The sequence below is a fragment of the Nocardia sp. NPDC056000 genome, from assembly GCF_042269265.1.
GTDB lineage: Bacteria > Actinomycetota > Actinomycetes > Mycobacteriales > Mycobacteriaceae > Nocardia.
In genome coordinates, this window is the sequence record NZ_JBHJXS010000017.1 from 113,848 (window position 1) to 228,881 (window position 115,034).

104 protein-coding genes (2 of these 104 only partly in view) are annotated in these 115,034 nt (G+C 67.3%); 46 read left to right on the top strand and 58 right to left on the bottom strand.

The features are described 5' to 3' along the window. From ACFC4D_RS40040 to ACFC4D_RS40055, 4 genes are all read right to left on the bottom strand, one after another. Nucleotides 1-267: the 5' portion of a hypothetical protein gene (locus tag ACFC4D_RS40040; RefSeq protein ID WP_364636558.1), read on the bottom strand. It extends 468 nt beyond the left edge of the window; the window shows 267 of its 735 coding nt (coding positions 1-267); it begins with the start codon at nt 265-267; the stop codon falls past the left edge of the window. A gap of 99 nt (nt 268-366) precedes the next feature. Beyond that, nucleotides 367-1,128, bottom strand: a complete 762-nt coding sequence (locus ACFC4D_RS40045) for an AIM24 family protein (RefSeq protein ID WP_375961246.1) — start codon at nt 1,126-1,128, stop codon at nt 367-369. Between the two features lie 7 nt (nt 1,129-1,135). Continuing rightward, the gene (locus tag ACFC4D_RS40050; RefSeq protein WP_375961244.1) at nt 1,136-1,840 is read right to left on the bottom strand and encodes an AIM24 family protein; all 705 of its coding nucleotides are present in this window, start codon (nt 1,838-1,840) and stop codon (nt 1,136-1,138) included. A 10-nt stretch (nt 1,841-1,850) separates the two neighbouring features. After that, entirely contained in the window at nt 1,851-2,474 is a 624-nt protein-coding gene (locus ACFC4D_RS40055; protein ID WP_364636552.1) for an AIM24 family protein, read from the bottom strand. A 114-nt stretch (nt 2,475-2,588) separates the two neighbouring features. On the opposite strand from ACFC4D_RS40055, the gene ACFC4D_RS40060 reads away from it, so the two are divergent. Next, nucleotides 2,589-3,869 (top strand): TerD family protein, encoded by a 1,281-nt coding sequence (locus ACFC4D_RS40060; RefSeq protein ID WP_376071377.1) that lies wholly within the window; start codon nt 2,589-2,591, stop codon nt 3,867-3,869. Nucleotides 3,870-3,924: 55 nt separating this feature from the next. Here ACFC4D_RS40060 and ACFC4D_RS40065 read toward each other — a convergent pair whose 3' ends face one another. The 3 genes from ACFC4D_RS40065 to ACFC4D_RS40075 form a co-directional block, all read right to left on the bottom strand. Next, nucleotides 3,925-5,499, bottom strand: coding sequence for a glycosyltransferase family 87 protein (locus ACFC4D_RS40065; protein ID WP_376071508.1), 1,575 nt, complete (start codon nt 5,497-5,499; stop codon nt 3,925-3,927). A 93-nt stretch (nt 5,500-5,592) separates the two neighbouring features. Then, complete coding sequence (locus tag ACFC4D_RS40070) at nt 5,593-7,788, bottom strand: transglycosylase domain-containing protein (protein ID WP_376071510.1); 2,196 nt, start codon at nt 7,786-7,788, stop codon at nt 5,593-5,595. 756 nt (nt 7,789-8,544) lie between these two features. Beyond that, a complete protein-coding gene (locus tag ACFC4D_RS40075) occupies nt 8,545-8,955 on the bottom strand; it encodes a DUF5318 domain-containing protein (RefSeq protein ID WP_364636548.1) in 411 nt (136 codons plus the stop codon). A gap of 174 nt (nt 8,956-9,129) precedes the next feature. On the opposite strand from ACFC4D_RS40075, the gene ACFC4D_RS40080 reads away from it, so the two are divergent. After that, entirely contained in the window at nt 9,130-9,687 is a 558-nt protein-coding gene (locus ACFC4D_RS40080) for a PadR family transcriptional regulator (protein WP_364636546.1), read from the top strand. Continuing rightward, nucleotides 9,680-10,765, top strand: coding sequence for an inositol-3-phosphate synthase (locus ACFC4D_RS40085; RefSeq protein WP_364636544.1), 1,086 nt, complete (start codon nt 9,680-9,682; stop codon nt 10,763-10,765). Before ACFC4D_RS40080 ends, ACFC4D_RS40085 begins: the two co-directional genes overlap by 8 nt. 81 nt (nt 10,766-10,846) lie before the next feature. Here the strand turns inward: ACFC4D_RS40085 and ACFC4D_RS40090 are convergent, their stop codons facing one another. The 6 genes from ACFC4D_RS40090 to ACFC4D_RS40115 form a co-directional block, all read right to left on the bottom strand. Beyond that, nucleotides 10,847-11,272, bottom strand: coding sequence for a GyrI-like domain-containing protein (locus tag ACFC4D_RS40090; RefSeq protein ID WP_375961237.1), 426 nt, complete (start codon nt 11,270-11,272; stop codon nt 10,847-10,849). Nucleotides 11,273-11,277: 5 nt separating this feature from the next. Beyond that, nucleotides 11,278-11,733 carry a GyrI-like domain-containing protein gene (locus tag ACFC4D_RS40095; RefSeq protein ID WP_364636540.1) on the bottom strand — a complete coding sequence of 152 codons (456 nt, stop codon included), beginning with the start codon at nt 11,731-11,733 and terminating at the stop codon, nt 11,278-11,280. Nucleotides 11,734-11,887: 154 nt separating this feature from the next. Further along, on the bottom strand, nt 11,888-14,086 hold the full coding sequence (locus ACFC4D_RS40100; RefSeq protein WP_376071380.1) for a transglycosylase domain-containing protein: 2,199 nt from the start codon (nt 14,084-14,086) through the stop codon (nt 11,888-11,890). An 86-nt stretch (nt 14,087-14,172) separates the two neighbouring features. Further along, a complete protein-coding gene (locus ACFC4D_RS40105; RefSeq protein ID WP_375961231.1) occupies nt 14,173-15,072 on the bottom strand; it encodes a carbohydrate ABC transporter permease in 900 nt (299 codons plus the stop codon). Further along, nucleotides 15,072-16,046: a sugar ABC transporter permease gene (locus ACFC4D_RS40110; protein ID WP_364637916.1), complete on the bottom strand. Its 975-nt coding sequence runs from the start codon at nt 16,044-16,046 to the stop codon at nt 15,072-15,074. The genes ACFC4D_RS40105 and ACFC4D_RS40110 overlap by 1 nt, the downstream gene beginning before the upstream one ends. A gap of 92 nt (nt 16,047-16,138) precedes the next feature. Further along, nucleotides 16,139-17,440: an ABC transporter substrate-binding protein gene (locus ACFC4D_RS40115; protein ID WP_364636534.1), complete on the bottom strand. Its 1,302-nt coding sequence runs from the start codon at nt 17,438-17,440 to the stop codon at nt 16,139-16,141. 170 nt (nt 17,441-17,610) lie between these two features. On the opposite strand from ACFC4D_RS40115, the gene ACFC4D_RS40120 reads away from it, so the two are divergent. The 4 genes from ACFC4D_RS40120 (at nt 17,611) to ACFC4D_RS40135 (ending at nt 20,760) form a co-directional block, all read left to right on the top strand. Next, entirely contained in the window at nt 17,611-18,441 is an 831-nt protein-coding gene (locus ACFC4D_RS40120; RefSeq protein WP_364636532.1) for a DUF2786 domain-containing protein, read from the top strand. Between the two features lie 8 nt (nt 18,442-18,449). Next, nucleotides 18,450-18,956, top strand: a complete 507-nt coding sequence (locus tag ACFC4D_RS40125) for a TIGR04338 family metallohydrolase (protein WP_376071384.1) — start codon at nt 18,450-18,452, stop codon at nt 18,954-18,956. 96 nt (nt 18,957-19,052) lie between these two features. Next, the gene (locus tag ACFC4D_RS40130; protein ID WP_376071387.1) at nt 19,053-20,288 is read left to right on the top strand and encodes a DUF6745 domain-containing protein; all 1,236 of its coding nucleotides are present in this window, start codon (nt 19,053-19,055) and stop codon (nt 20,286-20,288) included. A gap of 25 nt (nt 20,289-20,313) precedes the next feature. After that, nucleotides 20,314-20,760 carry a hypothetical protein gene (locus tag ACFC4D_RS40135; RefSeq protein ID WP_375961222.1) on the top strand — a complete coding sequence of 149 codons (447 nt, stop codon included), beginning with the start codon at nt 20,314-20,316 and terminating at the stop codon, nt 20,758-20,760. Between the two features lie 104 nt (nt 20,761-20,864). Here the strand turns inward: ACFC4D_RS40135 and ACFC4D_RS40140 are convergent, their stop codons facing one another. Continuing rightward, nucleotides 20,865-21,860 (bottom strand): o-succinylbenzoate synthase, encoded by a 996-nt coding sequence (locus ACFC4D_RS40140; RefSeq protein ID WP_376071390.1) that lies wholly within the window; start codon nt 21,858-21,860, stop codon nt 20,865-20,867. Nucleotides 21,861-22,903: 1,043 nt separating this feature from the next. On the opposite strand from ACFC4D_RS40140, the gene ACFC4D_RS40145 reads away from it, so the two are divergent. After that, nucleotides 22,904-23,350 (top strand): hypothetical protein, encoded by a 447-nt coding sequence (locus ACFC4D_RS40145; protein WP_375961217.1) that lies wholly within the window; start codon nt 22,904-22,906, stop codon nt 23,348-23,350. A 22-nt stretch (nt 23,351-23,372) separates the two neighbouring features. Further along, the gene (locus tag ACFC4D_RS40150) at nt 23,373-23,708 is read left to right on the top strand and encodes a hypothetical protein (protein ID WP_376071392.1); all 336 of its coding nucleotides are present in this window, start codon (nt 23,373-23,375) and stop codon (nt 23,706-23,708) included. 10 nt (nt 23,709-23,718) lie between these two features. On the opposite strand, the gene ACFC4D_RS40155 is transcribed toward ACFC4D_RS40150, so the two are convergent. Beyond that, nucleotides 23,719-24,888 (bottom strand): thiolase family protein, encoded by a 1,170-nt coding sequence (locus ACFC4D_RS40155; protein WP_376071395.1) that lies wholly within the window; start codon nt 24,886-24,888, stop codon nt 23,719-23,721. Between the two features lie 96 nt (nt 24,889-24,984). Between ACFC4D_RS40155 and ACFC4D_RS40160 the strand changes: the two genes are divergently transcribed. Then, nucleotides 24,985-25,473 (top strand): winged helix-turn-helix transcriptional regulator, encoded by a 489-nt coding sequence (locus ACFC4D_RS40160; protein WP_376071397.1) that lies wholly within the window; start codon nt 24,985-24,987, stop codon nt 25,471-25,473. A gap of 31 nt (nt 25,474-25,504) precedes the next feature. Here ACFC4D_RS40160 and ACFC4D_RS40165 read toward each other — a convergent pair whose 3' ends face one another. After that, a complete protein-coding gene (locus tag ACFC4D_RS40165; protein ID WP_364636516.1) occupies nt 25,505-26,575 on the bottom strand; it encodes a sn-glycerol-3-phosphate ABC transporter ATP-binding protein UgpC in 1,071 nt (356 codons plus the stop codon). 124 nt (nt 26,576-26,699) lie between these two features. Then, on the bottom strand, nt 26,700-28,757 hold the full coding sequence (locus ACFC4D_RS40170; RefSeq protein WP_376071400.1) for a heavy metal translocating P-type ATPase: 2,058 nt from the start codon (nt 28,755-28,757) through the stop codon (nt 26,700-26,702). A 147-nt stretch (nt 28,758-28,904) separates the two neighbouring features. Between ACFC4D_RS40170 and ACFC4D_RS40175 the strand changes: the two genes are divergently transcribed. From ACFC4D_RS40175 to ACFC4D_RS40185, 3 genes are all read left to right on the top strand, one after another. Then, on the top strand, nt 28,905-29,678 hold the full coding sequence (locus tag ACFC4D_RS40175; RefSeq protein ID WP_375961203.1) for an LLM class F420-dependent oxidoreductase: 774 nt from the start codon (nt 28,905-28,907) through the stop codon (nt 29,676-29,678). A gap of 140 nt (nt 29,679-29,818) precedes the next feature. Next, the gene (locus tag ACFC4D_RS40180; protein ID WP_376071403.1) at nt 29,819-31,591 is read left to right on the top strand and encodes an ABC transporter substrate-binding protein/permease; all 1,773 of its coding nucleotides are present in this window, start codon (nt 29,819-29,821) and stop codon (nt 31,589-31,591) included. Continuing rightward, a complete protein-coding gene (locus ACFC4D_RS40185; protein ID WP_375961198.1) occupies nt 31,588-32,313 on the top strand; it encodes an amino acid ABC transporter ATP-binding protein in 726 nt (241 codons plus the stop codon). The genes ACFC4D_RS40180 and ACFC4D_RS40185 overlap by 4 nt, the downstream gene beginning before the upstream one ends. On the opposite strand, the gene ACFC4D_RS40190 is transcribed toward ACFC4D_RS40185, so the two are convergent. Both ACFC4D_RS40190 and ACFC4D_RS40195 read right to left on the bottom strand, forming a co-directional pair. Beyond that, the gene (locus tag ACFC4D_RS40190) at nt 32,310-33,038 is read right to left on the bottom strand and encodes a glycoside hydrolase family 25 protein (protein WP_375961196.1); all 729 of its coding nucleotides are present in this window, start codon (nt 33,036-33,038) and stop codon (nt 32,310-32,312) included. The genes ACFC4D_RS40185 and ACFC4D_RS40190 overlap by 4 nt on opposite strands. 83 nt (nt 33,039-33,121) lie before the next feature. Next, nucleotides 33,122-34,462, bottom strand: coding sequence for a glycogen debranching protein (locus tag ACFC4D_RS40195; protein WP_375961194.1), 1,341 nt, complete (start codon nt 34,460-34,462; stop codon nt 33,122-33,124). A 314-nt stretch (nt 34,463-34,776) separates the two neighbouring features. On the opposite strand from ACFC4D_RS40195, the gene ACFC4D_RS40200 reads away from it, so the two are divergent. From ACFC4D_RS40200 to ACFC4D_RS40215, 4 genes are all read left to right on the top strand, one after another. Beyond that, nucleotides 34,777-35,481 carry an SDR family oxidoreductase gene (locus ACFC4D_RS40200; RefSeq protein ID WP_376071406.1) on the top strand — a complete coding sequence of 235 codons (705 nt, stop codon included), beginning with the start codon at nt 34,777-34,779 and terminating at the stop codon, nt 35,479-35,481. Between the two features lie 172 nt (nt 35,482-35,653). Beyond that, the gene (locus ACFC4D_RS40205; protein ID WP_376071408.1) at nt 35,654-36,448 is read left to right on the top strand and encodes a polysaccharide deacetylase family protein; all 795 of its coding nucleotides are present in this window, start codon (nt 35,654-35,656) and stop codon (nt 36,446-36,448) included. Nucleotides 36,449-36,522: 74 nt separating this feature from the next. Then, a complete protein-coding gene (locus tag ACFC4D_RS40210; RefSeq protein WP_375961186.1) occupies nt 36,523-37,311 on the top strand; it encodes a polysaccharide deacetylase family protein in 789 nt (262 codons plus the stop codon). 27 nt (nt 37,312-37,338) lie between these two features. Continuing rightward, the gene (locus ACFC4D_RS40215) at nt 37,339-38,046 is read left to right on the top strand and encodes a TetR/AcrR family transcriptional regulator (RefSeq protein ID WP_376071410.1); all 708 of its coding nucleotides are present in this window, start codon (nt 37,339-37,341) and stop codon (nt 38,044-38,046) included. Between the two features lie 49 nt (nt 38,047-38,095). Here ACFC4D_RS40215 and leuS read toward each other — a convergent pair whose 3' ends face one another. Beyond that, complete coding sequence (leuS, locus tag ACFC4D_RS40220; protein ID WP_376071413.1) at nt 38,096-40,972, bottom strand: leucine--tRNA ligase; 2,877 nt, start codon at nt 40,970-40,972, stop codon at nt 38,096-38,098. Between the two features lie 197 nt (nt 40,973-41,169). On the opposite strand from leuS, the gene ACFC4D_RS40225 reads away from it, so the two are divergent. Continuing rightward, entirely contained in the window at nt 41,170-41,565 is a 396-nt protein-coding gene (locus tag ACFC4D_RS40225; RefSeq protein ID WP_376071416.1) for an SdpI family protein, read from the top strand. 18 nt (nt 41,566-41,583) lie between these two features. Here ACFC4D_RS40225 and ACFC4D_RS40230 read toward each other — a convergent pair whose 3' ends face one another. From ACFC4D_RS40230 to ACFC4D_RS40255, 6 genes are all read right to left on the bottom strand, one after another. Next, on the bottom strand, nt 41,584-42,012 hold the full coding sequence (locus ACFC4D_RS40230; protein ID WP_376071419.1) for a GNAT family N-acetyltransferase: 429 nt from the start codon (nt 42,010-42,012) through the stop codon (nt 41,584-41,586). Between the two features lie 14 nt (nt 42,013-42,026). Next, nucleotides 42,027-42,449, bottom strand: coding sequence for a hypothetical protein (locus ACFC4D_RS40235; protein ID WP_376071422.1), 423 nt, complete (start codon nt 42,447-42,449; stop codon nt 42,027-42,029). A gap of 51 nt (nt 42,450-42,500) precedes the next feature. After that, the gene (locus tag ACFC4D_RS40240; protein ID WP_364636488.1) at nt 42,501-42,797 is read right to left on the bottom strand and encodes a hypothetical protein; all 297 of its coding nucleotides are present in this window, start codon (nt 42,795-42,797) and stop codon (nt 42,501-42,503) included. A gap of 108 nt (nt 42,798-42,905) precedes the next feature. Beyond that, complete coding sequence (locus ACFC4D_RS40245; RefSeq protein ID WP_376071424.1) at nt 42,906-43,283, bottom strand: hypothetical protein; 378 nt, start codon at nt 43,281-43,283, stop codon at nt 42,906-42,908. Continuing rightward, nucleotides 43,280-44,173, bottom strand: a complete 894-nt coding sequence (locus ACFC4D_RS40250) for a DUF692 domain-containing protein (protein ID WP_376071427.1) — start codon at nt 44,171-44,173, stop codon at nt 43,280-43,282. Before ACFC4D_RS40250 ends, ACFC4D_RS40245 begins: the two co-directional genes overlap by 4 nt. Continuing rightward, the gene (locus tag ACFC4D_RS40255) at nt 44,170-45,120 is read right to left on the bottom strand and encodes a TIGR04222 domain-containing membrane protein (protein WP_375961165.1); all 951 of its coding nucleotides are present in this window, start codon (nt 45,118-45,120) and stop codon (nt 44,170-44,172) included. Before ACFC4D_RS40255 ends, ACFC4D_RS40250 begins: the two co-directional genes overlap by 4 nt. Before the next feature lie 106 nt (nt 45,121-45,226). Between ACFC4D_RS40255 and ACFC4D_RS40260 the strand changes: the two genes are divergently transcribed. Beyond that, nucleotides 45,227-46,195 carry a bile acid:sodium symporter family protein gene (locus ACFC4D_RS40260; RefSeq protein ID WP_376071429.1) on the top strand — a complete coding sequence of 323 codons (969 nt, stop codon included), beginning with the start codon at nt 45,227-45,229 and terminating at the stop codon, nt 46,193-46,195. Here ACFC4D_RS40260 and ACFC4D_RS40265 read toward each other — a convergent pair. Genes ACFC4D_RS40265 through ACFC4D_RS40280 form a run of 4 tightly spaced genes read right to left on the bottom strand, consistent with a single transcriptional unit; the run spans nt 46,149 to nt 50,681 of the window. After that, nucleotides 46,149-47,249: an aminotransferase class I/II-fold pyridoxal phosphate-dependent enzyme gene (locus ACFC4D_RS40265; RefSeq protein WP_376071432.1), complete on the bottom strand. Its 1,101-nt coding sequence runs from the start codon at nt 47,247-47,249 to the stop codon at nt 46,149-46,151. The genes ACFC4D_RS40260 and ACFC4D_RS40265 overlap by 47 nt on opposite strands. Then, entirely contained in the window at nt 47,246-48,289 is a 1,044-nt protein-coding gene (locus tag ACFC4D_RS40270; RefSeq protein WP_364636476.1) for a 3-oxoacyl-[acyl-carrier-protein] synthase III C-terminal domain-containing protein, read from the bottom strand. The genes ACFC4D_RS40265 and ACFC4D_RS40270 overlap by 4 nt, the downstream gene beginning before the upstream one ends. A gap of 11 nt (nt 48,290-48,300) precedes the next feature. Continuing rightward, on the bottom strand, nt 48,301-48,960 hold the full coding sequence (locus ACFC4D_RS40275) for an SRPBCC family protein (RefSeq protein WP_364636474.1): 660 nt from the start codon (nt 48,958-48,960) through the stop codon (nt 48,301-48,303). 2 nt (nt 48,961-48,962) lie between these two features. Then, a complete protein-coding gene (locus ACFC4D_RS40280) occupies nt 48,963-50,681 on the bottom strand; it encodes a thiamine pyrophosphate-binding protein (RefSeq protein ID WP_376071435.1) in 1,719 nt (572 codons plus the stop codon). A gap of 138 nt (nt 50,682-50,819) precedes the next feature. Between ACFC4D_RS40280 and ACFC4D_RS40285 the strand changes: the two genes are divergently transcribed. The 3 genes from ACFC4D_RS40285 to ACFC4D_RS40295 all read left to right on the top strand — a co-directional run bounded on the left by ACFC4D_RS40285 (nt 50,820) and on the right by ACFC4D_RS40295 (nt 53,186). Then, nucleotides 50,820-51,335, top strand: a complete 516-nt coding sequence (locus ACFC4D_RS40285) for an EXLDI protein (protein WP_375961155.1) — start codon at nt 50,820-50,822, stop codon at nt 51,333-51,335. A gap of 121 nt (nt 51,336-51,456) precedes the next feature. Then, entirely contained in the window at nt 51,457-52,413 is a 957-nt protein-coding gene (locus ACFC4D_RS40290) for an ATP-binding cassette domain-containing protein (protein WP_375961153.1), read from the top strand. Beyond that, nucleotides 52,410-53,186, top strand: a complete 777-nt coding sequence (locus tag ACFC4D_RS40295) for an ABC transporter permease (RefSeq protein WP_364636466.1) — start codon at nt 52,410-52,412, stop codon at nt 53,184-53,186. Before ACFC4D_RS40290 ends, ACFC4D_RS40295 begins: the two co-directional genes overlap by 4 nt. Before the next feature lie 81 nt (nt 53,187-53,267). Here ACFC4D_RS40295 and ACFC4D_RS40300 read toward each other — a convergent pair whose 3' ends face one another. From ACFC4D_RS40300 to ACFC4D_RS40310, 3 genes are read right to left on the bottom strand one after another with little or no spacing between them, the layout of a single operon-like run. Next, nucleotides 53,268-53,984 carry a zf-HC2 domain-containing protein gene (locus ACFC4D_RS40300; RefSeq protein ID WP_364636464.1) on the bottom strand — a complete coding sequence of 239 codons (717 nt, stop codon included), beginning with the start codon at nt 53,982-53,984 and terminating at the stop codon, nt 53,268-53,270. Beyond that, nucleotides 53,981-54,487 carry a sigma-70 family RNA polymerase sigma factor gene (locus ACFC4D_RS40305; RefSeq protein ID WP_364636462.1) on the bottom strand — a complete coding sequence of 169 codons (507 nt, stop codon included), beginning with the start codon at nt 54,485-54,487 and terminating at the stop codon, nt 53,981-53,983. The genes ACFC4D_RS40300 and ACFC4D_RS40305 overlap by 4 nt, the downstream gene beginning before the upstream one ends. Nucleotides 54,488-54,535: 48 nt before the next feature. Beyond that, on the bottom strand, nt 54,536-55,150 hold the full coding sequence (locus ACFC4D_RS40310) for a YqgE/AlgH family protein (protein ID WP_364636460.1): 615 nt from the start codon (nt 55,148-55,150) through the stop codon (nt 54,536-54,538). Between the two features lie 201 nt (nt 55,151-55,351). On the opposite strand from ACFC4D_RS40310, the gene ACFC4D_RS40315 reads away from it, so the two are divergent. Continuing rightward, a complete protein-coding gene (locus ACFC4D_RS40315; protein WP_376071439.1) occupies nt 55,352-56,113 on the top strand; it encodes a lysophospholipid acyltransferase family protein in 762 nt (253 codons plus the stop codon). Between the two features lie 22 nt (nt 56,114-56,135). On the opposite strand, the gene ACFC4D_RS40320 is transcribed toward ACFC4D_RS40315, so the two are convergent. Continuing rightward, entirely contained in the window at nt 56,136-56,468 is a 333-nt protein-coding gene (locus tag ACFC4D_RS40320; protein WP_364636456.1) for a GNAT family N-acetyltransferase, read from the bottom strand. A 134-nt stretch (nt 56,469-56,602) separates the two neighbouring features. Here ACFC4D_RS40320 and ACFC4D_RS40325 point away from each other — a divergent pair, with 134 nt between their 5' ends. Further along, on the top strand, nt 56,603-57,715 hold the full coding sequence (locus ACFC4D_RS40325; protein WP_376071442.1) for a glycerate kinase: 1,113 nt from the start codon (nt 56,603-56,605) through the stop codon (nt 57,713-57,715). Between the two features lie 6 nt (nt 57,716-57,721). Here ACFC4D_RS40325 and ACFC4D_RS40330 read toward each other — a convergent pair whose 3' ends face one another. Continuing rightward, complete coding sequence (locus tag ACFC4D_RS40330; protein WP_375963764.1) at nt 57,722-58,039, bottom strand: winged helix-turn-helix transcriptional regulator; 318 nt, start codon at nt 58,037-58,039, stop codon at nt 57,722-57,724. Nucleotides 58,040-58,216: 177 nt separating this feature from the next. Between ACFC4D_RS40330 and ACFC4D_RS40335 the strand changes: the two genes are divergently transcribed. Beyond that, nucleotides 58,217-59,089, top strand: coding sequence for an NAD(P)-dependent oxidoreductase (locus ACFC4D_RS40335; RefSeq protein ID WP_375961142.1), 873 nt, complete (start codon nt 58,217-58,219; stop codon nt 59,087-59,089). A gap of 77 nt (nt 59,090-59,166) precedes the next feature. After that, nucleotides 59,167-59,475, top strand: a complete 309-nt coding sequence (locus tag ACFC4D_RS40340) for a hypothetical protein (RefSeq protein WP_376071444.1) — start codon at nt 59,167-59,169, stop codon at nt 59,473-59,475. Between the two features lie 18 nt (nt 59,476-59,493). Here the strand turns inward: ACFC4D_RS40340 and aroQ are convergent, their stop codons facing one another. Both aroQ and ACFC4D_RS40350 read right to left on the bottom strand, forming a co-directional pair. Continuing rightward, entirely contained in the window at nt 59,494-59,934 is a 441-nt protein-coding gene (gene aroQ / locus ACFC4D_RS40345; RefSeq protein WP_364636448.1) for a type II 3-dehydroquinate dehydratase, read from the bottom strand. 36 nt (nt 59,935-59,970) lie between these two features. Continuing rightward, complete coding sequence (locus ACFC4D_RS40350; RefSeq protein WP_364636446.1) at nt 59,971-60,567, bottom strand: hypothetical protein; 597 nt, start codon at nt 60,565-60,567, stop codon at nt 59,971-59,973. 339 nt (nt 60,568-60,906) lie between these two features. Between ACFC4D_RS40350 and ACFC4D_RS40355 the strand changes: the two genes are divergently transcribed. After that, nucleotides 60,907-62,583, top strand: coding sequence for an NTF2-like N-terminal transpeptidase domain-containing protein (locus ACFC4D_RS40355; RefSeq protein WP_376071447.1), 1,677 nt, complete (start codon nt 60,907-60,909; stop codon nt 62,581-62,583). 18 nt (nt 62,584-62,601) lie between these two features. Here ACFC4D_RS40355 and ACFC4D_RS40360 read toward each other — a convergent pair whose 3' ends face one another. The 3 genes from ACFC4D_RS40360 to ACFC4D_RS40370 all read right to left on the bottom strand — a co-directional run bounded on the left by ACFC4D_RS40360 (nt 62,602) and on the right by ACFC4D_RS40370 (nt 65,736). Further along, nucleotides 62,602-62,979, bottom strand: a complete 378-nt coding sequence (locus ACFC4D_RS40360; RefSeq protein WP_364636442.1) for a DUF3054 domain-containing protein — start codon at nt 62,977-62,979, stop codon at nt 62,602-62,604. Between the two features lie 98 nt (nt 62,980-63,077). Then, nucleotides 63,078-64,214 (bottom strand): YbhN family protein, encoded by a 1,137-nt coding sequence (locus ACFC4D_RS40365; protein ID WP_364636440.1) that lies wholly within the window; start codon nt 64,212-64,214, stop codon nt 63,078-63,080. 4 nt (nt 64,215-64,218) lie between these two features. After that, the gene (locus ACFC4D_RS40370) at nt 64,219-65,736 is read right to left on the bottom strand and encodes an adenylate/guanylate cyclase domain-containing protein (protein ID WP_364637910.1); all 1,518 of its coding nucleotides are present in this window, start codon (nt 65,734-65,736) and stop codon (nt 64,219-64,221) included. A 211-nt stretch (nt 65,737-65,947) separates the two neighbouring features. Here ACFC4D_RS40370 and ACFC4D_RS40375 point away from each other — a divergent pair, with 211 nt between their 5' ends. From ACFC4D_RS40375 to ACFC4D_RS40400, 6 genes are all read left to right on the top strand, one after another. Then, complete coding sequence (locus tag ACFC4D_RS40375; RefSeq protein ID WP_376071513.1) at nt 65,948-67,210, top strand: AI-2E family transporter; 1,263 nt, start codon at nt 65,948-65,950, stop codon at nt 67,208-67,210. Then, nucleotides 67,194-68,372 carry a MacS family sensor histidine kinase gene (macS, locus tag ACFC4D_RS40380; protein WP_376071450.1) on the top strand — a complete coding sequence of 393 codons (1,179 nt, stop codon included), beginning with the start codon at nt 67,194-67,196 and terminating at the stop codon, nt 68,370-68,372. The genes ACFC4D_RS40375 and macS overlap by 17 nt, the downstream gene beginning before the upstream one ends. A gap of 55 nt (nt 68,373-68,427) precedes the next feature. Then, nucleotides 68,428-69,066, top strand: a complete 639-nt coding sequence (locus ACFC4D_RS40385; protein ID WP_376071516.1) for a response regulator — start codon at nt 68,428-68,430, stop codon at nt 69,064-69,066. A gap of 102 nt (nt 69,067-69,168) precedes the next feature. Continuing rightward, complete coding sequence (locus ACFC4D_RS40390; RefSeq protein ID WP_375963756.1) at nt 69,169-69,831, top strand: DUF1707 domain-containing protein; 663 nt, start codon at nt 69,169-69,171, stop codon at nt 69,829-69,831. 55 nt (nt 69,832-69,886) lie between these two features. After that, the gene (locus ACFC4D_RS40395) at nt 69,887-70,705 is read left to right on the top strand and encodes an alpha/beta fold hydrolase (protein ID WP_376071453.1); all 819 of its coding nucleotides are present in this window, start codon (nt 69,887-69,889) and stop codon (nt 70,703-70,705) included. Nucleotides 70,706-70,842: 137 nt separating this feature from the next. After that, nucleotides 70,843-73,152 (top strand): DUF2339 domain-containing protein, encoded by a 2,310-nt coding sequence (locus ACFC4D_RS40400; protein ID WP_376071456.1) that lies wholly within the window; start codon nt 70,843-70,845, stop codon nt 73,150-73,152. 174 nt (nt 73,153-73,326) lie between these two features. Here the strand turns inward: ACFC4D_RS40400 and ACFC4D_RS40405 are convergent, their stop codons facing one another. From ACFC4D_RS40405 to ACFC4D_RS40420, 4 genes are read right to left on the bottom strand one after another with little or no spacing between them, the layout of a single operon-like run. Further along, nucleotides 73,327-76,779 (bottom strand): MMPL family transporter, encoded by a 3,453-nt coding sequence (locus ACFC4D_RS40405; protein WP_376071459.1) that lies wholly within the window; start codon nt 76,777-76,779, stop codon nt 73,327-73,329. Continuing rightward, on the bottom strand, nt 76,779-77,525 hold the full coding sequence (locus tag ACFC4D_RS40410) for an NYN domain-containing protein (RefSeq protein WP_364636430.1): 747 nt from the start codon (nt 77,523-77,525) through the stop codon (nt 76,779-76,781). Before ACFC4D_RS40410 ends, ACFC4D_RS40405 begins: the two co-directional genes overlap by 1 nt. Beyond that, a complete protein-coding gene (trmB, locus tag ACFC4D_RS40415) occupies nt 77,522-78,349 on the bottom strand; it encodes a tRNA (guanosine(46)-N7)-methyltransferase TrmB (protein WP_376071461.1) in 828 nt (275 codons plus the stop codon). The genes ACFC4D_RS40410 and trmB overlap by 4 nt, the downstream gene beginning before the upstream one ends. 59 nt (nt 78,350-78,408) lie before the next feature. Further along, nucleotides 78,409-79,923: a lipase family protein gene (locus tag ACFC4D_RS40420; RefSeq protein WP_376071464.1), complete on the bottom strand. Its 1,515-nt coding sequence runs from the start codon at nt 79,921-79,923 to the stop codon at nt 78,409-78,411. A 344-nt stretch (nt 79,924-80,267) separates the two neighbouring features. Between ACFC4D_RS40420 and ACFC4D_RS40425 the strand changes: the two genes are divergently transcribed. The 3 genes from ACFC4D_RS40425 to ACFC4D_RS40435 all read left to right on the top strand — a co-directional run bounded on the left by ACFC4D_RS40425 (nt 80,268) and on the right by ACFC4D_RS40435 (nt 84,636). Beyond that, a complete protein-coding gene (locus ACFC4D_RS40425) occupies nt 80,268-80,978 on the top strand; it encodes a hypothetical protein (protein WP_376071466.1) in 711 nt (236 codons plus the stop codon). A gap of 3 nt (nt 80,979-80,981) precedes the next feature. Further along, on the top strand, nt 80,982-82,586 hold the full coding sequence (locus tag ACFC4D_RS40430) for a hypothetical protein (protein ID WP_376071468.1): 1,605 nt from the start codon (nt 80,982-80,984) through the stop codon (nt 82,584-82,586). Between the two features lie 223 nt (nt 82,587-82,809). Next, nucleotides 82,810-84,636, top strand: coding sequence for a phosphoenolpyruvate carboxykinase (GTP) (locus ACFC4D_RS40435; RefSeq protein WP_375961115.1), 1,827 nt, complete (start codon nt 82,810-82,812; stop codon nt 84,634-84,636). A gap of 77 nt (nt 84,637-84,713) precedes the next feature. On the opposite strand, the gene ACFC4D_RS40440 is transcribed toward ACFC4D_RS40435, so the two are convergent. Then, on the bottom strand, nt 84,714-86,153 hold the full coding sequence (locus tag ACFC4D_RS40440; RefSeq protein ID WP_375961113.1) for an aldehyde dehydrogenase: 1,440 nt from the start codon (nt 86,151-86,153) through the stop codon (nt 84,714-84,716). Nucleotides 86,154-86,438: 285 nt separating this feature from the next. Here ACFC4D_RS40440 and ACFC4D_RS40445 point away from each other — a divergent pair, with 285 nt between their 5' ends. Next, complete coding sequence (locus ACFC4D_RS40445) at nt 86,439-86,642, top strand: hypothetical protein (RefSeq protein WP_375961111.1); 204 nt, start codon at nt 86,439-86,441, stop codon at nt 86,640-86,642. Between the two features lie 158 nt (nt 86,643-86,800). Continuing rightward, nucleotides 86,801-87,100 (top strand): hypothetical protein, encoded by a 300-nt coding sequence (locus tag ACFC4D_RS40450; protein ID WP_364636414.1) that lies wholly within the window; start codon nt 86,801-86,803, stop codon nt 87,098-87,100. Here ACFC4D_RS40450 and ACFC4D_RS40455 read toward each other — a convergent pair. Next, entirely contained in the window at nt 87,062-87,919 is an 858-nt protein-coding gene (locus ACFC4D_RS40455; protein WP_376071472.1) for a methyltransferase domain-containing protein, read from the bottom strand. The genes ACFC4D_RS40450 and ACFC4D_RS40455 overlap by 39 nt on opposite strands. A gap of 260 nt (nt 87,920-88,179) precedes the next feature. On the opposite strand from ACFC4D_RS40455, the gene ACFC4D_RS40460 reads away from it, so the two are divergent. Next, nucleotides 88,180-89,352 (top strand): glycosyltransferase family 4 protein, encoded by a 1,173-nt coding sequence (locus ACFC4D_RS40460; RefSeq protein ID WP_376071475.1) that lies wholly within the window; start codon nt 88,180-88,182, stop codon nt 89,350-89,352. A 32-nt stretch (nt 89,353-89,384) separates the two neighbouring features. Here the strand turns inward: ACFC4D_RS40460 and ACFC4D_RS40465 are convergent, their stop codons facing one another. The 3 genes from ACFC4D_RS40465 to ACFC4D_RS40475 form a co-directional block, all read right to left on the bottom strand. Next, on the bottom strand, nt 89,385-91,166 hold the full coding sequence (locus tag ACFC4D_RS40465; protein ID WP_376071478.1) for a hypothetical protein: 1,782 nt from the start codon (nt 91,164-91,166) through the stop codon (nt 89,385-89,387). A gap of 9 nt (nt 91,167-91,175) precedes the next feature. Beyond that, on the bottom strand, nt 91,176-92,570 hold the full coding sequence (locus ACFC4D_RS40470; protein ID WP_376071481.1) for a polysaccharide biosynthesis protein: 1,395 nt from the start codon (nt 92,568-92,570) through the stop codon (nt 91,176-91,178). A 103-nt stretch (nt 92,571-92,673) separates the two neighbouring features. Further along, nucleotides 92,674-93,852 (bottom strand): DUF3068 domain-containing protein, encoded by a 1,179-nt coding sequence (locus ACFC4D_RS40475; RefSeq protein WP_375961101.1) that lies wholly within the window; start codon nt 93,850-93,852, stop codon nt 92,674-92,676. 201 nt (nt 93,853-94,053) lie between these two features. Between ACFC4D_RS40475 and ACFC4D_RS40480 the strand changes: the two genes are divergently transcribed. Beyond that, nucleotides 94,054-95,226, top strand: a complete 1,173-nt coding sequence (locus tag ACFC4D_RS40480; protein ID WP_376071518.1) for an acyltransferase family protein — start codon at nt 94,054-94,056, stop codon at nt 95,224-95,226. A gap of 16 nt (nt 95,227-95,242) precedes the next feature. Here ACFC4D_RS40480 and ACFC4D_RS40485 read toward each other — a convergent pair whose 3' ends face one another. The 4 genes from ACFC4D_RS40485 to ACFC4D_RS40500 all read right to left on the bottom strand — a co-directional run bounded on the left by ACFC4D_RS40485 (nt 95,243) and on the right by ACFC4D_RS40500 (nt 101,744). Continuing rightward, nucleotides 95,243-99,628, bottom strand: a complete 4,386-nt coding sequence (locus ACFC4D_RS40485) for an alpha-(1->3)-arabinofuranosyltransferase (protein ID WP_376071520.1) — start codon at nt 99,626-99,628, stop codon at nt 95,243-95,245. Nucleotides 99,629-99,662: 34 nt separating this feature from the next. Further along, on the bottom strand, nt 99,663-99,833 hold the full coding sequence (locus tag ACFC4D_RS40490; protein ID WP_364636404.1) for a DUF2613 domain-containing protein: 171 nt from the start codon (nt 99,831-99,833) through the stop codon (nt 99,663-99,665). A gap of 159 nt (nt 99,834-99,992) precedes the next feature. Further along, complete coding sequence (locus tag ACFC4D_RS40495) at nt 99,993-101,084, bottom strand: isochorismate synthase MenF (protein WP_376071484.1); 1,092 nt, start codon at nt 101,082-101,084, stop codon at nt 99,993-99,995. 174 nt (nt 101,085-101,258) lie between these two features. Beyond that, nucleotides 101,259-101,744 (bottom strand): universal stress protein, encoded by a 486-nt coding sequence (locus ACFC4D_RS40500; RefSeq protein WP_375961097.1) that lies wholly within the window; start codon nt 101,742-101,744, stop codon nt 101,259-101,261. A gap of 259 nt (nt 101,745-102,003) precedes the next feature. Between ACFC4D_RS40500 and ACFC4D_RS40505 the strand changes: the two genes are divergently transcribed. Continuing rightward, nucleotides 102,004-102,444, top strand: coding sequence for a hypothetical protein (locus ACFC4D_RS40505; protein ID WP_375961095.1), 441 nt, complete (start codon nt 102,004-102,006; stop codon nt 102,442-102,444). Nucleotides 102,445-102,448: 4 nt separating this feature from the next. Then, nucleotides 102,449-103,660 carry an ADP-ribosylglycohydrolase family protein gene (locus ACFC4D_RS40510; RefSeq protein ID WP_376071486.1) on the top strand — a complete coding sequence of 404 codons (1,212 nt, stop codon included), beginning with the start codon at nt 102,449-102,451 and terminating at the stop codon, nt 103,658-103,660. A gap of 77 nt (nt 103,661-103,737) precedes the next feature. Here the strand turns inward: ACFC4D_RS40510 and ACFC4D_RS40515 are convergent, their stop codons facing one another. Continuing rightward, the gene (locus ACFC4D_RS40515) at nt 103,738-105,060 is read right to left on the bottom strand and encodes an acetyl-CoA C-acetyltransferase (protein WP_364636394.1); all 1,323 of its coding nucleotides are present in this window, start codon (nt 105,058-105,060) and stop codon (nt 103,738-103,740) included. A gap of 123 nt (nt 105,061-105,183) precedes the next feature. Between ACFC4D_RS40515 and ACFC4D_RS40520 the strand changes: the two genes are divergently transcribed. Beyond that, the gene (locus tag ACFC4D_RS40520; RefSeq protein WP_364636392.1) at nt 105,184-106,590 is read left to right on the top strand and encodes a 3-oxoacyl-ACP reductase; all 1,407 of its coding nucleotides are present in this window, start codon (nt 105,184-105,186) and stop codon (nt 106,588-106,590) included. Further along, nucleotides 106,590-107,456: a MaoC family dehydratase gene (locus tag ACFC4D_RS40525; RefSeq protein ID WP_375961090.1), complete on the top strand. Its 867-nt coding sequence runs from the start codon at nt 106,590-106,592 to the stop codon at nt 107,454-107,456. Before ACFC4D_RS40520 ends, ACFC4D_RS40525 begins: the two co-directional genes overlap by 1 nt. Nucleotides 107,457-107,745: 289 nt before the next feature. Here the strand turns inward: ACFC4D_RS40525 and ACFC4D_RS40530 are convergent, their stop codons facing one another. The 3 genes from ACFC4D_RS40530 to ACFC4D_RS40540 all read right to left on the bottom strand — a co-directional run bounded on the left by ACFC4D_RS40530 (nt 107,746) and on the right by ACFC4D_RS40540 (nt 110,933). Beyond that, on the bottom strand, nt 107,746-108,954 hold the full coding sequence (locus tag ACFC4D_RS40530) for a DUF5685 family protein (protein WP_376071489.1): 1,209 nt from the start codon (nt 108,952-108,954) through the stop codon (nt 107,746-107,748). Nucleotides 108,955-109,073: 119 nt separating this feature from the next. Continuing rightward, entirely contained in the window at nt 109,074-109,682 is a 609-nt protein-coding gene (locus ACFC4D_RS40535; protein ID WP_364636386.1) for a TetR/AcrR family transcriptional regulator, read from the bottom strand. 87 nt (nt 109,683-109,769) lie between these two features. Next, nucleotides 109,770-110,933, bottom strand: a complete 1,164-nt coding sequence (locus tag ACFC4D_RS40540) for a glycoside hydrolase family 3 N-terminal domain-containing protein (RefSeq protein WP_364636384.1) — start codon at nt 110,931-110,933, stop codon at nt 109,770-109,772. A gap of 343 nt (nt 110,934-111,276) precedes the next feature. Between ACFC4D_RS40540 and ACFC4D_RS40545 the strand changes: the two genes are divergently transcribed. Further along, nucleotides 111,277-112,566: a hypothetical protein gene (locus ACFC4D_RS40545; RefSeq protein WP_375961086.1), complete on the top strand. Its 1,290-nt coding sequence runs from the start codon at nt 111,277-111,279 to the stop codon at nt 112,564-112,566. 2 nt (nt 112,567-112,568) lie between these two features. Next, nucleotides 112,569-113,930: a lipase family protein gene (locus ACFC4D_RS40550; RefSeq protein ID WP_376071491.1), complete on the top strand. Its 1,362-nt coding sequence runs from the start codon at nt 112,569-112,571 to the stop codon at nt 113,928-113,930. A 125-nt stretch (nt 113,931-114,055) separates the two neighbouring features. On the opposite strand, the gene gnd is transcribed toward ACFC4D_RS40550, so the two are convergent. Then, nucleotides 114,056-115,034: the 3' portion of a phosphogluconate dehydrogenase (NAD(+)-dependent, decarboxylating) gene (gene gnd, locus ACFC4D_RS40555; protein ID WP_364636378.1), read on the bottom strand. Its footprint extends 50 nt past the window's final position; 979 of the gene's 1,029 nt are visible here — the last part of the coding sequence; its start codon lies beyond the right edge, outside the window — the gene reads right to left on this strand; it ends in the stop codon at nt 114,056-114,058.

Consider the following 115,034-nt stretch of genomic DNA (forward strand, 5'->3'; position numbering starts at 1 on the left):
ACGGCGGTGCAACAATTCCTGCTCGGCTTGTTCACGTTCGGTGAGCACCTGCTCCACCGCGCGCCCGATCTGGAATGCCATCGCGGTGGATTCGGGCGCCCAGCCGCCCTGCGGCACGAATTCACCCTCGCCGGGAGTGATGGTGTCCAGGAAGCCGTTCACGGCGTCGAGGAGGTCCTCGAGCTGCGTCCGGGACACGGCGGGATGCCGGAAGGCGCGCAAATACTGTTCGTGCGCTTCCGCGGGTTCTACCTCACCGTCGCTCACGAAACCGATCCTGCCACGGGTGAGCGGCGCCGCGCAGTAATGGCAGCAAACCTCTGGCGTGCCCTGTTCAGTGTGCCCCGGGCGGTGTCGGTCACGCGCTCAGTAGCTCTGCTGGCCGCCCAGTTGCTGTGTGACCACGCTCTGGATGCGCTGCAGGCCGGTCGGGGTGATGCCGCTCTGCAGCTGACCCTCGATGGTGCGCACCAGATGCGAGTCGTCCATGATCTTCTCGCTGGACTGGATGAGCACCGTACCCGCGCCGGTGAAGTCGAATTGCCGTTCCTCACCTGAGTTCACGCCGAATCGCGCGGCCCCGGCGGCCAGGAAACCCGATACCCAGCGCTGGTCGTAATGATGACTGGGCGACGGGCAGTCGGCCCAGCCGACGAGCGCTTCCGGGTCCACCCGCAGCGGCGGTTCGGCGAACATGACCGGTCCGTTGGAGGACGCCAGGAACCTGCCGGTGCCGATGAGCGTGAGAAAACCGGGCACGATGGACTGATTCAGCGACAGACCCGGTTCGAATGCCAGCAAATTCGCGGCACGGATGGTGAGATTGCCCTCGTCCAGGTCATAGGAGTTGATGTTGTAACCACGATCGCCGATGATCAATTTTCCGTGACCTTCGGCAATCACGTAGTCACCGGTGAATAATGGAGCTGAAAACTGTTGCGACACCATGTGTAGCAACCCGCCCTGCAGTCCATGAGTCAGCGCCCGGAACTCCATTTGCCCGTAGTAGGCGATCATCGCTCCCCGGCGCATGAACCACGGTTGGCGCAGATCAATGCTGTAGGCATAATCGTTGCCCGGAAGATTATCGCTTTCAACAAGATTCATCGGATTGAGAAGGGTGCTCATGGCAGTCTCACAGCTTCTGTTCGGAGGCTTGCACGTACACGACGCCCTGGCCGGCGCAGTGCAATTGCATAGCCTCACCGGACCCGCGGCCGACCGCGTCCCGCCAGCTCAACGCGGTTTTCAATTCCGTCTGCACATTCCCGTAGGCCGCTACGAAAGCCTGCGGGTCGACGACGACGGGGTACTGCCCGCCGACCGGTAGTTCGAAGAACCCGCCGTGCGCGAGCAAGACGGCACTGCCCTGCCCGGACAGCTGGGTGGTGAACATGCCCGCGCCGGTGAGCATTCCGCTCGCCGCGCCGCGCAGCGCGCCCATCAGGCCGCCACCGCGACCGCCCGAGCCGCCGCCCGAACTCGCCACCGAGACAACCGAACTCTGTAATCCGGCGGTACTGGCGAGCAGCCGCGAGGCTTCCACGCGCAGCACCGCGCCCGGCTGCATCTGCACCACGTGGGTCTCCAAACCCGCGAAGCCGTAATGCACTTCACCGTTGCCCTGCGCCAGCATGGTGCGCTCGTGCTCACCGGCCATCATGCGCCCGGCCATACCGGCGAGCCCGCTCATACCGCCCATCGCGCCCGCGCCGGGCACCTGATGTGGTGAGAACGACACATCGCCGGTGTAGAAGAGCATCGCCCCGGTGCGCGCGATCACACCACCGGACTGCGCCACATTGACCTTCACGACTTTCGCGTTGACCTGTTCGAACATGTTCTCGCCCCTACCGTTCGGCGGGCTGGATCAACACCACGCCCTGCCCGTCCCAGCGCAGCGAGAACGCCTCCCCGCCACCCTGACCCATCACATCGCGCCACGACACGTCGGTGACGAAGGACTGATTCAGATTGCCGCGCGCGGCCACGAACGCATCCGGATCGACCACCAGCGGATACTGCGGCGACACCTCCAGATGAATCAGCGGGCCACCGGCCGACAGCAGCGCCACCTGACCCTGACCGCTCACCGTGGTGGTGAACAGGCCCGCGCCCGTGGTCGCGCCGCGCAGACCCGCGAAACTCACATTGGTGCGCAGGTTTCCGGCGAATGCCAGCAACTGCTGCGACTCCACCTGCAGGGTCTCGTTGTTGATATCCACCACGGTCACGTGCTGGCCGTTGACCGCGAAGAACACCCGGCCCTGCCCGGAACACTCCATGAGCGAGAGCGATTCGCCGGTCGCGCGGCGTTTGATGCCCGCGACCAGGCCGTCACCGCCGCCGAAACCGGCGCTCTTGAACTGCACATTGCCCTCGTAGGCGACCATGGACCCGGAGATAGCCCGCAGGCTGGTTCCGGACAGGTGCGCCTCGATCACCTTTTTGGACTTCTCGAACAGCTGCGCCAATGGATTTCCCCGTACTCGAAACTTGCGGGCAACCCTAACCGATCGGGTGGCCGCCCGTGGTCGTCTATTTCTCGTAGAGTGGCAGCGACAACACCGACAAGCGAAGGGTCGACCTTGTCCGCAGCATTGGTGAAGGGCCAGAACGGTCCTTTGAATGTGAACGATGTGGTGATCAGCGTGCAGATCGCCGCGCCCGCGGATCTGTCCGCACTCCTGGTCACCGAGCACGGCAAGGTCCGCTCGGACGCCGATTTCGTGTTCTTCAATCAGCCCAGCGGGCCGGGGGTGAACCTGCAACCGGGTTCGTCCGGCCAGCCTGCCGCGCTGATGATCTCACTGAGTGCGGTGCCCGCCGGGATCGAGCAGATTCGTGCCGTGATCACCCTGGACGAGGCGGGCAACAACTTCGGACGGCTGCCCGCGCCGGTCGCCGTGGTCTCGGATCTCGGCGGAAATCCGTTGTTCGAGTACCGGATCGAGGGCCTGGACACCGAATCCATCGTCATCGCGCTGGAAGTGTATCGGCGCCAGGGCGGTTGGAAGGTGCGCGCGGTCGGACAGGGCTACGCGGGCGGATTCGCCGCGCTGGTCACCGATCACGGCGTGCAGGTGAATCAGGCGCAGTCCCAGCCCGCCCCGGTGGCCGCGCCCACGGGCGGGTATCCCGAGCAGGCCGCGCCCGCGGGCGGTTATCCGCCGCCCGCCGGGGGCTATCCGCCTCCGGCACAGGGGTATCCGCCGCAGGGCGGCGGTGCGCCGCCCGCCTACAGTCCCGCCACCGATCCGAGCGCGGATCGCGATCTGCCCAAGGGGCAGTCGGTGAGCCTGGTCAAGGGTCAGCGCATCAATCTGCGCAAGGAGGGCGGCGGCGCCCTCAGCTACGTGAAGATGGGCCTGGGCTGGGATCCGGTCAAGCGCGGCGGCATGTTCGGAAACCGCGCGCCCGATATCGATCTGGACGCCTCGGTGGTGCTGTTCGCCGATATGAGCCCGGTCGATGTCGTCTACTACGGCAGCCTGGCCTCCAAGGACGGTTCGATCCGGCATCAGGGCGATAACCTCACCGGTGAGGGCGAGGGCGACGACGAGGTGATCGTGGTCGACCTGACCCGCATCCCGACGCACGTCACCACGCTGCTGTTCATCGTCACCTCGTACAAGGGTCACACCTTCGAACAGGTGGCGAATGCCTTCTGCCGCATGGTGGACGGCACCAACAACGCCGAACTGGCGCGCTACACGATGACGGGCGGCATGTCCTTCACCGGTATGGCGATGGCCAAGGTCTACCGCCAGGGCGGCACCCAGGACTGGAAACTGGAAGCGCTCGGCGAAGGCTTCCAGGCCAAACACCCGGGCGAGGCCGTACCCCAGCTCGGCCGCTTCCTGCACTGAAGGCCGGATGCGAGAATCCCCGCTCTCGGTCGAGAGCGGGGATTCTGTTGTCGCACTAGGTGATTGCGGCCGGGCGCGGCCTCAGCAGTGGCGGCAGCCAGGGGTGGTCGGGGTCGGGCGCTCTGTCGAGGATGCCTCCGGCCGGATCGTCGACGCCGTCCCGGCGGATCGGATCATCCTCCGGGTGGTAGATCTGCCGGATTATCAAGCCGCACAGGATGATCACCGCGATATCGCGGATGGCGACGGTGCCGGTGAACCACTGCTCGGGTATGCCCTTGTGGTCGGTGCCGAGGTAGTAATACATCCGCGGCACCCAGACCAGCGCGTCGATCGTCATCCACGCCAACAGGATTCGGCGCTGCGGCAGCGCGAGCACGGCCAGCGGCACCAGCCACAGCGAATACTGCGGGCTCCACACCTTATTGGTGAGCAGGAACGCCGCCACCACCAGAAACGCCAACTGCGCCAGCCGCGGCCGCCGCGCGGCGGTCAAGCCGATCCAGCCGATGCCCGCGCAGGCGGCGATGAACAGCAGCAGCGAGACGCTGTTCAGCATGGTCGGGGTCGCCCCGGAATCCAGCGCGCCGTCGAATCCCTTCCAGCCGGTGAACGAGGTGATGACGTTGTACACCGAATCCGGATCGGCGTGCCGTTCGGTATTGAGCCGGAAGAACTCTCGCCACCCCTTGCCGTAGAGCACCGCGATCGGCGCGTTCACCGCCAGCCAGGTGATCACGGCCCCGGCGACGGCGGACAGGCCCGCCCGCAGCGGACGCATTCCACCCCAGATGTTTTCGTCCTCGCGCCAGCGTTCGGCGCGCAGGCACAGCACCAGGATGGGGCCGAGCAGCAGCAGTGGATACAGCTTCGCCGCCCCGCCGAGCCCGAGCAGTATGCCTGCCACCCACGGTCGCCGCCGCCCCCACGCCAGTAGTCCACCGGCCGCGAAAGCCGTTGCGAGGGTGTCGAAATTGGTGAACGCGTGCACCAGCACCAGCGGTGACAGCGCGACCAGCGCGGCATCCCACACCCGCCGCCCCGCCAATTGCGCGGAGGCCCAGATGGTCACCAGCCACGCCAGCGCGAGTCCGACCGCGACCACGTTGAAGTAGATGACCACTTCCAGCGCGCCGGGCAGATGAGATTGCTTCCACGCCTTGGCGATTCCCATGGCGCCGTACTGGTAGAGCCCGGACAGCACCGGATACTCCATGTAGCGCGTCTGCGGTTTACCGTCGGAGCCGAAGTCGGTCCACTGCTTCTTGTACGGGAACGCGCCCTCGTTCAAATGTTCCGCGCCGTACAGCGGCACCGTGTCCGAATAGCACATGGCCACGTATTGGCGGCCGTTGTTCCAGTCCAGGCCGATACCGCCGGAGCCGTCGGGGGCCTGCTGGATACAGCCCGCCTTGCCGAACCAGCTGAGCGCCAGGAACAGCACCGCGAAGGCCAGCAGCACCCGCGTGGGCGTCCAGAATCGCACCCGTCCGATGAGCGCGTGATCGCCGACCGGCCCGCCGATCAGATCGCACAGCTGCGCGGTCAGGGTATCGGTGCGGCTGGGCTTGTCGCGGTCGTCGGCCGACCGCAGATCGGCTGCCAGCGGTGCGGGGGAGACGTATCGCACCGGTTCGGACGGGCCGGGTTCCGGTGCGGCACCGGCCGGCTCGCCGAGGGCGGCCGACCGGTGTGTCACTTCCTGCTCGATCACGCCTCGAGGCTACCGACCGCGTGGCGCCCCGTTGCCATTGCCGTTCCCGTTGCCATTCCCATTGCCGTTGCCGTTCCCATTACCGTTCCCGCCGCCCGTACTGGGTGTGGTGGTCAGTGGTGAACCGTCTGCCGGTGCGACGGGTTGACCGGACATCGGACCCGCCCCCGGATCCTGCGTCGGCTGCGATTGCGCTCGCTGCTGGTTCTGCGGATTCGGGGCCAGCCCCGGCACCGGAATCGTGATACCCGGCAGGATTTCCACCTGGCTCTGGGTGATCACCGGCGGCAGCACCGGCGAATCGGTGGTGGAGGGCGCGGTGTACGGCGCCGACCAGGACGGCACGCCCGCCTGTCCGGCGATGGTGCCGGGCTTGGGGAACTTGCTGTTCGGCACGCCCTTGAGCGCCCCGTCCATGGTGCCCTTCCAGATATCGGCGGGCAGGCCGGAGCCGTAGATCATGCCGCCGTTGGCATTTCGCAGCTTCACGCCCTGTTCGGTGCCCATCCAGACCGCGGTGGACAGCTCGGGGGTGAACCCGACCATCCAGGAGTCGCGGTTCTCGCCGGTGTCGCCGAGCTGGTTGGTACCGGTCTTGGTGGCCGAATCCCGGCCGCCCGCCAGGTTGTGATTGCGCGACCAGGCCGCGATGGGCTTCATGGCATCGGTGACGTTATCCGCCACGGCCGCCGAAACCCGCTGCTCGCCCGCGGTTTCGCCGCGATCGAGCAGGACGGTGCCGTCCGAGGTGACGACCTTCTGCACGAAGTGCGGCGCGCGGTACATGCCCGAGGCGGCGATGGTGGCGTACGCGGAGGCCATATCGAGCGGGCGCACCTGGTACTGACCAAGTACGACACCGTTATTGGGGCCGCTGCCATCCGGTTCGGTGAGGGTCTTGCCGACGCCCGGAATGGTGTCCGGGATGCCGAGCTTATGCGCCATATCGGCGATCTTCTGCGGGCCGTTGCCCGGCATATCCAGCATCATGCGGTAGAAGCTGGTGTTCAGCGACCGCTTGAGCGCCTCGGCGATGGTGCACATACCGCACTGCTCGCCCTCGACGTTGGTGATCTTGATGCCGTTCACCGTCACCGGCGAGGAGTCGTACAGCGTCGACAGCGGCTTGCCCATCTCCAGGTTCTCGGCCAGGCCGAACACCTTGAACGACGAGCCCGGCGGCAGACCGGCATTGGCGAAGTCATAGCCCTGACCGTCGGTGCCGCCGTAGTACGCGCGCACCGCACCGGTCTTGGGATCCACCGAAACCACCGCGGTGCGCAGGATGTCCGGCTCACCGTCCATGGTCTTGTTCACCGAATCGACGGCCGCCTGCTGCGCCTTCTGATCGATGGTGGTGGTGATCTGCAGACCCTCGGTGTTCAGCTCGTGCTCGCTGATGCCCGCGGCCTCGAGTTCCTTGAGCACCTGGGTCTTGATCAGACCCTCCGGACCGCTGTCCATGGTCTTGTCACCGGCGGCCTGCGCGGCCGGAATCACCTGCGGGTACTGCATTCCCGCGCGCTGCGCGGCGGGCAGGTTACCGCCGGCGACCATACCGTCGAGCACATAGTTCCACCGCGTCTGCGCGCCCTTGAGGTTCTTCTCCGGATCCAGGTTGGACGGCTGCTGAATCGTCGCCGCCAGCATCGCGCCCTCGGAGGGATCGAGTTCGGAGACCTTCTTGCCGAAGTACGCCTTGGCCGCCGCGTCGATGCCGTACGCGCCGCGACCGAAGTAAATGGTGTTCAGGTACGCGGTGAGAATGTCGTCCTTGGACCACTGCCGCGCCATCTTGGCCGAGATGACCAGCTCGTGCAGCTTACGGCTGAGCGAGCGTTCATCACCGACCAGCGCGTTCTTCACATACTGCTGCGTAATGGTGGAACCACCACCGGCGCTGGCCTTGCCCATGACATTGTCACGCGCGGCGCGCACGAAGCCGGAGATGGAGAAGCCCGGATTGGTGTAGAAATCCCGGTCCTCGGCCGCGATCACCGCGTTGCGCACGTGCGGCGGGATCTGGTCGATGGTCACATCGGTCCGGTTGCCTTCCGGCGGAACCACTTTGGACAGCACCGAGGTGCCGTCCGCCATGAACATGGTGGCCACCTGATTGGTCTTCAGGTCACCGGCCTTGGGCACGTCCACGGTCGAGTAGGCGATCAGGAAGATGGTGCTCGGCGTGACCAGGAACAGCGCCATCAGCACGTACGCCACGCGGCGGACGATCTTCCACGGCGACCTGCGCTTCGGGCGACGGCTGCCGCCTCCGCTGCCGCCGGGGCCCTCACCGCCGGGACGCCGCGGCGGCGGACCGCCCGCGGTGCCACCCTGCGGACGCCGGGCGGCCGCGGGATTCGGGCCCGACGGCGGCCGGGTGCGGTCGTCATTGCGGGTGCGGTCGGCGACGCCCGCGCCGGCGCGAGCCTGCACGCGCGGATTGCGGTCGGAAACCCGTTCGGCGCGATCGGAAGTCGCGGCCCGCTGCAGATGCGGGGGCACGGCCTGGCGACTGCCGGTGTTCACCTTCTGGGTGGCGTCGGGTGCGGGCAGCTTGCGCGTCGCGTCCGGATTGGGCCGGCCCTGCGGCGGCGGACCCGGACGGCGCGGGGGCTGCTGGCCCTGCGGTACCGGGCCGCGCATCGGCTGACCCTGCGGTCCGCGCGGGGGCTGCCCGCCGGGAGCCGGACGGCCCGGCTGTCCCGGGCCCATGCCCGGCTGGCGCGCTCCTGGCGGCGGACCCTGCGGTCGCGGCGGCGGATATCCGCCGGGGCCGGGTTGCGAACCGCCACGCTGGGGGCGGCCGCCGTGCGGTCCGTCGTCATAGGGCGATGTCACAGCCTGGCTCTCCAATAGCTACTCGATACTTACGGTCCTAGCCCGGGGTGGTGGGTCCTTGCGGCAGTTGGCCGCTGCGGGCACGTGTGTACCCGCGTATTCAGCAGTCGGTGCGGCCCTTCACTCGGCCGCGCGACGGCGGGCGCCGGAACGACGGCGGCCCGGCGCGGGGGCCTGGCCCGCCACATAGGACTGCACCAGATGGTTCCAACTGCAGGTCCGGCACACCTCGACCACGTGCACCGAGAACTCCTCGCGCGTCTCGGCCAGCCGGATCAGCTCTTCCGGCGTGCGTGCGGAGCCGGCGGCCGGTCCCAGAGCGTCACCGTAGACCCACGATACGAGAGTCAACTGCTCTTTCCGGCAGATGGGGCATGTGACCTCGCTCCCCCGCCCATGGAATTTCGCCGCACGCAACAGGTACGGATTCGCATCGCACACCGACGAGACGTCCACGCGGCCCGCGTAGACGTCGGCCAGCAGCGACCGGCGCCGGAGCGCATAGTCCACTACCTGCCGCTGTATTCGCACGCGACCCAGAGTACTTGCGGCGGCACGCCCCTCGCACTCCCCTGATGGACTCTCAGGGTTACGTCAGACACCCCGATCCCGGCTTCGTGTGGCTAAATATATCGGCGCGATATAGTTTGTAACTGCATCCATCGGTTAGGTCTGAAGACAACAGTCAGGAGGGGGTGAGGCCCGGTGCTCGAGTTGGCAATCCTCGGGCTGCTCCTCGAATCTCCGATGCACGGCTATGAGTTGCGCAAGCGGCTCACCGGTCTGCTCGGCCCGTTCCGGGCCTTCTCGTACGGGTCGCTGTATCCGACCCTCAAGCGCATGCAGACCGATCGCCTTATCGCGGAAGAGATTCCACCGGGGTTGACCACGCGGCGTGCGCGGCGGGTCTACCAGCTGACCGATCTCGGGCGGGAGCGGTTCGCCGAACTCCTGGCCGATACCGGACCACAGAACTACACCGACGACGGCTTCGGCGTTCACCTGGCTTTCTTCAGCCGCACCCCCGCGGAAGCGAGGATGCGGATTCTGGAAGGCCGGCGACGGCAGGTCGAAGAGCGCCGAGAAGGACTGCGGGAAGCGATCAAACGAGCCAGCGGGCAACTCGATCGCTACACCCGCCAGCTCCATCAGCTCGGTCTCGAATCAAGCGAGCGCGAAGTGCGCTGGCTCAACGAGTTGATTGCTGCGGAGCAATCGACGAAGGCGGCACCACAGAAAGAGGGAAATAGCGGCCATGAGTGAGAACAACACCGAAGTTCGGGTGGCCATCGTAGGTGTGGGTAACTGCGCGTCTTCCCTGGTTCAGGGTGTGCAGTACTACAAGGACGCTGACGAGACCGCGACCGTTCCGGGTCTCATGCACGTCAAGTTCGGCCCCTACCATGTCCGCGATGTGAAGTTCGTCGCCGCGTTCGATGTCGACGCGAAGAAGGTCGGCTTCGACCTCTCCGACGCGATCTTCGCCAGCGAGAACAACACCATCAAGATTTCCGATGTGCCGCCGGCCGATGTGCCCGTGCTGCGCGGTCCGACCCTGGACGGCATCGGCAAGTACTACGCCGAGACCATCGAGCTGTCCGAGGCCGAGCCGGTCGACGTGGTCAAGGCGCTGAAGGATGCCAAGGTCGACGTCCTGGTCTCCTACCTTCCGGTCGGTTCGGAAGAGGCCGACAAGTTCTACGCGCAGTGCGCCATCGACGCGGGCGTCGCCTTCGTCAACGCGCTGCCGGTCTTCATCGCCTCGGATCCGGTGTGGGCGCAGAAGTTCGTCGACGCGGGCATCCCGATCGTCGGCGACGACATCAAGTCCCAGGTCGGCGCGACCATCACGCACCGCGTGATGGCCAAGCTGTTCGAGGACCGCGGTGTGCAGCTGGACCGCACCATGCAGCTGAACGTCGGCGGCAACATGGACTTCAAGAACATGCTCGAGCGGGAGCGCCTGGAGTCCAAGAAGATCTCCAAGACCCAGGCCGTCACCAGCAACCTGAAGAAGGATCTGGGCGAGGGCAACGTGCACATCGGCCCGTCCGATCACGTGGGCTGGCTGGATGACCGCAAGTGGGCGTACGTGCGTCTCGAGGGCCGCGCCTTCGGTGACGTGCCGCTGAACCTGGAGTACAAGCTCGAGGTGTGGGACTCCCCGAACTCGGCCGGCATCATCATCGACGCCGTCCGCGCCGCCAAGATCGCCCTCGATCGCGGCATCGGCGGACCGGTCATCCCGGCCTCGGCCTACCTGATGAAGTCCCCGCCGAAGCAGCTCGCCGACGATGTCGCCCGTGAGCAGCTCGAAGCGTTCATCATCGGCGCCGAGTAAGTAGCGATCACCACCGGGTGAGGGAAGGGCGGGACCGCGATTCGCGGTCCCGCCCTTGGCTTTTGGAAGCTGTCGGCAGCGTCAGTCGAGGGAGACGTAGACCTCGACCGAGGTCGGGCCGGTATAGCGCTCGATCTCGGCGGTGTGGGATCGGGTGATGGTTCCGGCGTTCTCGGCCTTGGCGACCTTCGCCCACGCGGTGCGGAGCAGGTCGTAGGGCTTGTCCGAGACCACGAATTTGGCGTAGCGGCCGGTGGGGATCCGGGTGAGGACGTCACCGGTGTCGAGGTCGTCGAGTCCGGTGAGTTCATAGCCGAGAACCGCCACGGCGTGATCGTTCTGCCCGATATAGGCCGCGACGCGCCCGGCCTTCTTCTCGCGGGCGAGATAGCGGTCCCAGGTGAAGTTCACCAGATCCAGATCCCGCGCGGTGACCTCGCGGCCCGCGAGCGGGATGGTCAGCCCGCCGACGAGAAACCCGTCGAGGGTGATGATTTCGAAATCCACAGCCCCTACCCCTCCGCGCCGGCGTGCAGCGCGACGAAAACCTCCACGGTCCGGGGATCCGGATACCGTTCGAAATCCCCGGTATACGCGCGGGTCAACGTGCCCGAGGCTTCCAGATCCCATACCGTGCGCCAGATGGAGGCGATGGTGTCGCCCAGGTTGTCGCCGGAGCGGGTGAAGCGCGCGAAGGTGCCCGCGGGAATCCGGGCGAGTACATCGCCCGGCAGCAGGTCGTTCAGGCTTTCACAGCGGTAGCCGACGATATGGGTCAGATAGGAGCCGATCTCGGGCGCGTGATCGACATACGCGGTCGCGGGTGGCCCGGGCAGGCTGCGGGCGAGGTTCTGTTTCCAGGCTTCCTCGACCTTGGCGCGGCGCGGTCCCTCGACCGCCAGCGCCGGGCTGCGTAGCACCGTTCCGGCCACCAGCGTCTCGTGGCGTTCAACTACATTGAAATCCACCGGCGTCGCCCCTAAGTCTCGTGCTGTCTCCGACCCCACCCTGCTCCCAACCCGCATCCTGCCACCGATGTCCGGAGTCGATGGCACCGGTGGCCGTTTCCACAATATCCGTGGCCGGGGGCGGATGGGTCCGGTAGTCGGGATTCATGATCAACTAGCCCGGAACCGGGATGCTGAGGCCGGGAAATATCTCCACCTGGCGTGGCTCCGGCGCGGGCGGAATGATCACCACCGGTTCCTGCTGCGGGCCCGGACTCGGATTGAGAATGTCGTAATTGCCATTGCCGGGCGGCGCGCCGGGCAGGTCGGCCGGATTCGGGAACTGCTCCACCGGTGAGCCGTCCAACGCGCCGTCCATGGTCTGCTTCCAGATATCGGACGGCAGTCCGGAACCGTAGATGGCGGCGCCGCGCGCGGTCCGAATCGGTTGCGACTGTTCGGTTCCCACCCAGACCGCGGTGCACAGCGACGGGGTGAACCCGACCATCCAGGCATCCTTGTTCTGCCCGGTGTCGCCGAGCTGGGTGGTGCCGGTCTTGGCCGCGGACGGCCGCCCGGCGAGATTGTGATTGTTCGAGTACGCCGCGATGGGCAGCATGGCCTGGCTGACGGTATCGGCCACCGTGGTCTGGATGCGCTGTTCGCCCTTCTGCGGATCGGGGCCGCGATCCAGCAGCACCCGGCCGTCCCCGGTCACCACCTTCTGCACGAAATACGGTGCGCGATAGGCGCCCGAGGCGGCGATGGTCGCGTACGCCGAGGCCATATCGATCGGCCGCACCGAATACGCGCCGAGCACGATGGACGGCAGCGGCTGTCCGCCGTCCTCGGTCAGCGTCTTGCCCGCGACGCCCGGGATCTGATCGGGGATACCGGCCTGATGTGCCGCGTTCGCAATGGCTTTCGGCCCTTCGAACAGCGTCTGGGTGAGCCGGTAGAAGCTGGTGTTGAGTGAGCGTTTGAACGCCTCGCCGAGCGAGCAGGTGCCGCAGGATTCACCGCCGACGTTCTGGATCTTCTCGCCGTTGACGGTGAGCGGTGCGCTGTCGAGCTTGTAGGACAGCGAGATTCCCTGCTGGAGTGCGGCCAATACCGCGAAAGTCTTGAAGGCGGAACCGGTTTGCAGCGGGGCCTGTGCGAAGTCGAAGCCGATGCCGTCCGGTCCGCCGTAGTAGGCGCGCACCGCACCCGAGCGCGGATCGATCGAGACCACCGCGCTGCGTAACTCGCCGGGCTGTCCGCCCATGGTGTTTCCGACCGCTCCGAGCGCGGCCTGTTGCGCCCGCGCGTCGATGGTCGTGAAGATCTGCAGCGCACCGGTATTGAGCTCCTGCTCGCTGATCCCGGAGGCGCGCAGTTCGCGCAGCACCTGCGCGCGGATCAGCCCTTCGGGCCCGCGCGGGATATTGTCGCCGACCTCGGTGGCGGGCACGATCTCCGGGAATTGCACGGCGGCCCGGTCGGTGCGGCTGAGCACTCCCATATCGACCATGCCGTCCAGCACGTATGCCCAGCGCGCCCGCAGCTGCGGCAGATGGGTTTCCGGATCCAGGATGGACGGGGTGCGCACCACCGATGCCAGCACCGCGCTCTCACCGAGGTTCAGTTCCGGAACCGGTTTGCCGAAATAGGCTTTGGCGGCCGCGGAGATGCCGTACGCGCCGCGACCGTAGTAAATGGTGTTGAGGTAGGCCGCGAGAATATCGTCCTTGCTCCACTGCCTGGACATCTTGGCGGCGATGATGAGCTCGCGCATTTTCCGGCTCAGGGTGCGTTCGGAGGTCAGGAAGGCGTTCTTCACATATTGCTGGGTGATGGTGGAGCCGCCGCCCGCATCGTCCTTACCGGTCAGATTGTCGCGGGCCGCGCGCAGGAACGCCGTGGTCGAGAATCCGGGATTGGTATAGAAATTGCGGTCCTCGGCCGAGAGTATCGCCAGTCGCATCGGCTGCGGCACATCGCTGAGCGGTACCGGGGTCCGATTGCCCTCGGGCGGAATGACCTTCGCGATGACGGTATTGCCGTCCGAGGTCAGGATGGTGGCGATCTGATTGGTCTGCACCGCCGACGGATCCGGGATCTCGGCGCTCCAGTAGGCGAGGCCGAGCAGCATGGCGGGCAGCACCAGGAAGATGACGACCAGCGCGGCGAGCACCCGGCGGATGCGCTGCCCGCGGGTGCGCGGTGGGCGCGTGGCCGATTCGGGCCTGCTCGGCGGTTTCGCGCGCCGACGCGGTTTGCTGTGCGACGGTTGCCGCTGCAGCGGCACGGTCGGGAGCTCGTTCCACCCTGCCATGGTGGCGTACGGGGCCGGTTCGTTTCGGCGCCGTTTGCGGGACGAGCTCACGATCATCTCCTTCCGGAGCGTCGAAAAAGCTTGTGTACGTCAGAGCGCCGCAGGCGCGGCGCGACCCATGCTAATCGACGCTACCGTCAGGATCAGGACTTCACGCCGCCCGCGGTGAGACCGGAAATGATGCGGCGCTGGAAGAGCAACACCATGATCACCAGCGGAATGGTGACGATGGTGCCCGCCGCCATGATGGCGGCATAGGGCTGCACCAGCGGATTATTACCGGAGAAACGCGCCACCGCGACGGTGACCGGTTCGGTCTTATCGCTGGAAAGCAGTCGCGCCAGCAGATATTCGTTCACCGCGGCGATGAAAGCCAGGATGGCCGTGGTGAATACGGCGGGCGCGGCCAGCGGCAGCATGATCAGCCGGAACGCCTGGAAGCGGGACGCGCCGTCGATGCGCGCGGCCTCTTCGAGTTCCCAGGGCAGTTCGGTGAAGAACGAGGCCAGGATGTACACGGTCATGGGCAGCACGAACGAGATGTTCGGGATGATCATGGCCTGGTAGTGCCCGATCCAGCCGAGATCGGTGAACAGCTGGAACAGCGGTGTCACCAGCACCACGACCGGGAACATGGACGCGCTCAGGATGAGCCCGGAGACCACGTACTGACCGCGGAAGGTCAAGCGCGCCAGGGCGTAAGCGGCCATGACACCGAGCACCAGCGCCACCAGGGTGGTCACCGATCCGATGACCACGCTGTTCAGCAGTGCGCGCCCGAAGTCGTTGCCGCGATCGGTGCTGAACGCGTCGCGGAAGTTGTCGAAGGTGACGTGCGTGGGCCACGGGGTGTTGTCGAAGGTGTAGGCCGGATCGCGCAGTGCGGTGACGACCATCCAGTAGAACGGGCCCAGGCCCCACACCAGCACGATCAGCGCGCCGAGGTAGACGCGGCCGGAGGCGAGTCGCTTGGTCCACGGGACCGACTGCGCCACCGGCTTTTTCACGGGGGCGGCGGGCGCTTTACTCATATCGATGCTCATCAGTGCGCCTCCCGCTGTGCTTCCTGGGTGCGAACCGCGTTGGCGCCCAGCACCTTCACCAGCAGGAACGCCACCGCGAAGATGAGGAAGAAGGTGATCACCGACAGCGCCGAGGCGCTGTTGGGACCCTGGCGCACCTGATCGACCACCAGCATCGAGATGGTGCGGGTGTTCGGATTGGACTGGGTCAGGATCGCGGGCAGGTCGTACATGCGCAGCGCGTCCATGGTGCGGAACAGCACCGCCACCAGCAGTGCGGGCTTGAGCAGCGGCAGCGTGATCTGGGTGAAGCGCTGCCAGGCGGACGCGCCGTCGACCTTGGCGGCCTCGTACACATCGGCCGGAATGACCTGCAGCCCGGCCAGAATCAGCAGCGCCATGAACGGGGTGGTCTTCCACACGTCGGCGATGATGACCGCGAAACGCGAGGGCCACTGGTCGGCGGTCCACAGGATGTGGGTGCCGAACACCCGGTTCACCACGCCGTCGTACTGGAACATGAACTCCCACAGGCGCGCCGTGACGGCGGTCGGGATGGCCCACGGAATCAGTACGGCGGCGCGCAGCAGGGCGCGGCCCTTGAACGTCTTGCCCATGATGACGGCCATGCCCAGGCCGATGGTGGCCTCCAGGGTCACGGTCACCACGGTGAAGAACAGCGTGACGCCGATGGCCAGCCAGAACTGCGAGCCGAGATTGCCGGTGGGGCAGTCGACCGTCTCGCCGAGCGAATTGGTGCACTGCTGCAGCAGCCAGTGCGTGTAATTGTCGAATCCGGCGCTGCCGCCCTTGGTGAACATGCCGGTGGACTTGTCCAGTCCGGCGTCCTTCTGGAAGGACATGTACACCGCGCGGACCACCGGATACCCGACCACGACGGCCAGGGCGAGCAACACGGGCGTGACGAACAGCCACGGTTTGGCCGATCCGCCCGGGGCGAATCGGCGTTTACCTTGCGGCGGTGCGGGTTTCACGGGCTTGCCAGGCAGGTCGGGCGTCGCGACATCGGTCGCTCCCGAAGGACGTGACACCGTTTATCTTCTCCTACGGGGACGGACTCGTCGTACTACGAACCGGCGGTCTCGATGCCCTTCTGCATTCCGACAATGGCGTCGTCGACGGACTTCGTACCGGTCAGCGCAGCATATGCGTTGTCCTGGATGGCCTTCGACACCGCCGGGTAGAACGGGGTGACCGGACGCGGCACGGCGGAGGCGATGGAATCCTTCAGCGCGGGCAGGTACGGCATCTTGGCGATCAGCGCCGGATCGTCGTAGACCGAGGCGCGCACGGACGGCAGCGCGCCCTGGGCGATGATGTGCTGGGCGTCCTCGCTGATCAGGTAGCGCAGGAAGTCCAGCGCGGTGGCCTTGTTCTTGGAGAACGTGGAGATGGCCGCGTTGTAGCCACCGAGGGTGGAGGCGCCGATGCCGTCCTTGCCGGGCAGCGGGGCGACACCGAACTTGTCCTTGACCGCGGAGGCGTCCGAGCCCGCGTCACCGAAGGACGACGGCCAGCCGCGCATGAACATGAGCTTGCCGGTGACGAACGCGTTCTGCGATTCCGGCTCCTTGAAGGAAATGCCTTCCTTCGGGATATCGCCGTTCTTGTACGAGTCCACCAGCACCTGGAGGCCGGCCTTGGCCTGCGGGGTGTTCACGGTGGGGGTCTTGCCGTCCGGGCCGACGAAGCTGCCGCCGAAGGCGTTGATGACCTCGGCGGTGTTCACGGTCAGGCCCTCGTAGGGTGCGAACTGCCCGGCGTAGCAGCCGATTCCGGCTTCCTTGGCCTTGGGGCACTGGGCCAGCAGTTCGGTCCAGGTCTTGGGCGGTTCGGGGGACAGGTCCTTGCGGTAGAACAGCAGGCCGCCGTTGGTGTTTCGCGGTGCGGCGTACAGGGTGCCGTTGTAGGTGGCCGAGGCGACCGGCGGCGACAGCAGGGTGGAGGTGTCGATCGCGAAGGAGTCCTTCAGCGGCTGGATCCAGCCCTGCGCGGCGAATTCGGCGGTCCACGGCACATCGAGCGCGACCACGTCGTAGTCCGAGGACTTGGCCTGCAGGTGCTGCTTCAGATCGTCGTACTGCTGGGAGGCGTCGTTGGATTGCTCCTTGAACGTCACCTTCTCATCCGGGTGCGCGGTGTTCCACCGGTCGATGAGCTGTTTGACCGCACCGGTTTCGGTGGTGTCCTTGCCCTCGACATAGGTGATCGGGCCGCGCCCGGTCAGGTTCTGCGAGGCGGCGTTGCTCCCCGAGTCGCTCGAGCAACCCGCGGCGAATGTCGCGGTCAACAGCGCGGCCGAGGTGACAGCCACCGCGGCGCGCGGGACGAGCGACGATCGTAGGGACGACACCTTCTTCAAAACCATCGCGGATACTCCAGGGTCGAGACGTGAGCGGCAGCACACTCAGCCGGTTGCACAAGGGAAGATACATGGTGGATCTTCCCCGTGCCCGGACTACCTCGGTCTTCGCACCCCCGCCCGGTAGCTCCCCGCACCGAGTCATCGGATCATCCGCCCAGCTAGGCTGGGTGCCGATGTCTTCTCAGGACAAGTTACTCACACGTATCGGCGGGCTGCTGCGCCAGGCTGAGTCGACCGATAACGAGCATGAGGCCGAGGCGTTCCTGGCGGCCGCACAGAAGCTCGCCACCCGGTCCTCGGTGGATCTGACCGTCGCGCGGGCGCATATCGCGAGCCGGGAGCGGCGGCCGACGCCGATTCAGCGGGTGATCCCGATCGGTGAGCCGGGCAAGAAGGGGTTGCGCACCTACGTGCAGCTGTTCGTGGCGATCGCCGCGGCCAATGATGTGCGCTGCGATGTGGCGCGGTCCTCGACGACGGTCTACGCGTACGGGTTCGACTCCGATATCGACACCTGCGAGGCGCTGTACGGCAGCCTGCTGGTGCAGATGGTGCGGGCGTCGGATCAGTACATCAAATCCGGGGCGTACAAGAGCGCGACCACCGAGAAGATCGTCGCCGAAACCCGCTGGGGCCGAACGATCCAGAAGCGCGTGCAGGCTCCGGTCGCGGCGGTGACCGCGCGCCTGAATTTCCAGATGGCCTTCGCGGCGCGCATCGGCCGCCGCCTGGCCGAGGTCAAAACCGAGGTGGAGGCCGAGGCGGTGCGGACCGAAACCCTCTCCACCGGAACGGCTCTCGCGCTGCGCAATAAGGAGCTGGAGCTCACGGACTTCTACTCCAGCACCTCCGAGGCGCGCGGAACCTGGCGCGGGCCGCAGGCGTCGGCGGGCTACTCGGCCGCGGCCCGGCGCGCCGGTGACCGCGCCGGTCGGGCCGCGCGTCTGGGCACCGCGCCCGAATTGGGTGCGGGCCGTGGGCAATTACCGCGCGGTGAGGGCTGACCTCCGCCGTGCGTGACTCGCAGCGGTCACAGGTGTACGACGCGGAAATGCTGGTGCGCGGTGCTTTCGAGCGTGCCGACGAGTTCGGGGTGCGCACCGTGGAAGTGCTCGGCTCGCAGGTGACATTGCCGGTGGAACGAAAGTTCGCGTCGGTGGAGTCCGTGCAGACCTACGTGGATCGGGTACTCGCGCTGAATTGGGTTGCCGCCCAGTGGAAACGGGCCGATGTGCCGGTCACGGTGCGGGCGCGGTCCGGAGCGCGGGCCGCGCACTACGAGGCCGACGACGCGGTACTCGCGGTACCCCTGCATGTGCACGGAAAAGCCTGGGCGCTGCGGGAATTGGTGATTCTGCACGAACTCGCGCACCACCTGGACGCCGATCACGCCCTGACCGCGCCGCACGGACCGGAATTCTGCGGCCGCTATATCGAGCTCGTCGACGGCGTCGTCGGACCGGAAGCCGCACTGTTGCTGCGCACCACCATGTATTCCTGTGGCGTGCGCGTACTTTGAGCGCGCGGCCGGATCGCGCTTGCGGCGACGCGAATTCGATGCCATGATCGGATTCATGATCTCCTTCTATGGAAAGGCGGCCACCGCCTTCGAGCGGTGACCGCGGTCGCCACCCCGCGCAGGCCCAGAGCCCGTGGGGTTTCCCTGGTAGAACCCGTCGAATTCGCGTGCCGATTACGCGATGAATGGCTGCGGACCGGTCTGTCCGCCGCACCCGCCGATCGGGATATCGCACAGCGTGCCGTCACCGAGCTGTATGCGCTGGTCGGCGCACCGCCACCGGAATTCGTCTGGGTGCCCTCGCCCGTGGCGGCGGTGGAAATACTGCGCGATGATCCGGACCGGCCACCGGGCGGAATCGGAATTCCACCCTCCGGTCAGCCATTTCGGAGCTGGCCGCTATTGCAGCGTCTGCTCGGAAACAAATCCGCCATGCGGCGGCGATTGATCGAACGCACCGAACCCGAGCGGGAATGGTGGTTGCGCGGCCGGTCATTGCCCGCACACGAATGGTCCGCGATGTCGCCGCGAGAATTGCTGGCGGCGGGTATCTCCGCGCCTCGGATTCTGGATAATCTGGTGCATTTGCCATTGCAGGAATCACTGCGGGACAGTATGTATCGGCCGATGCGCGCCGAATTGCTCGGTCCGGACGGGCGGCGCACCGATATCGCCGGATATGAGCAGTACGACACCTGGACCGTGGCCTTTCACGACCTGAATCGGGTCGCCGGATTGGCGCGGTACCGCGATGACGACGCGCACCAGCTCGATCAGTGGGTGGCGCTGGCCCGGCATGCGGGCTGGTGGTGGCCCGGTCCGAAGCGCTGTGTGCTGTCCGAGCGTCCGGTCGCGGTGCATGCCGAACCGCAGGCGGTCGCCTGGTTCGGTGAGACGCGGCTGCACAATTCCAGCGGGCCCGCGGTCGAATTCGCCGATGGCGCAGGGGTGTTCGCACTGCACGGCACCTTCGTGCCGGACTGGGTGTTCAACGATCTGACGGTGGAACGCGTGCTGGCGGTGCGCAATATCGAGGTGCGGCGGGCCGCCATCGAACGGCTGGGCTGGGACGAATTCATCGATCGGGCCGGGCTCACCCTGCTGTCCACGGCTCCCGATCCCGGCAATCCGGGCGCGGAACTGCGGCTCTACGACAATTGGCGCGATCGCACCCGAGTGCTGCTGGTGGTCAACGGTTCTCGGGAACGTGACGGCACCCGCCGCCGCTACGGCCTCAACGTTCCCGTCACCATCGACAATCCCGTGGCCGCCGCCGGGTGGTCCTACGGCCTGAGCGGTGCGCAGTACGCGCAGCTCCTCCGCCGCACCTGAAACTTCCTACACCAGAGGTGATCTCATGACCATTACCCTTGCCGAACTGACCTCCCGCACCGGTGTCGACGTCCTCGACCATCTGGAAACCCAGGTCGCGGTCCCGGCCGTGGCGGGTCTGCAAGCCCAGGGCGACCTGCTCGTCATCCCCATCGAGCTGGTCACCAATGTCCGCGTCCCCGACAATCGCTGGACCGAGGTCCCGCTCGCGGGCATCGAAATCGTCCGCGGCGCGGCGGGAGCCAACCCGCACGTCCTCGTCGCCGATCCCGGCGTCTGCCGCTGGACCACCCGAGTCGCGGATCCGGAGGGCCTGGCACTGGGCTGCCTCGACACCCGCGCCACCGCCTACCTACTGCACCCCGAACACGGCGGCAGCGGTATCGCCCCCGGCCGCTACCTCATCCGCCGCCAGCGCGAACGCACCCTGACCACCTCCGGCAGCATGCGCAACGCCCTGATCGCCGACTGAGCACAGCGCCGCAACGCGTTCGGCCACAGCGGTATCCGTGCACGCCGGGGCGACCGGCCGCGTGGACCGAAAGATTGCCCGAACCCGCCGAGCTGGGCCGCTCGCTATGGCAGGAGCGCCGCTACCCGCTCGAGGCGCTGCCGCCACCACCGTTCCCGTTCCGGGTCCGGGTGGCGGTAGCGCTCCACGAGCTCCGGATCCGGCGTCGGCGGGGAGGCCGGGACGGTGAGATATCCGTCCACGGGGCGCAGTGATTCGCTCACCAGATCGCCGGTGAACAGTGAAAGCGTGTCCAGCCCGCACGCGAATTCGAGCTCGGGAAGGGTTGCGGCCAAACGTATCTGGGCGGCGAGTCCCACGCTGCTCTCCAGCGCCGACGAGACGATGGCGGGCAGTCCCGCAGCCTCGGCTACCTGGAGTGCGCGCCGCACCCCGCCCAGCGGCGTGCACTTGAGCACCGCGACATCCGCGGCCCCCGCCACCGCGACGCGCATGGGATCCTCTGCGCGCCTGATGGATTCGTCGGCCGCGATCCGCACATTCACCCTGCGCCGCACCTGCGCCAATTCCTCGATCGTGCGGCAGGGCTGTTCGACGTACTCCAAACCGCCCGCCGCCTTGTCGATCAATGCGATCCGCTCGACAGCGGTCTCCACATCCCAGACCGCATTGGCGTCGATCCGCACCGCACCATCCGGCCCGAGTGCCTCCCGGGTGGCCGCCACCCGATCCAGGTCCTCGGCAAGCGAATCCGGATGATCGGCCACCTTCACCTTCGCGGTCCGGCATCCGGACCCCGCCACGATCTCGCGCGCGCGTTCCGGCCCCACCGCGGGCACGATGCAGTTCACCGGTACCCGGTCCCGCACCGGCTCCGGCCATCCGGCGGTCGCCTGTTCGACGGCGGTTGCCAGCCAGGCGGCCGCCTCCCGATCGTCATATTCGGCGAATGCGCAGAACTCACCCCACCCCAGCGGCCCGGGAATCAACATCCCTTCGCGCACGGTGATCCCGCGAAACCGGGTCCGCATCGGAATGGCGTAGACGATCGCGGCGTCGAAATCCGGAGCCCCGGCCGACTGGAAGGCGTGGTCGTTCATCACCGCCGAGCCTACCCAGCCGCACCGTCGGCCGATTCGAGACCGCGCCCGACAGGCCGGGTCGCGGCAGCCGACCGCGCTCCGGTGCGAAAGTCCCTGCTTCCCAGAGGAGATGGGCGCACACTGGTGCGGAAGTGCGGCGGGAATGACGCGAACCCGGCCCGATGTTGTCGGTCTGGACCCGCGTCGCGATAACAAAGTGGCGGCCGGGTCGCGACGCGGCGACAATGCCGGAAGTAATCGATCGACCGGGGGAGCCCATCAGCATGTACCCACCCAATGAACCGCGTCGGACCGGCCCGGACGGCGCCCCGCCGAATTCCGGCCCCGTCCCCGGCGACCCGGGCCAGACGCGGCGACAGGGTGGACCCGGCGACCCGCAGGGCGATCCGAACCAATCCCGAGGCTCGGGCGGCCAGGGCTACCCACCCGGCCAGGTTCCACCGCCGGGTCCCGGCGGTCCGCCGCCGCACGGCCCGGCTGGGGCTGGGCCGCAGCGCAACCCGGGCGGACCCGGCCGACCGCCGGGACCGGGCGGCTTCGGCGGCCCGGGTGGACGCGGCGGCGCACCGGGAGCCGGTGGTCCGGGCTCGGGCGGGCCTGGCGGCCCAGGTTCCGGTGGACCGGGAAGTTCCGGGCCGGGCGGGCCCGGTCAAGGTCGCGGGTCGGAAGATCCGGGTGCGCAACGCAACACCGGCGGGTCCGGACGGCCTCCGGGTCCGGTTCGGGGCCCGGGGGATCCGGCGTCGCAGCGGAATCCGGGCCGGGGCCCGGGTCCGGGAGGCTCGGGTGGGCCGTACGGGACGGGGCAGCATGCGCCGTGGGGTCCGGAAGGTCCGCTGTCACAGCCGGTTCCGGGTCCGGGGCACGGTGCACCGCAGGGATCCGGGCAGCCGTGGGGTCCGGAAGGTCCGGCGTCGCAACCTGTTCCCGGTCCGGGTTTCGGTCCCGGCGGTGGGAATCCGCCGTATGGATCGGGTCCGGGCGATCAGGGGCAGGGCGAGCCGGGGCAGCCGTACGCGCCCGCCGACGGCGAGGAAACCGTGCGCCAAACCCTGTCCAAGGGTGAGAAGGCCGGTGCTCGCCGCTCGAAATCGGCTGCCGCCGAAACGAATACTCCGGGTCCGAGGCCGCCCGTCAGCCGCAAGGACGCCGCTTTGGCCGCGGTGCTGTTCGCGGTCGATATCGCGATCGTGTCGCTGTTCTCCTATGACCTGTTCGGAAAAGCCTTCGGCCTGATCCGCAACCGCTGTACGGCCAAGAAGGATCTCTCGGTGCAGTGCACCGCGATTCGCCCCGGAGCCTCGGCCCTGTGGGGCCTGCTGATCGGTGGCGGCGGTATGTCCCTCGCCCTGGTCGCCGCGCTGGTGCTGGCGGCGGTGGCCGCCATGACCGGCCGCCGCGCCTGGTGGTGGACCCTGGCCGCGCTACCGATCATCGCGATCTGCGGCGGTATCGGCCACGTCCTGGTCGGCAACGCCGTCGGCTGACGAATCGCGGCATGCTGGAGGTATGGCGGAGTGGTGGCGGCCGCCGGTTCGGCCGGTGGATCTTGTTGCCGCCGTGGTGATTTATCTCGCGGCGGTGGTTGCGGGGTGGGTGCTGGCGGCGTTCGTGCCGGATTATCGGGTGCTGGTCGGTGCGAGCGGTGAGCACCGGTATCTGCCGTTCGCCTATTTCGTGGGGTGGTTCGGGATTGTGGTGACGCTCATGGTGATTCCGCTGTGGGTGCAGCGAGCGGTGCGATTGGGGCAGCGGGCGTGGCCTACCGCGCTGGTGGCCTTCCCGCTGCTCATCGAATCGTGGGTGCTGGGTTTGCTCACCGCGATTGTCGCGGTGTCCCTGTGACCTCGGAGATTCAGAGGCGTTCGTAGATGGTGGCGTTGGCCAGGCCGCCCGCCTCGCACATGGTTTGCAGGCCGTAGCGGGCGCCGCGGTCGTGCATGGCGTGCACGAGGGTGGTGGCGATTCGGGAGCCCGATGCGCCGAGGGGGTGGCCGATGGCTATCGCGCCGCCGTTGACGTTGACCTTGGACAGGTCCGCGCCGGTGTCGTGCGCCCAGGCCAGGACCACCGAGGAGAAGGCTTCATTCACCTCGAAGAGGTCGATGTCGGAGAGTTGCAGGCCGCTGCGCTGCAATACCTTTCGGGTCGCGGGGATCACGGCGGTCAGCATGAGCAGCGGATCGTCGCCCGCTACCGCGAAGCTGTGCAGGCGCGCCAGGGGAGTGAGGCCGAGTTGAGCGGCCCGCTCGCTGGTCATGATCAACACCGCCGAGCTGCCGTCGTTGATCTGGCTGGCGTTGGCGGCGGTGATATTCCAGCCGATCTGCGGGAAACGGGCCGCCATCTCCTCGCTGTAGAAGGCGGGGCGCAGGTTGCCGAGGGTTTCCAGGCTGCCGCCGAGGCGGATGCCCTCATCGGCGGTGAGTCCGGCCAGAGGCGCGAGTTGGGCGTCGAACGCGCCGTCTTTGGTTGCGCGAGCGGCTTTCTCGTGGCTGCCGAGCGCGAATTCGTCGAGCTGGGCGCGGGACAGTCCCCACTTGGCGGCGATGAGTTCGGCGCTGATGCCCTGCGGAACCAGGCCCTCGGGATAGCGTTCGGCGAAGCCGACACCCGCGATGTCCTGCGCGCCGATCAGGTTGGCGCCCATGGGCACTCGGCTCATGGATTCGACGCCGCCCGCGACCACGATGTCGTACGCCCCGGCGATGACGCCCTGTGCGGCGAAGTGAATGGCCTGCTGGCTGCTGCCGCACTGCCGGTCGACGGTGGTGGCGGGCACGGATTCGGGATATCCGGCGGCCAGGACCGCGCGGCGGGTGAGGTTGCTGCCCTGTTCGCCGACGGCGGTGACGACGCCGCCGATGACGTCGTCGATGAGTTCGGGATCGATGCCACTGCGCCGGACCACTTCGCGCAGGCTGTGCGCGAACAGGTCGGCCGGATGCTGCCCGTGCAGCGCGCCATTGGCCTTGCCCTTGCCGACCGGCGTACGAACCGCTTCGACGATGACTGCGTCTCTCATGGCTTTTCCTTTTCGGAGGAGCTGGCTTCATTGCCCTAAACCCAGGCTACGAGCTGGCCATAGTTGAGGCAAGTCAGCATGTGTATGATGTACGCCATGTCCGTCGTATTGGAAGGAAAGCTCAGGGACCTGAGCGCGTGGAAGCCCGAAGGGTGCTCCATCGCCAAGGCCCTCGATATCGTCGGCACCCGGTCGGCGATGCTCATCCTGCGCGAGGCCTACTACGGCGTCACCAGGTTCGACGGTTTCGCCACCCGCATCGGCATCACCGACGCGGCCGCCTCCAGCGCGCTGCGCAAACTCACCGATGCCGGACTGCTGGAAAAGCGCCCGTACCAGGAGGAGGGTAAGCGCACCCGGCACGAATACGTGCTCACCCCAATGGGTTCGGATCTACTGCCCGCCGTGCTCGCGCTGTGGCAGTGGGGCGACAAGTACCTCCAGGACGGCACCCCGCCGCTGGAGCGCGTGGAGGACACGACCGGCGAACCGGTGCGCGTCGAGATCCGCTCTGCCTCGGGAAATGAAGTGCCACTGGAGAATCTGCGCGTCCGCGTCAACAAGAACTGGCGCCGCCCCGCGTAATGCGGTGCGACGCCAGTCGTTACGCCGGACGTCAGTTCAGCCGACGTCCGTCTTCGGGACCGAAGAAGTAGATGTGCTCCGCATCGGTGGACAGGCTCAGCCGCGCGCCCTTGGCGGGCGGATTGCGCCAATCCGCGCGCGCCACAATGGTTTCCCCGTCGCCGAGGGTGCGGCCGTAGATGTACGCGTCCGAGCCGAGCTCCTCGACCACATCGACCTCCATGCCGATGCCCTGACCGTCCGCGACCGGTTCCAGATGCTCGGGCCGCACGCCCACAACGATATTCGGCCCGGTGGCCCCGGCGACCGTGCGCGGCAGTTCGAGGCGATGCCCGCCCAGCGTTACCCCGCCGTCCTGAACCGGCAGCGTGAACAGGTTCATGGCGGGCGATCCCATGAATCCGGCCACGAACAGATTCGCCGGATTGCGATACAGATCGCGCGGTGACGCGCACTGCTGCAGTAGCCCGTCCTTGAGCACCGCGACCCGGTCACCCATGGTCATGGCCTCGACCTGATCGTGCGTGACGTACACGGTGGTGGTGCCGAGCCGCCGCTGCAATTGCGCGATCTGGGTGCGGGTCTGCACGCGCAGTTTCGCGTCCAGGTTGGACAGCGGCTCATCCATCAGGAACACCTGCGGCTGCCGCACGATGGCGCGACCCATGGCCACGCGCTGGCGCTGACCGCCGGACAGCGCCTTGGGCTTGCGATCCAGGTACGGCTCGAGGTCCAGCAGTTTGGCGGCCTCCAGCACGCGCTGCTGCCGCTCTTCCTTGGCGACCTTGGCCATCTTGAGCGCGAACCCCATATTCTCGGCGACGCTCATATGCGGGTACAGCGCGTAGTTCTGGAACACCATGGCGATATCGCGTTCCTTGGGCTCGGCGTGCGTGACATCGCGATCCCCGATGAGGATGCGCCCGTCACTCACCTCCTCGAGTCCCGCGAGCATGCGCAGCGAGGTGGACTTACCGCAGCCGGACGGACCGACCAGCACCAGGAATTCGCCATCGGCGATCTCCAGATTCAGTTCGTCGACGGCGGGTGTGGCCGAGCCCGGGTACAACCGGGTGGCCTTGTCGAAAGTGACCGTAGCCATGCGAAACGCATCCCTTCACCGGCAGGAACGTGCCGGACGATCCGTAGTAGAGGGGTTGGACCCGAGCCGGGGGCTCGGGTCCTGGGCACGATATCAGCCGGTGAACGGCCCTGCCGAGCCGTGATCAGGCACCCGGGCGCGACTCGTGTTCGATGCCTTCGTGTTCGGCCCCGCGCTGGAAGCGGAGCAGCCGCAGGGCATTGGCGACCACGAGCAGGGTGGAGCCCTCGTGGATGAAGACCGCCGGGCCGATGGGCAGGCCGATCAGGGTGGCGGGGACCAGGCCCGCGACGATGATCAGGGCTACGGTCAGGTTCTGGCGGATGATGGCGGCGGTGCGGCGGCTCAGCGCGACCGCGAAGGGGAGGCGGCCGATATCGTCGGTCATCAGCGCCACATCGGCGGTTTCCAGGGCGACGGCGGAACCGCTTGCGCCCATGGCGATTCCGACCGAGGCGTTGACCATGGCGGGCGCGTCGTTGACGCCGTCGCCGACCATGGCGGTGCCGCCGTTGGCACTGAGGCGGCCGATCATCTCGACCTTGTCCTCGGGCAGCAGGCCACCGTGCGCGGCGTCCAGGCCGAGCCCGTCGGCGACCGCATCGGCGACGCGCTGATTGTCACCGGAGATGACGATCAGATCGGAAATGCCCAGTGCGCGCAGCTTTTCCATCACCGCGGCCGCTTCGGCGCGCGGGGTGTCCATGACGCCGACCACGCCGAGATACCTGCCACCGCGTCGCACGATCATGGTGGTGCGCCCGGCCGCGTGCAGCCGGTCGACGGTTTCGGCGATGGCGACGGGCACCCCGTCCGGATCGATTTCGGCGAACATGGTGAGGTTGCCGATTTCGGTGGGACTGCCGTCGACCAGTGCGGTCACCCCGCGCCCGGTCACCGAATTCACCTGGGTGGCATCGGTTTCCGTCTCGGCGGGCACCAGCAGTTTCAGGTCGCGGGTGATGGCGCTCGCGAGCGGGTGATCGCTGAACGACTCGACCGCGAACAGGGTGGCGATCAGGTCATCGCGCATTTCCTCCCGCGCGGGTTCGATATCGGTGACCCGGGGCTGTCCCCAGGTGAGCGTCCCGGTCTTGTCGAAGGCCATGGACCGCACCCGGCCGAGCGATTCCAGCGGCCCGCCGCCCTTGGCGAGCACGCCCGCCTGTGCGGCGCGCGCGACTCCGGCCAGCACCGCGCTGGGCGTGGCGATGGCGAGCGCACAGGGGCTGGCGGCGACCAGCACCACCATGGCGCGATAGAAGCTGTCCGCGAACGGTTCGCTGAGAATGACAGCGCCGTAACCGATTACGGCGAGCACGCCGAGGATGACGGCGGGCACGTAGATCACCTGGAACCGGTCGATGAACCGCTGCGTCGGCGACTTCTGGGTGTCGGCGTCGCGCACCATGGCGATCACCCGCGCCAGGGTGCTGTCGGCGGACTTACTGGTGACCATGATCTCCAGCACCCCGGAGCCGTTCAGGGTGCCCGCGAAAACGCGCTGTGATTCATGTAGCGGGGTACGGCTGGTGAGTGCGGCGGCCGGATCGTCCACGGCCCGCTTCTCGACCGGAATGCTCTCGCCGGTGACCGCGGATTCGTCGATGGCGCTCACGCCGGTGACCACGATGCCGTCCGCGCTGAGGCGCGAATTCGGGCGCACCACAACGATATCGCCGATCTCCAGATCCTCGACATCGATCTCGACGACGCTGTCCGGCCCGCGCCGCACCAGCGCGGTGCGGGGCGCGAGTTCGCCCAGCGCCTCGATGGACCGCTTGGCCCGGCTCATGGCGTATTCCTCGAGCGCGTGGCCGAGGCTGAACAGGAACAGCAGTACCGAGCCCTCGGCCCATTTGCCGACCGCCGCCGCGCCGACGGCCGCGATCAGCATGAGGAAGTCGACCTCGAAGCGCCCGCGCCGCACGGTATCGATCGCGGTGCGCACGGTGAAGAAGCCGCCGAGCAGGTAGGTGGCCCCGAACAGCGTGGCCGCGATCCACGGCGGGGTGTCCAGGAGGTAGCGGGCAATCATGCCGCCGGTATAGGTGACGCCGGAGCCGATGGCGAAGGCCATCTCCATGCGTGGTCCGAGCAGGCCGTGCCCGTGATCGCCGTCGCCCGTCGAGTGGCGGTCGGCACCGTTTGCGGTTCGCCGTTCGTTCGCCGTCGCGTTCATACCTGCCACGATAACATCAACACATGCGTATGTCTGCATGTATTTGGCGGGGATATCCCGCCCACGAGCTCGCGCGGCGGCCCGATCGGTACGGCGGTAGCCTCGGGAATCGGTACGAGAATCCAGTTCCACGAGAGGGAGAGCCACGTGAGCCGACCGGTTCGTATCGGAGTTCAGCTGCAACCACAGCACGCCCCCAATTACGGATTGATTCGCGACGCGGTGCGCCGATCCGAGGACGCCGGGGTCGACATCGTCTTCAACTGGGATCACTTCTATCCCCTGTACGGCGATCCCGAGGGTGCGCACTTCGAATGCTGGACGATGCTGGCCGCGGTCGCCGAACAGACCGAACGGGTGGAGTTGGGCGCACTCGTCACCGGCGGCGGGTACCGCAATCCCGAACTGCTCGCCGATATGGCGCGCACCGTCGACCACATCAGTGACGGGCGGCTCATCCTCGGTATCGGCGCGGGCTGGTTCCAGAAGGACTATGACCAGTACGGCTACGAATTCGGCACGGCCGGAAGCCGTTTGGCGCTGCTCAAGGAGAATATGGCGCGGCTGACCGACCGCCTGGCCAAATTGAATCCGCAGCCGGTGCGCGATATCCCGATCCTCATCGGTGGCGGCGGTGAGAAGAAGACGCTGCGCCTGGTCGCCCAGTACGCCGATATCTGGCACAGCTTCGCCGATCTCGACGTGCTGACGCGCAAGTCCGGCATCCTCGCCGAGCACTGCGCCGAGGTCGGCACCGAGGTGGCGAACATCGAGAAGTCGGTGGATTGGCCGGGCGCGGACAAGGCTCCCGATTTCGTGGCGCAGGGCGCGACCCTGTTCACCGTCGGCGTCGGCGGCCCGGACTACGACCTGAGCACCGTCGAACAGGCCATCGCCTGGCGCGACAGCCTCTCGGCCTGACCCGCCGCCGACGGGCGGTCCTGGACTCTCGTTGATGGCAAGTCTGGTTTTACCGGCCACCCCCACTAGGGTGGTTTGTCATGGTTTGCTTGCGTACGACCAGGTCCGGGCGGTCCGGCCGCCGACCTCGCATGCTGTCGATGGCGGGGGTGTTGCTGGTCACCCTGGGTGCGGTCACCCTCGGTGCCGGATCGTCGGCCGCCGCACCCTCCGGCGGGGATCTGTGTTCCCCGCCGGGCGTGGCCGCGGCCAGCGCGGCACCCACCAATCTGGCGTCGGGGCAGCAGTCCCCGAACTCGGATAAATACACGACCGCGACCACCGAACCGCTGGATCGCATCGATATCACCAAGCTGGGCCTGCTCACCCCGGGCAAGCTGAGCGTCGGCACGCTGTCCGACGCCCCGCCGAGCATCTGCCTCAATTCCAAGGGCACGTTCACCGGTTTCGACAATGAGCTGCTGCGCGCGGCCGCCGCCAAGATCGGCCTGCAGGTGGAGTTCACCGGCACCGACTTCGCGGGTCTGCTCGCACAGGTGGCCAATGGCCGTTTCGATGCCGCGTCGTCGAGCATCACCACCACCGACGCCCGCCGCAAGCTGGTCGGCTTCACCAACGGCTACGATTTCGGCTACTTCTCCCTGGTCGCCCCGAACGGCGGTGCCATCAAGGGCTTTTCGGACCTGAACAAGGGCACCCGCATCGGCGTGGTGCAGGGCACCGTGCAGGACGAGTACGTGGTGAACGAACTGCACCTGGATCCGGTGAAGTTCCCCGACTACAACACCGCGTACGCGAATCTCAAGACCGGGCAGATCGATGCCTGGGTGGCCCCGTCACAGCAGGCCATCGGCATTATCAAGCCGGGTGACGCGGCCTCGATCGTGCAGAACACCTTCAGCCTCAACAACTTCACCGGCTGGGCGGTGCGCAAGGATAATCAGCCGCTCACCGATGCGCTCAATGCCGGATTGGACGCGGTGATCGCCGACGGCACCTACGCCAAGCTGTACGAGGACTGGGTGCCGCGCGAGATTCCGCCGGGCTGGAAGCCGGGCTCCAAAGCCGTTGCCGCCCCGCAGCTCCCGGATTTCGCCAAGATCGCGGCCGAGCACGCCGGTGACAATGCCGGGCAGACCGCCGCGCAGCCGAAGTCCACGCTCGCGCAGTTGAAGGACACGTTCTTCGACTGGTCGCTGTACCGCAAGGCTTTTCCGGATCTGATCAAGACCGGCCTGCCGAATACCCTGATCCTGGCGCTGGTTTCGGGTGCGCTGGGCACCGTGATCGGCATGCTGCTGGCGGTGGCGGGCATCTCCCGCACCCGCTGGTTGCGCTGGCCCGCACGGGTGTACACCGATATCTTCCGTGGCCTGCCCGCCGTGGTGATCATCCTGATCATCGGCCTCGGCATCGGCCCGGTGGTCAAGAACATCACCGGCAACAATCCGTACTGGCTGGGTGTGGTGGCGCTGGCGCTGCTGTCCTCGGCGTATATCGGTGAGATCTTCCGCTCCGGCATCCAATCGGTGGAGCCGGGTCAGCTGGAAGCGGCCCGCGCCATCGGGTTCGGCTACCGGCAGTCCATGTCCCTGGTGGTGATTCCGCAGGGCGTGCGCCGGGTGCTGCCCGCACTCATGAACCAGTTCATCGCGCTGATCAAGGATTCCTCCCTGATCTACTTCCTGGGACTGCTTGCCACACAACGCGAATTGTTCGCGGTCGGCCGAGACCTCAACGCGCAGACCGGAAATCTGTCGCCGCTGGTGGCGGCGGGCCTGATGTACCTGGTGCTGACGGTGCCGCTGACCCATCTGGTGAATTACATCGACGGCCGCCTGCGCACCGGCCGCGCCGAGAAGACGGTCGAACCGGTCGAACAGGCCGTCATCACGGAAGGGCGTGGAGCATGAGTGCCTCACTCACGGGTACCGGACTGCACGTGACGCTCGGCGGCAACGAGGTGCTGCGCGGGGTGGACGTGCACGTCGACGCGGGCAAGACCACCACCGTCATCGGCCCGTCCGGTTCGGGTAAGTCGACGCTGCTGCGGGTGCTGAACCGGCTGTACGAGCCGACCGAGGGTGACATCCTGCTGGATGGGAAATCCGTGCTGAAGGATGATCCGGATCAGCTGCGCCGCCGCATCGGCATGGTGTTCCAGCACTTCAACCTGTTCCCGCACAAGACCGTCGCGGACAATGTGGCACTCGGCCCGCAGAAGCTGCACGGACTGTCCAAGGAGCAGGCGCGCACCCTCGCGCTGGAGCAGCTGGAGACCGTCGGGCTGGCGGGCAAGGCCGATTCCCGGCCCGCGAATCTGTCCGGCGGACAGCAGCAGCGCGTCGCCATCGCCCGGGCGCTGGCGATGAAACCCCAGGTCATGTTCTTCGACGAGGCGACCTCGGCGCTGGACCCGGAACTGGTGAAGGGCGTGCTCGCGCTCATGGCCGATCTGGCCAAGGGCGGTATGTCCATGATCGTGGTGACGCACGAAATGGGTTTCGCGCGTTCGGTATCGGATCAGGTGGTGTTCATGGACCACGGCAGGGTCGTCGAAACCGGAACGCCCGAAGCGCTTTTCGATCAGGCGCAGACCCCGCGACTGCAGCAGTTCCTCTCGCAGGTGCTCTAGCTGCTGCCGAAGCTCGGCATATTCGCGAATCGGCCGAAATCGCCTTGGGCGCCGCTGTATACGTTCAGATCGGTGCCCCCGGCGATACCGGGCACATTGCCGGAATCGGTGTACTGCCAGAAGGTCCAGTTCGGCCAGCCGCCGGGCACCTCGGGGCCGTCGTTACCGCGGTAATCGGCGATCCACAGCGGGTACCTGGTGAATTCATTGCTGTCCGCCATGGCCGTCTGCCAGAAGCGCGGGTACGTGTAGATGATCGGCACGCGACCGGTCAACGCCTGCACCGTATTCAGATATCGGTGCGTCCAGTCGATGAGCGCCGGTGCGGGCAGCCCGCCCGAATCCTCGAGGTCGAGCACCGGCGGCAGATCCAGCGGCCCGTTCTGGCCCAGCACGGTGGCCGCGTACAGCGCGGCCTGCGCCTCGGGCAGCTGGTTCGGGCGCGCGTAATGGTAGGTCCCGCGCGCCACCCCGGCCGCCCGCATGAGCAGGCTGTCCGGCACGAAGTACGGATTCACATAGTTGACGCCCTCGGTGGCCTTGACCATGGCGAAGTGATTGCCGGAGGCGCGCACCTCGAACCAGTTGATCATGCGCCCGTCGAGATGCTGCCAGGACGAGACATCCGGCCCGCCCGCATCGGCCGCCGCGGGGGCGGCCGACATTGCCGTGAGAATGCTGGCCACCGCGAAAGTGGTCAGTGCCAACTTCCTTCGTCGAACCATGCCAGGGGACGCTATGTGGGCTTACGCACCCCACACAGCGACTCGCCCGCACGTTGTCCAAGTGTTAGCTGAATCTCAGCGATTCATCCGAGCCAGTCCAATACCGACGCCGCGGTCCAGGACTGCTGCATGCTGCCCAGCGGTTCGCCCGTGAACGGTTCGTAGTACTCGGCGAAACTGCCGTCGCTGGCCTGGCGCAGTCCCTCCGCGCGCAGCATGAACGATCGTTCCGCCCAGCCGCGGCGGGCGAACACCCAGGAGAACAGCCAGCTCATCACCGGCCACACCGGTCCGCGCCAGTATTCGCGCGGGCGGAAATCCCGGGCCACCGGTGAGGTGGAGGGCGGCAGCGCGTAGCGCAGATCCGGATGCCCGCACCAGCGCGGACCCTCGAACAGTTGCAGCAGTCGCCGTTCGGCGTCACGCGGCAGCCCGCCGCACAGCAGCGGCGCGAACGAGGCGAGGGTTTCGGTCTCGATCCACTTGTCCGCGCGCACATCGAAATCGCGCGCCACCCCGGTGCGTGGATTCGTGGTGCCGACCACGCCCGATCGGAAGTAATCGGCCCATTCCAGCAGTTCGCGCACATCGGCGTTGGGCTGCTTGTAGTCCTCGCCGATGGTGGCGAGCACATCGCAGGCGAGCGCGAAGATGGCGGTGACGAATACGTCCTCGACCGCGAAACTCATTGTCGAGGCCAGTTGATAATCGTCGTAACCGCAGCGGCGCATCTGCTCCACCAGCCACATGTAGCGGTCGTATTCGCGATCGCTGGGCCGCTGCGTCGGATCGCCGACGACGTGCAGATCCTCCCGCTCGTACGGCGGAAGATCCGGTCCCGGAATCACATTCGCGTAGGCGCGATCCCAGCGCGGCGAATTGTCCATACCGGATTCCCACCCGTGGTAGAGCGTGATTCGCCCGTGCTGCTTGGGATCTCGCGCATACGCCAGCCAGCGATGCCAGCGCATCAGATCCGGCCAGCGTCGCTGCAGGAATTCCTCGGCGGTCGCGCGGGTGCTGCGCCCGTGCCGCCGGGAATGATCCAGAATCCGTTGCACCGCAATGGCATGCACGGGGGGCTGGGTGATTCCGGAAGTATCGGGTCCGTCCGGGGCATCGGCCGCGAGTCGCCGGCATTCCCACCGGCTCGGTCCCGGAAAATATCCGTCCACGCCATTGGCGAAGACGATGTGCGGGATCATCCCGTTGCGCCACTGCGCCGACAACAGCGTGTCCATTTCCAGCACCGCGCGCTCCACACTCAACGGCGCCAGCCCCACCGCGACGAACGCGGCGTCCCAACTCCACATATGCGGATAGAGCCGCGGCGCGGCGGTGGTCATGGACCCCAGGTCATTGCCGCGCAGCAGGTAGGCGGCGCGGGCCGCGAGCTGGGTTGGCGTGAAACCCGAGTGCGTCATCGCCCTATTCTGCGACGGAACCCGCAGGTATGCGCGATGTCCGTCCCGGACCGGATGCTCGGGCGGCATGGTGTGATCGAAGAACGCTATGTTCCCGTCCCGGCGTAACGCCGTATCGGTCTGTCTCGGAGGAGCTGTGTCCGCGTCGCGAGGCGCGATGTCCACCTCCTCGTAGGACGCTGTGCCTGCCGAGGACGCCGGTTCGCCGAATTGCACTGTGTACGCCTTTTCACATTTTCGAACGCGCGTGTGTTTGAGCCCTCTGTGCCTAGCCAACGCATCGTCGGCGCCGTGCGCCCGGTTACGGTGAGGGCATGGCGAATTCCGCGAGCACCGGCAGTGACCGTCCGACCGCGTTGATCACCGGAGCGAGCCGCGGCCTGGGCGCCGCCATCGCCCGCGCGCTCGCGCCGACGCACCGGCTGCTGCTGGGTGCGCGCACGCCGGAAGCGCTCGAACCGATCTTGAAGGAATTGCCGGATGCCACGGGGTGGCCGGTGCAGCTGACCGACTACGAAGCGGTGGCCCGCAAGGCCGAGTCGATCGAGCGGCTGGATGTCCTGGTGCACAATGCCGGGGTCGCCGACCTGGGAACAATAGCCGATTCGTCCGTTGCGCAGTGGCGGAATACGTTGGAAGCCAACTTGATAGCGGTATCGGAACTGACCCGGCTGACCCTGCCCGCGTTGCGCGCCGCGCGCGGGCACGTGGTGCTGATCAATTCCGGCGCGGGGCTGCGCGCCAATCCGGGCTGGGGTGTGTACGCGGCGAGCAAGTTCGCACTGCGCGCCTTCGGTGACGCGCTGCGGCTGGAGGAGCCCGAATTGCGGGTGACCTCGATCCATCCCGGGCGCATCGACACCGATATGCAGCGCGAGCTGGTGGCGGGTGAGCAGCGGCCGTACGAGCCCAATGAATTCCTCAAGGCGGAGACGGTGGCGTGGACGGTGCGCAATGCCGTCGAGACCCCGCGTGACGCGCATCCCACCGAAATCGTAGTGCGCCCGATCCCGCGCTGACCGGGCGTTTCAACTGAGAGCAGCCTTAACGTTCCCCCTGAATTCCAATCGTTTCGCGCCGAATTGGTGCTCAGTTCATCGGCGGTCGATATAACCGGATGAACCGCCCGAATCCGGCGCGGGGATGAGGCGATCCCGCATGCGGATCCGGAATTCGGAGTGATCTACCACGATGGACAGAAGACGGCTGCTCACGCTGCTCGCTGCGGGCACGGCGGCCGCCCTCACGGGCTGCACCCAGGCACAGGGTGATCCCCTGGACACCGGCTCCGCGGGTGGAACGCAGCCGCCCGGCACCACACCGCCCCTGCTCCCCGCCCGGCCCACCGGACCCAAGACCCCGATCGCGCCGGGCACCACCATCACCGGTCTGCCGGGTAACGGCAACTCCATGGCGCTCACCGTCGACGACGGAGCCAGCCCCGAGGTGGTCGGCGCGTACATCGAATTCGCCAAGCGCACCGGAGCCCGCTTCACCTTTTTCGTCACCGCGTATTACGACTCGTGGAGCGTGCACAGGGACGTGCTGCGACCGCTGGTGGATTCGGGCCAGATCCAGCTGGGCAACCACACCTGGAACCATCCGGATCTGACCACATTGTCCGCGAGCGCCGTCTCATCACAGCTGGATCAGGCGAAGACGTTCCTGCGCAATACCTTCGGCGTCGACGGCACCCCCTTCTACCGGCCGCCGTTCGGCCGCCACAACGGCACCGTCGACAAGGTCGCGGGCGACCTCGGCTACACCGTGCCCACCATGTGGTACGGCTCGATCTCGGACTCCGGCCTGATCACCGAGGACTACCTGATGGAATGCGCGCGAAAGTATTTCACGCCGCAGACCATCGTCATCGGGCACGCCAACCACCCGCCCGTGACGCACTGCTTCGACCAGCTGGTCGAGATCATCCGGGAACGCAACCTCGCCATGGTCACGTTGAACGACGTATTGGCGCTATCGCACTAGGGGCGTAATCGCCCGGGGGCGTGGATTTTCCGGTGTCCTCTCCGGATGCCGTTTGCTAGTGAAGAAGGTTCGACATGGATAGACGACGACTGCTGACGCTGCTGGCGGCGGGCACCGCCGCGACCCTGCTGGGGACGGGCGAGGCGAACGCCGACTTCCCGTTCGACAACGGTTCGTCCGGGCTCATCCCGCCGAATGTGCTGCCGGGCGCCACGATTCCGCCGCTGTCGCCGCGTGCCACGATCGGCCCGGGCACGATCACCGCGCTGCCCGGTGACGGAAACAATATGGCGCTCACCATCGATGACGGCGCGAGCGTCGAAACCGTCGGCGCCTTCATCGAATTCGCCCGCCGCACCGGTATTCGCATGACCTTCTTCGTGACCGCGTACTACGACTCCTGGCTGGTGCACCGGGACGCGCTGCGCCCGCTGGTGGATTCGGGCCAGATCCAGCTCGGCAATCACACCTGGGATCATCCGGATCTGACCCGGTTGTCCGCCGGGGCCATCTCCGATCAGATCGAACGCGCGAAGACGTTCCTGTGGAACACCTTCGGCACCGACGGCACGCCGTTCTACCGCCCGCCGTTCGGCCGGCACAACGGCCTGGTCGATCGGGTGGCCGCCGACTCCGGCTATGCGGTGCCGACCATGTGGTACGGCAATCTCAACGACACCAATACGGTGATCAACGAGGATATGGTGCTCACCGCGGCCCGGCAGTGGTTCCGCGCGCAATCCATCGTGATCGGGCACGCCAACCGGCCGACCGTCACCCATGTCTTCGATCAACTGAACGACATCATCCGGGAACGCGGTCTCCGCACGGTCACGCTCAATGACGTCCTGGTGCTCGGCTGACCGGTTCGCAATGGGATGCTTGTCCGCATGGCAGCGGACAGGGCGGAGGTCACGGGCGGTCGCTGGGGCGATCACAATACCGAGCGCCGCCGTGCCATCATCGCCGCGTATATCGAGCTCATCGAGGAATCCGAGCCCGGCGCGGAGATACCGCTGCAACTGATCGCGGACCGCGCGGGCGTGAAGCGCTCGGTGGTCTACCGGCATTTCGGTGACCGCGGCGACCTCGATGCCAAGACCCGGGAATTCGCGGTGGAAGGCGTTGTCGATCAGATGATGCCGGACTTCGATCCGGCGGAAAGCCTGCGCGACACCATCTTCCGCATTGTCGACACCTATGTGCGGTGGGTGGCGGTGCACGCGCGCCTGCACGAGTGGATCGAACGCGGTCCGGGCAGCGCGGACCCGGCGGGCAAGGCCGTGGTCGTCGGCACCAAGGCCGCCATCGCGCTGCGCGTCGCACAGCTGTTCACCATGGCCGCGAGCGTGGTGGACCAGCACCATCCGGGCATCGATCCGGCGGCGTTCGCCATCGTCTCACTGGTGGACGGCGGCGTGACGCGCTGGCTCGACACCCGGCCGGATGATCTGGACGCGACGGAATTGGCGCGCCTGCTGGCGGATTCGATCTGGATGCTCTTCGACGGACTCGCCCGCAGCCGCGGTTATGCCGTCGACCCGGATCGGCCGATCGTGGAACTGATGGCCGACCCGCCGGTGCAGTTCGAACTCTGATCCGAGTTCGAAACCGCAGCCCGCGGGCCTGCCCTATCCGGATTCCGGCTCAGGCGACGATATTCACCAGTCGGCCGGGCACCACGATGATCTTGCGCGGATCCTTGCCGCCCAGCAGCTCGGCGATCTTCTCGTCCGCCAGCGCCGCCGCCTGCACCGCGGCCTGATCGGCATCGGCCGGGACGCTGACGCGGCTGCGGACCTTGCCGTTGACCTGGATCGGGTACTCGACCGAATCCTCCACCAGCAGAGCCGGATCCGCGATCGGGAACGGGCCGTGCGCCAGGGATGCGGTGTGGCCCAGGCGTTCCCACAGTTCCTCGGCGATATGCGGGGACATCGGGGCCAGCATCAGCACCAGCGGTTCGACCAGGGCGCGGGGTGCGCCGTCGCCGAAATTCTTGGTCAGATAGTTGGTCAGCTCGATCAGCTTCGCGCCCGCGGTGTTGTCCCGCAGGTTGGCGTAGTCGTCGTCGACGCCCGCGATCGTCTTGTGCACCAGGCGCAGGGCCTCGTTCGACGGTTCGTCCTCGGTGACGCGGATCGCGCCGGTCTCCTCGTCCACCACCAGCCGCCACACGCGCTGCAGGAAGCGCTGCGCGCCGACGACATCCTTGGTGGACCAGGGGCGCGAGGCGTCCAGCGGGCCCATGGACATCTCGTAGAAGCGGAAGGTGTCCGCGCCGTACGCCTCGTACATCTCATCCGGGGAGACGGCGTTCTTCAGCGATTTGCCGATCTTGCCGTACTCCTGGAAGACCTCGATCTCCACACCGGAGGTGTTGGTCCAGAAGAACTTTCCGTCCCGCTCGGTGATCTCGGCGGCGGGCACGTACGCGCCGCGCTCATCGGTGTAGGCGAAGCCCTGGATATAGCCCTGGTTGAACAGGCGGCGGTACGGCTCGTAGCTGGACACATCGCCCAGATCGAACAGCACCTTCTGCCAGAAGCGCGCGTACAGCAGATGCAGCACCGCGTGCTCCACACCGCCGATGTACAGATCGACGCCGCCCGGATCGTTCGCGCCGTGCTCGGCGGTGCGCGGACCCAGCCAGTACTGCTCATTCTCCTTGGCGCAGAACGCCTCCGAGTTGGTCGGATCGGCATAGCGCAGCTGATACCAGGAACTGCCCGCCCAGTTGGGCATGACATTGGTATCGCGGCGGTACTGCTTGGGGCCGTCGCCCAGATCCAGCGTGACGTTCACCCATTCGGTGGCCTTGGCCAGCGGCGGGGACGGTTCGGAATTCGCGTCGTCCGGATCGAAGGTGACGGGGGCGAAGTCCTCCATCTCCGGCAGCAGCACCGGCAGCATGGATTCCGGCAGCGCGTGCGCCGCGCCGTCCTCGTCGTAGACGATCGGGAAGGGCTCACCCCAGTAGCGCTGGCGGGCGAACAGCCAGTCTCGCAGCTTGTACTGGATGGTGCCCTTACCGTGGCCGTTGGCCTCCAGTTCGCCGATGACGCGCGCCTTGGCGGCGTCGATCTCCAGGCCGTCCAGGTAACCGGAGTTCACCAGGGTGCCCTCACCGGCGTAGGCGGCCTCCGAGATATCGCCGCCCGCAACGACTTCCACGATGGGCAGGCCGAAGGCGGAGGCGAATTCCCAGTCGCGCGGATCGTGGCCGGGGACGGCCATGATCGCGCCGGTGCCGTAACCGCTCAGCACGTAGTCGGCGATGAAGACCGGTACGCGCGCGCCGTTCACCGGGTTGGTGGCGTAGGAGCCCAGGAAGACGCCGGTCTTCTCCTTGCTCTCCTGGCGCTCCAGATCGGACTTCGCGGCGATCGACTTGCGGTATCCCGCAACGGCTTCCGCCGGGGTGTCGGAGCCGCCGAAGGTCCAGCGGGCATCGGTGCCGGACGGCCAGGTGGCCTCGGTCAGCCGGTCGACCAGTTCGTGTTCGGGGGCCAGCACCACGTAGGTCGCGCCGAACAGCGTGTCCGGGCGGGTGGTGAACACCTCGATGACATCCGAGCCCGCCTCGAACTTGACCTGCGCGCCCCGCGAGCGGCCGATCCAGTTGCGCTGCATGGACTTGACGTTCTCCGGCCAATCCAGATTGTCCAGGTCGTCGACCAGGCGATCGGAATAGGCGGTGATGCGCATCATCCACTGCCACAGGCGCTTACGGAACACCGGGAAATTACCGCGCTCGGAGCGGCCGTCGGCGGTGACCTCTTCATTGGACAGCACGGTGCCCAGGCCCGGGCACCAGTTGACCATCGAATCGGTCTGGTACACCAGGCGATACGAGTCGATCAACGCATTGCGCTCGGACGGGGACAGCTCGTTCCAGGAGCGGTCGTCACCGTTGATGGCGCGCTTACCGGCCTCGAATTCGGCGATCAGCTCGGCGATCGGTCGGGCCCGGCCCAGACCCGTGTCGTACCAGGCGTTGTAGATGCGCAGGAAGATCCACTGCGTCCATTTGTAGTACTCGGGATCGGTGGTCGCGAACGAGCGGCGGCGATCATGGCCCAGGCCCAGGCGATCCAGCTGACGCTGCATATTCGCGATATTGGATTCGGTGGTGACCCGCGGATGCGCGCCGGTCTGCACCGCGTACTGCTCGGCGGGCAGGCCGAAGGCGTCATAACCCAGGGCGTGCAGCACATTCCGGCCGCGCATGCGGTGGAAGCGCGCGAACACATCGGTGGCGATATAGCCCAGCGGATGCCCGACATGCAGGCCCGCGCCCGAGGGGTACGGGAACATGTCCTGCACGAACAGTTTGTCCGCCGGGGTCTCACCCTGCAGCGGGCCGACCGGATTGGGAGCGTAGAACGTGCCCCGCTCCTGCCAGGCCTGCTGCCACTTCTGCTCTACCCGGCCCGCCAGCTCGGCGTTGTAACGGTGCGCGGGCACATCGCTGGCCCCAGCCGCGGCCGCGGTGGGTGTGTCGGTTGCACGAGTGTCCTGCACGGTCCTGCCTTCTTGATTCCTAGCCGATCCCCGATAAGGTCGCTCACCAGGGTAAAGCGTCGCCACCCCGGTCCCCAAAAAGGGTCGCGACCTCGCGCACCGGCACGCCGGAAGGTTCGGGAGCGTCCCGCGACACACCGACCGGGGCCGAGGCTGACCCGAGCGCGCTGTAGCCTGCAGGGGTGTTGGTAGTCGCGATGATTCTGTTTGTTCTGTCGGCTGTCGCCGTGGTCACCGGAGTGCTCGGACTGACCGGCACGCTCCCCGGCAACCGCTATTTCGGGATTCACTCCGAGAAGGCGATCGAGTCCGAGGAGAACTTCAAGCTGGCCAATCGCGTGGCCGCGCCCACCTCGATCGTGGCCGGGCTGCTGCTCGCCGCGGGTGGTTCGGTCGCCCTGGTCGGCGGTGGCATCGCGGGCCTGCTGATCGCGGTGCTCGCCGTGGTCATCTCGTTCTTCACCCTCGGCGCGGGCGCGCTCGCGGCGGAGAAGGCGCTCGAAGCGGCCTCCCCGGCGGAACCGGCCGGTGGCTGCGGCAGCGCCTGCGGTTCCTGCTCGCTGCGTGACGCCTGCGAACCCGCCGCCAACTGATCTCCGGTCTTCCGCGTACTAGCCGAGGTTCTTGCGCATCCAGATGTGCGGGATGCCCGCGTCATCGCCGATCTCGCCGTACGCCTCGTATCCGAGTCGCTCGTAGAACCCCTGCGCGTGGGTCTGCGAATGCAATTCGATCGCGACCAGCCCGCGCTCGCGCGCCCGCTCCTCGATGGCCCGCACCAGCGCCACGCCCAGACCGGTGCCGCGCGATTCCGCCAGCACCGCCAGGCGGCCGAGCAGGCCGACGTGCTCCCGCACCAGCAAACGGCCCGCTCCCATCGGCTGCCCGTCGAACCGGGCCAGGAAATGATCCGCGACCGCGTCGAGCTCATCGAGTTCGAGTTCGGGCGGCACACCCTGCTCGGCGACGAACACCTTCATGCGAATCGCGTACGCGTCGGCCAGCTCCTGCTCCGTCGTGACGGTGAGTACCTCGATCATCAGGCCAGCATGCCTCAGTGAGCGGTATCACCCGGTTCGGGGATGCGTGCGCATTCCGGAGCCGGGATGCTCCGGGAGAGCGGACTGCCCGCCGGGTTCACATAGAGCACGGTGAGCCGCACCGGCTTCGGTCCGGGATTGCGGGCCAGGTGTGCGTGGCCCGCCCCGCTCGGCTCGCGGAAGATTCGCCACGGTGGTTTGACGACCGGTACGCAATCGGTTGCCGGATGATCCAGCGGCCCACCGGTCACCAGCACGAACAGGGTGCCGTCGTGAAAATGCCAGCCGCTCTGGCCATTCGGCGCGATGATCGTCTGCCGGAGCACGAAATCCCTACCGGCACAGGTGAATCGAACAAGGAAACGACTGCGGGTGCCGGTCGCCGGGGCCGCATTCACCCGGAAACCGCGCTCGGGATCTCGTCCGAAGAACGCCATCATCGAATGATCGCGCACCGGCGGCCGCGACCGCGCGACCGCCCGTGCGACTCAGTGATCGTCGTAATGCCCGGCGTGCGCCGCATGCCGATGACCGTCGTGGATGTAGTCCACATGATCCCCGTGCGGCACCGCCACATGTCCGCAATTCGGCCCGTGCTCATGATCGTGGCTGTCATGGGTGATGTGCCCGGCGGGCTCGCACTCATCGAAGTGATCGTCATGCGCCCGGTGCAAATGCCCGTCGTGCGCGTAGTCGACGTGATCGCCATGTGGAATGGCAACATGGCCGCAACTGGGCCCGTGGACGTGATCGTGTCCACTGTGAGCAGTGTGAACCTGTGACATGGAACTTCCTTTCCGAGATGGGCAGGACATCCAGCAAACAGGTACGGACATTAGCACCCGTGCATCTATCGCCTACCCGGCGGATCATCCCGTCGAAGCAGGCCGACGTCAGCGGTGATTGCGGCGCAGTCGATCTCGCCAATCCCGGCGTGGCGGAGCGAGCCCGAGCTCGGTCGCGAAGGCGGCGGCGTCGGCCGCAGTGCTGACCTTGGGCCGAGTCCGTGCCCACGCCATGAACCTCGCGGTGAATTCCTGCCCGCAATTGTGTGCCAGCACCGGAAAGCGATGCGCCACTTCCTCGGCCCGCTTGTGCAGCAGCGCGTGCGCCGCCGCCGAGATATCGCCCGCGTCGAACCCCGGGGGAGCGGCCGCTCCCGCGACCAGCGCCCGCACCAGCGCCGCCTGCTGCTCGGCGAGGGTTCCGGGCGTCGGCTCACCGATCGTCCCGCTGCCCGGAGCCACGACGTCCGATTCCGGCTCGATCATGCCGAGAGCGCGTGGCGCGAAGTGATGGCCGGGCGGGCGGAGGCGGTGGCGATCGCGTTCAGTTCGGCGACGAGTTCGGTTGCGGGCGGGTAGTTTCCGTCGCGTTCGAGCATCAGCGGGACCTGGCGGTTCGCGGCGAATTCGGCCACCAGTGCCAGTACCTCGGCGGGGACCGGGTGCACGTGGGTGTCGTGATAGCGGCCGCCCACCTCGTGACCGCCCGCGATGTGACAGTAGGCGAGGCGTTCGGTCGGCAGTCGCAGTAATTCCCTCAGTGGATCACGAGAAGTGTTGCGCGCGTTGGCATACAGGTTCGCGATATCGATGAGCAGGTATACGCCGGTACGCTCCACCAATTCCTGAAGGAACTCCGCCTCGGTGAATTCCGCGTCCGGCCATTCGAACAGCGCGGCGATATTCTCCACCGCGAGCGGCACGTCGAGTTCAGCCTGCGTCCGGGAGATATTGCGCGCCAATGCGTTCAGCGCTTCGCGGGTGCGCGGCACCGGCAGCAGATGCCCCGCCTCCACCCCGTCCGCGCGCACGAACGCGATGTGCTCGCTCACCAGCGGCGAACCCAGCGCCCGCGCACACTCCGCGAGATGCGTGACCCGCCGTTCATCCACCGCCTCCGCCCCGCCGAGCGACAGCGAAATCCCATGCGGCACTACGGGCATACCCCGCGCGATCAGTGCGGCCAGTTCTTCGGGTACGGCAACCGCTCCCCGAGTTCCACGAACGCGCCGCCACCGCGGCCGGTCCGCCCCCGCGCTCACCAGTGATTCCGCGATGACCTCGCAGAACCCGATCCCATCGAGTGCCGCGATCATGCCGCAGATCTCGCGTCGCCACCCGATCCCGATCGTCCCCGCGGGCAGCGGGGTGGTCATCCGCCGCACCCGCCGCCGCAGCCGCCTCCGCCGCAACTGCTGCCGCAGCTGCTGCCGGAATCGCCACCGCCGCCGCTGTCGCCGCTGGAGCTGGAGCAGCTGCCGCCGGAGCCGCTGATGCCGCCGGAGGCGAGTGCTCCGGTGGCTCCCGCCAGGCCGGGGTCGAGGCTCCAGAGGACGCCCGCGCCGAACAGCGCGGCGGCCAGGGCGGCGCTGTCGGGGCCGTAGGCGGAGTAGGCGGGGGCGTTGGCGGGGCGCAGATGTCCGTTGCGCCGCATCGATTCCTGTTTGGCGGCGCGGCCGGCGCGGGTCAGGCGCGGGGCGCGCTGCACCAGGAACGCGCAGATCGCCACCACGATGATCAGCAGGGCGAGGTATCCGATGGGGTGGTTGTTCGCGATGCCCGCGATGACTCGCACGATGCCCAGCACCAGCAGCGCCCACAGCGGAAGTGCGGCCAGCAGCAGGGATTTGCGCTGTTCACCACCGATCAGATAGCCCCGATCGGTCAGGACCGCGCGCAATGAGGTGATGGGTGCGCGGGTCGCGCCCGCCAGATGGATGACATGCCGCTGCCGCTGATCCGCGCCGAGCAGGTACTGGTGCATGGTGCGCGAGACCGGATCCAGTGCACGGGTTTCGGTATCGGTGGGGGAGCGGGTGGGCTGTCCGCTGGAATCGATCAGGTGGTAGCCGCGCAATTGTGCGAGCCCGGCGAGCACCGGTCGCCGGTCGTCGAAGAGCATGGCGGTTTCGGTCGGTGTCAGCGCGTTGGCCAGGTGCGCGCGCGAGTGATCGGCGCGAATGACGCTGGTGCGCCGAGTGAATCCGTACAGGACGGCCGCGAATCCCAGCAGCGCGTACGCGGCCAGGAAGGTCGGGCCGGAGATTCCCCACGTATCGGCGGCCGGGCGCGCGGCCGCGGCCAGTGTGGTCCAAGGGACCATGGCGATTCCCCACCCTCGAGAAGTCTGGTCAGTCGATCATCACAAGTATCGCCGCCGTCCGGGTGCGGTGTTAATAACTCGGATATCGGGTGATTAGCCTGATTCGGTGCGATTTCTCAGCAAGTTCTACATCGACGGGTTCATTCTGTCGATTCTCGCGGTCGTCGGTCTGGCCAGCATCTTCCCGGCCAGGGGCGATGCCGCCGATATCGTGAGCTGGCTGACGAAGATTGCCATTGCATTGCTGTTCCTGCTGTACGGCGCGCGCCTGTCCTCGCATGAGGCGCTCACCGGCCTCAAGCACTGGCGACTGCACCTCACCGTGCTGGCCTGCACCTTCGTGCTCTTCCCGATTCTCGGCGTTGCCGCGCGGGTGCTGGTGCCGCACATCCTGACCGAGGATCTGTACACCGGCCTGCTGTTCCTGTGCCTGGTGCCGTCCACCGTGCAGTCCTCGATCGCGTTCACCTCGATCGCCAAGGGCAATGTGGCGGGCGCGATCGTGAGCGCCACGCTGTCGAATCTGCTGGGCGTATTCCTCACGCCCGCACTGGTGATCCTGTTGATGAACACCACCGGGCAGGCCCGGGTCGACCTGTCCTCGGTGCTGGACATCGTGTTGCAGCTGCTGGTCCCGTTCTGCGTCGGCCAGTTGATCCGCCCGAAGGTGAAGGGTTTCCTGTCCCGCTACGCCGAGCCGACCAAACTGGTGGACCGCGGTTCCATCCTGCTGGTGGTCTACAGCGCGTTCAGCGCGGGCATGGTGGAGGGCATCTGGCATGCCATGTCGCCGTGGCGGATTCTGCTGCTGGTGGTGGTGCTGTGCGCACTGCTGGCGATCGTGCTCGGCGTGACCTCCGTGCTGGGCCGGGCCACGCACTTCGATCGCGGCGATCGGATCGTTGTGGTGTTCTGCGGTTCCAAGAAGTCACTGGCCACCGGCCTGCCGATGGCGACCGTGCTGTTCGCCGGTCACCCCATCGGCCTGATCGTGCTGCCGCTGATGATCTTCCATCAGGTGCAGCTGATCACCTGTGCGGCGCTCGCGCAACGCTGGGCTCGGACCGCACCGTGAGCGAGAGCACCCGGCTGTCGTCCCGGCGCAGCGGTCGCGCACCGGTGGACGGGCGGGCGGCCAGCGCGCGCAGCACCGCGCGGCCCGCGACCGGATCGCCGACCGCGATGCGGGCGCTGCCGTCCGGATAGCGTTTGGCCACGATTCCGGCGCGCGCCAAGGCCGGGGCCACCTCGCGCCCGGGCAGGTAGAGGAAGTTCGCGCTGCTGCGCGGCACCCGAATACCGTTGCGCCGCAGTGCTGTTCGCAGCACTTCCCGTTCGGTGGTGATGCGCAGGATGCGCTCGCCGAGTTCGGCCTCGGCCGCGTACGAGGCGGTCACCGCCGCCACCGCCGCCGATTGCACCCCGAACGGCAATTGCAGTCGCCGCACCCGCCGCACCAGCGCCGGTGATCCGAACGCGTATCCGATGCGCAGCCCGGCCAGCCCGTACGCCTTCGAAAAGGTGCGCAGCACCAGCACATTCGGATGCCGCCGAACCAACTCCACGGCGTCCAGAGCATCCGCCGCACCGAGGAATTCGATATACGCCTCGTCCAGGATGATCGGCACGGTGGCCGGAACCGTGCACAGGAAAGCCTTCAACTCGCTCGCCGAGATGACGGTCCCGGTCGGATTGTGCGGGCGGCACACCGCCACCAATCCGGTGTCCGCGTTGATCATCCGCGCCATGGCCCACAGGTCCTGACGACCGTGACCGTCCAGCGCGACCGGTTGCGAGCGCAGCCCGACCATACCGCTCATGATCGGATATCCGTCGAAAGTCGGTGTGGCGAACACGAATCGAGCACCGGGGTCGGGCAGTGTCTGCATGATCTGCATGGCCACCCCGGTCGCGCCCGAACCGACCACCACCTGGTCGGGATCCACCCCGATATGGTCGGCGATGATCGACGGCAACCGGTGCGGCAGGAACTCCGGATACCGATTCGCCTGCACCAGCGAGTCATCCACCGCCCGCAGCACCGAAGGCAGTGGCGTGAAAGGGTTTTCGCTCAAACTCAGATCGAAGCGAACGGTTTCGAAGCGGTACCGCTCCAGGGGCGCACTCATCGCGCCGCGCCCCAGCGCACCGCCGCCGCGCCCGCGAAATCTCCCGCGTGCGCGAAGGCCGACAGCAATACCACCGACCCGTTGCGCAGCCGTCCCGCCTCGTTCTCGGTGTCGAGGGTGACGGGAATGCCTGCGGCGAACAGGTTTCCGCACTGATCGAAGGTGTCCGGATGGCGTTCGGCGGGCAGTTCCAGCGCGTCATGCCAATTGCGCAGGAAGAGCCGGTTCGGCTGATTGGTGACCAGGGTGTCGATATCCTGGCTCTTCACCCCGATGCGCTTGCACACCTCGTGCGCCACCTCCGGGACCAGGCGGTTGCCGCGCGCGAACACCTTGGCCACCTTGGATTCGGTGAAGCTCACGCAGCCCTCGCCCTCGCCGGGTTCCCAGTATTTGCGGTCCGAGCCGGTGGTGAATTCCATATCCCCGGCGAATTCGGGGTAGGTGCGGCATTCGATATCGAGAATCGGTGCGCTGGCGTTCTTCACCAGCAATCCGACGCCGCAGCCGTCACCGGGTACGGGAGCCTGTGCGAGCTTGCGGATCTCGGGCTGGGTGAATACCGGTCCCGCGCAATTCTGGGTGGCGACGATGAGCGCGGTGCGCGCGTCGGTGGTCTGCATGATGGTGCGGGCCAGCCACATCATGTGCACGAAGGCCGCGCAGCCGCCATTGTGCACATCGAATACATAGCGCGGGTTCATATTCAGCCGTCGTGCCACCTCACCGCCCGCGCCGAGCACCGGATTGTCCGGCAGCTGGGTGTGCGTGAGCAGGATGTCGATATTCGAAAGTTCCTGCACCCCATGGCGTTCGATGAGCGGTGCGACGGCCCGCTCCACCATATCGACCACGGTTTCGTCGCGGCCCTTGTGATGCCGTCCCTTCGGGGCGCGGAACATGACGTTCTTGGCCATTCGTTCCGAACGGGAGAACTGCGTGAAGTATTCGGTCCCGACCGGCTCGCCCGGCAGATAGCTGGCCACGTCGACCAGGCTGACCGGGGGCGGGGTCGTGAGACGGGGATCCGTGAAATCCATGACGCGCCTGCCTATTTCATCCAGTCGGGGGTGATGGGCAATCCGTGCGAGGCGCGGTACTCGGCAATCGCCTTGAGATTGTCCAGTTCCAGCTGATGCCCGGCGGAGAACATCTCCCAGAAATCGCCCACCCACACCTTGCGGCCTTCGGGTGCCTTGTCCTGGTAGGGATTCCGGTCGTAGAAGGGGTGATGGCAGTTCGTCCACAGCACCACCGAACCGGGCTTGTCGAACACCAATTGCGCGTCCACCACCCGCATCAGATAGATCATCCACAGGTGCTCGCCCTGATCCCAGGCGCAGTGGTAATCCACCGTCATGGCATCGGGATTGGCGACCGTGCGGGTGTAGATCTTGGTGTTGGGGCCGAGCCGGTCATACGATTCCCACAGTCCGGGTTCCGCGGTTTCGGTGAAACCGCGCAGGCTGTACGTCCACTCCTCCAAAGACCTTGTATCGGCGAGGTATTCGTACAGATCCCGGGGCGGGGCGTCGATATAGCCCTGTACCGGGCAGTAGTCGCCGAAGATCTGGTCGTGCGGATACACCGACCGGAGCATCTCCAGAATGACGGGTGTGGTGGCCTCGCGATCGGAATTCTCGATACGCAGCAGTCCGGGCACCACCCCCTCGGGGATATCGCTGAGTGCGGGCAGGGCGCTGGTGGTCACGTTTACCTCCTCGGAGCCGTCAAAAACGGCGTGAAGGGCGGGATTTCGTCGGGATCGCAGTCGACGGCGATGAACGACGGCCCGGAACTGCCGACGCAATGCCGAAGGGATTCGGCGAGCTCGGCCCGGGTGATGGGTGCGTGTGTGCACAGATCCGGGAACATGGCGGACAGACCGGCGCCCGGATACGCCGGCCGAAATCTGTTGAAGCTGTAGCGATCCCCGTAATACAGCTGTTCGCGACTTATGCACATGGCATGTGCGTTGTTGTTGAAGACGATGAAGGTGATCGGCAGCCGATGTTCGATCGCGGTGTGAATCTCCATGCCGTGCATGAAGAACGCGCCGTCACCGGCGATGACGAAGGTGCGCCGGATGCTTCCGTCCGCACGCTCGTGCCGGGCGAACGCCGAGCCGATGCCCGCGCCGAAGGCGTAGCCCATACCGCCCATCCCCAGGGCGACCGTGAAGCGTCCGTCCCGCGGCAATCGCAGGTGATGCACCACCGCCGCACCGGTGTTCCCGGCATCGGCGAAGACGTCCGCACCCTCGGGAAGTGCGGCGTTGATGGTTTCGACCACCTCGCGATAGCGCAGGCCCGGGCCGTCGGACGGCGGTACCTCCAACGGTGTGAGTATCCCGGTTTCCACAACCTGCGGTGTGTTGTCCACAGCCGGGGCGGTGAACGGCCGGAGGATGGAAATCGGTGCGGGTGTGGATAATTCGCCGAGCAGCTCCGCCAGGGTCAGTGCCAGATCGGTGCTGCGAGCGTGAATCGCCGACAGGAACGGCACCTCGGCCCCGATGCTCGCGAGCGGCACCTCCGCCAGCGGGCCCTCCAGCCCCGCCCGCGCGGTGACCGGCATGCGGGTGCCGATGAGCAGGCAGAGCGTGGCGCGCTGCAGCGCGTCGATGAGCTCCGGGTGACCCATACTCCCCGCGATGCCGCAGAATCCGGGATCGCCATGGTGATAGACGTCCTTGGCGTCCGGGGCCACCCCCACCGCGGCGTCCAGCAGCGTGGCCAGCCGGGCCAGTTCCGGGCGCGCGTCATCGCGGGCGATCTGATCACCGGCGATGATGACCACCTTGCCCAGCTTCCGGGCGGCGGTGATGGTGTCCAGCACCCGGCGCAGGCTGGCCGTATCGCGCCGGTACGCGGGCTCGGGCGGGGTGAATTCCGCGGCGCTCAATTCGGCCTGTTGCACATCCTTGGGCAGCAATAACACCGCCGGTCCGCCCTGATTCAGGGCGTGGCACGCGCGGGTCAGGTGAGCGGGCAGGTCGGCGGCGGCTTCGACGCGCGCACAGTAGTGCGAGATCGGCGTGAAGAGCCGGACCGCGTCGAACGCGCCGGCCCGCCCGCTCGTGTCCTGAAAGGCGCCCTTGCCCTCCAGAACGGTCGGCGGCTGCCCGATCAGCGCGAGCACCGGAACCCGGGACGCGAACGATTCGGCGAGCCCGGCCACCAGATTCACCGCCCCGCCCCCGGACGTCGCGCACACCACCCCGAATCCGGACGTGGACCGCGCGTACCCGTCGGCCATGGTCGCCGCCGCGAACTCATGCTTGGCCACAACGGCCGTCACCAACTCGCGATGATCGAAAGCCGCGTCGTAGAGATCCTCGATATTCGCGCCGTCCACCCCGAAGAAATGCCGCACGCCAACCTCGGAGACCGCTCTGACCAGGTAGTCCACGACCCGTGTTCCGTTGTGCATGAGGCGGCTCCTTTCGGTGCCTGACACCGGAGTCCCGAGTCTGTTACCCGAGATACGAGACCGAGCTGTTGCCGGTTCAATCAGATGCGCGCGAACTCGCGCTTGCAATGTATGTATACGTCTACGTATAGTTGGCTCATGCCGAACAAGACGATCTACGTATCCGATGAGGACCTCAAGCTGTTTCAGCGCGCGCAAGAGCTGGTGGGGGGAAATCTGTCGGGGGCGATCGTGACGGCGCTGCGGCGTTTCATCGAAATCGAGGAAGGCCGCCAACAGGGCTACGACGAGGTAGTCCTCAAGGTCGGCAAGGACGGAGTCCGGCAGATCCGCTTCTCCGGCGTCCTGCTGACCGAATGGCACCAGGTGGGCAACGAGCGCATCGAAGACATCCGGGTGTACCGCACACGCAAAGGCGCGTACGCGGTGCACAGCCACTTCTCCAACTGGAGCGAATTCCCGGCCGACACCAACATCCTCAAGGATTGGAAGCAGTGGCGACGCTTCCTCGGTGTGGGCGAACAGGATTGGGGCGATTTCGATTTCGAGGTCTTCGAATCCATCGATGACCTGAAGGGCAAGATCCCGGACCGCCTCTACGCCCGCGTGGTCGACGCCTCCGATCACTCGAATATCGAAGAACTCGACATCTGATCATCAGCTAGCCCAAAAGTACTGCCGCACAACTGAATAACCCGCTTTGTCCGCACGCCTCGGCGGACACGGCTCACCCGACGCATGCATTCATGCATACCCATTGATGAGAGGGACACCCATGAACGACCACCGCCCCCCGGCGATAGCGGTCACCGGCCTGTGCAAATCCTTCGGTGAACAGATAGTCCTGGACCGCATCGACTTCACCGTCCCGCAGGGCAGCATCTTCTCCCTGCTCGGCCCGAACGGCGCGGGCAAGACCACCACCGTGCAGATCCTGTCCACCCTCATCAAATCCGACGGCGGCGAAATCAGCGTCGGCGGTTACGATCTCGCGACCCAACCGGACGAGGTGCGCTCGGCCATCGGCGTCACCGGACAGTTCTCCGCCGTCGACGAACTGCTCACCGGCCGGGAGAACCTGCACCTCATGGGTGACCTGCACCATCTGCCGCGCGCCGAAAGCCGCCGCATCGCAGCGGATCTGCTGGAGAAGTTCGATCTGGTGGACGCCGCGGACAAGGTCGCGTCCAGCTACTCCGGCGGTATGACCCGCCGCCTGGATCTGGCCATGACGCTGGTCGGGAATCCGCGCATCATCTTCCTGGACGAGCCCACCACCGGCCTGGATCCGCGCAGCCGCCGCTCCATGTGGGACATCATTCGCGAACTGGTCGCGGGCGGGGTCACCATCTTCCTCACCACGCAGTATCTGGAGGAGGCCGATCAGCTCGCGGACCGCATCGCGGTACTGCATCAGGGGCGACTGGTCGCCGAGGGCACGCCTGATCAACTCAAGCGCCGGGTGCCGGGCGGCTACGTCCGGCTCGATTTCCACGATCGAGCCGAACTCGCCGCCGCCGCAGCAGTTCTGGGTGAAGCCTCGCAGGTCAACGGCGATCTCACGCTCGCCGTGCCGAGTGACGGCGGCGTGCGCTCGGTGCGCGAGGTGATCGACCGCCTCGATGCCGCGCGCATCGAACCCGCGGGCCTGTCCGTGCACACGCCCGATCTGGATGACGTCTTTCTCGCCCTCACCGGCGGCCACTCGACCGATAAGGAAAACGCCCGATGACCACCATGGCCATGACCATCGCCGATTCCAAGACCATGCTGCGCCGGAATCTGGTGCACGCCAAGCGTTATCCCGCCATGACGGTCAGCCTGCTGATCATGCCGATCGTCATGCTGCTCATGTTCAACTACATTTTCGGCGGCGCGCTGAAGGGCGCGACCGGCGGTCAGAAGTACATCGAGTATCTGACGCCCGGCATGATGCTCATCATTCCCGCGTACATGGTCGCGGGCATCGCGGTCTCGGTCTGCTCGGATATGACCAAGGGCATCGTGAATCGTTTTCGCACCATGCATATCTCGCACTCGTCGGTGCTGACCGGCACCGTGCTGGGCAGCCTGTTGCAGGGTCTGGCGGGCATCGGCGTGCTGACCGTGGTGGCGCTGGCGCTCGGCTTCCGCTCCCATGACGCGGGCGTACTGGAATGGCTGGCCGCGTTCGGCCTGCTCGGGCTCACCATCTTCGCATTGAGCTGGGTCGGAGCGGGTTTCGGCGTGATCGCGCAGAATCCGGAGAGCGCCAGCAATATGCCGACCCCGATCATCATGCTGCCCTTCCTCGGCAGCGGTCTGGTGCCCACCGACACCATGCCCGCCGGGGTGAAGCAGTTCGCCGAATACCAGCCCTTCACCCCCATCACCGAAACCCTGCGCGGGCTGCTGATGGGCACCGAGATCGGGCACAACGGGATTCTCGCGATCGGCTGGTGCGTACTGCTGGGCGGTGTCGGCTACTTCTGGTCCACCTCGGCCTTCCGCCGCAAGACCAGCTGAAATAGCCACCGCGAGAGCCGAAATAGGCACTGCGCGAAGCGAAGACGGCGCACCCGCCAGGGGTGCGCCGTCCTCGTGCGTTCAGACGCCCGCCGCCAGCAGCACCTTGCCCGACGCATTGCGGATCTGCACCGTCTTCACCTGACCCGGTGTGGCCGAAGTGGTGCCGTCCGGTGTGAACACCTGCCCGGGCTTCGCCGTCCACTCCGAGAGTTTGGACTGTGTCCCGTCCGCGCGCACCACCCACAGCGACAGCTGCCAGGCGTACGTGTCGTACTCCTCCGAGGACGGGTAGTTGCACCACATGTCCACGCGCGTAGCGCCATTCACCGACAGCAGTTTGTAGGTCGCCACGATCGGGGTGTCCACCTGCGCCTGTAATGCGCCCTGCGCGACCACCTGCTCGATCGCCGGGCGATCACCGACCACCGCGGCCGTCACCGGCACCGCGATCACGGCCGCCGCCGCGGCGGCAGCCACCGCACCACCGATCGCCAGAAACCTGCGCCGCCGTTGCCTTTTCGCCGCCTGTCCGGCGATCGTGGGCAGCAGCCGATCCGGTGGCGGTGGTACCGCGGTGGCCGGATCCTCCTGTCCCGCAATGGAAAGCGCGGTATCGGTATCGACCAGCGCGAGCAGTCCCGGCAATCCGGCCAGCTTGGCCACCGCGGTGCGGCAGTGCTCGCAATTGGCCTGATGCTCCTCGTACTCGCGGCGTTCGTCCCGGGCGAGAGCGCCGAGCACGTACGCACCGTCCCACGTGGTGTAGCCGTCACAGAGGTCGTGGCCCTCCGTCATCTCGTCACCCCCATCTCCTGTAGCACCAAACGCAGTGCCCGCATGCCGTAGTGCATACGGGACTTCACCGTCCCCTCCGGAATATCCAATTCCCCCGCGATCTGCGCGGTGGACAGGCCCCGGTAGTAGGCGCGGACGATGACATCGCGGTGATCGATGCTCAACCGGGCCAGCGCGTCGGCGACCAGCCAGCCGTCCAGGGCGCGGTCCGACTGATCCGGGGTCGGCTGCTCCGGCGGATGATCCGTGCGGAACTCCCGCCGGGAGCGAGCGCTGCGATGCTCGTCCACCGCCAGATTACGGGCCACCGTGAAGAGCCAGGCCCGCGCCGACGTGGTCGACTGATCCAGCACATTCGGCCGCTGCCACGCCCGCAGCAGCGTCTCCTGCACAATGTCCTCGGCCCGGCCGGGATCGCCCACCAGGCCGAACGTATATCTCCACAGTGCTGCCGCGTGCTCCTCGTAGAGCACTTTGAGCAACGCCGCCTGGTCGTCGGGCATCGGTCACCTCCGCACCCTTCACGACACAGACCGTGCCTGCGGTTCAGATCAGTTTCGTTCCAATTCGATAGGGTGCGTCGCCAGCAGCGAAAGCGGCAGCGGCTGACGGCGCAGCACCTGCGCCCAGAGATCCACGCGACCCGCCAGCGGATCGCTCGGCAGCGCCGAGAGCACTATCCAGTCACCGCGATCCAATTCGCCTTCGAGTTGCCCGAAGGTCCAGCCGGCATATCCGGCGAAAATTCGAATGCCCTCCACCATGGGGGCGATGACATCGGGGTCCGAATCCAGATCGACCAGGGCCACCCGGCCGTCCACCCGGCGCAGACCCGGCACCTTGGTGAAGGTGACACCGACCTTCACGGTCGCCAGGCAGAGCGCGGCATCGCGTTTGACCGGGCCGCCGAGAAACAGCGCCCGCGGGGACGCCGCCAGATCCGCCCAATTCGGTAGAACGTCGTGAACGGCGGTATCGCTGGGCCGATTCAGCACCACGCCCAGCGTGCCGGCGTCGTTGTGTTCGATGATGTACACAATGCTGCGCCGGAAGGATGCCTCGATCAGGTCCGTCGCCGACACCAGCAGAGTGCCAGGGCGAACCACCTGATCCTCATGCCGGAATTCGCGTCGAGAACGGTCACCGTGTTCCTCTGCGCGTGCCACCCAGCCATCATCGCACCGCCGCACCACAATTGCTCTGCTTAATTTGCCCTGCGCTTCGCTCCGGGCGGTTCGCGGCCCCTTATGGCCCGATTCTTCCCTCCTCCGCTCCTCCGCTTCGCTCCCCCGCTCCGTCAGTCCAGAATCGGGCCGGGCCGCGAACTTTGGGTGGTTGTATTCGCGGGTTGGTGGTTAGCTGGCGGCATGGAACGGCCCGAGGTTGTCCTCGAGAACAGCGATGCGGTGTACGACTTCTATCGTGATCATCAGCAGAATCTGCTGAAGTCGCGGGCGGCGTACTGGCTGCTGGGGCGGCGTTATCGGCCGCGCATCTCGTATGCGCCGGGGGCGCGGGAACGGCTGCGCGAGTTGATCTCCCAGAAGCGGCCGCTGCTCATCGCGGTCAACCACCTCTCGCAGCTGGATCCGTACACGGTCGCGGCGGCCGCCTGGTACAGCGCATTGCGGCCGGTGATCGGGCGGACCCGGGTGCTGGCCAAGGACGAGTTGTTCCTGGAACCGAAGCTGCGCGCCCGCATCGACATGATGGGCGGGATCCCGGTCTTCCGAGGTAAGGACCACGGACTGCGCGCGGTGAACGCGGCCGGACAGCGCATGATCGACATCTGCGCCGAGCGCATGGCGCGCGGCGACGGGGTGGCGGTGTTCCCCGAGGGCACCTGCAACGACGTCGACCCGGCACAGGTGCAGGCGGTGGGAACGGGTATCGGGCACATCGCCTTCCGCGCCAAGAAGCTCGGCGCGGATCCGGTGCTGGTGAGCCTGGGCCTGAGCTACGGACCGCGCGTCGACCCCAAGGTGGAACCCACCAAGGAAGAGGCGAAGTCGGCCAGCTTCTATTTCGGTGTGCCGGTGCCCGAGCTCCCCACCAAACCGGCAGAGATCACCCGCATCGTCCGCGACGAATTGCAGACCGCCCTGGATGGCGCCGTAAAGGCGTACTGAGCCCCGGCACACCTCGATCCGGTTACTGCTGCGGCAGATTCAACCGTTCCCGCGACCAGTGCGGGACCAGGGCCAGGTACTCCGGCCGGGATTCCACGAAATGGTGCACCATCGGGCACATCGGCAGAATCCCGAATCCGGCATCGCGAGTTTGATCGAGTGCGCCCTGCACCAGTTTGCGGCCGTACCCGAGGCCCTCATGCTGTGGATAGATTTCGGTGTGCACGAAGGCGCGCTCATTGGCGGTGTCCTGATATGCCGCGACACCCGCGAGCATGCCGTCGACATACAGCTCGAAGCGATCAAGTTCGGCATTCTTGCGGACCTCGACAGACGCGTTCGACTCACTCGGCATAGGTCGACGCTAACGCGTTTGCCAGGCTATTTGTCCGTATCCGAATTACCCGGCTTCGGGCGTGTCGCGCACCCGCCGGACAATCGCGCGGGCGTGCGGATGCCGGGCGGGCGAACAATGATCACACTGTGGAAATGACACACGCCGGACCGCGCCGGGTGATCCTCGCCCCGGATAAATTCAAGGGTTCGCTGACCGCCGCCCAGGTGGCCGCGGCGCTCGCGGCGGGTATCGAACGCGCCGCCCCCGGGACCGAGGTGCGGCGGTTGCCGGTCGCGGACGGCGGCGACGGGACGGTCGACGCGTTCCTCGCCGCGGGATGGGAGCGGATCGCGCTCGAAGCGCCCGGGCCGACGGGTGTGCCCGTATCCACCGCGTACGCCCGGCGCGGCGGTATCGCGGTGATCGAACTCGCGGCGGTCGTGGGATTGGTGAAACTGCCCGGCGGACAACCGGATCCGCTGGGTGCGAACACCTACGGTCTCGGCGTCGTCATGGCGCACGCGCTGGATCACGGTGTGCGCGAGATCGTGCTCGGCCTCGGCGGCAGTGCCTCCACCGACGGCGGCGCGGGCATGCTGGAAGCGCTCGGCTTGCGTATTCGCGATGCGTTGGGCAACGAATTGCCTTGCAATGGAGCACTTCTCGGCCCCGGCGATCGGGTCGATCGGAGCGGTCTGCATCCGGTGCTGGCCGATACCCACATCACCCTCGCCAGCGATGTGGACAACCCGCTGCTCGGACCGGACGGTGCGGCCGCGGTGTACGCCCCGCAGAAGGGTGCGACACCGGAACAGGTAGCGACTCTCGAAGCGGCCCTGTTGAATTGGGCGATGCTGCTCGGCCCGGAATGGGCGGGCAAACCCGGCGCGGGTGCGGCGGGCGGCACCGGTTTCGGGGCCATGGCGGTGCTGGGCGCGGTTCCGCGCTCGGGCATAGACGTGGTGCTCGACCTGGTGGATTTCCCGGCGCAGCTCGCGGGAGCCGATCTGGTGGTGACCGGTGAGGGCTCCCTCGATGCCCAGAGCCTGAATGGCAAGGCCCCCATGGGCGTTGCCACCGCCGCCCGCCGCGCCGGAGTCCCGATCGTGGCCGTCGCCGGTCGCGTCCAACTCACCCCGGACCAACTGCGCGCGGCCGGATTCACCGCCGCCTACGCCCTTACCGACCTCGAACCGGACCCGGCCCGCTGCATGGCCGATGCCGCCGAACTGGTGCGGCGGATCGGGGAGCGGATCGTGCGCTGACGGTGGTCAGACCGCCAGTGCGGGAGTGCGTTCGGTGAGTTGGTCGCGGTGATCGTTGCCCCACTTTTCGAGGGTGCTCAGGGCGCGGTTCAGCTCCTGGCCGATGGGGGTGAGCGAATATTCCACGCGCGGTGGGATTTCCGGGTAGATCTCGCGGTGCACCACGCCGCTGGCCTCCAGGTGGCGCAGGTTCTCCGCGAGCACCTTCTCGCTCACCCCGGACAGCAGGCGGCGGATTTCGCCGAACCGCTGCGGCCCCTCGCCGAGCGCCCACATGAGGTGCATCTTCCATTTGCCGCCGACCACGTCGATGGCGATGGACATACCGCACACCTGGTGATCCGTGTCACCCGAATTCAGCACCGCGTCCTCCTGACCGTATTTCGAACCTCGAGGTAAGCAACCACACTCGAACGTGCGGTCTTCCCGAGCCCGTCGATCGGGGACACGATCGAATCCGTCGCCGATGACCGATCGGCACAGGATTCGAAGGGACACACCATGTCTGAGCAGCTACGTTCCGTCTCCGTACTCGGCCTGGGGCCGATGGGCCAGGCCATGGTCCGGGCCCTGCTGCAGGCCGGGGTGGAGGTGACCGTGTGGAACCGCAGCCGGGCCAAGGTCGACGCCATGGTCGAACTGGGCGCGAAGCCGGCCGCCACCGTGGCCGAGGCGCTCGACGCGAACGCGGTCTCGATCCTGAGCCTGACCCACTACGCCGCCATGTACGACGTGCTCGGCCAGGCCACCGATCATCTCGCGGGCAAGGTGATCGCCAACCTGTCCTCCGATTCCCCGGACGCGGCGCGCAAGGGCGGCGCCTGGGTGCGTTCGCACGGTGCGGAATTCATCTCCGGCGGTTTCATGTCGGCGGGCGACAATATCGAGCACCCGGCCTCGTACGTCTTCTACAGCGGTCCGAAGGAGGTCTTCGACGCGCACGCCGAGCTGCTGCGCCCGCTCAGCCCGCAGGAGTACCTGGGCGCGGATGACGGTCTGGCACAGGTCTTCTACCAGGCGTTGCTGACCATCTTCCACCCGTGGATGCTGGCCTACGACCAGGCCCTGGCGCTGATTGCCAACTCCGGCAACGATATCGACCGCTTCCTCCCGTACGCCCTGCGCTCGAACGAGGCGTTCCCCTTCTTCATGACCGATTTCGCCGCGGCCGCCAAGGCGGGCGGCTGGGGCGACCGCTCCCAGCTGGTCATGATGGACGCGGGCGCACAGCACATCATCGACGCCAGCGAGGAGGCGGGCGTCGACGCCACCCTCTCGCGCACCGCACAGTCGTTGTGGCGCAAGGCCATCACCGCCACCGATGAGGCGGGCGAGGCCGTGCCGGTCTACCAGGTCCTGCGCGGCCGCGACTGAACCGGATCCCGGCTGTCGGGCCGTCCTGTTACAGTTCGGACGCTCGATGAAAAGTATGTACCCGGGGGAATTACCAGATGAAAACTATTCTGGCAGTTGTGTTTTGGATGGTGCTCGGCATCGCGGGGGTGGTGAGCGGGATCAACTCGCTCAATGATCACCAGGTGAAATGTGGCGGGCAGGTCATGCACGCCGGGGACAGGTGCGAAGAGCTGCGCAACGGTAGTCATTCCAGCACTCGCGATTACTCCGAGCAGCAATCCTCGAATCATGGGGATGGCTGGTTCGAACTCGGATTCGGCGTGGTCGCGATTCTCGGATCGGGCTTCGTCGCCGTGCGCCTGGTGATCGCGCGGAACTCTCGTAACGCGGCGCGCCGGTACTGAACCTCGCGCCGTTCCGGATCAGCGGGTCGCGAGGAATTCGATCGCGGCGGCGTAGCCCTGGATGCCCATGCCCGCGATGACGGCGGTGGCGATGGGGGAGACGAAGGAGTGGTGGCGGAACTCTTCGCGGGCGTGCACATTGCTGATGTGCACCTCGACGATCGGTACCTCGGGGATGACCAGGGCGTCGCGCAGGGCGACCGAGGTATGGGTGAGGCCGCCCGGATTGATGACGATCCCGGACTCGACACGCCGGGCCGCGTGAATTCGATCGATCAGCGCGCCTTCGGAGTTCGACTGGAAGGTGTTGACCTCGCGCCCGAACCGCTCGGCGGTCTTGTTGCACAGCGCCACGATGTCGTCGAGGGTGTCGGTGCCGTACACCTCCGGCTGCCGGAGGCCGAGCATGTTCAGGTTCGGCCCATTCAGAACGAGGATCGGACCCACGGTGTCAGCCATGGGTCCGATCCTATTGCCTCGCTGCGATAAGCAGGCTCAGAGCCCGCGCGGGCCCTCCGAGCGCAGGTCGTCGACCTTGCGCATGGCGCCGCGGAGTTCCTCGAGCCACTCCTCGGCGTGCTTGCCCGCCAGCTTGACGGTCCAGGCCAGGGCATCGGAGCGGGAGCGCGCGACACCGGCGTCGATGAGGGTGTCCAGCACTTTGCGCTCGGGCTGACGGAGCCGGGTCATGACCGGAACCGCCAGGTGGGTGAACAGGATTCGCTCATCGCCGACCGTGACGCCCCAGGCGACGCTGCGGCCGTAGCGGGCCTGCGCCTCCTGTGCGATCTGCATGCGGGCGGCGCGGGTGGATTCCCGGAAGCGGGAGACCAGGCCCTCGCGGGTGGCCTTCGGCACTTCGGCGGGCGCGTCGGCCGGTGTGTCGGCGTCGGCGGGTTCGGTAGCGGGGAGGGGGAGTTCGCCGACGACGACGATTTCGTCGCGATCGATCTCGAGGGTTGCGGGTCCGGTGAACCACTCCGCTGGCAACCTTCCGGCGAACCAGTCGGAAGCGTCTGCGGCGTCGGGCAGGTCGGCTTGCTGCCAGCCGCCGGGGCGGCCGAATTCACGTCCGCGATGTCCGTACTTCATGGCGGTCACTCTCACTTGCTGTCTGGAGTTGTAATTCTGATTACAACGTTACGTTCTTTCCGGCCGAATGGATTCCGCTCTCGGAGAACGGGGTTCGACACGCGGCGCTGCGCGATTGCGCAACCGCGCCATCGGAAGGGACTGGACGGTCCGGTCAGGGCGCGAATGTGCCAGGGGCCGTAACCGACCGGTGATCATGTAAGTGGTCCATGTCGACCGAAATCGGCACTATGGTGGTGCTCAATACGTGTACGCCTGGTGGAAAGGTGGCACCGCGGGTGGTGTGAACGCGGTACCGTGGTCCTGTTGCTGATGTGGCAAGAGTGAAGAGTGGGCGATATGGATGTGTGGGGATCCCGCCGCTTCCGGATTCGTGGCGCGATCGTGCTCGCGGTGGTGCTGGCTATCGCGATTGCGATGGGGTCGTGTGCTTTCCGGGAACGGTCGACCGGTGCGGAAGCGATTGTCGAGCGATTCTCCAGCCTGCTCGACAAACAGGACTATGAGGGCGCGGCGCGGCTGACGTCCTACCCGAACGGTGCTTCGGCAACGCTGAAGCAAGTTTTCAGCGGCCTCAATCCGGGCAAAGCCGACTACCAGGTGACCCAGTTCATCGGCCTCGACGGCAATACCGGACTGTTCAGCATGACGGCCGCCTGGAACTTCGGCGAAAAGCGGGACTGGAAATACGACCTGCAGGGCACCGTCCGCAAACTCAGTGTGGGCTGGCGCATCTCGTGGGATCCCGCCCTGGTCATCCCGCAGCTGGACAGCAAGCGCACCGTGAAGCTGGTGCGCACCTACGCCACCCCGGCCCCGCACGTCAATGACATCGTCGGCGCTCCGCTCATGACCGAGCAGACCATCAACGTCATCAAACTCGATCCCACCAGGACCGGCGATCCGGTCGGCTCCAGCAATGCGCTGGCCGCCGCCATCGAACCGGTCGCCCCGCTCATCACCGGACCGGTGCTGCTGCAACAACTGTCGGCCTCCCAGGGCAAACCGGTCGTCGCGGTCAACCTGCGCGACGGGGATTTCAATATCCTCGAAGACCGGATGGGAGCCATCCCCGGCGTGGTCATGGAGAAGCAGCCCCGGCTCATCTCCGCCGACCGCCGCGTCTGGTCGCCGCTGCTGGACTCCATGCGGAAGGTGTGGCAGGACAACAACGATGCGCGCGCCGGATGGGGCGTGCAGCTCTTCGAACCCGACGGCACCTTCGTCACCCAGCTCGCGGGTGAACAGGGCCCGCCCGGACCGGATATTCCGGGCACCATGGATCAGCGCCTGCAACGCGCCGCCGAGGATGCCGTGGTGAGTTACGGCACGCCGTCCTCGATCGTGGCCATCCAGCCGTCCAGCGGCGCGATCGTCGCGGCCGCGCAGAACAGCCAGGCCAGCGAGCACGGATCGGTCGCGTTCACCGGGCTGTACCCGGTCGGCGGCATGATCGAACTGTTCAAGAACATGGCCGCGCTCACCAAGCAGAAAGCGCCACAGGACATTTCGGTCGGCGACGCGGCCGAGGCGGCCAGTCAGCTCGGCGTCGGCCTGGACTTCAAGGTGCCCGGCCTGGACGAGACCACCGGCCGCCTGCCCACCGGCAAGAACGCCGCCGAACAGGTCGGGCGCGGCAATGCCGCCGACTCACTGCTGGCCAGCCCGTGGGGTATGGCCATCGCGGCCGCCGCCATCGCCAATGGCCAGGTGCCGAAACCGATGATCACCATCGGCGTCCCCGCCACCACCGAGGCCGATCTGCCCGCCCTGCCCGGCAATGTCACCGACCGGCTGCGCACCATGCTGCGCGACGGCGCGGGCGCACCGGAGTTGGTCAGCCTCAACAGGTATCAGGGCGTGCAGGCGTACGCGGCCACCGCGGGCAATAACGGCTGGCTCATCGCCACCATGGGCGATCTCGCCTTCGCCATCCACATCGACGATATCGACGCCCCGGACGCGACCGCCCGCATGGCGGCCCGACTGCTCCAGTCCCTCGCGACTCCGGACTAACGGCCCCGAGAGTTCGGATCAGCCCAGCGCTTTGATGGCCGCGCGCCAGCCCAGCAGGAACAGGGCGAGCGCGGTCGCCGCGACGATGACGAAGCTGACCGCGGTGCCCTGACCGCTCACCACGCGCAGCAGCATGCCGCCGATCAGCGTGCTGAGCCAGATGATCACGCCGGTCGGCCACAGCACCCGGCCGTCGAAACGCTTTGCGGCGCTGATGCCCTCGCGCCCGGAGGCGACCGCGATCGCGATCACCCAGCCGAGCAGCAGGCCGGTGGCGAACGGCCACACCGTGCGCAGCATGCCCGCCAGCACCGCTTCGTCATGACTGCGCCGCCCGATCGCGCAGAACACGACCACCAGCACCACATCCACGCCGAACGGCACCAATTTCTTCACGGGCACGAGGTTATCGGGCGGCTCCGGCGCGCCCCGTGCAGGGACACTCCTCGCGATCCGGGCGGTGCGGCACGCCGGTCCGGCGGGACGCGGGTCGATCAGCCTTCCGCGGGCGGGGAATTCGGGCGGCGGCGATCGGTGATCAGCGGGGTGCCGCCGCGCTGCGAGAACTCCTTCTCGTACTCCGCGTCATCGGCCTGCGGCTTGCGGAACAGGAACAGGAAGACGATCCAGCCGATGATCGCCACCAGGATGAAGCTGACCAGCCGGTACAGGAACGCCGCCGCGACCGCCTGCGCCGCGGGCAATCCCGCCGCCGCGGTCAGCGAATAGATCAGCGTGGCATCGACGTACACGATGCCGCCGGGCGCGAAGGGTATGGTGCCCACCGCTTTTCCGGCCGCGAACGCCAGCATCAATCCGGCCAGCCGGGGATCCGCGCCCACCGCGTAACAGGCCGCGCCCAGGCACGCCACATCCGCGAGCCGATGCACCACGGCCCACGCCGCGACCAGTGCGCCGTCCTTCTTGCCCAGGTCCACCGATTCCAGCTGGTGTAGCACCTCGGCGAGCTTCTCGACCCCGGCCTCGGCGGGCCTGCGCCGAATCCTGTTGATCAGATGCAGGATTCGATGCAGTAGCGATTCCATCGTGCCCGGATGCCGGGACACGTAGTTGAACGCCCAGATCAGCACCGCCACCGCGCCGAGCGACAGAATCACCTTGGCCGGGCCGATACTGTCCCCGCCCAGTACCGCGCCGAACACGCCGAGCAGCGTCAATCCGGCGGTGGCGACCACGCCGGACATGACCAGCTGCCAGGACGCCACGATCGGGCTCGCACCCCAGCGGCGGGTCTGGCGATAGGTGAAGGCGGTGGAGAACACCTGTCCGGCGGGCAGGGTCAGCGCCATACCGGTCGCGCCGTACACCACGGTCACCGATTTGCGCTGACTCACCTCGACGCCGCCCGCGTGCAGCAGTTGTTTCTGGATGCGGCCGAATCCGCTCATGGAAAGCGCCTGCATAACCACGCAGGCCGCGACCCAGCCCCAATGGATTTCGGTGAGGTTCTTCCAGGATTCGTGCAGCCGCGGATAGAGATATGCGCCCTCGGAAATCAGCAGGGCCGCGAGCGCGGCTCCGAGCACCCATTTGGCCCACCAGAACCTGCCGCGGCGCGAGTTCTCCGCGGGCGGCGCAGGTTCGCCGGCCAGCTCACCATGGGCCGTCACAACCTCACCCTAACGAACGGGCGGTCTCCTCGTCTGCATCCGACTGGTCGCTAGTTTGTTTCGGCCAGGCCAGCCGGGTTTTGCGGCGGCGTCCGCGCAGCTGAACTTCCTCACCCGTTTCCCAATGCCGCTGTTCCTCGGTATCGGCGAAATAGAGAGCGCTACTGGAGGTGAGCACGCGTTCCGGGCGATCCTTGGCGAGTTCGGTGAGCCGGGACGCCTCGTTCACCGGGTCACCGATCACGGTGTACTCGAAACGATTTGCGCCACCGATATTCCCGGCCACCGCCAAACCCGCCGAAACACCCATACCGATATCCAGTCCGGGCACCTCGCGCAGGGCTTCGCGCAGCTCACGGGCGGCGGCCAGGGCCGCGGTCGGTGCGTCCGGGCGGTCCAGCGGAGCGCCGAAGATGGCCAGCGCGGCATCACCCATGAATTTATTGATCAGCCCGTGGTGCCGGTCGATCACATCGACCACGATGCGGAAGAACTCGTTGAGCAGACTGACCACTTCGGTCGGCGGGCGTTCCGCGGCGGTCGCGGTGGAACCGACCATATCCACGAACAACACCGCGACGAATCGGGTTTCACCACCGAGTTCGGTGCCGTACTCCAGCGCGCGCCGCGCCACATCCTCACCGACGTGACGGCCGAACAATTCCTGAAGTTCGCGGCGTTTGGCCGCCTCACCCATCATTCGGTTGAAGCCAACCTGCAGCAGTCCGATTTCCGAACCGTCGAAAACTTCCACCTGCACATCGCGCGCGCCTTCCTGCACGCGATCGATAGCCTGGCTGAGCTGGCGAATCGGATCGGAAATACTCGCCGCGGTAAGCATGGAAAGCGCCAGCGCCTGCATGATCACCACACCGCACAACAGCAGAATCGAAATCGCCAGCGACTGCGCGGAAAACTGTACGCGCGAAGAAATCTGGGTGACGCACAACAGCACAATGGCGATCACGGGGGCGAACGTGCCCATTCCCCACGTCATCGCCATTCGGGTGCCGACGCCCGCGGTCAGCGTGTGATCGAACGCGCCGACGGTCAGCGCCTCGGCCGCCACCGGCCGCAGAATTCGCTCGCCGAGCATGTACGTGAAGCCGAAAACAATGGTGGCGGCCATACATTCGGTGACGATCACCGCCGCCGCCAGCTCCGGCGTGCGCACGATGATCACCGACGCCAGCACCGCGCCGCCGACCAGCCACAGCACCAGGTGCACGATGGCCTGCCGCAGCGGCGCGTGCAGGGCCGCCATCTGCTCCTGCCGGGACGGCGGTCCGCCGCGCACCTGCCATCGCATCACCGGTCGCAGCATGAACGCCGAGGCGCTCAGGCTGAGCAGACCGCCGACAATGAATACGAGCGCGGGTAATAACAGCCCGGTCTGCCGTGTCGCACTCGAGCCACCTTCGGGAACGGGCAAACCGTACTGAATGAACGCCCAGACGAGCACGGCACCGAACGCGTTGGCCGCGAGCATCGATGCGAGGTACAGCGGCCAGCGGGTTCGCATGGTCTGTTTGACCGCTTCCAGGGGCGCTGACACGAGACCAATCTAGCGGTTCCGCATCTCCGCGACTTTGGCGCACAGTTCGGGCGGCGTTAACTCTTGGGAACACCGAGCCGAGCCGTTTCGAATGGCCGGGGCGTCGCCGAACGCGGGGCACGGGTTTATGGGCGGCCAAGTCGGTCGGTCACCCAGTAGGCTCGCGATCGTGAGCGATGTGCGGGCAGAGGCCAGCCAATCCGGCAAACCGGGCAAGGTTCGGCGGCCTGCCGCGGACGCGGTGCACCCGCTGGTACGCGAGGCGGCGGAATGGTCCTGGCGACTACTGCTCATTCTCGCGGCCGTCTACGCACTGGCCTGGCTGGCGCATCGGTTATCCACCGTGACCATTCCACTGTCCATCGCACTGCTCGGGGCCGCACTGCTGTCACCGCTGGTGGATTGGATGCAGCGCCTCGGGGTGCCGCGCTCGCTGGGCGTATTCGTGGCGCTGGTCGGATCGCTCGGATTGCTCGCCGGGATCATGACTTTCGTGGTGGAACAGTTCGTCACCGGTGTGCCGCAACTGTCCGACGAGTTCAAATCCAGCGTGCACGAGATCCAGGACTGGCTGATCAACGGTCCGCTGCACATGTCCAACGAGCAGATTCGCAATGCGGGCGACACCATCGTCAAAACCATCGAATCCAATCAGGACTCACTCACCAACGGGGCGCTGACCACCGCGACCGTCATCGGCGAATTCTTCACCGGGACCTTCCTGACGCTGTTCATCCTCATCTTCTTCGTCTACGGCGGCGATCAGATCTGGGAGTTCATCACCCGGATCATCCCCACCCGCAATCGCGAACGCGTGCGCACGGCCGGACGACTCGGCTTCGGCAGTCTCACCGGATTCGTGCGCGCCACCGTGCTGGTGGCGGCGGTGGACGCCATCGGCATCGGCTCCGGACTGGCCATTCTGAGTGTGCCGCTGGCACTTCCGCTGGCCTCGCTGGTCTTCATCGGCGCGTTCATTCCGATCATCGGTTCGTTCATCGCGGGCTCGGTGGCGGTGTTCATCGCGCTCATGACCAAGGGCGCGGTCACCGCGCTCATCGTGCTCGGCATCACCGTCGCGGTCATGCAGCTGGAAGGGCATGTGCTGCAACCGCTGCTGATGGGGCGCGCGGTGCGCATCCATCCGCTGGCCGTGGTGCTGGCCATCGCGGCGGGCGTGGTGCTCGCCGGTATCGCGGGCGGTCTGCTCGCGGTGCCGTTCGTGGCGGCGCTCAATACCGCGATTCGCTCGCTGCTGGCGGATTCACCGGAGGAGCTCTACCAGGAGCTGCACACCGGTGATCCGCATCAACCCATGTTCGCCGCCGAACCGGACATACCCGATCCCGGGCGCTACCAATTGGCCCCTCCCACGGTGAAATCCGATGTGAAATCCGCCGATACCGCCGAACCCCCGGCTGCCGGTGACTCCGCGGACTGAACCCGATCCCGGCGACGCCGCCACCGCCCCGCTGTGGCGGGCGGCGCAGGCGTTCCGGCTCATCACCCTGCTGTACGCCATCGGACAGCAGTTCGCCTCGGTCTCGCACTACACCAATCAGCGATTGAGCTGGGTGTTCATCGCACTCATGGCGGTGTGGACCGGGGTGTCGGCGATTCTGCTGTCACAGTGGCGAATTCACAATGTGCGTCAGGTGCGCACCACCGTCGTGATCGGCGATCACGTGGTCGTCATCGCGCTCATCTTCGCGACCCGGCTGGTCGCGGATTTCGACTGGTACTACGGGCATCAGACGCTGCCGACCACATTGTGGGCCGCCAATGCCGTGATGTCCGCGGCCATTCTGTGGGGGCCGTTCGGCGGCATCTGCTCCGGATTCCTCATCGCGGCAGCGATTCTCAGTGCGCGCGCCCGCTGGGATCTGGACATCTGGCGCGATGCCACCGCACCCGTCCTGGTTTCGGTGGGACTCGCGATCGGCCTGGCCGCCAACACCGCGCACCGCGCCCAACAGCAATTGCAGCGCGCGGTGCGGCTCACCGCCGCCGCGCAGGAACGCGAACGGCTCGCCCGCGAAGTGCACGACGGCGTCCTCCAGGTGCTCAGCTACATCAAACGGCGCGGCACCGAAATCGGCGGGCCGACAGCGGAATTGGCGCAGCGCGCGGGTGAGCAGGAAGTCGCGCTGCGGGTGCTGCTCTCCGAACAGGGCGGGCGCGCGGACACCGGTGGCGTGGAACAGGATCTGCGGCCGCTGCTCACCGCGCAGGCCACCACCTCGGTGCTGGTCTCCACCCCCGGCGAGCCGGTGCCCATCGGGCGCTTCGAGGCCAGGGAGATCTCCGCCGCCGTCGCCGCCGCGCTCGCCAATGTCGCCCAGCACGCCGGAACCGGCGCGAAAGCCTATGTGCTGCTGGAGGATACCGGCGACGAACTCATCGTCAGCGTGCGCGACGACGGACCCGGCATCAGCCCCGGACGGCTGCTGGAAGCCGAAGGCCAAGGCCGCATGGGCGTTTCACGCTCCATAATCGGGCGCATCGCCGCCCTCGACGGCACCGCGCACCTACTCTTCGAAGCCGACGGCGAGGAAGGGTCCGGGGCCGAATGGGAATTCCGGGTCCCCCGGCGGCATCGGTAACAGGAATCGGGAGGCGAGCGTGTCCGAAAGCACCGCGGGCGAACGAATTTCGATCATGGTGGTGGACGACCACCCGATCTGGCGCGAGGGCGTGGCCCGCGACCTCGCCGAAGCCGGATTCGAGGTGCTCGCCACCGCGGACGGCGTCGCCACCGCCGGCCGCCGCGCCGCCGCCGTCCAACCCGATGTCGTGCTCATGGATATGCAGCTGCCCGACGGCAATGGCGCGGACGCCACCGCCGAGGTGCTGCGCGTCTCCCCGCGCACCCGCGTACTGGTGCTCTCGGCCTCCGCCGAGCGCGAGGACGTGCTCGACGCCATCAAGGCCGGAGCCATCGGCTACCTGGTGAAAAGCGCCTCCGCCACCGAACTCGTGGACGCCGTGCGCGCCACCGCCGCCGGTCAGGCCGTCTTCACCCCCGGACTCGCGGGACTGGTGCTCGGTGAATACCGGCGCATCGCCAACACCCCGCCCGACCGGGACGAACCGCACCGGCCCGCGCTCACCGACCGCGAGACCGAAGTGCTGCGCATGGTCGCGAAAGGGCTGTCCGCCAAGCAGATCGCCACCCGCCTGAGCCTGAGCCACCGCACCGTGGAGAACCATGTGCAGTCCACCCTGCGCAAACTGCAACTCGGCAATCGGGTCGAACTCACCCGCTATGCCATCGAACAGGGCCTGGACGGCGAATAGGGTGCGGATTCAGGGATTGCCCTGATGCGCGACGGCCGATCGGCTCGTAGCCTCGAAAACATGGGAGGTCCTGAAGTGGTTCCCGGTGTCGAGGCCGCCGTGGTGGGCGAACGCGACCTGCGGGTATCGGATGTAGAACGCGAACACGTCGGACGACTGCTGCAGCGCGCGGTCGGCCTGGGCATGCTGTCGCTGGGGGAATTCACCGAGCGCATGGATACCGCGCTCGCCGCCAAGACCCGCGGTGAACTCAACGCGGTGCTGGTCGATCTGCCGGGCATCCGGCTCGCCGGGCAGCCCGCGCCGAAGACGCCGCAGTTCGTCTACGCGCCGCGGCCGCAATTCGGCTACAACCGGCCGCAGTACGGGCCGCGGCTGCCGCATCCGGTCGCGCCGGGCAATGTCATCCGGGCCAAGCTGTCCGGGGTCAAGCGCAATGGCAGTTGGCATGTGCCGCAGACACTGCTGGTCGAATCGTTCATGGGCAGTGTGCGACTGGACTTCACCCAGGCCATCATGTCCACCCAGGTGGTGGAGATCCGGGTGGACGACTACCTCAGCTCACTGGAACTCGTCGTGCCCGCCGACGCCACCGTGGATCTGAACGGCCTCGATCTGATCGGCGGCAGCGCCGAGAACAAGGTGCGCACCGGACCGCCCATGGGGCCGCTGCATCTGGTCGTGCACGGCAAAGTGCGATTCGGCTCGGTCAATGCCAAGCATCCCTTCGGCACCCAGTGGAAGAAGTTCCTCAACGGGGCGTGATTCCGTCCCGAATCGGTTTCGGCGACACCCCGTCCCGGCAGGTATCGTCACGCCCATGGCAGGCGGCTCAGCGGACTCGACCCCGGAACCATTTCTTCGGACCGGCCGCGGCGCACCGCTGCTGCTCCTGCACGGCGTGCTGCTGACCTGGCAATCCTGGCTCCCGGTGATCGACGATCTGCGCGCCGACCACGACATCCTGGCCCCCACCTTCCCCGGCCACCACGGCGGCCCCGCCGCGCACCATCCCGCCACCGTCGCCGCCCTGGCCGACTGGGCCGAGGCGCTGCTCGACGAAACAGGTTGGCCCACAGCGCATATCGTCGGCAACTCGCTCGGCGGCTGGATCGCCCTGGAACTCGCCGCCCGCGGGCGCGCCCGCACCGTCACCGCCATCTCCCCGGCGGGTCTGTGGGACAAGCCCTCGTCCTCGGCGGCCCTGGTCCGCAAATTCCGCGGTATGAGCCCCCTGATCGGCTTCGGCTCCGACACCCCACCGGCGCTGCCCACCATGATCCGCAGCCTGCTGCTTCCCCTGCTCGCGCACAATCCCGCGACGGTTCCCGCGCACCTCGCCCGCGCCATGGCCGCCGCCCCCGCGCACTGCACCATCCTCGATGACCTGGCCGAAGATCCGGCCCTCCCAATAGGTTTCACCACCCTGTCCTCGATCCAGGTCCCCGCGACCCTGCTCCTGCCCGAATTCGATCGGGTGCTCCCGCCCCACCTCTACGCACCCCTGACCCCCACCCCCACCCTCGAGATCCACCCCCTCCCCGGCCTGGGCCACGTCCCCATGCTCGAGGACCCCGTCCGCATCACCACCGAAATCCGCGCCACCATCACCCGGGACGCACAGGCTCAATCCGCCTGACCCTGGACGGCGCGTACACCGCGACCGGGAATGCGCACGGGCCGTGCCGCCACTCATGAGTAATCGAGTAGGACCCGGGCCGTGCCCGAGTGTTTCTACTCATCCCGCCGAAGGCGCAGGTGGCGAGCATTGTCGGCATGAACACCGCCATCGATCCCCGTTTGATCGCACGGTTGTCGACCGAGTTCACCTCCCTCAGCGAACACATGGGAATCCTCGGCCGCGACCTGGACGTCCTGCGCAGCCAATTGGTCGTCGCCCCGCGTCCCGCACAACCCGTCGTTCCACCGACCCCACCCGCTGCCGCACCGGCAGCGGGCGTTCCCATGCCCGCACCCGGCACGGTTCCGGGTGGACCCGTGCGCGGTGGGGATGAGCTATCCGGTGCCGCCACATCGCCCCCGGGTCAGGCGGCGGAGTCGGGTTCGGCCCGTGGTGCGGACATTCCCGCTGCTACGGGAGCACCCGTTCCACCGCCCGCGGGGCTGATGCCGCCGACTGCCGGAGGACCGGCCGCAGCTGGGGAGCAGGGGCCGGGAAGCACCGCGAGCTGGGGTTCGCCGGGCGGTGGGGCCGTGCCTTCGGGGCCGGGAACCCTTCCGGGTTACGGACAGCCGGGTCCTGGTGCCGGGCAGCCCGGCTTCGGAGTCGCCCAACCTGGATACGGGGTCGGTCAGCCCGGGTACGGGGTGGCACAGCCCGGATACGGGGTCGGTCAACCCGGCTATGCCGCTGGTCAGTCTGGATATGGGGCGGGGCGTGCGGGGTGGATGGGGAGTCAGCCGCAGGGTGGGTATCGGGCGATGCCGCCGCTCGCGCAGCAGCAGCGGAGGGGTGTGCCGGTGCGGGAGCGGCGAGCGCCGTGGTGGCAGCGGGAAGGGGTGGTCAGCCGGGTGCTGGCGGTGGCCGGGGTGGGCGTCACGCTGATCGGCGTGGTGATGCTGCTGGTGCTGGCGGCGCAGGCCGGGTTCTTCGGGCCGGTGCCGAGAGTTGTTGTGGGGGCGGCATTCTCGGGCGCGCTGGTGGCCATCGGGATGCGCGTGCACGGGAAGGCCGGAGGGCAGGTGGGCGGTGTCGCGCTGGCGGCGACGGGTATCGCAGGGGGATATCTGTCCGTCGTCGCGATGACGACCCTCTACGGATGGGTGAATCCCGTTGTGGGATATGGGATCGCGCTGGGGATCGCCGCGGGTGGGGTGGCACTGGCCATGCGGTGGGGGTCGCAGGGGCTGGCGGTCATGGTGATGGTCGGGGCGGCGCTGCTGTCGCCGGTGATCACCACCGAGCTCGCGCTGCTGGCGTTCCTGATCGTGTTGCAGATCGCCGCCGCGCCGGTGCAATTGGTGCGCGACTGGCCGTATCTGCATGCGGTGCGGACGATTCCGGCCGTGCTGGCGACGCTGGTCGCGATTGCCGCGGCGGGACTGGGGGAGGCCGGACGCGGGGAGCGGTACCAGGTGCTGGCGGCGACCATCGTCATCGCGGCGGTCGGGCTGATCAGCGCGGTGGCGGTGGTGCGGCAGCGCGCCGGAGACATCGCGGCGAGCCTGACCTGCGCGGTGGCGACCATACCGCTGCTGGCCGCGCCGGCCATGTTCGAGCGGCGCACCGCCGTGGCGATCTCGGCGGGATTCGCGATCGTGCTGCTGGGGCTCGCCGCATCGCGGTGGATGCCGAAACTGGCTGAGCGGGTGCGGATTCCGGGACACCTGGCGATCGTCGCGGCGGTCGCGGGAGCGTTCGCGGTGCTGGAGACCTGCGTCGGCGTGACGAACGCGCAGACGCTGCCGATCGGCTTGTTCCTGGTGGCGCTGGGCTTCCTGGGCGCGGGCGGGCAGCAGCGGTCGCGGATGGCCTCGGGCATCGGTGCGGCCTTCGGGGTGATCGGCATGATCGCGCTGCTGGACCGGGCCGGTCCGGCCACCCTGTCCGATCAGTTCTATGCCGAAGAACGCCTTGGTATTTCGACCGCGCTGTCCGCGCTGTCCGCGCTCGCCGCATTGGCCGCCGCCTGCTGGTGCGCCCGGCGCTTGGGGCTGGTCACACGGGAAAGCGATGCGACCGCCGTGGCGGTGGTCGGCGGAATCGCGGGCCTGTACGCGGTGACCGCGCTGGCGGTGTCGATCGGTGTCGCCACCGGCCGCGATGACGGTTTCCTCGCGGGCCACGGCATCGCCACCGTGATCTGGATGGCCGCCGCCACCGCGGCACTGCTGTTCGGACTGCGCAGGCTGGGCCGCACCCCGCAGGCGGCGAAGGCCGCGCTCGCCGGGGGCCTGCTGCTCACCGCGGCGGCACTGGCCAAACTGTTCCTGTTCGACCTGGCGACCCTCGACGGCCTGCTCCGCGCGGCTGCCTTCCTGGTGGTCGGCGTCCTGCTGCTACTGGTCGGCACCCGCTACGCTCGCGCCTTCGCCGAGGCCGCGGATCCCGCCCCGCGCGGCTGACCCGCACTCGCCGGACCGGTGCCGCACGGCTGATGTCGTGCGGCACAACCGGTCCCGCCGATGCGTCGGCCTTTCCGGGCCGTGGTCGGCTGGATGTGCAGGTGGTGCAGATACGAGAAAGCCCGGCCGAGTCGATGACTCGGCCGGGCTCTTTTCGTTCGTGCCGCGGCTGATTCAGTCGCGGTTCTGGCGGCGGAGCAATTCGTTCACGCTCACGGTGCGGCCGTCGCCACCGCGATGCTTGCCCTCGTCGTCGACGTCCTCGGCTTCGGCCTTGCCGGGGCGCTTGCGCGCCGTACGCAGATCGGACATCCACTGCTCGATGCTGCTGCGCCCGGGACCCTGCTGCGGCTGATCCTCGGCCGCGTGATGAGCCGGATGCGGCTGCGTCTCATCGGATTCGGACTCCAGCAGTTCCTCCGCCTCGTGCGGCTGGTACAGCTGCGCCCGGGTGGCCGGATGCGGCGGCAACTTCGACGCCGGAGGCGGCGGCAGCACCCGCTCCGCGCCCACCGGATGCGCTGCGGCGGGCGGCGAATCCTGTTGCGGCGCGGCCGGAGTCGATGCCGGGGGAGCGGCCGGAGCGGAGACCGAGGGAATCGGGCTCTGCCCGGCGCCACGCTGCTGACCTGCGCCCTGCGGGGCCTCACCCTGTCCGGCCCCGCCGTGCGGAGTCGCGCCGGGAGTGGACCATCCGTTCTGCGGAGCGTCGGGCTTCGGCGGTGTACCGGAGGCGGCACGCGTCGAGTCATCGGAACCGGCGGGCGGGGTGCTGCCCGGGGGCATCGCTCCGGAACCGAGGTTTCGAGGCGTCACACCGGTTCCGGCGACCGGACTGAAGTCGGGTGCCGGAAATCCGCCGTGGCTCCCGTTATCCGCCTGTGCGGGAACACCGTTCGACGCTCGCTCGGCGGAGCTGCCGGACTCGGTGCCGCTCGCGGGCTTCGCCGCGCTGAAATCGGTGGTCGGGGGCTCCTGCAACGGTGCGCGGAAGCCCGCGCCCGATTCGCCGGACCCCACACCGCGATTGCCAACCGCCGGACCGGGATTGCTAGCCGCCGGACCACTACTGCCGGATGCCGCACCGGTATTGGCGGCCGGGCCGCGATCGGCGGGACCGGTCGGCGGGGTGCCGCCGAGGTTGGTCAGTGACCCGCCGGAATCCGTGCCGGGGGTGGGCGGGTTGCCCGGGATCGGCGCGGATTGCGGTGCGGGGAACGACTTCTCGGCGTTCGGCGGCGCGCTCGCAGCGCCCGGCTTCGGGGTGACGTCCACGACCGGCTTGTTGAGCATCGATTTGCCGATGCGCTGGGTGGGCGCCTCACTGTCGATGTCGATCTTGCGTGCGGGCCGCGGCTTGCGCAGCCGCAGCGCGGCGGAATCGGTCAGCGCCGGAATCTGCATGGTGACCGGATCGGTGATGGGCGTGGTCTTGACCAGGTCGACCACTTCACCGCCGCCGGGTCGCTCATCATCGAGGATGGGCTCGCCGAGTCCGATCTTCTGCTGAATCTTCTTCATCCAGGCCGGAGCCCACCAGCAGTCGTCACCGAGCAGCTTCATGGTGGCGGGCACCAGCAGCATCCGGAGCACGGTCGCATCGATGAACAGCGCCGCCACCATGCCGTAGGCGATGTACTGCATCATCACCAGATCGGAGAAGGCGAAGGCGCCCGTCACGACGAGCAGGATCAGCGCCGCCGCGGTGATGATGCGACCGGTCTGGGCCGTGCCCGCGCGCACCGCCTCGGTCGTGCTCGCACCTTGGCTGCGCGCTTCGACCATGCGGGACAGCAGGAATACCTCGTAGTCCACCGATAGGCCGTAGATGATCGCGATGATCAGCACCAGCACCGGCGCGGTAATCGGCTGCGGGGTGAAGTTCAGCAGTGACGCACCATGACCGTCGACGAATATCCAGGTCAGGATGCCCAGTGTCGATCCGAGTCCGAGCGCGCTCATCAGCGCGGCCTTCAACGGCAGCACCAGTGAACCGAAGGTGAGGAACATCAGGATGGTCGTGACCAGCAGGACTATGCCGATCATCCAGGGCATTCGGCTCAGCAGCGAATCGAGGCTGTCCATCATGAGTACGGGCTGGCCGGTGACCAATACCTCCACGCCGTCCGGCACCGGCATCGACCGCAGATAGTCGACGGTCGCCTCGGGATGGGTACTGTCCTCGACGGTCGCATCGGAGGACCAGACATTGGACCCCGCGGGCGGTTTGGCCGGAATGCCGAACTGGGCGTTCTTGACCAGACCCGGAGCCTTGTTCGCCAATTGCAGGATCGGCCCGATGTCCTTGGAGTTATCGGTGATGATGACCAACTGGACCGGATCGGATTTTCGCAGCGGGAATGTCTCGTCGAAGTGCTGCTGCGCCAATCGCACCGGATTGGTCGGCGGCAGATATGTTTCCGAGATTCCGCCGAACTGCAGATTCTTCACCGGGATGATGAGCAGTAGCAATCCGATGGTCAGCGGTACCGCGACCTTGAGCGGATGCTTCATCACCCACGCGGTGAGTTTGCCCCAGAATCCGGCCTCGACCTCTTCGGCCGTCTTGGTTTTGCGAATCCACTTCAGGCTCAAGCTGTCCACGCGCGGACCGAGAATGCTCAGCAGTGCGGGCAGCACGGTGAGCGAGGTGATCATGGCCAGCAGTACCGCGGCGATGGTTCCGTAGGCGACCGATTTCAGGAAGCCCTGCGGGAACAGCAGCATGCCCGCGCTGGCCGCGATGATCATGGTCGCCGAGGATGTCACCGTGCGTCCCGCGGTCATGACCGAACGCCGCACCGCCGACCTGGTGTCATAGCCCTCCGCCAATTCCTCGCGGAATCGACTCACTATGAACAGGCCGTAATCGATGGCCAGACCCAAGCCGATCATCGACACCACGGCCGAGACGAACGAGTTCACCTCGGTGTATTTGGTCAGCGCCATGATCATGCCGTTGGCGGCGATGATGGTCAGGCCACCGATGATCAATGGCAGTGCGGCCGCGACGATTCCACCGAAGATGAAGAACAGCAGCACCGCGACGGCGGGCAGCGCCAGCATCTCCATGCGCTTCACATCGCTGGCGATGGTGTTGTTCAAGGTGTAGGCGATCGGTTGCAGACCGCCGACCTCGACCGTCACGCCCGGAATCTCGAACGCGTTCTGCACCGCGCCGTATGCCTGCAGCATCTCGGTGTCGTTGTTGCCGTTGAGGGCCACGGTCGCGAACGCGTGTTTGCGATCGGTGCTCACCGTCTGCGCGACCTGGTTTCCGGTATCGGTTTTCCAGGGTGCGACATTGACCTTGCTGATCTGCGGGTACTTCTTCGGCAGCATGTTGAGGCTGTCGATGATCTTCTGATTCCACGCCGGATCGTCGACGGTCTTGCCCTCGGGCGCGGTGTACAGCAGCACCACATCGCTGGTGTGGTCGCGGCTGTACGCCGAATCCCGCAGCTGCGAGGCCCGTGTCGACTCCGACGTGGGATCGAACCATCCGCTGGAGCTCAGGTGACTCTCGACCCCGAGCCCGAAAGCACCGAGGGAGAGCAGGGCAGCCACCATTACACCTAGAACGGTGAAGCGCAGCTTGTAGACCAGGTCGCCCCAGCGGGTGAACACTAAGCGACTCCTTGAGCGGGGCGGGAGGTGAGCAATGCCGACAGCGGCCGGAACGGCTGCAGCCAGGCTCCCTCGTCGGGCAGCGAATCGAGACTCACCCTGGGCAGCGGTTCACGGAACACGCCCGGGATGTCCTCGAGATCGATGAACTCGAGAATATCCGACGTGACCGCCCAACTCGCGTGCTCGCGAAATCCCAATACCTGGACGGGTACGCCGGCGGCGGCGATTTCCTCGAGCGGTGCGCGAAACGCCTGACCATCGGCGGAGGCGACCATGATTCCGGCCAGGCCCGCGCCGCGGCGGCGTAGCTCGATATGGCCGAGCATATCGCTGTCGACGTCGGAATCCTCGTCGATTTTGGGCTTCGCGAAAACCGCGTAACCGACATTGCGCAGCGCTTCCACCCACGGCCGCACCACATCCGCGGTACCGGGGGCGATATTGGTGAAAACGGTGGCTTCGGGTTCCACGCGCTGGCGGCTGCCGACCGACAGTTCCGCGGTGCGCGCGAGCAGCCAGCGGCCGAGCGCGTCGAAACGCGGACGGTATGCGGCGGTGGGGCGGCCGCCGAGAATGGCGCCGAGTCCCATATCCAGGTTCGGTGCGTCCCAGACGAGCAGTACCCGACGGAAGTCGGTACTGCTGCCGGAAAGGCCCGTGGTGCCCGTTAGTTCGGACGAAGCAGTGCCGTGCATTATTTCGGCAACATCCGCGACCTCCGGGGCCATCTCACTGACGCTCATGACTCGATCTTCCCCCAGATGAACTCCGTGATGGCGCTACCCGCGCGGAGTCCTTTTCCTTCGAACTTGGTAATCGGACGTTCGAAACCGATTGGTGCGGTTTCAAGATACCGCGAAGAGTCCCCACCCGTGGCCTCATTCATGCCGATGAGCAGGGATTCTCCCTTGCCTACTTCGGCAATGTGTTCCGCGTAATCGGCGTGATCGGTCGCGATGTGCAACACGCCGCCCGGCTTCAGCCGACTCGCGATAAGTGTCAGCGTCGCGGGCTGCAACAGCCGGCGCTTATGGTGGCGCGCCTTCGGCCACGGGTCCGGAAAGAACACGCGAACACCTGTCAGCGATTCCGGAGCAATCATGTTTTCCAGTACGTCCACGGCATCACCGCGCAAAAGCCGGATGTTCTCGATGTTCTCGCGTTCCACCCGCTGCACCAACTGCGCCAGACCCGGCTTGTAGACCTCGATGCCGATCAGATTGAACTCCGGCTCGGCCTGCGCCATGGCTGCGGTGGCCGTGCCGGTGCCGCAACCGATCTCGATGATCAGCGGGGCGGAGCGGCCGAACCAGGCATCGGCGTCCAGCGGCTTATCGGAGACGTCCGCGCCGATGCGCGGCCACATCCGCGTCCAGGACTCCTGCTGCGGCGGGGTCAGCGCGCCGCGCCGCGAACGGAAACTGGTGACCCGGGGGTACAGGCGATTGCCGCCCACCGCGCGGGGCACGCCCTCGACCGGGTGATCGGCGTCACCATTGAGATCGGCGGACCGCGGTCCGGGGACTGGCTCGGCAGTGGGGTTCGCGGCGTCGTTCACGGCGTCCATTGTCCAGTATTGAGTAATCAGCGCAGCGATCGACCACGCGTTCGGGCGTGCGCCATCACTCAGGCCGCCAGCTCCGGCGCCTCGGCGGTGACCTGCTCCGACTCCGCTGTCAGGGGCAGTCCGAGCGTGACACGCATTGCGGTAGTTGCCATTTCCACCAGGCCGCGCCAATGCTCCGGACGCAGCGCCACCGACCAGATGGTCTTGGTTGTGGGTTCTGTGAGAGTTTTTCCCGCGATCCGATCGGCCAGCCAATCCAGGCTCAATGGAGTCGCCAGCGGCAGCAGTGAGAAATGCTCGCTCAGGCGATCGCGGATGTACCAGACCGCCGCGCCCGCCTCCCGATAGCGCTCGACCTGACCGTCGATGCCCGCGACATCGATGACCTGATCATGCACGGGCTGCACCACCAGCACCGGGCAGGCCGGAGCTGTACCGCCGAGCCGGATGTCGTCGAACATGTCCTCCAGCTCCGGCAGCACCTCGTCGAGTGGGCGCAGCAGGTAATTCTCCAACCGGCTGCCGACCAGCCAGGGCAGGGCGGCGATCGGGCCCAGACTCCGCACCCGATCGAGCAGCCGACGGCCCTGTTCGGTGAGATCTTTGTCGATCACCTCGGCCATGGCCGGATATACGCGCGCCAGCGCGGCGATCACGATCGCCGGGAACCCGGCGAACAGGCCACCGTTGAGCCGCAGGAACACCTCGCGCGGATCACCGACCGGGGCGCCCAGCGCCGCGCCCACGATATTCAGCTCCGGCGCGTATCCGGGCGCCATCTCGATGGTCCACGAACTCGCCATGCCACCACCGGAATACCCCCACACCGCGATCTTGGTGTCCGGGCGCAACCCCAGCGGAGCGAACCGCAGCGCCGCGCGTATCCCGTCGAGCGTGCGGTAGCCCGGCTCCCGGGCCGCCCCGAAATTCCCGTGCGGGCCCTCATGATCGGCGATCGTCACCGCCCAGCCGCGGCGCAGCGCGTTCGCCACCAGAAACCACTCCAACTGCGTGATCGACCCGGGGGACAGCGCACCCCGGCGCAACGCGTACGAGGGCGCGCACCGATCGGTCACCGCGTCGATGGCGGCTCCGAAGGCGAGCAGCGGTCGTTCCGCGTCCGGGTTCGCGCCCTTGGGCAGCAGCACCGTGGTGACCGCGACTTCCGGATCGCCGTGCAGATCGCTGCTGCGATACAGCAGCTGCCACGCCGTGACCTGCTGCGGAATCACTCCGAGCAGCGCCAATTCCACAGGGCGACTGCGCAGTACGGTTCCCGGATCCTGCGCGGCGAAGCCACTCGGCGCGTGGAGGAACGGATCCGCGCTCGGCGGCAGCGGGCGACCAGCGGCCGGGGAGCGCCATTCCGGTACCGAAGCTCGCTGTGCCACAGCCGAATCGGCCACGCGCACGGTGGGTCGGGGCGCGGCCGAGTCGAGGGGTTCGGCGGTGGGCAGGTGCCGCGCATCGTCGCCCTGCTGTGGGGATTCGGCTGAATCGACCGGATCAGCGGGCGAATCGAGCTGTCCCGCAGGGTAATCGGCCGGGGCCGTGACATCAGCGGTGACAGTCATGACGAGTCTCCCTGTGTGAGTTCGGCCGCCGGACACTCCCCGGGGGAACCGCCGTCGCCGTTATCGGCCTGGGTAGCCGACCGGATCGAAACCCTAGGTGAGATCGCGGTGTCTGTGAAGAGCAGTTGCACCGAATTATGCTGTCGCACAGATAAACCCGCACTTCACGAGGATTTCTCACCGCACAGGTCGGACCGCGCGGTCTCACTCGAGCGCATCGCGGCACGCGCTCGTGCCGGTCCGATCCCGCGATGTCGTGCCGCCCGCACCGGGCAGTTCCGGCAGACCGGGCGGGTTGTGGCGAACGCGGTTCGATCCGCTCGGGCCACGACTAGGCTCGCCCGGTGCCGACCGGGCGATCACCGCGTATCCAGGTCAGCGGTCGCGCCCGCGCGGGTAAGTCCACGCTGCGAAACGCGCTGTCCCTCACCACCGCCGAGGAAACCGCGCCGGTGGACGATCCCGGACATCCGGACCCGGTCCTGGACGGCGATCTCATCCTCTATGTCCTGCCCGGCACCCTCGGTGCCGCTGACCGCCGTGTGCTCGAAACCCTGCGCCCGGACCGCACCCTGGTGATTCTCAACAAGGCCGATGCCATCGGTTCCCGGTGGTCCGACGCAGCTCAGGCTGCTGCCCGGCACAGCGAAACCCTTGGTATCCACACCCTTCCCGCCGTTGCCTCCCTGGCTGTGCACACCCGTGCGGGCATGTTCACCGAGGCGGATCTGCGCACCCTGCGCCGCCATCGCGACAGCGCGGATCCGGCCTTCACGCTCACCGCGGACCTCTTCGCGGATCCGGCCGTCGCCGAGGATGTACCGGCCCGCGTGGAATTACTGGAGCGCTGGGATCTGCACGGTGTCGCCTGCGCCCTCGCCGCGCTGCGGCACGCCCCCGAGCTGGCCCCGCAACCGCTACTGCAAATCCTGCACTCCGCCAGTGGAATAGATCTCATCTATTGGGCACTCCATCACCTTTATGAACGGGCGGCGGCGGAAATCGCGGGCGCGGTTGCCGAATTCCCCACCCGGTCCGCCCCTCGCAACGAATAACGAGTGTTGGATCGTGAACCCGAACCCCTGAACGGAATGGCCCCGCTCCCTTTCGCACTGGATCTGCCGCCGGTCGAGAGAACGCTGCCACCACCCGAACCGCTATCCGCAGCTCGGGTGTCCGAGGTGCGGCCGACGGGTCTTTCCGCGCTGGCGGAAGCGATTGTGACGCGCTGGAATCCGCACGGGATGGCATTGCTACTGGCAATGCGAAGTTGTGCACAGGTCTCCCACGGGGCGGTGGCGCTGGTTGGGGATGACGATGTGCATATCCCGCTGCTGCGGGCCGAATTGGCCGGTCACACACCGCGTGTGGAGTTGCTGACGGCCGATGCGGAGAGTCGTGAACCGCGCCGACCGGCAGCGGTGGCCTGCGTGGTGCTCGACGCGGGAGCGCCGATCGGGCGGGAGCTGCTGGGGATGGTGCGACGGTTGCGCGGTGCGGGCACTCGGATCGTGTTCGCACTGGCCGGATTCCATGCGCACCCCGAATGGCGGGAGGTGCGGGAACGGGCCATCGAGTTGCTGTCGGAGGGCGAGCCGGTCGAGATCGTCCCGATTTCGGCGCGCATGGCGGTGGTGGCGCGCATGAACGGGGATGCGGGACTGGGGGATCGGTCCGGTATCGGGGAATTGCACGCCCGGCTGGTGGCGGCCGTCGGCGCCGGGGCTGTGCGGGATCAAGCCGGGATCGTGCGCGAACGGGTGGTCGCGGAGACGCGCACGCGGATCGAAGGCGAGCTGGCGAAATTGCGCACGGGCGGTGATGTGGCGGCGCTGCGGGCGGAGCGGGCGACATTGCTGGCGGTGAACGACGGCGGTCGCGGAACGGCGATGGCGATGATCCGGAATCGGCTGCATTTGGCGCGGGTGGATTTGCTGCACGAGGCGGGTGTCCGGATTCGCGGTTTGAACGCCGCGGCCCGCGCCGAGATCGAGCGGTTGCCGCGCGGGGCGCACGCCGGTTATCCACAGCGGTTGCAGGATTCGGTGGAGAAGATCACACGGGATATCGACCGCGATACGCACGGCCGCCTCGCGGAATTGGATCGGCTGCTCGCCGAGGCGGTGCGCGCACCGGATTCGGTGCCGCCCGATCTGCCCGCCGGGAGCGTCCTCGGGTGGCGGGATCGGCGGCCCCGGGTGGGTCCGGATCCTGAACCCAGGTGCCGGGGTGTCGAAGATCATCTGATGATCGCGTTAGGGGGCTCGGCAGGGTTCGGCGCGGCGCGGCTCGCGGTGGTCCCGCTGGCGTGGTGGGAGGCGGCCGAATACGCAATCGTGCCGGTCGGTTTGGTGCTCGGCGTGGCCGCCGCGGGCTGGGTGGTGCGGGCTCGCCGGCAACTCGCTGAGCGCGCTCATTTACGGCAGTGGGTGGCAGACGCGCTGGTCAACGTGAAGGCGCAATTGGAGCAGCGGGTTGCCACGGCACTGGTGGAGGCGGAGGAACGACTCACCGAACGCGTGCTGTGGACCAGTACCGCGCGCATGGTCGAAACAGACCGCAGGGTAGGGGAATTGGAGGCGCACTTGCGGCAGGCGGCGCAACGGCGACCCGCATTGTTGACGGCATGTGAACGTGACCTGAGCGCACTCGATTTCGCATAATCGCTGGTCGGAGGTTTCGACCCGGTACCGACTGGACAACCCGATTCCATACGCCGGGATATATGGCGTTAACCTCTATGGCAGGAACCTGGGCGTCCGCTTGGTCCTTGTACGCCGTCCAGCCGGGACGAGCTACCTGCAAGGCGAGGGTGGGTGCCTTGCCGCAATGGTGGCACTCGGTGTCGCGAGCACCCCGGGCCACCCATCTCAGGAGAGTTGTTTCATGACCTCAGCGACCATTCCTGGTCTTCACGATGGCACCGCGCCCACCGAGCACAAGGAACTGCTTGCCTGGGTACAGGAGGTCGCAGAACTCACCCAGCCGGAGCGCGTGGTCTGGGTCGACGGCTCCGAGGAAGAGGCGGTGCGGCTCTCCGAGCAGCTCGTCGCGGCCGGCACGTTCAAGAAGCTGAACGAGGCCAAGAAGCCGAACTCCTACCTCGCCCTCTCCGATCCCTCCGACGTCGCGCGCGTCGAATCTCGCACCTACATCTGTTCGCGCAACGAATCCGACGCCGGCCCGACCAACAACTGGGTCGACCCGTCCGAGATGCGCGCCACCATGACCGAGCTGTACCGCGGTTCCATGAAGGGCCGCACCATGTACGTGGTGCCCTTCTGCATGGGCCCGCTCGGCGCGGAAGACCCCAAGCTGGGCGTCGAGCTCACCGACTCCGAATACGTCGTGGTCTCGATGCGCGTGATGACCCGCGCCGGTTCCGCCGCGCTGGAGAAGCTCGGCACCGACCGCCCGTACGTGAAGGCGCTGCACTCGCTCGGCGCGCCGCTGGCCGAGGGCCAGGCCGATGTGCCGTGGCCGTGCAACGACACCAAGTACATCACCCACTTCCCCGAGGATCGCGAGATCTGGTCCTACGGTTCGGGTTACGGCGGCAACGCGCTGCTGGGCAAGAAGTGCTACTCGCTGCGCATCGCCTCCGCGATGGCGCACGACGAGGGCTGGCTGGCCGAGCACATGCTGATCCTCAAGCTCATCTCGCCGGAGAACAAGAACTACTACGTGGCCGCCGCGTTCCCGTCGGCCTGCGGTAAGACCAACCTCGCCATGATCCAGCCGACCGTCCCGGGCTGGCGCGCCGAAACCCTCGGCGACGACATCGCCTGGATGCGCTTCGGCAAGGACGGGCAGCTATACGCGGTCAATCCGGAGTTCGGTTTCTTCGGTGTCGCGCCCGGCACCAACCACTCCTCCAACCCCAACGCGATGGCCACCATCGACGCGGGCAACACGGTCTACACCAACGTGGCGCTCACCGATGACGGCGATGTGTGGTGGGAGGGCCTGGAGGGCCAGCCCGATCACCTGATCGACTGGAAGGGCAACGACTGGTACGAGCGCGAGTCCGAAACCCTCGCCGCGCACCCGAATTCGCGCTACTGCACCCCGATGTCGCAGTGCCCCACCCTGGCTCCCGAATGGGACGACCCGCAGGGCGTGCCGATCTCGGCCATCCTGTTCGGCGGTCGCCGCAAGACCACCGTCCCGCTGGTGACCGAATCCTTCGACTGGCAGCACGGCGTGTTCATGGGCGCGACGCTGTCCTCGGAGCAGACCGCCGCCGCCGAGGGCAAGGTCGGTACCGTGCGCCGCGACCCGATGGCCATGATCCCGTTCCTGGGCTACCACGTGGGCGACTACCTGGGTCACTGGGTGAACCTGGGCAAGAACGCGGACGCGAACAAGCTGCCGAAGATCTTCTACGTCAACTGGTTCCGTCGTGGCGATGACGGCCGCTTCCTGTGGCCCGGATTCGGTGAGAACTCCCGCGTGCTGGAGTGGATCATCGGCCGCATCGAAGGCACCGCCGAGGCCACCGCCACCCCGATCGGCAATGTGCCGGTCGCGGCCAACCTCGACCTCGAGGGCCTGGACGTGGTCGCCGCCGACGTCGACGAGGCGCTCAAGGTCAACCCGGAGGAGTGGAAGCGCGAGATTCCGCTCATCGAGGAGTGGTTCGAATTCATCGGCGACAAGCTGCCTTCCGGCGTGCGCGACGAGTTCGAAGCTCTCAAGGAGCGCCTGGGCTGATTCGCCCCGCAAGCTGAATACGAAAGGCCGTCCGCACTCCTCGGAGCGCGGGCGGCCTTTTCGGTGGGGTGTGCGGTCTAGCCCGTGTAGCCCGCGGGCATCAGGACGGACTTGAGTTCGCAGTAGGCGTCCAGGCCCTCGGGGCCGTTCTCGCGGCCGATTCCGGAGGTCTTGTAGCCGCCGAAGGGGGCGCTGGCGTCGAAGGCGTACCAGTTGATGGCGTAGGTGCCGGTGCGGATCTGGCTCGCGACCTCCGCGCCGTGCTCGATATCGGTGGTGTAGACCGAACCGGCGAGGCCGTAGTCCGAGTCGTTGGCGATGGCGATGGCCTCCTGTTCGGTGTCGTACGGCAGCACCGACAGCACCGGGCCGAAGATCTCCTCGCGGGCGATGGTCATGGAGTTCGCGACGTCCGCGAAGACGGTCGGTTCCACGTACCAGCCGGGCAGATCGGACGGGCGGCCGCCGCCCTGGATCAGGCGCGCGCCCTCATCCTTGCCCTTGGCGATATAGCCCTCGACGCGTTCGCGCTGCGTCTGCGAGATCAGCGGTCCGAGTTGGGCATTCGGGTCGTCGGGCAGGCCGAGCGGGAACAGGCGCACGGATTCGGTGAGGGCGTCGACGATTTCGTCATAGCGCGAGCGCGGGGCCAGGATGCGGGTCTGGGCGACGCAGGCCTGGCCGCTGTTCATCAATCCGGAGAAGGCGAGTTTGGGCATATCGGCGATATCCATGTCCGGCAGCAGGATTGCCGCGGATTTGCCACCCAGTTCGAGCGAGCAGCGCTTGAGCTGGCTGCCCGCGATCGAGGCGATCTTGCGGCCGACGGCGGTGCTGCCGGTGAAGGTCACCTTGTCCACATCCGGATGTGAGATCAGGTATTCGGAGACCTCGGGTCCGGCGGGCAGTACGGACAGCACGCCCTCGGGCAGCCCGGCCTCGGCGAACAGGTCGGCGAGCAGGTTCGCCGAGAGCGGTGTCAGCGGTGCGGGCTTGAGCACCACCGAACAGCCCGCCAGCAGTGCGGGGGCGAGCTTGTTCACGGCCAGGAAGATCGGCACGTTCCAGGCGATGACCGCGGCGACCACGCCGACCGCCTCGCGCGAGACCCGGGTGGTGCCGAACAGGCCGGTGCGGGATTCGGTCCAGGGGAAGGACTTTCCGAGCCCGGCGTAGAAGTCGAGGGTGCCGCGGGCGGGGATGTAGTTGAGCGTGGTGGCGGTCATGGTCGGCGCGCCCATCTCGGCGGACAGCGCCGCGGCGAACTCGCCCGACTTCTGGTCGAGCAGTGCGACGGCGCGGGCCAGCAGTGCGGCGCGCTCCTCGGGCGGGGTGGTGCGCCAGGGTCCGTGATCGAAGGAGCGGCGGGCGGCGGCGACCGCGGCGTCGACGTCGGCGCGGGTGGGGTCGGGCACGCTGCCGACGGTTTCGAGGGTGGCGGGGGAGACGACCTGAACGGTTTCCGAACCCGCGGGCGCGGTCCAGCTGCCGCCGATGAACAGACTCTGGTAATCCATGAGAACACGTTACAGTTTTGGCCCGAGGGCTGTCTGTAGTGAAGACCGGACAAGTGTCCCGGTCAGTGGGATGAAATCGAAAGCGCGCGAAGTTCATTCTTCCGGGGCGGTTCGCAATTCGATTCGCCCACCGGTGCCCTATGCTCTCCCGTGGCTCCTCAGCATGACCGATCCGGTCTGTTGCTATAAATTAGCTATTGGTACTTCGGTTGCCGCGCCCCCTTTTCGAATTTCCAGCCCTTCGGCCGGCTACTCGTTCGATTACGCGAAAGGTAGGCGAATCGTATGACCCAGGTGCATTCCGACGCTTTCGTTCTCCCCGAGTTGACCGAGATTCCTCCGCTGTCGGCGAGCACTCCGATGCAGCGGGCCGCGAGTCAGTTGCAGAAGGTGTTACCGCCGGGCTGGCAGGTGGAAGTCGTGGAGAGTTCGCAGGGGGCCGCGCGGGTGGGCCAGCCGGTACTGCGATTGGTGATGGGCGATCTCTGAGCTATCGCGTAGCACTCGCCACCATCGAATTCCAACCTGTCGGTTCGCTTTTCGTGAAACGCACTATTGCATTCGGAAGGCGTAGCGAGCATGCTTTATAGCTATCGTGGATAGCTCGCTCATAACGTGAACCGTTATCGCACAGGGGAGTCCGGGTCATGGCGGTGCAAGTGGTCGATCGGTCGCTCATGACAAGCGATCTCACGCCTCATCAGGCGAAAAGCGTTGGCGTGGGCGGTTGGGTGGTGTCATTCCTGCCCGGCCGCACCCTCACCACCGAACAGGCCACGGCCGCACTACAAGCCGCCGAGGCGGTAGCTGCGGTGAACGCGCTCGCCGGACAGGTCGGGCTCACGGCAATGGAGACGGTCGGGCTCGCAACCCAGGAGTCACCCTGGGGCGAACCCGAATGCGGTGGGCTACGGCGCTTTTGGCGGCGTGGTCGACTCGAGCGCTGAATCCGCTTCGGCGGCAGGCGTTCTCGTGGCCGCGCGCTTGGTGGCGACCACGACCAGATTGCTGGTCAGCAGTTCGCGCACGATCGGCACCCGCACCACCCACCACGCCCAGCGCGGGTGGTACCGGGGAAAAACGGCCAAAATCTCGATATCGCCGGGTGCGGTATTCGCCCAGCGCACGCCGTCCCGCGCACTCACGGCGAACAATGACCTGCCGAAACGATTCTTCGGTTCGCGGCCCTGTATGCGGCGATATCTGCGCGCGGCGTACTCACCGCCCAGGTAGTGCCACGGGCCGGTCTCATGCCCGCCGAACGGCCCGAACCACACCGTGTACGAAAACACCATCAGCCCACCGGGTTTGGTGACGCGCAGCATTTCCCGCGCCATCACCCAGGGGCGCGGCACATGTTCGGCCACATTCGAGGACACGCACACCTCGACCGCGTCATCGCGGAACGGCAGCGCCATGCCCGAACCGCGCACCGCGCCCGCCACCCGCAGGCCCGCCGCGTGCATCTCCGAAGGATCCGGTTCGACCGGCAGGTAGCGCGCACCCGCACGGGTGAACTCGTCCGCGAAATAGCCGGGACCGCCGCCCACATCGAGTACGACCGTCCCGCTCAGGGAGCGGCCCGTCAGATCCCGGTAGAAATCGGCCACCATATCGGCCGTATCGGTCGCGATCCCGCCGTAGAACAGGCCCGGATCCGTCTGCTCGAACCGGAAGCTGCCCAGCAGCCGTAGCGAGCGTCGCAGGGTCGCCCGACGCGCGAATCTCGGACGTCTCCCGGCACGGTTCTGCTCGGCTCGAAGCATGGCGAGCAGTCTCGCACAATTACGGCCATCACCCCTTCCCACCCACAACCTCGCACCCCGACACGCCTTCTTCGCAAGGAAAATGGCCGCGATGCGATGACGAATCCGGCCCTTACCCGGCCGGGGAGGTAATACGGCGACCCTCCGGGGCGATTGAGCAGTTGGTGGTCGGCTGACCACTGTTGGCTCGGGGAGGCGGGCCGGGCTATAGGGTGGAGCCCATTGTTCGCCGTCCCCATCGATGACCCTGGAGATCGTCCGTGCGTGAAGTGCTGCTGCTGTGCTGGCGCGACACCGGGCATCCGCAGGGCGGTGGAAGTGAGCGCTACCTGGAACAGGTGGGCGCTCAGCTCGCCGCCCGCGGTGTGAAGGTCACGTTGCGGACCGCCCGGTACCCGGGGGCCGCGCGCCGCGAACACCTCGATGGGATCGAGATCAGTCGCGGTGGCGGGCGGTACACGGTGTATCCGCGGGCGCTGGCCGCCATCGCGCTCGGCCGGTTCGGCATAGGGCCGCTGGCTGGGCTGCGGCCCGACGCGGTGATCGACACCCAGAACGGGATCCCCTTCTTCGCGCGGACGGCCGCGGCGGCCCCGACGGTGGTGCTGGTGCATCACGGGCATCGCGAACAGTGGCCGGTGGCGGGACGACTGATCGGGCGCATCGGCTGGTGGATCGAATCCCAGCTGTCACCGCGCGTGCATCGCGGCAATCAGTACCTGACTGTGTCACTGCCCTCGGCCGAGGAATTGACCGCGCTCGGCGTCGAGGCGGCGCGAATCGCGGTGGTGCGCAATGGCGCCGAACCCATTCCGGAGCAGGCGCCGACCGGTGATCACAGCACCCGCACCGCGCATCCGAGCATCGTGGTGCTGTCGCGGCTGGTGCCGCACAAGCAGATCGAGGACGCCATGGCGGTCGTCGCGGGCCTGCGCGGGCGCGTTCCCGGCCTGCACCTGGACGTCATCGGCGGCGGCTGGTGGGATGCCAACCTGCGCGCGCACGCCGATGAACTCGGCATCGCCGACGCCGTCACCTTCCACGGCCACGTGGACGAGGACCGCAAACACGATCTGCTCGCCCGCGCCTGGGTGCATGTGCTGCCCTCCCGCAAGGAGGGCTGGGGTCTGGCGGTCATCGAAGCCGCCCAGCACGGCGTCCCGACCGTCGGCTACCGCAGCTCCCGCGGCCTCACCGACTCCATCGTCGACGGTGTGACGGGCGTCCTCGTCGACGACGTCACCCAATTGACCGAAGCCGTGGGCGATCTCCTCGCCGACCCCGAATCCCGTACCGTCCTGGGCGAAAAGGCTCGCGCCCGAGCTCGCGAATTCTCCTGGGAGCAAACCGGAAACGGCGTCTTCGACGTTCTGTCTGCCGTCGCCCGCGGTGAACGCGTCTCCGGACTCGTTGCGGGAGCGACGGTTTCCTGAGTCCCCGCACTACGTCGGTATCGGTGGCACGGTTACGCGGCTGAGCGCGTCGCGGATCGACGCCGGGTCCGCGACCGCGATAGGAAGCGAACGAGCGCGGAAACGATTCCGCCGCAGAGCAATACGCCCCACACCAGGTGAGCGGCACCGGATACCCGCCGCGCCGCGGCCGAGGCATCATGCGGGGTGATCTCGCCCGGCACCCGATACAGCTGTAGGTCGCGATCGCTGTACACCGAATTGAGCTGGCCCAGAGTTATTTTCGATTCGCCGACCGGTCCCGGCGTACCACCCTCCACCAGCACCCATCCCACACCGAGCCGCGCCAGTTCCGCCGCCGAGCCACCCCGCAACAGCAACCGCTCGACCTGCCCGGCCCGCATCCCCTCACCGGATACGGTCGCTCCCTGCACCGGAAGCTCCCCGGTCTGCAATACATCCCGAGGCAGCATTCGAGGCGCGGGATCCAGCACCGGCGCACCTCCGGACCACCGGAACTTCCGGAACATCCCCCCGGGCAGCACCGCCACATCCCCCGGCCCCTCGACCTTCGAGGCAACCCGCTCCCACCCAGCCGGATACGTCACCGGCCGCAACGCCCCACCCACGCCCCAAGCCATATCCGGCAGTGAAATCAGCACCAGCACAACGAATACCGCTGCCACCGCCCCAACCGGACCGTGTCCCCGGCGCACCTCGCCGCGCCGCGCGATCCACTCCGCCACCGCTCGGCAGCCGGCAGCCGCACACACTACGAACGCGGGCATGGCCAGTGCCGCGAATTTCTGTGTATCCCTCAGCAATCCGGCCCCCGGCACATGCGCCACCAGGAACTCTCCGATCGAGAGGCCCCACCCGGTAGCTCCGAGTGCCGGAATCACGATCGCCGCCAGCGCCAGTCCCGCCAGTACCTGCCGGGTACCCGGGGCCGTGGCACCGGGGCGGAGGGTGGAACGAATTCCGGTGGCGACCAAGGCCAGCAGTATCGCGGTGCCGATCAGGGCGAAAAATGTTGTGCGAGAGCCGGGGACGGCGGTGCTGTTCCAGATGCCGCCCAATCCGGCGAGGCTGCCCAGGGTTCCGAGCAGTGGTTCGGCTCGCGCGGCGAAGGCGGCTACGCCCGCCGGATCCGAGGGCTCCGCGCCCGAGCCCACGAGTACGGTGGCGGCCAGCCAGGGGGCCGAGGATGCGATCCAGAGAGCCACTGTCGCAAGCAGATTCCGGCGGCCGACCAGTAGGAAGGCCATGATTCCCGCCAGCAGGGAACCGGTGGGCGTCAGGCCCGCCACCGCCAGCCAGCCGCCGAGCGCCGCCCATACCGGCCAGGTTCGAGCGAAAGGTGCCGGGATGGTGCGTAAACGGGTGGCATGCAGGGCTATCCAGGGGAGGGCGGCGTAGCCGGTGAGCAGGCTCCAATGGCCTTGCAGGAGGCGTTCGGCTACGTAGGGGTTCCAGATGGCGAGGGTGGCGGCCACCAGTTGGGGGCCGGTGGAGACGTGCAGGAGATAGCGGGTGAGGGTGGCCGCGCCCCAGCCCGCCAGCCAGAGTGCGGTCAGCAGAATCGCTTTCACGATCAGGCCGCCGTCGATCAGGGGCGAAAGAGTGGCGATGAGGGCGTCCTGCGGGACGGCGCGGGGTGCGGCGTCGCCGAGGCCGAGGGCGGAATCGGTCAGATAGGAGCGGGGAGTGCTGACCGCGTCGCGGAGCAGGAGATAACCCGGGCCCAACAGGGGACCGAGGACGAGCAGGGACAGCGCCAGGCTGTACCCCGCGGGCACGAACCTGCTCCAGCTACCGCGAACCCGACTGTTCACACCGGCACCCTATGCGCCGCTCGGGCCGAAATCGGGGACGCCGAAATCGCTTTCGCCGGGGACGCCCGGGCCGCTGTCGCCAGGTGCGGTCGAATCGCGTTTGCCGGGGGTGGCCGGGTCGCTTTCGCCGGGAGCGGCGGAATCGCGTGCGGCAGGGACGCGGGAGGTTGTTTCACGAGCTGTGCGCAGCGCCAGCACGGTGATCACGAGTGTGGTGAGGGCGGAGGTCGTGGTGGCGATGGTGATCAGGGTGGATACCGAATGCGCCCACCCGAGCATCGCGCCGACGCCGATGGCGAGACCGAGCCAGGTGATCGCGGCCGGTGCCGTGCGATCGGCGGCGATCGCGGAGAGCAGTGCGCCCTGCAGCACCGCGAGCAGTGCGCCGTTGAGCGCGAACACCCACAGCAGTCCCTGCACCGGCGCGTAATCCTGTCCCGCCAGCAGCGGCGCGAGCGGCGCGGCGACGGCTGCGGCGGCCACCGCGAGCGCCCCGATCCCGGTCAGTACGGCCAGCGCCGACCGCACCGCGCGCGCGGAATGCTGCGGCTGCGCCATGCGCGGATACAGCACCACCCCCACCGCCTGCGGCAGCCAGAACGCGATCTTCGCCGCGATGGCCCCGAGCGCGTACCGCCCGGCATCGTTCTCGTCCAGCACGATTCGCGACACGATCAAATCCGCCGACGACAGCGCCATCAGCGCCGCCTGCACCTGCACCGCTCGGAACACCGGCAGCACCCCGGCCCCGCCCGTGTACTCGCGCGGTGGTGCGGTGCGCTCGTCGGCGCGATCGATGCCGTCGACCGTGCGACGGGCACCGAGTGCCGCGAGGGCGATGCCGATGGCGGCTGCCCAGAGTGCGGCGGTGGTGCCGCCGCCGCTGCCGAGCACCACGACGGCGGGGGTGACGCGCAGGATTCCGGCGCCGCCGAGGACGATCGCGAGTTCGCGGAAGCGGCTGCGGCCCTGCAGGATTCCCTGCTCCCCGGAGAGCAGTACCAGAACGGGTGCGGCGCACAGTGCGGCGGCCGCGGCCACCAGGCTCACCGACAGCACCGCGCTGACCACGGGTACGAGCGGAATCGCCACGGCGGCCACCAGCGCGGCGCAGCGCAGGGACAGGCCGCGGGCGGCGGGGATTCCCGCGCCGCGCACGACTTCTCGGGCGACCACATTCTGTAATGCCAGCGCGGGCACCGCGCACAGCAGCTGTACCGCGAGCAGGCTGGCGAACGGACTGTAGCCCGCGACGCCCAGCCATCGACTGGCCAGCAGTTGCAGCAGATATCCCGCCACATTGGCGGTCATCGCGCCCGCCGTCACCAACGTCAGATCCGCCACCACGGGTAGACGACGTACAACGGACACGACCGCAATGCTCCCACCCGCCCGCACGACCATCGCGCCGCACCCCCGGAGTTGTCCGGGCCGGGCAATGCGCGGGTGAAACGAAAGCGGCCCCGCACCTTCGAAAGGTGCGGGGCCGCTTCGGGACCGGGCTTGGTCAGGGCCGTTTGTCCATGTCGATCTGCTGGGTCTTGCTGATGTCGATCTGCTGCGTCGGCGCGTCCGCGAACGGGTCGGGGCGCGGGCCGCCCGCGGGAGCGGGAGCCGGGGTGACGCGGCGGACCGGGGTGCCGCCATTGCCGTTGCCGCCGCCGAGCACGCCGAACACGATGCCGGCGATCAGCGCGATGGCGCCGATGATGCCGAAGGCGATCGGGACGGTGCGGCCGAAGAGCGACAGCTTGTCGATGTTCTCCTTGGCGACCGAGATCTGCGATTCGACGGTGTTCTCATCGAAGATCAGGCTCGCGTTGAGGACGGTGACCTCGGGCTTGTCGGCGCTGCGCGCGTAGAACTGCTGTACGTGCTCGCCGCCCTTGATGACCGTTCCGGTCTTGGGCTCGACCCACACGTCGCGGGTGTTGGTGTACCAGCGGGTCATGGTGACCGGCGTTTCGCCGCCCTCGACGCCCCACTTCTCGGCCGGCAGCGCCAGCTTGTTGGTGGGGGAGTTGACCACGGTGGAGAGATCGGTGACGGGGACGGTCTGCTGGAAGTGGTAGACCTTCATGTCGTTGATCTCGGTCTCTTCGACGAAGTTGATGTCGAAGGTCTTGCGCACGTTCAGGTCGAAGTAGGGGTAGGCCTTCTTCTCGGTGCCGATGGGGAAGCGGTACTGCAGACCGGTGTGCTGCACCGGATCCATGACCGCGTCGCCCTTCTTGTCGACGGTCGCGCCGACCGCGCCATTGGGGCCGCCGTCGACGGAATCGACGGGCATGCCGTCCTTGCGGTCGATGGTGACCCGGTCGAGGGTGGCGGTGAGCAGGCCGGTATCGCCCTGCTTATCGGTGCGCCGCAGGGTCTGACCGGCCTGGATGGTCATCTCCGAGGCGTTCGCCGGATCTTCGACGGTGAGGAACCGCTGTGAGAACAGCGGTACGTTGGTGTCCACCTTCGCCGAACCGGTCGGCGAGGTGAGCGACTTGGAGTCCAGCACTTCGCTGGGAGCCCCTTGGACATTGGTCGCGACGGTCGTGATCTCCAGGTCAAGCGGGGTTTTCGCGAGACGGCTCACCGTGTAGGTGGGGATCATGATCGCGGCGACGAGCAGCAAAGCACCCAGCCCCACGAGCAGGCAGGCCACGGTCCTTCGGGTACCGGCACTCAGTGCCATGCAGGTTCTCCTCGTCGTCGAACAGGTCGTTCCGATCAGTGCCGTGGTCGCCGCACAGCACTCGTGAGCCCCGACACTAACAGTCGATCGGCTCACATCGTCCTGCCGAGGCAGGAAAACATCACGAAACGCCCGTAAGTCAAACACAGGGTGCTCACACGCGTGAGTAACAAGGCAAACTGATCCTCGATGACCGCCACGCTGCACCCGCCCTCCGAACCGACCGAACCGGTCCGTCCGGACACGCCGGACGCGGAACTCGATCGCCGGTCGATTCGCCGTCCCGGAGTCTTCGTCCCGGCCCTGGAGGGCATGCGGGCCATGGCCGCGCTGGGTGTCGTCGTCACACACGTCGCCTTCCAGACCGGGGCCACCACGTACCCGATCATCGGCCGCGTGCTGGAACGCTTCGATATGGCCGTCGCCATCTTCTTCGCGCTCTCCGGCTTCCTGCTCTGGCGTCCGCACGCCGCCGCCGCGCGCGGACTGGGAGCCGCGCCCTCGACGGGCCGCTATCTGCTGCATCGCGCGGCCCGCATCCTGCCCGCCTACTGGGTGGTGGTGTGCGCGGTATTGATCCTGCTCCCGGGCGCGGCGCATACCGCCGGACTCCGCGTATGGGTCTCGAATCTCGCCCTGACACAGGTCTTCGTGCCGTACACGCTCACCGACGGACTCACCCAGATGTGGAGTCTGTCCGTGGAAGTGGCCTTCTATCTTGTCCTTCCGCTGCTCGCGCCGGCGCTGATGTGGTTGCGCGGGCCGCGCGCGAATTGGCGGGTGCCCGTCCTACTGGCGATCGCGGTGCTGTTCCTGAGCTGGAATCTGCTGCCCGTCCCGACGCCCGAGGCGATTCACTCCGACAACTGGCTGCCCGCCTATCTGCCATGGTTCGCCATGGGGATGCTGCTGGCCGAACTCTCCGATCGGGACGTACCGCGATGGCGGCGCATCGCGGGCGACCGGCGGCTCATGTGGCCGCTGGCGCTGGCCGCGATGCTGCTGTCGGCGACACCGTTCGCCGGTCCGGCCGGGCTCACGCACGCGCAGCCGTGGCAGTACGTATTGAAGATATTCTTCGGCGCGATCATCGGATTCAGCCTGCTCGCACCCCTGGTGCTGCGCCCGGAGGTGCGGTACCGGTGGCTGGAGAGCCGCACCGCCGCCACCCTCGGCCGCTGGTCGTACGGCATCTTCATCTGGCATCTGGCGGTGCTGTCGATCATTTTCCCGGTGTTCGGCATCGTCCCGTTCCGGGGACATTTCGTGCAGGTCTACCTGCTGACCGTCGCCTTCACCCTGCCGCTGGCCGCCGCGAGTTTCGCACTGGTCGAGGAGCCGGTGCGGAAGTGGACGCGCCGCCGTTTCGGCTGATCGGAGGGCGTGGCCGTCAGTCGCGCCGGGGCGGCAACGCCGAAAGGCCAAGGGCCACAATCGCCACCAGCGCGGGCAGTTGCACCCACAGTGAGCCGCCCATATAACCCTCGGGCGAACGCCAGGGCCCGGTGGAGAGCGCGGCCGCCGAGATCGCGGTTCCCGTACCGGCGATGGCGATCAGCCACATGGACCAGTGCGGCGGCCGCAGGCGTGCGGCGATCAGTCCGATCGCGGTGAGTACCAGCCCGGTCGGACCGGCGATCAAGCCCGCCGCGGCGGCCAGTCCGGCCGCGCCCAGGGTGCGGCTGCGCCAGGTGCGCGGTGCGGGTCCGTCATCGCGGACCGGTGCGCGTGCGCTCCGGAAGGCGAGCACCGCGAGCGGAAGCAACAGCAGCAGACCGCCGAAGATGGCGTACCGATACCAGCGATCGGCCGGGAATTCGATGGTGATCGGGCCCTTCGTGCCGGGTGGCAGCAGCCAGGCCTGCTGCCAGCCGTCGATCACGACGGGTTTCAATTCGTGGCCGTCGGAGGTCACGGCCCGCCAGCCCACATTGGTGCTCAGCGGGAGCACCAGCACCCGGGTGCCGGAGGGTGCGCGCGCATCGGCGGAGTTCGGGTTCAGCGCCGGGAGCTCGGTGCGGTCCAGGCGCAGTTCGTCGACGCTGAAGAGTCCGGTCGGCGCGACGGTGACATCGATGCTGCCGGGCAGGAAGTCGAATGTCGTTGCGCCGCTGTCTGATCCTTCGATTGCCTGACCAGCGGATGCGCTGTCAGCAGGGTTACCGGATCCCGGGGTCTCATCGCTGCCGCAGACCTTCGCGGGCAGCGGTGCGCCGGAACGCAATTCGGCCGCGGTGCCGGTGACGGTCGTATGCAGGGTGCGCCCCGCCGCGGCGAGGGTGGGGCCGTCGGCGCAATCGATGGTGATGAGGCGATCGGGCGCGGCGGGGGCCGGATAGTCGGGTCCGAGGACCGACACCTCGGCCAGGCCGGGCGGTTGCTCCTGGGCGAAACCCAGTGCGGTGCGGTCGAGTACGGCATCCCAGGTCTGAATGCTCAACTCGATGTGATCGGTGACGTAGGGGTGCACTTCGATGCGGGTGGGGACACCGGCGGCCGGGTCCACCTCGCGGACCTGCGGGCCGTCACCGAGATTCACCGAGACCGAGGTGGGGTGCGCGGGCAGATCGCCTCGGGACGGCGTCAGTTCCAGTCCGGTGACCAGCGTCGGTTCCGGAAGATCAAGCGTGAGCGTGGGTTTCGCGCCGGTGGGATTGTGGACCGTGGTCTCCGGTGCGGTCCAGCTGGTGCGCGGATCGCCGTCGGTGGCGGCGAGCGCGGAGCCGCGCGGATCGGCCACATCGGCCTGCCCCCGGGCGACGGGCCGGTCGCGGTCGGCGAGCAGATTCTCCAGGGCGGGTCCGGGGCGGGCGCGCACCAGCAGCTGCGGTGCCACGGTGACCGGCTCCGGGACCTGCAGGGTGCGTTCGAAGAGCCCGGGTTCCTCGGCGGTGAGCGCCATGGATTTACTGCAGCGCACCCGATCGGGGGATTCGAAACACGCACCGCGGCCGGGGAATTCCTGGCCGAGCCGCCAGCCCCGCACCTGTGCGCCCGCCGGGGTGGGCGGCAGTACCGCGCGATGCCGGATATCGACGGTCACCGGGTTCTCGCGGTCGGCGTAGTCGTCCAGGCTCAGTTCGCTGACCCCGAATTGCCCACCGAGACTGCCGTTTTCGGTGCTGATGGCGGTGATCTTGATCCAGTCGGTCCTACCCGGCGGCAGCGCGATCGACACCGGCTTGCCCGGCTCGGTGATGCGCGCGGACACCGTGCCCTTGGAGGTCTTGGCCTCCACCCATTTCACCGGACTGCCGATGACCGCGCCGCTGGTGGTCAGATGCAGCACCGCCGAGGTGACGGGCTTGTCGAGATCCAGTCGAATCCATTGCCCCAGCGCGTATTCCACACCGTTGCTGATCCACGCCGTGGATGGATCGCCGTCCACCAGCGCGGCGGTGGAACTGCCGGGCGCGGCCCCGCCCAGCTGGGTGGCGTCGGCGGCCGAGCTGGAGACGGTGATCCGCGCGCCGGACCATTCGCCCTCGACCAATTGCGCACCGGGCACGGGATAGTCCGGCACCAGATTGTGCGTCCGCCGTGCGTCATCCTTACCGCGCAGCGCCGAACCGTGGTTGTCGACCCGCCCGAAGTCGGATTCGCGATCCATGGGGGTGTCGGTGATCGTGACGCCGTCCACCGGCAGTCCCGCCTGCGCGGCGTCCGCCGCGAGCAAGGCCGGGCCGGTGGGCGTCGCGGGATCGCGGCGCAGGCGTTCCAGCGCTTCCGGACCGCCCTGGACGACGGGCACGCCGTCCAGCGGCAGTGTGTAAGCGCCCGGGAACGAACCGGGCGCACCGGTGCCGCTGCGCAGATCGGCTGCCGTGCGCGCGGTTTCACGCGATCCGAGGTCGGTGCCGGGGTTTTCGGCACGGTCGTTCGGTGCGGTGGTGGCATCGGGCTGTCGTACCCGGTAGATCTCGATCGCCGGATACGAGGGCCGCAGATCCGCGTCCGCGACCAGTCCCGCCAGTTTCCCGGATTCGATGGGGTCGCCGAATTGCGCGACCTTGCTCAGTCCGGGTGAGCCCTCGATGGCCTGGTGCGCGAGCATCGGCCGGGTCGAGCGGGAGGTCTCCGGGTCGAGGTCGTTGCGCAGCACCAGGATTCCGATGCCCTGGTCCAGCAGCGTCGCCGCCATTCCGGCCGAGGGCCGCCCGTCGGCGATGAGCCGCTGCACCGAATCCATGGCGCGGATCGCGCCGGGCGGATTCAACGGCACCGAATCACGTACCGCCCAGGGCGTACTCGCCAAAGCCTGAATGGGTTCATCGCGGGTCAGTCCCCAGGTCTGACTGCCGAACGGCGCGCCGGGCACGATCAGCGCGCGGGTGTCGGAAGCGTTGTGCGCCAGCCAATCCGCCGTCTGATGCCAGTAGTCGGGCACCCTGTCGTAGTCGCCGCGCGGTGCGAGTTTGCCCGTCCACGCCAGTGAGGTGGACAGCGTCAGCGCCGTCAGGATCAGCGCGCCGACTGCCACCATCTTGTCGCGTTCGGGATGTGCGAAGGCCCTGCGCCACACCGGCATCGGCACCGATGCGGGCAGCGGTACCCGGCTCAGCAGGTGGGCGAGCCCGAGCACCAGCGGCAATCGGATGAGCGGTTCCAGCTTGTGCACATTCCGCAGCGGTGCGCCCCCGGAGTCCAGGAAGGTGCGCACCTGCTCCGCGAACGGCCCGCCCAATTCGCCCGCGTATCCGGCGCAGATCCCGACCAGTCCGACGCACAGGATCAGCACCAGCCGCCCGCGCCCGGGCATGGACCGCATGGCCAATCCGGCGATGCCCGCCGCCGCCAGCATGCCGGTGGCCAGTACGGCTGCGGGCTGCGTGACCAGCACGGCCCCCGCGATGCGCTCCGGCGAGACGAACGGCGTCCAACTATCGGTGCCGCGCAACACTTCCCCGAGCGAGGCCCACTGCGTGGTCACCCCCGACGATTCGATGAAATCCAGGAACGGCGGACTCACCTTGCCCAGCAACAGCAGCGGCACCGCCCACCAGAACGTCGCCAGCACCAGCATTGGAATCCACGCCCGGGTGAACCGCCACCAGGCGCGATTCGGCCGATACGACATCCACCAGAGCGCCGCGGGCAGGAACGCCGCCGCCGTCGCGACCGCGTTCACCGATCCCATGAGCGCCAACGCCAAAGCGCTTCCCGCCGGTGTGGCGGCCCCGCGCCACCTGCTCGGATTATCGAGAGCGGTCTCGGTATTCGTGCCCGGGGTGCTGTCGTCTCCCTCGGAATTTTCGGCGGTACGCCGCAGCGCCACACCCAGCGCGGCGGGGGCGAGTAATACCCAGGGCGCGAGCATCATCGGCAGCGTCTCGGAGGAGATCGAGCCGAGCGTCGTCAGCACGCGGGGGGAGAGGGCGAAGGCGACGGCCGCGATGATTCGTGAACCGCGACTGCCGATGCCGAGGGTTTCGCAGAGCCGGATGATGCCCCAGAATCCGGCGAGCAGCAGTAGCGCCCACCAGATGCGCTGTACGGCCCAGGCGGGCAGGCCGAGGATGTGCCCGAGTGAAAAGAACGCGCCGTGCGGGAAGAAGTAGCCGTACGCCTGGTTCTGCACCTGCCCCATCGGGGCCTGGCTGCTCCACAGGTGGCTGGCGCGCGCGAGGAAGCCCAGTGGGTTCTGCGCGAGATCGTATTTGGTGTCCGCGACGGTGCGGCCGGGCGCCTGCGCGAAGGTCAGCAGGAAGGCGGCGAGGACGCTGCCGAGCAGCCAGCGGCGGCCCAGCGGTGTGGTGTTCGGCGACCGGTCTCCGATTGGACCGGTCGCGGCGGGATCGGAGGTCAGCCGGTCAGCGTGCGCCGTACTCAACGTGGTTGAGCAGCGACGAGGAGGCGTCGCCGCTCCGGTCGATTTCCGGGCGCTTGTCCTGTGAGGCCGCCATCGTGATGCCCAGCACCACCGCCAGCCCGATCAGGGCCCCACCGGCAGCGCTCGCTACACCAGGAACGGCAAACTTCATCGCGGACTCCCATACATCGACGCATGCGTAACTCGAGCCAACCTAGCAGGTTGAGCGCTGGGAAGCGGATAGGTCCGTACCGCCCAGCCCGCTCGGCGTCCGCATCCGGGCATTCTGCACAGTTGAACAGCCCGTTGACCGGGCGGATGCACCGCCGCGCTATTCGGGGACCGGGCAGTGCAGGCTGCCGAGGAAGGTGCGGAGTTTGGCGGTGGTTTCCAGCAGTTCGGTGTGCGGGTCCGAGGCCGCGACGATGCCGCCGCCGCCGAAGGCGCGCAGTGAGCGGCCGTCGGCGGAGAGTTCGGCGCAGCGGATGGCGACCACCCATTCGCCGTCGCCGCTGGAATCGCACCAGCCGACCGCGCCGCTGTAGAAGCCGCGGTCGCCTTCGAGATCGCAGATGGCGTCGAGGGCCAGCGGTGTGGGAGTGCCGCAGATGGCGGGGGTCGGGTGCAGCAGTACCGCCAGGTCGAGGGCGGTGACCGACGGATCGTCGAGTTCGGCGGTGATGGGGGTGGCCAGATGCCAAACCTCGGGCGTATTCAGCAGTTCCGGGCCGTCGGGGATGTTCAGCGTGCCGCAGACGGGTGCGAGTTGGTCGCGAATCCATTCCACGACGTACGCGTGCTCTTCGAGATTCTTGCTGCTGGACAACAGTTCTCGCGCCTGTGCCGCATCGGCGTCCGGATCGGCCAGCCGGGGCAGCGTGCCCGCGAGCGGCCGCAGGGTGACGGTGCGTCCCTGTCGCGCCACCAGTACCTCGGGTGTCGCGCCGAGCAGTGTCTCGCCGGGCCGTCCGGCCGGGGTGAGGTCGACGGCGTACACATTGGCGCGCGGATGCCGGGTGACCAGGTGCGCGGCCACCACCTCCGGTTCCAGTGGTGCGTCGGCTTCGGCGAGCAGTGAGCGCGCCGCCACCACCTTGCGCAGCGGCTGTTCCGGATCGGAGAGCTGTTCGACCAGTTTGGTCACGCGCGCCACATGTTCTGCGGCGCTGGGCATTTCGGATACCACGCGCACGGCGGGCAATTCCGGCAGCGCGGCGGGCCGCCACGGCCCGGCGGTGTGCAGCGCTTCTTCGGGTGCGCACAGTGCGGCCGGTCGGCGCGGATCGAACGCCAGCGCACCGGTGATCAGCTCGGCGTCTCCGGCGCGCAGCGCGGCCGCCGCGTCGGCCGCCGCATCGAAGCTGATGCGGGCGCCTCTGGTGCGTACCACGCCATTGGGTGACGCCAGCAGAAATCCGTCCATGGTCTTCCGACCATAGTCCGCTCGCGCGCGGCTGAATCCCCGGAGCGACGGAAGTCTCTGTCGCGCCGATCACACCGCTCCGGCGCAGGTCCCCAGTGTCATTGCGGCCCTGAAAGACTCATCTCGCAGGCCCGCGCGGCGGGTGCGGCGGGGAGTGTCACGCGTGCCGATCGCTCAGGATTTCGGAGCGGGTTCGCGGCCGGGCGGGACCATGAGCACCGGCCGGTGACAGTGTTTGAGCACCGCGTCCGCGACGCTGGAATGCATGAGCGCCCGAATGCCGGTCGCCCCGCGGGTGCCCGCGACGATGATGTCCACATCCAGATCGTCGGCCACCTCGACGATGGCGTTCCAGATGGTGGTGGTGCATTCGACGGTGCTCGCCTCGGCATTGAGCCCGGCGAGTTTGGCCAGCCGCACGCCCTCGGAGTTGATGGTCCTGGCGTCGACGTACGCGACGTCCTCGATCTCGTCGTCGGGCATCCATTCCGGTTGCATCACTCCGGAGAGTCCGGACAGTCGCGCGGCCTGGCGGGCCATCGGCTCCCAGGCGGTGAGGACCACTGCTCTGTTCGCGGACAGGAACCGCCCGGCGTATTCGACGGCGCGGCGCGCATTCTCGGACCCGTCGTACGCGATGAGCATCAAATCGCACGGCATGACGAACCTCCTGATGGGAACGCATGTCTCCGTATCGAGGTTACCCCGGAAAGGTTGCCGGAAGCCGACTTGACGACTTCCGTCTGTCGCGGGTTGTCCACAGTTTGCGAACGATTCACCCAAATCAGTGGTGGGATACGCGACTCCGGTTTTCACTGACAGGAGTCGGTTTTCTCACCGACGTGTCGGCACCTGCCATACCGCCGACTCGACATCGCCGTCGTTGGAGCTGAGCCCGGACGAGGGGTGGATTGTGCGGTTGGACGAGCTGACTACCCCGCAGGAATGGGCGAGCGTGTATCGCTCCCTGTTCGGTTTGCCGCATGTGCATGTCACCACCCCCGGCTTCGTGGTGCTACCCCTGGTGGACACCATCGCGGCCTTGAACACCCCGGAACCGTTGGGCGCCTTGATACTCGGCGAATTGACGGTGCGCGGCGTGCCCGGCCCGGTGCTGGTGCGCGATCGGCCGCCGCGCCGCACCTTCCTGGCGGTGTTCGACGGGTATCCTTCAGACGAATGGCTCGAACGCTTGGAGCGCAACAGCGTGGACATCGGCCCGCATCGCAGTAATGTCATCCTGCCCACCGGATTCGGCAGGCACACCCATGAGGGCAGGTGGTGGGCGCGCGCACCCCAGCGCGATGAATCGCTACCCCTGTTATCGGAGCTACTCGACGCCACCATCGCGGTGCTGTGATCCGGTGTCCTCGATCGAAGCGGCCGTATTCGGCCATCATGAGGCAGATCCCCGCGCACTGCTCTACTACGAATGGTGCCAGCGTCTCGAATCCGGTTACGCGGTAGCCGATTTCGCCGAAGATGTGAACGAGTTGTCGCGGGCGGACCGGCCGATGGACGCGGCCTGCTGGCGACTGCTCGATCGCATCGAATCGGCGGCGCGGTCGCCGGACTGGCGGTACTTCGAATGGAGCGCCACCGGCGGTGATCCGAACAACCTTGGTGCGGCCCGTGATTCGCCCGGATATCGCACGCCGGTGGATTACTCCCGGACCGAGCTGTTCGACCGCATCCATGGCGGCTGGCTGGGCAGATGCGCGGGGTGTGCGCTGTCCGGTCCGCGGGTCTCGGCCGTAATCGGTTGCGCGCGTGACGAAAACCTCGACTACACGATTCTCGGCCTGCATCTGCTCGAACAGTACGGCGCCGAATTCATCGCCGACGACGTCTCGGCGCTGTGGCTGGAACGATTGCCGTTCCTGCGCACCACCACCGCCGAGCGGGTGGCCTACCGCAATCTCATCGACGGTTTCCTGCCCCCGGATACGGCCAGCTACCGAAATCCCTACCGGGAGTGGCGGGGTGCGCTGGTGCGTGCGGACATCTACGGCTACACCAATCCCGGTGATCCGGTCCGCGCCGCGGAACTGGCCGCCCGGGATGCCTCGGTCTCGCACACCGGCAATGGATTATGGGCGGCGAGATGGGCCGCGGCGCTGATAGCGGCGGCATTCACGGCCGCGCGTCCGGGCGAGGCGCTGGATCGGGCGCAGCGTGTCATCCCGGCGAATTCCCGTTTGGCGGTGGCGCTCTCGGAGGTCATCGACGATCATGCGAACTACCTGGATTTCGACCGGGCGCGCCTCGCGATCCATGAACGCCACGCGCATTACAACCGCCTGCATTCGATCGGCAACGCCTGTCTCATCGCCGCCGGATTGCTCTGGGGCGACGGCGATTTCACCGAAACCGTGCGCCTGACCGCGGGTGCGGGCTGGGATTCGCGATCGAACTGCGCGACGGCGGGTTCGGTGGCGGGCATCTGCACCGGCGCGTCCCGCATCCCCGCCCACTGGACCGATTCCCTGGGCGACACCCTGCACAGCGCCGTCACCGGCTACCCCACCCTGCGCATCTCCGATCTCGCGACCAGAACCCACCGGCTACTGCCCTGAAAGACGAGAGCGGGGCCCGGTTCCCTCGGAACCGGGCCCCGCCCTTGGTATTTCGCTTCCGCGCGAGCGGAGTATTCCTAGCGCTCCACGATGGCGACGACGCCCTGGCCGCCCGCGGCACAGATGGAGACGAGCGCGCGCCCGCCACCGTTCTCGGCCAGCATCTTCGCGGTGGAGGCGATGATGCGACCACCGGTGGCGGCGAACGGGTGGCCCGCGGCGAGCGAGGAGCCGTTCACGTTCAGCTTGCTGCGGTCGATGGAACCAAGCGCGCCGTCCAGGCCCAGGCGCTCCTTGCAGTACTGATCCGATTCCCAGCCCTGCAGGGTGGCGAGCACCACGGAGGCGAACGCCTCGTGGATCTCGTAGTAGTCGAAGTCCTGCAGCGTCAGGCCGTTTCGGGCGAGCAGGCGCGGCACCGCGTAGGTGGGGGCCATGAGCAGGCCGTCCGGGCCGTGGATGTAATCGACGGCGGCGACCTCGGAGTCGACCAGGTAGGCCAGCGGCGACAGGTTGCGCGCGGCGGCCCACTCGTCGGTGGACAGCAGCACGGTGGACGCGCCGTCGGTGAGCGGGGTGGAGTTGCCCGCGGTCATGGTGGCGTCGCCCAGCTTCACGCCGAAGACCGGCTTGAGGGTGGACAGCTTCTCGATGGTCGAGCCGGGACGCAGGTTGTCGTCGCGGGTCAGCCCGAGGAACGGGGTGATCAGGTCGTCGAAGAAACCGCGGTCGTAGGCGGCCGCCATGTTCTTGTGCGACAGGTAGGCCAGCTCGTCCTGGGCCTCGCGGGCGACGCCGAATTCCTTGGCGGTGATGGCGGCGTGCTCACCCATCGAGAGTCCGGTGCGCGGTTCGGCATTGCGCGGGATCTCGATGCCGACCATGGACGGGCGCAGGCGGCCGACCAGCTTGGCGTAGTCCTTGTTGTTCTTGGCGCGGTTGGCGTCGAGCATCCACTCGCGCATCGACTCGCTGACGCCGATGGGCGCGTCGGACGTGGTGTCCGTACCGCCGCCGACGCCGGCTTCGAAGCGGCCCAGCGCGATTCCGTCGGCCACGGTCTGGATGGCCTGCAGGCCGGTGCCGCAGGCGAGCTGCAGATCGTGGGCCGGGGTGTACGGGGACAGGGTGGAGCCGAGCACGCTCTCGCGGATCATGCCGTGCTCGCCGACGCGCTTGAGCACCGCGCCGCCGACGACCATGCCGAGGCGCTCGCCCTGCAGCCCGAAGCGGCTGACCAGACCGTTCAGCGCGGCGGTGAACATGTCCTGGTTGGAGGCGTGCGCGTACTTGCCGTCGGAACGGGCGAACGGAATCCGGTTGCCGCCGAGGATCGCGACAGGCTTGGCCTGCTTGGCGGTCTTGGCCGCGGGCTTCGCCGAACGGGCTTTGGTGGTCACTCGAGTCTCCAGTGTCTCGTCGGGTGGATTTCCGTACTCGCACGGTCCCGCGGGACCGGCATTGGTCGGTTTACATTAAACTTACTCTGGAGTAAGTTCATTTGTCGACACCGTACCCCGCGAATGTGCCCAAGACCGCCCGCGGGGCCTAGACAAGAGAAGGTAGGAACAGTGGCAGCCAGCAAGAGTAAGGGCGCTCCCAACCTGTACGGATCTTTCATCCACTCTGCTCCGGGCGCGTTCCTGGCGAGCAAGCTGGGTCTGCCGCAGCCGGAGAACCTGCGCCGCTACGTCGCAGGTCAGCCCGCGCTCCCGGGTCCGGTGCTGCTCGGCGGTAAGGGCCGGGTCGCCGATGCCGCCCGTAACCTGCTGTCCGACTACAGCTTTGTGGATTCGGTCACCCCGGGCACCAAGCTCGGTGCGCTGGTCTTCGACGCCACCGGCATCCGCACCATCGAAGAGCTGCAGCAGCTGTTCGAGTTCTTCCAGCCCGCCATGCGCAGCCTCGCCGCGTCCGGCCGCATCCTGGTCGTGGGCACCACCCCCGAGCTGACCGCGTCCGTCGACGAGCAGATCGCCCAGCGCGCGCTCGAGGGCTTCAGCCGCTCGGTCGCCAAGGAGCTGCTGCGCGGTTCCACCGGCAACCTGGTGTACCTGCACCCGGAGGCCGCCGCCACCGCCACCGGCCTGGAATCGACTCTCCGCTTCATCCTTTCGGGCAAGTCGGCCTTCGTCGACGGCCAGGTCTTCCGCGTCGGCAAGGACGACTCCACCGCCCCGGCCAGCTGGGACAAGCCGCTCGCGGGCAAGGTCGCGGTCGTGACCGGTGCGGCCCGCGGCATCGGCGCGACCATCGCGGAGGTGTTCGCTCGCGACGGCGCCACCGTGATCGTCGCCGATATCCCGGCCGCCGGTGAGGCCCTGTCCGAGACCGCCAACAAGGTCGGCGCGACCGCGCTGGCCCTGGACGTCACCGCCGCCGACGCCGCCGAGAAGCTGGCCGCGTTCGCGACCGAGCGTTTCGGTGGCATCGACATCGTCGTGCACAACGCCGGTATCACCCGCGACAAGCTGCTCGCGAACATGGACGAGGGCCGCTGGAACTCGGTCATCAACGTGAACCTGGCTGCCCCGCACCGCATTACCGAGGGCCTGGTCGCCGCGGGCGCGCTCAAGTCCGGTGGCCGCGTCATCGACGTGTCCTCCATCGCCGGTATCGCGGGCAACCGCGGCCAGACCAACTACGGCGCGTCCAAGGCCGGTGTCATCGGCATGGTCAACGCCGAAGCCCCGAAGCTGGCCGAGAAGGGCATCACCATCAACGCCGTCGCGCCGGGCTTCATCGAGACCGCCATGACCGCGGCCATCCCGCTGACCACCCGTGAGGCCGGTCGCCTGATGAGCTCGCTGCTGCAGGGCGGTCAGACCATCGACGTCGCCGAGACTATCGCCTACTTCGCCTCCCCGGCGTCGAACGCGGTGTCCGGCAACATCGTTCGCGTCTGCGGCCAGAGCCTGATCGGAGCATGATGAGCCAGACCATCAAGCTCGGCGAGGTGCCGAAGAACTCCGGCCTTTTCGTCAAGGCCGCGCTCGGCGCGCTGCCGGTGCCCGGACTGTCGAACCGCCCGTCCAAGCTGCCGGACCGCACCGTGCGGCTGGAGGGCTTCAAGGTCGATCCGGATCACCTGGCCGCCTACTGCCGCGCGACCGGACTGCGGTTCAGCGACGCCCTGCCGCTGACCTACCCGTTCGTGCTCAGCTTCCCGCTCGCCATGCAGCTGGTCGTCGCCCGCGACTTCCCGTTCGTGGCGGTCGGCGCGGTGCACGCGGAGAACGTGATCGAGCGGACCCGGGAGATCTCGGTCTCCGAACCGCTGGATTTCGACACCCATATCGAGAACCTGCGCGAGCACCCCAAGGGTCTGCTCGTGGACGCCATCACCGAGGTGAGCGTGGGCCGGGAACTGGTGTGGCGTCAGGTCACCACGTTCCTGCACCAGCAGCGCACCTCGCTGTCCGGCGGGCCCAAGCCCGAGCCCAAGCCGGATGAGGTTCCGCCGCCGCCGTTGCGCACGCTGCGGGTGGATCAGCAGACCATCAGCCGGTACGCCAACGCGTCCGGTGACCACAACCCGATTCACACCTCGGCGTTGGGCGCCAAGGCTTTCGGTTTCCCGAAGCCGATCGCGCACGGTATGTGGTCCGCGGCCAACATCCTGTCCAACCTCGAGGGTCGAGTTCCCGAAAAGGCCACGTACGCGGTCAAATTCGGTAAGCCGATCCTGTTGCCGTCGACGATCAACGTCTACGCCGACAAGGTCGAGGGCGGCTGGGATCTCGCCCTGAAGAACCCGAAGAAGGGTTACCCCCACCTGACCGCCACCATTCGCTGAGTCGGTTCGGCCACGGTCTCGGCTGAGACCGTGGCGCACCGAAGCCAGCAATGTCGCACCGAGTGTGGCAAATTGGTGACAGTTCATCCGAAGACCCGGGGTCACGCCGATTCGGTGGTTTCCGAACCACCACGGGGTCCGGCCATCACAGGTATGGTCGGGCCGCCGACAGCGTCGGCCCCGCAGGGGCGGGGCGAGAGCCGCGCACCGATTCAACACCGTATGTCGCCACGCAGGGGTTTCGACATCCGGAGGGGGAATCGGTGTGCGGCTTTTACGTTTTCGGCGCTCAGCAGTTGCAATCGCAGCCGCAGCAGTCGCAATCGCAGCAGTCGCAGCCGCTGCAGCAATCGCCGCAGTCACAACAGTCGCTGCAATCGCAGCATCCCCGGTTGAACCAGGAGTCCTTGCGTTCGCCGCTGCACGGGCTGGTGTGCTCGGCGCAGCAGGCGTATCCGGTGCAGTACTGGGACAACCCGATTCCGATGCCCTCCCAGAATCCGGGCCTGCGGAAGGGCGTGCGCGGCGGCTCGGTGCCGAACACCGCGTGCGGCCCGTTCGCGACGGCGGTCACCAGGAATTCCGAACCGGCTGTGGGAACCAAGGATTCGGTGCTCCGATGAGTGCCGCAGGCGTGCGTGGCGCAGGCGTGCACGGTTCCGGCGGCCCGGCCCAGCTTGCGGACGACGCCGTGCAGCGGGTCCAGCAGCATCCAGCGGATGGACGCGGTGCGGTCCAGGCCGACCGTGACCAGGGCGGCCTTCAGCAGCGAATTCGATTCGCGCAGTAGGGCGTGCGCATCGGCGGTGCTGGTTCCGGTGGCGGTCAGGGGATTGAAGCGGCCTGCCGCGCGGTCCTCGTCGATATCCTCGATGGCGTCCGCGAGGTGGGCGATGCGGCCGAAATGCCAGCCCGCTTCCCGTAGCGCGTCGGTGTTCTCGGGACGTCCGGCCAGAATCGCGGTGTGCGCGAACAACTCCGCCGCGCAGAGCTGGGTGGGCGCGGTCAGTTCCGCGAGTGATGCTCCGGATTCCTCCAGCGCCACTTGCGATTCGATCGCGGTGATGAGCGGGTCGATATCCAGGCCGATGGGTGCGGCGGCCGCGCGCGCCCGGTTGTGCCAGCGTTCGGCGACGTGCGCCATCGGCCGCTTGCTCAGGCGTCGGGTGTCACCGTCGTCGATGTGATCGCGAATCTTGGCCGCGCCCAACAGCAGTGAGGCGGTCGCGGCCAGTTGTACGCCGGGAGAGTCCGCGGGTGCGACGCTGGCCTTGCGCATACCGCGCAGCGGGCAGGGCCCGGCCTCGGTGCGCTCGAGTGTCAGCGTCTGCTGTGCCTCGGTGAGTACGCCGAGCACGATGGCGTCGGTATTGGTGGCGGCCCGTGCGAGCTGCCCGTGCCCGTCCCGCAGCCCCAGGCAGAGCCCGCACATCTGGGTTTGCCAGGCGGTCGCTTCTATACCGTATCGGGCGGCACTGTGCGCGCACGGCTTGAGCATTCCGAACAATGCGAGTCCCCGTTTCCCGGGCCGGTGCGCACCGGCCGTCCAACAACACAATCCGAGCGACTGTGGCAGGCGTTAACGGGACTGGCAAGCGCTGCGGGAAATTCGTCCCGTCAGGCGGGTTCGGCTTCCTTCTTCTTACCGGACAGACCGCGCCAGGCGAGGTTGTCGAGCAGGTCCACGGCCTCGGCCATATCGACGGTGCCGCTGGCGACCCGGTCGGCGATGGCCTCGCCCGCGCCGATCACCGCGACCGACACCACTTCGAAATTGGTGCCGGGCTCGGCGTACTTGGCGCTGGATTCGAGCAGTTTCGCGGTCAGCTCGATGACCCGGTCCCGGCTGTTGGAGATCTCCGAGGCGAAGGGTTGCTGGCCGAGTGCCTGTCTATAGAGCACCTGCCAGGACAGCCGGTTGTGATCGACGTAGGACAGGAATGCCTCCAGGCCCGCCCGCAGCTGTTCGTGCGGGGTGAGCTTGGGGTTGCCCGCCACCGCGACGGCTTCGATGAACCGCATGCTCTCGCGGTGGATGCAGGCGCGGAACAGTTCGTCCTTGGAGCCGTAGTACAGGTAGAGCATGGGCTTGGAGATTTTCGCCTCGGCGGCGATGGCGTCCATGGAGGTGTCGTGATAACCCTTGCGCGAGAAGACCTCCACCGCGGCGTCGAGCATCTGCTGCTCGCGCACCGCGCGGGGAAGTCGTTTCGTTCCGCCTGCCATCCACATCTCCTAGGACATATCGAAGCCCCTATCTTACTCCAAGGTAAGTTCCGCGAGTGCGAATTGCCGGTGATTCGCCATCGGGCGTCAGCAGTGTGGAGCGGTGCCCTTGTACTTTGCCATCCGGAGTACCGAGGCATCCACCTGGCTTCCCGGTAGGCGGCCACTCTGCACGGCCTGCACCAGGCGGTCCAGCACCTGCGGAACGGCGTCCGTGGTGATCCACAGCGCATTGTCGGCACCCGCGACCAGGGCGGCCTCCACCGCGTCCTCGATGCTCATGCGCGCGGTGATGGCGGCCATACCGCCCAGATCGTCGGTGAAGATCACGCCGTCGAACGGGGCAGCGCCATAGCCGGTGCCCTGGCGCAGCAAATCCATGGCTTCCTTGCTGATGCTGGCGGGCTTACCCGGCTCGGTCAGTCCGGGCACATCGAGGTGCCCGACCATGACGGCCGAACCGGAGTCGATGAGCTTGCGATACGGGACCAGATCCGAGGTCTGCAATTGCGCCAGCGGCGGGGTCTTCACCGCACCGGTGTGCGAATCGCCCGAGCCCGAACCGTGGCCCGGGAAATGCTTCATGACGGTGCCGAGCCCGGCGTCGTGCGCGGCGCGGATGTACGCATCGGCGTACTGCGCCACCACATTCGGATCATCGGAGAAGGAGCGGTCGCCGATCACCGAATCGTCGGGCTGGCTGCTCACATCCACATCGGGCGCGAAATCGACGGTGACGCCGAGCGCCTTCAGCTTCTTGGATCGATCCAGGGTGAAGGTGTAGAACTCGTCGGCGCTCATCTGGCCGACGGTGGCGCGGGCGGACGGTGCGACGCCGATCAGGTCCTTGGCCCGCGAAACCCGGCCGCCCTCCTCATCGATGGTGACCATGAGCGGGGTGCGGGAGGCGGCCTGCACCTTGTCGATCTGATGCTGGGCCAGCATCGCCTTATCGGTCCAGCTGCCGACGAAGATGCCGCCGATCTGCTCGGTCTTCACCACGTTCTCGGCATCGGCCTCGCCGGTCACGCCGACGGTGAGCAATTGCGCCAGCTTCTGCCGCAGCGTGAAATTCGCCAAATACCCCGCCGCACAGTCCTGTTGCGGTGCGGAGCTGGTCGGCGGCGGGGTGGATTCGCTGGATCCCGTTGTGGTGGTGGTCGATTGGGCCGACTGATCGGACCCGCTGCCGGAGCAGCCGGCCAATACGAGGGCGGTGAGTGCGATCACGATCCCAGGAGCGTTGCGCATGGCATCCGACGGTAGCCGCCGCCGGGGTTCGCGCCTATTCGGACACCGGTGTTTCGGTCCGGTTTGTGTGGGCACCCCTATGGGCCTGATTTTGGCAAACCTGTGGCGATCGACACATATGGCGATTAAGTGATTCGGACATCCGTCCAGTAGCATCCTGTTCGCGCGCTGGATAGCCCTATCTAGCTGCATAAATACGCACGTCTGCGGATTGTTGCGGGGGAATCGAGCCGAATCTGGCGGATGTGCGCCAAGGGGAAGTTGTCTCAGATCGGCCATTGGCAGTGTTGTGGCAAACCTGCCGGGCCGGTTCTATGGGACGAACCTGATGGAGGACTGACATATGCGAATCGGCGCAATGCTGCGCACGGCCGCGCTGGGAGTCGCCGCCGCGGTGGGAGTGGGAATGGCCGCCGCGGCACCGGCCTCGGCGAGTGAAGTTGACCGCTATCTCGATCTGCCGCTGGTCAACCGGGACGCGGCCGCCGGTCCCGGCGGTGTCCACCCGGACCTGCCCTACGACCGCACCGAACTCGGCACCTTGCTCGAACAGGCTCGCGCACAGAATGTTCCGCCCCAGCGCTACGCCGCCCTGCTCTACCAGTACTGGCTCGTCGACGCGACCGGCAAGGCGGGCATCGACCTGCGCGCCTGGAATCCGCGCGACGGGGTGCGCGCCAATCGCGACAATCTCATCAGGTCCTACCGCTACTACGAGGATCTGCAACTGGGGCACCGCGAACTCCAGTGGGCCGGAATGGGCGGCCAGGTCGGCGCCGACTTCGGCGGCGGGCTCATCGATTTCGAGCTGATGGGCTCGGATCTCTATGGGCTGCCGGGGATTTCCGAATCGGCCGGTGCGGTGCTCGACGCCGTGCAGCGGGCCGCGGGACCGCAGGCCGTGCAGCGACTGCCCGCCGGGCTGCGCGCGCTCGCGTCGGCCGCCCCGCGCATCACCCCCGAGGATGTCGACCACGTCATCGCGGGAATCCTGGTGATGCAGAAGAACATCTTCTCCGACCTCATGCCCATGCACGACGCGTACGTCACGGGCGGACTGCCCGCGCTCGCGGAATTCCAGGCCGCCGGACTCTTCGGCGATGACATCATGGCCGCGTGGCGCGATGTCGCCTCCGGGAACGGCGAGCGCGTCGCCACCGGCAATCGCGCCCTGCTGCGCCGGGAACAGCAGTGGGCCATCGCCCGGCAGTGGGACGAAGTGCGTTCGTACAAGGGCGATGTCGGCGAGGCCATCACCTACCTCAGCGGTGCGGCGGGTTCCCCGTCGGTCGCGGGCGTGGTGCCGCCCCGCCAGTTCCACCCCATCCGGATCCCGTTCACCGCGGCCGATGGCACCCCCTCGCTGCTGACTCTGCCGCTGCCGGAATGGAATTGGTCGGTGCTGGATTCGCGCTGGGAGTACATCACCGAGGAACTGCTGCCCAAGTACCGCGATCAGGTCGAGAACAACTGGCCCGCCCTGGAGGCCACCATGCGCACGCCCTACGAGGTGCAGATGGAATCGAAGCGCCCGCTGCTGAACATTCCGCAGTTGCTCGATTCGGCTGTGCGGCAACTGCAGGTGACACCGGCGAACCCGGTCACCACCGGCGCGGAAATGGCGGTGCGATAACCATGCGACGCACACTTCCCGCCGTGCTGTTCGCCGCGGCCGTCCTGCTGTCGGGCACCGCCGTGGCGACCGCCGAACCGGCGAGCCCCGTGACCCCGGTGAATCCCGTGACCCCGGTGAATCCGGTGCCCGGAATCGACCGGGTCTTCAACGGATTCGTCATCGGCACGCTGAACACCGCCGAAAACGCTTCTCCGGAGGAGAAATTCGAGGCACTGCTCGCGAATGACCCCTTCTATCAGGAACCTCCGCTCACCGGTGCCGAAAAGCCCGGTGACATCCTGAAATCCAAGCCCGTCGACGTGATGTTCCTGGGCGTCAAGCCGACGACGGTCGACGCGCACAAACTGATGTACGTCACGACCGCGCCGGACGGCGTCACCCCGGTCATCAGCACCGGCATCCTGATGATCCCCAAGGACGGCAAACCCGCCGCCGAACGCCGCCTCATCTCCTATCAGGAGGCGAACGACAGCGTCGGCTGGTCGTGCCATCCGAGCACGCAGTGGACCGGCGGCGCGCCCCTGGACGGTTCGTCCTGGTCGGCATTGGGCCCGCTGGCGCTCATGTTCGACAAGGGCTACGCGGTGATGATCTCCGACGTCGGCAATGACGCGGACCGCGATCCGCACGGCGTCTTCGTCGGCACCTACTCCGGGCACGCCCAATTGGACGGCGCGCGTGCGGCATTGCGGCTTCCGGCGTCGGGGTTGAGCAATGACACCCAGATCGCCCTGTTCGGTATCGCGGGCGGCGGTGTGGGAGCGGCCTTCTCGGCGGAAATGGCGCCGGTGTACGCACCGGAGCTCGACATCAAGTCCACGCTGCTGGAGGGCATGGTCGTCGATCCCGCCAATTTCATGCGCGTCACCAGCGGTTCGATCGGTTCGGGCTTCGCGCTCGCGACGCTGCTCGGATTGGAGCCCTGGTACCCGGAGATGCGGGTGAACGACAAGCTCAACCCCGCCGGGCAGGCGCTGGCGAACTTCTATCGCACGCAGTGCCAGGTGCCCGCCTATTTCGGGCTGCCGTTCGTGCCGATGGAGGCGCTGTTCACCTCGGGCCGCAATCCGGCCGACGAGCCGGATTTCCAGCGCGCGTTCGCGAACAATGTGCTGGGGCGCAATGGAACTCCGACGTCGAAGATCATGATCTCCTCGTGCGCCAAGGATGATTCGCCGATGTCGCTGGTGCCCGCCGCGGACGCCAGGAACCTCGCCGAGACCTATCGCGGTCAGGGCGCGGACGTCACGTACGCCCCGACCGATTGCAGCATGGAACGCTTCATCACCGATATGTACGGCTGGGGCGTCGACCTGTTCGGCATGCAGACCATCGACTGGATCGACGGCAACTTCGAATGACACCCCTATCGAAAGGAGCCGCCCGATGATGGCCATCGTGGACGGTGTGGTTTACCTGCTCACCTTCGGACCGCTGGCGGTCGCGAAGATGCTGGCGCAGGCACTGGGTCTCTGATTCCGGTCCGCTAGGTCTTCGGTAGTTCGTGATGACCGCCGAAGGCCTGGCGCATGGCCGACAGCACCTTGTCGGCGTACAGCGATTCACCGCGTGAGGAGAAGCGCTGGAACAGCGCCGCGGACAGCACCGGCGCGGGCACGCCCTCGTCGATGGCGGCGTCCAGCGTCCAGCGGCCCTCACCGGAGTCGGAGACATTGCCGCCGAAGGAATCCAGGTTCGGATCGGCGTAGAGCGCCGCGGCGGTGAGATCGAGCAGCCAGGAGGCGACCACCGAACCGCGCCGCCACACCTCGGTGACCTCGGGGATATCGATGTCGTATCGGTAGAACTCGGGATTCTCCAGCGGTGTGACCTCTGCCGAATGCTCGGTGTCCTGCTCGTTGCCGACATTGGCCCGGTGCAGGATGTTCATGCCCTCGGAATACGCTGCCATCGCGCCGTATTCGATGCCGTTGTGCACCATCTTCACGAAATGTCCCGCACCGGCGGGGCCGCAGTGCAGATAGCCCTCTTCCGAGGTGGCGGGGGTGCCGGTGCGCCCGGGGGTGCGCGGGGCCGTATCCACGCCCGGGGCAATGGATTTGAGCAGCGGTTCGACATGGGCGACCGTCTCGGCCTCACCGCCGATCATCAGGCAGAACCCGCGCTCCAAACCGAATACGCCACCCGAGGTTCCGATATCGAGGTAGTGAATACCCTTGGGCTGGAGCGCCTTCGCGCGTTTGATGTCCTCGTGGTAGCGGCTGTTGCCGCCGTCGATGATGATGTCACCGGGTTCCAGCAGTTCGGCGACCTGATCGATCACCGCGCCGGTCGCGCCCGCCGGAATCATCACCCACACCACCCGGGGCGTCTCCAGCATGGCGACGAACTTGCTCAGTTCGGTACTGCCGGAGAAGCTGTCGCCGAGTTCGGCGCCGAGTTCGTCGATATGCGAGCTCTTGCGTTCGAAGCCGACGGCGGTGTGCCCGTCCCGGACGATGCGC

Coding starts and splice junctions, on each gene's coding strand:
- ACFC4D_RS40290 (WP_375961153.1), top strand. CDS start 51,457: ATGAACGACCACCGCCCCCCGGCGATAGCGGTCACCGGCCTGTGCAAA.
- ACFC4D_RS40420 (WP_376071464.1), bottom strand. CDS start 79,923: ATGACTGTCACCGCTGATGTCACGGCCCCGGCCGATTACCCTGCGGGA.
- ACFC4D_RS40205 (WP_376071408.1), top strand. CDS start 35,654: ATGGACAGAAGACGGCTGCTCACGCTGCTCGCTGCGGGCACGGCGGCC.
- ACFC4D_RS40240 (WP_364636488.1), bottom strand. CDS start 42,797: ATGTCACAGGTTCACACTGCTCACAGTGGACACGATCACGTCCACGGG.
- ACFC4D_RS40225 (WP_376071416.1), top strand. CDS start 41,170: ATGATTCTGTTTGTTCTGTCGGCTGTCGCCGTGGTCACCGGAGTGCTC.
- ACFC4D_RS40155 (WP_376071395.1), bottom strand. CDS start 24,888: ATGAGAGACGCAGTCATCGTCGAAGCGGTTCGTACGCCGGTCGGCAAG.
- ACFC4D_RS40495 (WP_376071484.1), bottom strand. CDS start 101,084: ATGGACGGATTTCTGCTGGCGTCACCCAATGGCGTGGTACGCACCAGA.
- ACFC4D_RS40045 (WP_375961246.1), bottom strand. CDS start 1,128: ATGAGCACCCTTCTCAATCCGATGAATCTTGTTGAAAGCGATAATCTT.
- ACFC4D_RS40370 (WP_364637910.1), bottom strand. CDS start 65,736: ATGCGAACCCGCTGGCCGCTGTACCTCGCATCGATGCTCGCGGCCAAC.
- ACFC4D_RS40300 (WP_364636464.1), bottom strand. CDS start 53,984: ATGACGGAGGGCCACGACCTCTGTGACGGCTACACCACGTGGGACGGT.
- ACFC4D_RS40490 (WP_364636404.1), bottom strand. CDS start 99,833: ATGAAGTTTGCCGTTCCTGGTGTAGCGAGCGCTGCCGGTGGGGCCCTG.
- ACFC4D_RS40115 (WP_364636534.1), bottom strand. CDS start 17,440: ATGGTTTTGAAGAAGGTGTCGTCCCTACGATCGTCGCTCGTCCCGCGC.
- ACFC4D_RS40180 (WP_376071403.1), top strand. CDS start 29,819: ATGGCGGGGGTGTTGCTGGTCACCCTGGGTGCGGTCACCCTCGGTGCC.
- ACFC4D_RS40440 (WP_375961113.1), bottom strand. CDS start 86,153: ATGGATTACCAGAGTCTGTTCATCGGCGGCAGCTGGACCGCGCCCGCG.
- ACFC4D_RS40235 (WP_376071422.1), bottom strand. CDS start 42,449: ATGGCGTTCTTCGGACGAGATCCCGAGCGCGGTTTCCGGGTGAATGCG.
- ACFC4D_RS40255 (WP_375961165.1), bottom strand. CDS start 45,120: ATGGTCCCTTGGACCACACTGGCCGCGGCCGCGCGCCCGGCCGCCGAT.
- ACFC4D_RS40330 (WP_375963764.1), bottom strand. CDS start 58,039: ATGTCCATCGCCATCGACGTGGTCGGCGGCAAATGGAAGATGCACCTC.
- ACFC4D_RS40350 (WP_364636446.1), bottom strand. CDS start 60,567: ATGAAGTACGGACATCGCGGACGTGAATTCGGCCGCCCCGGCGGCTGG.
- ACFC4D_RS40070 (WP_376071510.1), bottom strand. CDS start 7,788: ATGGCGCTGTTCCTGGTCACGCCGAGCACCATCTTCCTGATCGCCTAC.
- ACFC4D_RS40455 (WP_376071472.1), bottom strand. CDS start 87,919: ATGCTTCGAGCCGAGCAGAACCGTGCCGGGAGACGTCCGAGATTCGCG.
- ACFC4D_RS40355 (WP_376071447.1), top strand. CDS start 60,907: ATGGATGTGTGGGGATCCCGCCGCTTCCGGATTCGTGGCGCGATCGTG.
- ACFC4D_RS40450 (WP_364636414.1), top strand. CDS start 86,801: ATGGCGGTGCAAGTGGTCGATCGGTCGCTCATGACAAGCGATCTCACG.
- ACFC4D_RS40215 (WP_376071410.1), top strand. CDS start 37,339: ATGGCAGCGGACAGGGCGGAGGTCACGGGCGGTCGCTGGGGCGATCAC.
- ACFC4D_RS40265 (WP_376071432.1), bottom strand. CDS start 47,249: ATGAGTGCGCCCCTGGAGCGGTACCGCTTCGAAACCGTTCGCTTCGAT.
- ACFC4D_RS40525 (WP_375961090.1), top strand. CDS start 106,590: ATGAGCCAGACCATCAAGCTCGGCGAGGTGCCGAAGAACTCCGGCCTT.
- ACFC4D_RS40160 (WP_376071397.1), top strand. CDS start 24,985: ATGTCCGTCGTATTGGAAGGAAAGCTCAGGGACCTGAGCGCGTGGAAG.
- ACFC4D_RS40120 (WP_364636532.1), top strand. CDS start 17,611: ATGTCTTCTCAGGACAAGTTACTCACACGTATCGGCGGGCTGCTGCGC.
- ACFC4D_RS40470 (WP_376071481.1), bottom strand. CDS start 92,570: ATGGTCGTGCGGGCGGGTGGGAGCATTGCGGTCGTGTCCGTTGTACGT.
- ACFC4D_RS40325 (WP_376071442.1), top strand. CDS start 56,603: ATGACACACGCCGGACCGCGCCGGGTGATCCTCGCCCCGGATAAATTC.
- trmB (WP_376071461.1), bottom strand. CDS start 78,349: ATGGACGCCGTGAACGACGCCGCGAACCCCACTGCCGAGCCAGTCCCC.
- ACFC4D_RS40435 (WP_375961115.1), top strand. CDS start 82,810: ATGACCTCAGCGACCATTCCTGGTCTTCACGATGGCACCGCGCCCACC.
- ACFC4D_RS40195 (WP_375961194.1), bottom strand. CDS start 34,462: ATGACGCACTCGGGTTTCACGCCAACCCAGCTCGCGGCCCGCGCCGCC.
- ACFC4D_RS40410 (WP_364636430.1), bottom strand. CDS start 77,525: ATGAGCGTCAGTGAGATGGCCCCGGAGGTCGCGGATGTTGCCGAAATA.
- ACFC4D_RS40135 (WP_375961222.1), top strand. CDS start 20,314: ATGACCATTACCCTTGCCGAACTGACCTCCCGCACCGGTGTCGACGTC.
- ACFC4D_RS40185 (WP_375961198.1), top strand. CDS start 31,588: ATGAGTGCCTCACTCACGGGTACCGGACTGCACGTGACGCTCGGCGGC.
- ACFC4D_RS40050 (WP_375961244.1), bottom strand. CDS start 1,840: ATGTTCGAACAGGTCAACGCGAAAGTCGTGAAGGTCAATGTGGCGCAG.
- ACFC4D_RS40285 (WP_375961155.1), top strand. CDS start 50,820: ATGCCGAACAAGACGATCTACGTATCCGATGAGGACCTCAAGCTGTTT.
- ACFC4D_RS40170 (WP_376071400.1), bottom strand. CDS start 28,757: ATGAACGCGACGGCGAACGAACGGCGAACCGCAAACGGTGCCGACCGC.
- ACFC4D_RS40475 (WP_375961101.1), bottom strand. CDS start 93,852: ATGGCACTGAGTGCCGGTACCCGAAGGACCGTGGCCTGCCTGCTCGTG.
- ACFC4D_RS40320 (WP_364636456.1), bottom strand. CDS start 56,468: ATGCCGAGTGAGTCGAACGCGTCTGTCGAGGTCCGCAAGAATGCCGAA.
- ACFC4D_RS40105 (WP_375961231.1), bottom strand. CDS start 15,072: ATGAGCATCGATATGAGTAAAGCGCCCGCCGCCCCCGTGAAAAAGCCG.
- ACFC4D_RS40200 (WP_376071406.1), top strand. CDS start 34,777: ATGGCGAATTCCGCGAGCACCGGCAGTGACCGTCCGACCGCGTTGATC.
- ACFC4D_RS40280 (WP_376071435.1), bottom strand. CDS start 50,681: ATGCACAACGGAACACGGGTCGTGGACTACCTGGTCAGAGCGGTCTCC.
- ACFC4D_RS40245 (WP_376071424.1), bottom strand. CDS start 43,283: ATGATCGAGCCGGAATCGGACGTCGTGGCTCCGGGCAGCGGGACGATC.
- ACFC4D_RS40315 (WP_376071439.1), top strand. CDS start 55,352: ATGGAACGGCCCGAGGTTGTCCTCGAGAACAGCGATGCGGTGTACGAC.
- ACFC4D_RS40210 (WP_375961186.1), top strand. CDS start 36,523: ATGGATAGACGACGACTGCTGACGCTGCTGGCGGCGGGCACCGCCGCG.
- ACFC4D_RS40295 (WP_364636466.1), top strand. CDS start 52,410: ATGACCACCATGGCCATGACCATCGCCGATTCCAAGACCATGCTGCGC.
- ACFC4D_RS40395 (WP_376071453.1), top strand. CDS start 69,887: ATGGCAGGCGGCTCAGCGGACTCGACCCCGGAACCATTTCTTCGGACC.
- ACFC4D_RS40385 (WP_376071516.1), top strand. CDS start 68,428: ATGGTGGTGGACGACCACCCGATCTGGCGCGAGGGCGTGGCCCGCGAC.
- ACFC4D_RS40270 (WP_364636476.1), bottom strand. CDS start 48,289: ATGGATTTCACGGATCCCCGTCTCACGACCCCGCCCCCGGTCAGCCTG.
- ACFC4D_RS40100 (WP_376071380.1), bottom strand. CDS start 14,086: ATGATCGTGAGCTCGTCCCGCAAACGGCGCCGAAACGAACCGGCCCCG.
- ACFC4D_RS40190 (WP_375961196.1), bottom strand. CDS start 33,038: ATGGTTCGACGAAGGAAGTTGGCACTGACCACTTTCGCGGTGGCCAGC.
- ACFC4D_RS40340 (WP_376071444.1), top strand. CDS start 59,167: ATGAAAACTATTCTGGCAGTTGTGTTTTGGATGGTGCTCGGCATCGCG.
- ACFC4D_RS40545 (WP_375961086.1), top strand. CDS start 111,277: ATGCGAATCGGCGCAATGCTGCGCACGGCCGCGCTGGGAGTCGCCGCC.
- ACFC4D_RS40445 (WP_375961111.1), top strand. CDS start 86,439: ATGACCCAGGTGCATTCCGACGCTTTCGTTCTCCCCGAGTTGACCGAG.
- ACFC4D_RS40530 (WP_376071489.1), bottom strand. CDS start 108,954: ATGCTCAAGCCGTGCGCGCACAGTGCCGCCCGATACGGTATAGAAGCG.
- ACFC4D_RS40400 (WP_376071456.1), top strand. CDS start 70,843: ATGAACACCGCCATCGATCCCCGTTTGATCGCACGGTTGTCGACCGAG.
- ACFC4D_RS40335 (WP_375961142.1), top strand. CDS start 58,217: ATGTCTGAGCAGCTACGTTCCGTCTCCGTACTCGGCCTGGGGCCGATG.
- ACFC4D_RS40305 (WP_364636462.1), bottom strand. CDS start 54,487: ATGCCCGACGACCAGGCGGCGTTGCTCAAAGTGCTCTACGAGGAGCAC.
- ACFC4D_RS40150 (WP_376071392.1), top strand. CDS start 23,373: ATGGCGGAGTGGTGGCGGCCGCCGGTTCGGCCGGTGGATCTTGTTGCC.
- ACFC4D_RS40085 (WP_364636544.1), top strand. CDS start 9,680: ATGAGTGAGAACAACACCGAAGTTCGGGTGGCCATCGTAGGTGTGGGT.
- aroQ (WP_364636448.1), bottom strand. CDS start 59,934: ATGGCTGACACCGTGGGTCCGATCCTCGTTCTGAATGGGCCGAACCTG.
- ACFC4D_RS40535 (WP_364636386.1), bottom strand. CDS start 109,682: ATGGCAGGCGGAACGAAACGACTTCCCCGCGCGGTGCGCGAGCAGCAG.
- ACFC4D_RS40165 (WP_364636516.1), bottom strand. CDS start 26,575: ATGGCTACGGTCACTTTCGACAAGGCCACCCGGTTGTACCCGGGCTCG.
- ACFC4D_RS40500 (WP_375961097.1), bottom strand. CDS start 101,744: ATGCCGTGCGATTTGATGCTCATCGCGTACGACGGGTCCGAGAATGCG.
- ACFC4D_RS40250 (WP_376071427.1), bottom strand. CDS start 44,173: ATGACCACCCCGCTGCCCGCGGGGACGATCGGGATCGGGTGGCGACGC.
- ACFC4D_RS40230 (WP_376071419.1), bottom strand. CDS start 42,012: ATGATCGAGGTACTCACCGTCACGACGGAGCAGGAGCTGGCCGACGCG.
- ACFC4D_RS40550 (WP_376071491.1), top strand. CDS start 112,569: ATGCGACGCACACTTCCCGCCGTGCTGTTCGCCGCGGCCGTCCTGCTG.
- ACFC4D_RS40140 (WP_376071390.1), bottom strand. CDS start 21,860: ATGAACGACCACGCCTTCCAGTCGGCCGGGGCTCCGGATTTCGACGCC.
- ACFC4D_RS40520 (WP_364636392.1), top strand. CDS start 105,184: ATGTGCCCAAGACCGCCCGCGGGGCCTAGACAAGAGAAGGTAGGAACA.
- ACFC4D_RS40540 (WP_364636384.1), bottom strand. CDS start 110,933: ATGCGCAACGCTCCTGGGATCGTGATCGCACTCACCGCCCTCGTATTG.